General features: G+C 46.8%; 90 protein-coding genes, 14 tRNA genes and 6 rRNA genes (1 of these 110 cut by a window edge). 60 read left to right on the forward strand and 50 right to left on the reverse strand.

The window, feature by feature from the left end; all coding sequences use genetic code 11:
- A protein-coding gene (gene adhP, locus QMY49_RS15555; RefSeq protein ID WP_009697531.1) for an alcohol dehydrogenase AdhP crosses the window boundary here: on the reverse strand, nucleotides 1–541 show its 5' portion. 476 nt of this gene lie to the left of the window's left edge; the window shows 541 of its 1,017 coding nt (coding positions 1–541); it begins with the start codon at nucleotides 539–541; the stop codon falls past the left edge of the window.
- Nucleotides 542–1,230: 689 nt separating this feature from the next.
- On the opposite strand from adhP, the gene QMY49_RS15560 reads away from it, so the two are divergent.
- The 8 genes from QMY49_RS15560 (at nucleotide 1,231) to rrf (QMY49_RS15595) (ending at nucleotide 11,644) form a co-directional block, all read left to right on the forward strand.
- A 16S ribosomal RNA gene (locus QMY49_RS15560) occupies nucleotides 1,231–2,782 on the forward strand.
- 277 nt (nucleotides 2,783–3,059) lie between these two features.
- Nucleotides 3,060–5,949, forward strand: a 23S ribosomal RNA gene (locus tag QMY49_RS15565).
- A 92-nt stretch (nucleotides 5,950–6,041) separates the two neighbouring features.
- Nucleotides 6,042–6,158, forward strand: a 5S ribosomal RNA gene (gene rrf, locus QMY49_RS15570).
- Between the two features lie 315 nt (nucleotides 6,159–6,473).
- Nucleotides 6,474–8,025: ribosomal RNA gene (locus QMY49_RS15575) — 16S ribosomal RNA — on the forward strand.
- A 65-nt stretch (nucleotides 8,026–8,090) separates the two neighbouring features.
- Nucleotides 8,091–8,167 (forward strand) — tRNA-Ile (locus tag QMY49_RS15580).
- A 43-nt stretch (nucleotides 8,168–8,210) separates the two neighbouring features.
- Nucleotides 8,211–8,286, forward strand: a tRNA-Ala gene (locus tag QMY49_RS15585).
- 259 nt (nucleotides 8,287–8,545) lie between these two features.
- Nucleotides 8,546–11,435: ribosomal RNA gene (locus tag QMY49_RS15590) — 23S ribosomal RNA — on the forward strand.
- A 92-nt stretch (nucleotides 11,436–11,527) separates the two neighbouring features.
- Nucleotides 11,528–11,644 (forward strand): 5S ribosomal RNA (rrf, locus tag QMY49_RS15595).
- Together the 16S, 23S and 5S rRNA genes with 2 tRNA genes alongside form the textbook arrangement of a ribosomal RNA operon.
- Before the next feature lie 339 nt (nucleotides 11,645–11,983).
- On the opposite strand, the gene QMY49_RS15600 is transcribed toward rrf (QMY49_RS15595), so the two are convergent.
- From QMY49_RS15600 to QMY49_RS15645, 10 genes are all read right to left on the reverse strand, one after another.
- Entirely contained in the window at nucleotides 11,984–12,973 is a 990-nt protein-coding gene (locus QMY49_RS15600) for a sensor domain-containing diguanylate cyclase (protein WP_269992662.1), read from the reverse strand.
- 227 nt (nucleotides 12,974–13,200) lie between these two features.
- Complete coding sequence (fis, locus tag QMY49_RS15605) at nucleotides 13,201–13,497, reverse strand: DNA-binding transcriptional regulator Fis (protein ID WP_000462885.1); 297 nt, start codon at nucleotides 13,495–13,497, stop codon at nucleotides 13,201–13,203.
- A gap of 23 nt (nucleotides 13,498–13,520) precedes the next feature.
- A complete protein-coding gene (gene dusB / locus QMY49_RS15610; protein ID WP_005448258.1) occupies nucleotides 13,521–14,489 on the reverse strand; it encodes a tRNA dihydrouridine synthase DusB in 969 nt (322 codons plus the stop codon).
- A 139-nt stretch (nucleotides 14,490–14,628) separates the two neighbouring features.
- Entirely contained in the window at nucleotides 14,629–15,516 is an 888-nt protein-coding gene (gene prmA, locus QMY49_RS15615; protein WP_009698909.1) for a 50S ribosomal protein L11 methyltransferase, read from the reverse strand.
- 130 nt (nucleotides 15,517–15,646) lie between these two features.
- Nucleotides 15,647–16,990, reverse strand: coding sequence for an acetyl-CoA carboxylase biotin carboxylase subunit (gene accC / locus QMY49_RS15620; protein WP_005440401.1), 1,344 nt, complete (start codon nucleotides 16,988–16,990; stop codon nucleotides 15,647–15,649).
- A gap of 14 nt (nucleotides 16,991–17,004) precedes the next feature.
- On the reverse strand, nucleotides 17,005–17,472 hold the full coding sequence (accB, locus tag QMY49_RS15625) for an acetyl-CoA carboxylase biotin carboxyl carrier protein (RefSeq protein ID WP_009698908.1): 468 nt from the start codon (nucleotides 17,470–17,472) through the stop codon (nucleotides 17,005–17,007).
- A 60-nt stretch (nucleotides 17,473–17,532) separates the two neighbouring features.
- Complete coding sequence (gene aroQ, locus QMY49_RS15630) at nucleotides 17,533–17,982, reverse strand: type II 3-dehydroquinate dehydratase (RefSeq protein WP_005448261.1); 450 nt, start codon at nucleotides 17,980–17,982, stop codon at nucleotides 17,533–17,535.
- Nucleotides 17,983–18,289: 307 nt separating this feature from the next.
- Nucleotides 18,290–20,242 carry an acetate--CoA ligase gene (acs, locus tag QMY49_RS15635; protein ID WP_283312286.1) on the reverse strand — a complete coding sequence of 651 codons (1,953 nt, stop codon included), beginning with the start codon at nucleotides 20,240–20,242 and terminating at the stop codon, nucleotides 18,290–18,292.
- A gap of 218 nt (nucleotides 20,243–20,460) precedes the next feature.
- Nucleotides 20,461–21,093 (reverse strand): 3'-5' exonuclease, encoded by a 633-nt coding sequence (locus QMY49_RS15640; protein WP_005440406.1) that lies wholly within the window; start codon nucleotides 21,091–21,093, stop codon nucleotides 20,461–20,463.
- A 35-nt stretch (nucleotides 21,094–21,128) separates the two neighbouring features.
- A complete protein-coding gene (locus QMY49_RS15645; protein WP_283312287.1) occupies nucleotides 21,129–22,955 on the reverse strand; it encodes a DUF294 nucleotidyltransferase-like domain-containing protein in 1,827 nt (608 codons plus the stop codon).
- Nucleotides 22,956–23,196: 241 nt separating this feature from the next.
- Here QMY49_RS15645 and QMY49_RS15650 point away from each other — a divergent pair, with 241 nt between their 5' ends.
- Together QMY49_RS15650 and QMY49_RS15655 are read left to right on the forward strand one after the other, a co-directional pair.
- Nucleotides 23,197–24,387, forward strand: coding sequence for a 3-phenylpropionate MFS transporter (locus QMY49_RS15650; protein ID WP_283312289.1), 1,191 nt, complete (start codon nucleotides 23,197–23,199; stop codon nucleotides 24,385–24,387).
- Nucleotides 24,388–24,530: 143 nt separating this feature from the next.
- Nucleotides 24,531–27,962 (forward strand): hybrid sensor histidine kinase/response regulator, encoded by a 3,432-nt coding sequence (locus tag QMY49_RS15655; RefSeq protein WP_045482554.1) that lies wholly within the window; start codon nucleotides 24,531–24,533, stop codon nucleotides 27,960–27,962.
- Nucleotides 27,963–28,017: 55 nt separating this feature from the next.
- Here the strand turns inward: QMY49_RS15655 and QMY49_RS15660 are convergent, their stop codons facing one another.
- From QMY49_RS15660 to aspA, 10 genes are all read right to left on the reverse strand, one after another.
- A complete protein-coding gene (locus tag QMY49_RS15660; protein WP_283312292.1) occupies nucleotides 28,018–29,403 on the reverse strand; it encodes a class II fumarate hydratase in 1,386 nt (461 codons plus the stop codon).
- Between the two features lie 16 nt (nucleotides 29,404–29,419).
- Entirely contained in the window at nucleotides 29,420–29,800 is a 381-nt protein-coding gene (locus QMY49_RS15665; protein ID WP_017190957.1) for a hypothetical protein, read from the reverse strand.
- 215 nt (nucleotides 29,801–30,015) lie between these two features.
- On the reverse strand, nucleotides 30,016–30,501 hold the full coding sequence (locus QMY49_RS15670; RefSeq protein ID WP_283312296.1) for a hypothetical protein: 486 nt from the start codon (nucleotides 30,499–30,501) through the stop codon (nucleotides 30,016–30,018).
- 260 nt (nucleotides 30,502–30,761) lie between these two features.
- Nucleotides 30,762–32,489 (reverse strand): sodium:solute symporter family protein, encoded by a 1,728-nt coding sequence (locus QMY49_RS15675; RefSeq protein ID WP_005448271.1) that lies wholly within the window; start codon nucleotides 32,487–32,489, stop codon nucleotides 30,762–30,764.
- Nucleotides 32,490–32,501: 12 nt separating this feature from the next.
- Entirely contained in the window at nucleotides 32,502–32,765 is a 264-nt protein-coding gene (locus QMY49_RS15680) for a DUF4212 domain-containing protein (RefSeq protein WP_005448273.1), read from the reverse strand.
- A gap of 200 nt (nucleotides 32,766–32,965) precedes the next feature.
- Nucleotides 32,966–33,592, reverse strand: coding sequence for a MarC family protein (locus tag QMY49_RS15685; RefSeq protein ID WP_005448274.1), 627 nt, complete (start codon nucleotides 33,590–33,592; stop codon nucleotides 32,966–32,968).
- 291 nt (nucleotides 33,593–33,883) lie between these two features.
- Complete coding sequence (locus QMY49_RS15690; protein ID WP_005448275.1) at nucleotides 33,884–34,519, reverse strand: response regulator; 636 nt, start codon at nucleotides 34,517–34,519, stop codon at nucleotides 33,884–33,886.
- A 195-nt stretch (nucleotides 34,520–34,714) separates the two neighbouring features.
- Nucleotides 34,715–36,550 carry a protein-disulfide reductase DsbD gene (locus QMY49_RS15695; protein ID WP_283312302.1) on the reverse strand — a complete coding sequence of 612 codons (1,836 nt, stop codon included), beginning with the start codon at nucleotides 36,548–36,550 and terminating at the stop codon, nucleotides 34,715–34,717.
- A gap of 161 nt (nucleotides 36,551–36,711) precedes the next feature.
- Nucleotides 36,712–38,019: an anaerobic C4-dicarboxylate transporter gene (locus QMY49_RS15700; protein ID WP_017190954.1), complete on the reverse strand. Its 1,308-nt coding sequence runs from the start codon at nucleotides 38,017–38,019 to the stop codon at nucleotides 36,712–36,714.
- Nucleotides 38,020–38,197: 178 nt separating this feature from the next.
- Entirely contained in the window at nucleotides 38,198–39,649 is a 1,452-nt protein-coding gene (gene aspA / locus QMY49_RS15705; protein WP_277205657.1) for an aspartate ammonia-lyase, read from the reverse strand.
- A gap of 424 nt (nucleotides 39,650–40,073) precedes the next feature.
- Here aspA and QMY49_RS15710 point away from each other — a divergent pair, with 424 nt between their 5' ends.
- Complete coding sequence (locus QMY49_RS15710) at nucleotides 40,074–40,592, forward strand: FxsA family protein (protein ID WP_258455404.1); 519 nt, start codon at nucleotides 40,074–40,076, stop codon at nucleotides 40,590–40,592.
- Between the two features lie 70 nt (nucleotides 40,593–40,662).
- Here the strand turns inward: QMY49_RS15710 and trmL are convergent, their stop codons facing one another.
- The 4 genes from trmL to QMY49_RS15730 all read right to left on the reverse strand — a co-directional run bounded on the left by trmL (nucleotide 40,663) and on the right by QMY49_RS15730 (nucleotide 44,046).
- Nucleotides 40,663–41,142 (reverse strand): tRNA (uridine(34)/cytosine(34)/5-carboxymethylaminomethyluridine(34)-2'-O)-methyltransferase TrmL, encoded by a 480-nt coding sequence (gene trmL, locus QMY49_RS15715; RefSeq protein WP_009698900.1) that lies wholly within the window; start codon nucleotides 41,140–41,142, stop codon nucleotides 40,663–40,665.
- 130 nt (nucleotides 41,143–41,272) lie between these two features.
- Nucleotides 41,273–41,881 carry a superoxide dismutase gene (locus QMY49_RS15720; protein ID WP_283312306.1) on the reverse strand — a complete coding sequence of 203 codons (609 nt, stop codon included), beginning with the start codon at nucleotides 41,879–41,881 and terminating at the stop codon, nucleotides 41,273–41,275.
- Nucleotides 41,882–41,953: 72 nt separating this feature from the next.
- Nucleotides 41,954–43,357, reverse strand: coding sequence for an envelope stress sensor histidine kinase CpxA (cpxA, locus tag QMY49_RS15725; protein ID WP_274790499.1), 1,404 nt, complete (start codon nucleotides 43,355–43,357; stop codon nucleotides 41,954–41,956).
- Nucleotides 43,357–44,046: a response regulator gene (locus tag QMY49_RS15730; RefSeq protein WP_005448283.1), complete on the reverse strand. Its 690-nt coding sequence runs from the start codon at nucleotides 44,044–44,046 to the stop codon at nucleotides 43,357–43,359. Before QMY49_RS15730 ends, cpxA begins: the two co-directional genes overlap by 1 nt.
- A 191-nt stretch (nucleotides 44,047–44,237) precedes the next feature.
- Between QMY49_RS15730 and QMY49_RS15735 the strand changes: the two genes are divergently transcribed.
- From QMY49_RS15735 to pfkA, 3 genes are all read left to right on the forward strand, one after another.
- Nucleotides 44,238–44,747, forward strand: a complete 510-nt coding sequence (locus tag QMY49_RS15735; RefSeq protein WP_005448285.1) for a CpxP family protein — start codon at nucleotides 44,238–44,240, stop codon at nucleotides 44,745–44,747.
- A gap of 123 nt (nucleotides 44,748–44,870) precedes the next feature.
- On the forward strand, nucleotides 44,871–45,779 hold the full coding sequence (gene fieF / locus QMY49_RS15740) for a CDF family cation-efflux transporter FieF (RefSeq protein ID WP_005448287.1): 909 nt from the start codon (nucleotides 44,871–44,873) through the stop codon (nucleotides 45,777–45,779).
- Nucleotides 45,780–46,063: 284 nt separating this feature from the next.
- Nucleotides 46,064–47,026: a 6-phosphofructokinase gene (pfkA, locus tag QMY49_RS15745; RefSeq protein WP_005448288.1), complete on the forward strand. Its 963-nt coding sequence runs from the start codon at nucleotides 46,064–46,066 to the stop codon at nucleotides 47,024–47,026.
- A 113-nt stretch (nucleotides 47,027–47,139) separates the two neighbouring features.
- On the opposite strand, the gene QMY49_RS15750 is transcribed toward pfkA, so the two are convergent.
- Nucleotides 47,140–48,519: an MATE family efflux transporter gene (locus QMY49_RS15750; protein WP_283312309.1), complete on the reverse strand. Its 1,380-nt coding sequence runs from the start codon at nucleotides 48,517–48,519 to the stop codon at nucleotides 47,140–47,142.
- A gap of 230 nt (nucleotides 48,520–48,749) precedes the next feature.
- Between QMY49_RS15750 and QMY49_RS15755 the strand changes: the two genes are divergently transcribed.
- From QMY49_RS15755 to QMY49_RS15765, 3 genes are all read left to right on the forward strand, one after another.
- The gene (locus QMY49_RS15755; RefSeq protein ID WP_005448290.1) at nucleotides 48,750–49,040 is read left to right on the forward strand and encodes a co-chaperone GroES; all 291 of its coding nucleotides are present in this window, start codon (nucleotides 48,750–48,752) and stop codon (nucleotides 49,038–49,040) included.
- A 74-nt stretch (nucleotides 49,041–49,114) separates the two neighbouring features.
- Nucleotides 49,115–50,761, forward strand: a complete 1,647-nt coding sequence (gene groL / locus QMY49_RS15760) for a chaperonin GroEL (protein ID WP_009698895.1) — start codon at nucleotides 49,115–49,117, stop codon at nucleotides 50,759–50,761.
- Nucleotides 50,762–51,234: 473 nt separating this feature from the next.
- Complete coding sequence (locus QMY49_RS15765) at nucleotides 51,235–51,798, forward strand: VC2662 family protein (RefSeq protein ID WP_005448292.1); 564 nt, start codon at nucleotides 51,235–51,237, stop codon at nucleotides 51,796–51,798.
- Nucleotides 51,799–51,875: 77 nt separating this feature from the next.
- Here the strand turns inward: QMY49_RS15765 and QMY49_RS15770 are convergent, their stop codons facing one another.
- Together QMY49_RS15770 and epmB are read right to left on the reverse strand one after the other, a co-directional pair.
- Entirely contained in the window at nucleotides 51,876–52,373 is a 498-nt protein-coding gene (locus tag QMY49_RS15770; RefSeq protein WP_005425045.1) for an MgtC/SapB family protein, read from the reverse strand.
- Nucleotides 52,374–52,467: 94 nt separating this feature from the next.
- Nucleotides 52,468–53,490 carry an EF-P beta-lysylation protein EpmB gene (gene epmB, locus QMY49_RS15775; protein ID WP_005448294.1) on the reverse strand — a complete coding sequence of 341 codons (1,023 nt, stop codon included), beginning with the start codon at nucleotides 53,488–53,490 and terminating at the stop codon, nucleotides 52,468–52,470.
- Nucleotides 53,491–53,522: 32 nt separating this feature from the next.
- On the opposite strand from epmB, the gene efp reads away from it, so the two are divergent.
- The 3 genes from efp (at nucleotide 53,523) to QMY49_RS15790 (ending at nucleotide 56,693) form a co-directional block, all read left to right on the forward strand.
- Entirely contained in the window at nucleotides 53,523–54,089 is a 567-nt protein-coding gene (efp, locus tag QMY49_RS15780; RefSeq protein WP_005425036.1) for an elongation factor P, read from the forward strand.
- A 273-nt stretch (nucleotides 54,090–54,362) separates the two neighbouring features.
- Entirely contained in the window at nucleotides 54,363–55,766 is a 1,404-nt protein-coding gene (locus tag QMY49_RS15785; protein WP_005425046.1) for an SPFH domain-containing protein, read from the forward strand.
- A 243-nt stretch (nucleotides 55,767–56,009) separates the two neighbouring features.
- Nucleotides 56,010–56,693 carry a nitroreductase family protein gene (locus QMY49_RS15790; RefSeq protein ID WP_005448309.1) on the forward strand — a complete coding sequence of 228 codons (684 nt, stop codon included), beginning with the start codon at nucleotides 56,010–56,012 and terminating at the stop codon, nucleotides 56,691–56,693.
- A gap of 91 nt (nucleotides 56,694–56,784) precedes the next feature.
- On the opposite strand, the gene frdD is transcribed toward QMY49_RS15790, so the two are convergent.
- The 4 genes from frdD to frdA are packed head-to-tail and all read right to left on the reverse strand — an operon-like array spanning nucleotide 56,785 to nucleotide 60,139.
- Complete coding sequence (frdD, locus tag QMY49_RS15795; protein ID WP_005425034.1) at nucleotides 56,785–57,162, reverse strand: fumarate reductase subunit FrdD; 378 nt, start codon at nucleotides 57,160–57,162, stop codon at nucleotides 56,785–56,787.
- Nucleotides 57,163–57,174: 12 nt separating this feature from the next.
- Entirely contained in the window at nucleotides 57,175–57,558 is a 384-nt protein-coding gene (gene frdC / locus QMY49_RS15800) for a fumarate reductase subunit FrdC (protein WP_005425044.1), read from the reverse strand.
- A gap of 2 nt (nucleotides 57,559–57,560) precedes the next feature.
- Complete coding sequence (locus QMY49_RS15805; protein ID WP_005425032.1) at nucleotides 57,561–58,319, reverse strand: succinate dehydrogenase/fumarate reductase iron-sulfur subunit; 759 nt, start codon at nucleotides 58,317–58,319, stop codon at nucleotides 57,561–57,563.
- A complete protein-coding gene (gene frdA, locus QMY49_RS15810; RefSeq protein WP_005448312.1) occupies nucleotides 58,319–60,139 on the reverse strand; it encodes a fumarate reductase (quinol) flavoprotein subunit in 1,821 nt (606 codons plus the stop codon). The genes QMY49_RS15805 and frdA overlap by 1 nt, the downstream gene beginning before the upstream one ends.
- Nucleotides 60,140–60,588: 449 nt before the next feature.
- On the opposite strand from frdA, the gene epmA reads away from it, so the two are divergent.
- From epmA to QMY49_RS15830, 4 genes are all read left to right on the forward strand, one after another.
- A complete protein-coding gene (gene epmA, locus QMY49_RS15815; protein WP_017190948.1) occupies nucleotides 60,589–61,560 on the forward strand; it encodes an elongation factor P--(R)-beta-lysine ligase in 972 nt (323 codons plus the stop codon).
- A 9-nt stretch (nucleotides 61,561–61,569) separates the two neighbouring features.
- Nucleotides 61,570–61,944: a VanZ family protein gene (locus tag QMY49_RS15820; RefSeq protein WP_277205654.1), complete on the forward strand. Its 375-nt coding sequence runs from the start codon at nucleotides 61,570–61,572 to the stop codon at nucleotides 61,942–61,944.
- Nucleotides 61,945–61,965: 21 nt separating this feature from the next.
- Complete coding sequence (locus QMY49_RS15825; protein WP_005448317.1) at nucleotides 61,966–62,601, forward strand: TetR/AcrR family transcriptional regulator; 636 nt, start codon at nucleotides 61,966–61,968, stop codon at nucleotides 62,599–62,601.
- Nucleotides 62,602–62,787: 186 nt separating this feature from the next.
- On the forward strand, nucleotides 62,788–63,744 hold the full coding sequence (locus tag QMY49_RS15830; RefSeq protein WP_017819691.1) for an acetyltransferase: 957 nt from the start codon (nucleotides 62,788–62,790) through the stop codon (nucleotides 63,742–63,744).
- Between the two features lie 95 nt (nucleotides 63,745–63,839).
- Here the strand turns inward: QMY49_RS15830 and QMY49_RS15835 are convergent, their stop codons facing one another.
- The 5 genes from QMY49_RS15835 to QMY49_RS15855 form a co-directional block, all read right to left on the reverse strand.
- The gene (locus QMY49_RS15835; protein ID WP_005448319.1) at nucleotides 63,840–64,988 is read right to left on the reverse strand and encodes a murein hydrolase activator EnvC family protein; all 1,149 of its coding nucleotides are present in this window, start codon (nucleotides 64,986–64,988) and stop codon (nucleotides 63,840–63,842) included.
- 26 nt (nucleotides 64,989–65,014) lie between these two features.
- Complete coding sequence (cysE, locus tag QMY49_RS15840; RefSeq protein WP_005381475.1) at nucleotides 65,015–65,836, reverse strand: serine O-acetyltransferase; 822 nt, start codon at nucleotides 65,834–65,836, stop codon at nucleotides 65,015–65,017.
- Between the two features lie 78 nt (nucleotides 65,837–65,914).
- The gene (gene gpsA / locus QMY49_RS15845; protein ID WP_005448320.1) at nucleotides 65,915–66,952 is read right to left on the reverse strand and encodes an NAD(P)H-dependent glycerol-3-phosphate dehydrogenase; all 1,038 of its coding nucleotides are present in this window, start codon (nucleotides 66,950–66,952) and stop codon (nucleotides 65,915–65,917) included.
- 205 nt (nucleotides 66,953–67,157) lie between these two features.
- The gene (gene secB, locus QMY49_RS15850; RefSeq protein WP_005386410.1) at nucleotides 67,158–67,622 is read right to left on the reverse strand and encodes a protein-export chaperone SecB; all 465 of its coding nucleotides are present in this window, start codon (nucleotides 67,620–67,622) and stop codon (nucleotides 67,158–67,160) included.
- A 201-nt stretch (nucleotides 67,623–67,823) separates the two neighbouring features.
- The gene (locus tag QMY49_RS15855; RefSeq protein ID WP_005448321.1) at nucleotides 67,824–68,258 is read right to left on the reverse strand and encodes a rhodanese-like domain-containing protein; all 435 of its coding nucleotides are present in this window, start codon (nucleotides 68,256–68,258) and stop codon (nucleotides 67,824–67,826) included.
- 486 nt (nucleotides 68,259–68,744) lie between these two features.
- Between QMY49_RS15855 and gpmM the strand changes: the two genes are divergently transcribed.
- Entirely contained in the window at nucleotides 68,745–70,277 is a 1,533-nt protein-coding gene (gene gpmM / locus QMY49_RS15860) for a 2,3-bisphosphoglycerate-independent phosphoglycerate mutase (RefSeq protein ID WP_283312321.1), read from the forward strand.
- Nucleotides 70,278–70,396: 119 nt separating this feature from the next.
- On the opposite strand, the gene QMY49_RS15865 is transcribed toward gpmM, so the two are convergent.
- The 5 genes from QMY49_RS15865 to rsgA form a co-directional block, all read right to left on the reverse strand.
- On the reverse strand, nucleotides 70,397–71,284 hold the full coding sequence (locus QMY49_RS15865) for a DMT family transporter (protein ID WP_009702506.1): 888 nt from the start codon (nucleotides 71,282–71,284) through the stop codon (nucleotides 70,397–70,399).
- Nucleotides 71,285–71,407: 123 nt separating this feature from the next.
- Nucleotides 71,408–73,288, reverse strand: coding sequence for a methyl-accepting chemotaxis protein (locus tag QMY49_RS15870; RefSeq protein WP_283312324.1), 1,881 nt, complete (start codon nucleotides 73,286–73,288; stop codon nucleotides 71,408–71,410).
- A gap of 278 nt (nucleotides 73,289–73,566) precedes the next feature.
- Nucleotides 73,567–74,982, reverse strand: coding sequence for an SLC13 family permease (locus tag QMY49_RS15875; RefSeq protein ID WP_005448329.1), 1,416 nt, complete (start codon nucleotides 74,980–74,982; stop codon nucleotides 73,567–73,569).
- 174 nt (nucleotides 74,983–75,156) lie between these two features.
- On the reverse strand, nucleotides 75,157–76,014 hold the full coding sequence (gene asd, locus QMY49_RS15880; protein WP_283312326.1) for an archaetidylserine decarboxylase: 858 nt from the start codon (nucleotides 76,012–76,014) through the stop codon (nucleotides 75,157–75,159).
- A gap of 116 nt (nucleotides 76,015–76,130) precedes the next feature.
- Nucleotides 76,131–77,195, reverse strand: a complete 1,065-nt coding sequence (gene rsgA, locus QMY49_RS15885) for a small ribosomal subunit biogenesis GTPase RsgA (protein ID WP_005448333.1) — start codon at nucleotides 77,193–77,195, stop codon at nucleotides 76,131–76,133.
- A 129-nt stretch (nucleotides 77,196–77,324) separates the two neighbouring features.
- On the opposite strand from rsgA, the gene orn reads away from it, so the two are divergent.
- The 13 genes from orn (at nucleotide 77,325) to QMY49_RS15950 (ending at nucleotide 79,540) form a co-directional block, all read left to right on the forward strand.
- Nucleotides 77,325–77,870, forward strand: coding sequence for an oligoribonuclease (gene orn, locus QMY49_RS15890; RefSeq protein ID WP_005448335.1), 546 nt, complete (start codon nucleotides 77,325–77,327; stop codon nucleotides 77,868–77,870).
- Between the two features lie 156 nt (nucleotides 77,871–78,026).
- A tRNA-Gly gene (locus QMY49_RS15895) sits at nucleotides 78,027–78,102 on the forward strand.
- A 55-nt stretch (nucleotides 78,103–78,157) separates the two neighbouring features.
- Nucleotides 78,158–78,234 (forward strand) — tRNA-Met (locus QMY49_RS15900).
- An 18-nt stretch (nucleotides 78,235–78,252) separates the two neighbouring features.
- Nucleotides 78,253–78,328: transfer RNA gene (locus QMY49_RS15905), tRNA-Gly, on the forward strand.
- Nucleotides 78,329–78,367: 39 nt separating this feature from the next.
- A tRNA-Met gene (locus QMY49_RS15910) sits at nucleotides 78,368–78,444 on the forward strand.
- 18 nt (nucleotides 78,445–78,462) lie between these two features.
- Nucleotides 78,463–78,538: transfer RNA gene (locus tag QMY49_RS15915), tRNA-Gly, on the forward strand.
- Between the two features lie 42 nt (nucleotides 78,539–78,580).
- Nucleotides 78,581–78,657 (forward strand) — tRNA-Met (locus QMY49_RS15920).
- Nucleotides 78,658–78,675: 18 nt separating this feature from the next.
- Nucleotides 78,676–78,751 (forward strand) — tRNA-Gly (locus QMY49_RS15925).
- 39 nt (nucleotides 78,752–78,790) lie between these two features.
- Nucleotides 78,791–78,867 (forward strand) — tRNA-Met (locus QMY49_RS15930).
- Between the two features lie 18 nt (nucleotides 78,868–78,885).
- Nucleotides 78,886–78,961 (forward strand) — tRNA-Gly (locus QMY49_RS15935).
- A 35-nt stretch (nucleotides 78,962–78,996) separates the two neighbouring features.
- Nucleotides 78,997–79,072: transfer RNA gene (locus QMY49_RS15940), tRNA-Gly, on the forward strand.
- A gap of 35 nt (nucleotides 79,073–79,107) precedes the next feature.
- Nucleotides 79,108–79,183 (forward strand) — tRNA-Gly (locus tag QMY49_RS15945).
- A gap of 280 nt (nucleotides 79,184–79,463) precedes the next feature.
- A tRNA-Met gene (locus QMY49_RS15950) sits at nucleotides 79,464–79,540 on the forward strand.
- A gap of 528 nt (nucleotides 79,541–80,068) precedes the next feature.
- On the opposite strand, the gene queG is transcribed toward QMY49_RS15950, so the two are convergent.
- Complete coding sequence (gene queG / locus QMY49_RS15955) at nucleotides 80,069–81,196, reverse strand: tRNA epoxyqueuosine(34) reductase QueG (RefSeq protein WP_005451394.1); 1,128 nt, start codon at nucleotides 81,194–81,196, stop codon at nucleotides 80,069–80,071.
- 297 nt (nucleotides 81,197–81,493) lie between these two features.
- Between queG and tsaE the strand changes: the two genes are divergently transcribed.
- The 8 genes from tsaE (at nucleotide 81,494) to hflC (ending at nucleotide 90,710) form a co-directional block, all read left to right on the forward strand.
- Nucleotides 81,494–81,958 carry a tRNA (adenosine(37)-N6)-threonylcarbamoyltransferase complex ATPase subunit type 1 TsaE gene (gene tsaE / locus QMY49_RS15960; RefSeq protein ID WP_005438321.1) on the forward strand — a complete coding sequence of 155 codons (465 nt, stop codon included), beginning with the start codon at nucleotides 81,494–81,496 and terminating at the stop codon, nucleotides 81,956–81,958.
- Nucleotides 81,952–83,682: a LysM peptidoglycan-binding domain-containing protein gene (locus QMY49_RS15965; RefSeq protein ID WP_005451397.1), complete on the forward strand. Its 1,731-nt coding sequence runs from the start codon at nucleotides 81,952–81,954 to the stop codon at nucleotides 83,680–83,682. The genes tsaE and QMY49_RS15965 overlap by 7 nt, the downstream gene beginning before the upstream one ends.
- An 18-nt stretch (nucleotides 83,683–83,700) precedes the next feature.
- Nucleotides 83,701–85,764, forward strand: a complete 2,064-nt coding sequence (mutL, locus tag QMY49_RS15970; protein WP_009699455.1) for a DNA mismatch repair endonuclease MutL — start codon at nucleotides 83,701–83,703, stop codon at nucleotides 85,762–85,764.
- Nucleotides 85,761–86,693 (forward strand): tRNA (adenosine(37)-N6)-dimethylallyltransferase MiaA, encoded by a 933-nt coding sequence (miaA, locus tag QMY49_RS15975; RefSeq protein ID WP_005451402.1) that lies wholly within the window; start codon nucleotides 85,761–85,763, stop codon nucleotides 86,691–86,693. Before mutL ends, miaA begins: the two co-directional genes overlap by 4 nt.
- 194 nt (nucleotides 86,694–86,887) lie before the next feature.
- A complete protein-coding gene (gene hfq, locus QMY49_RS15980) occupies nucleotides 86,888–87,151 on the forward strand; it encodes an RNA chaperone Hfq (RefSeq protein ID WP_005451405.1) in 264 nt (87 codons plus the stop codon).
- 38 nt (nucleotides 87,152–87,189) lie between these two features.
- On the forward strand, nucleotides 87,190–88,479 hold the full coding sequence (hflX, locus tag QMY49_RS15985) for a ribosome rescue GTPase HflX (protein ID WP_005451407.1): 1,290 nt from the start codon (nucleotides 87,190–87,192) through the stop codon (nucleotides 88,477–88,479).
- A 45-nt stretch (nucleotides 88,480–88,524) separates the two neighbouring features.
- The gene (gene hflK / locus QMY49_RS15990) at nucleotides 88,525–89,727 is read left to right on the forward strand and encodes an FtsH protease activity modulator HflK (protein WP_005451415.1); all 1,203 of its coding nucleotides are present in this window, start codon (nucleotides 88,525–88,527) and stop codon (nucleotides 89,725–89,727) included.
- Nucleotides 89,728–89,729: 2 nt separating this feature from the next.
- On the forward strand, nucleotides 89,730–90,710 hold the full coding sequence (gene hflC, locus QMY49_RS15995; RefSeq protein ID WP_005438334.1) for a protease modulator HflC: 981 nt from the start codon (nucleotides 89,730–89,732) through the stop codon (nucleotides 90,708–90,710).
- A gap of 107 nt (nucleotides 90,711–90,817) precedes the next feature.
- Here the strand turns inward: hflC and QMY49_RS16000 are convergent, their stop codons facing one another.
- On the reverse strand, nucleotides 90,818–91,003 hold the full coding sequence (locus QMY49_RS16000) for a DUF2065 domain-containing protein (RefSeq protein ID WP_005451416.1): 186 nt from the start codon (nucleotides 91,001–91,003) through the stop codon (nucleotides 90,818–90,820).
- Nucleotides 91,004–91,176: 173 nt separating this feature from the next.
- Here QMY49_RS16000 and QMY49_RS16005 point away from each other — a divergent pair, with 173 nt between their 5' ends.
- Both QMY49_RS16005 and motX read left to right on the forward strand, forming a co-directional pair.
- Nucleotides 91,177–92,493, forward strand: a complete 1,317-nt coding sequence (locus QMY49_RS16005; RefSeq protein WP_005451418.1) for an adenylosuccinate synthase — start codon at nucleotides 91,177–91,179, stop codon at nucleotides 92,491–92,493.
- Nucleotides 92,494–92,723: 230 nt separating this feature from the next.
- Nucleotides 92,724–93,359 carry a flagellar protein MotX gene (gene motX / locus QMY49_RS16010; RefSeq protein ID WP_005451422.1) on the forward strand — a complete coding sequence of 212 codons (636 nt, stop codon included), beginning with the start codon at nucleotides 92,724–92,726 and terminating at the stop codon, nucleotides 93,357–93,359.
- A 106-nt stretch (nucleotides 93,360–93,465) separates the two neighbouring features.
- Here motX and hmpA read toward each other — a convergent pair whose 3' ends face one another.
- The gene (gene hmpA, locus QMY49_RS16015; protein ID WP_005451424.1) at nucleotides 93,466–94,650 is read right to left on the reverse strand and encodes an NO-inducible flavohemoprotein; all 1,185 of its coding nucleotides are present in this window, start codon (nucleotides 94,648–94,650) and stop codon (nucleotides 93,466–93,468) included.
- Between the two features lie 111 nt (nucleotides 94,651–94,761).
- Here hmpA and nsrR point away from each other — a divergent pair, with 111 nt between their 5' ends.
- The 5 genes from nsrR (at nucleotide 94,762) to trpS (ending at nucleotide 100,577) form a co-directional block, all read left to right on the forward strand.
- Nucleotides 94,762–95,187, forward strand: a complete 426-nt coding sequence (gene nsrR / locus QMY49_RS16020; protein WP_005451426.1) for a nitric oxide-sensing transcriptional repressor NsrR — start codon at nucleotides 94,762–94,764, stop codon at nucleotides 95,185–95,187.
- Nucleotides 95,188–95,304: 117 nt separating this feature from the next.
- A complete protein-coding gene (gene rnr / locus QMY49_RS16025; protein WP_005451428.1) occupies nucleotides 95,305–97,791 on the forward strand; it encodes a ribonuclease R in 2,487 nt (828 codons plus the stop codon).
- A gap of 76 nt (nucleotides 97,792–97,867) precedes the next feature.
- Nucleotides 97,868–98,611 (forward strand): 23S rRNA (guanosine(2251)-2'-O)-methyltransferase RlmB, encoded by a 744-nt coding sequence (gene rlmB / locus QMY49_RS16030; protein ID WP_005451431.1) that lies wholly within the window; start codon nucleotides 97,868–97,870, stop codon nucleotides 98,609–98,611.
- A 125-nt stretch (nucleotides 98,612–98,736) separates the two neighbouring features.
- Entirely contained in the window at nucleotides 98,737–99,423 is a 687-nt protein-coding gene (locus QMY49_RS16035; RefSeq protein ID WP_005438341.1) for a phosphoglycolate phosphatase, read from the forward strand.
- Nucleotides 99,424–99,539: 116 nt separating this feature from the next.
- A complete protein-coding gene (gene trpS / locus QMY49_RS16040; RefSeq protein WP_009703488.1) occupies nucleotides 99,540–100,577 on the forward strand; it encodes a tryptophan--tRNA ligase in 1,038 nt (345 codons plus the stop codon).
- Between the two features lie 51 nt (nucleotides 100,578–100,628).
- Here the strand turns inward: trpS and QMY49_RS16045 are convergent, their stop codons facing one another.
- Nucleotides 100,629–101,024 (reverse strand): hypothetical protein, encoded by a 396-nt coding sequence (locus QMY49_RS16045; protein ID WP_005451435.1) that lies wholly within the window; start codon nucleotides 101,022–101,024, stop codon nucleotides 100,629–100,631.
- Nucleotides 101,025–101,648: 624 nt separating this feature from the next.
- On the opposite strand from QMY49_RS16045, the gene QMY49_RS16050 reads away from it, so the two are divergent.
- The 7 genes from QMY49_RS16050 to QMY49_RS16080 all read left to right on the forward strand — a co-directional run bounded on the left by QMY49_RS16050 (nucleotide 101,649) and on the right by QMY49_RS16080 (nucleotide 111,937).
- Entirely contained in the window at nucleotides 101,649–102,725 is a 1,077-nt protein-coding gene (locus tag QMY49_RS16050; protein WP_017819683.1) for a porin, read from the forward strand.
- Between the two features lie 21 nt (nucleotides 102,726–102,746).
- Nucleotides 102,747–105,917 carry an ExeM/NucH family extracellular endonuclease gene (locus QMY49_RS16055; RefSeq protein WP_283312336.1) on the forward strand — a complete coding sequence of 1,057 codons (3,171 nt, stop codon included), beginning with the start codon at nucleotides 102,747–102,749 and terminating at the stop codon, nucleotides 105,915–105,917.
- Between the two features lie 189 nt (nucleotides 105,918–106,106).
- Nucleotides 106,107–106,694 carry an aminodeoxychorismate/anthranilate synthase component II gene (locus QMY49_RS16060; protein ID WP_283314135.1) on the forward strand — a complete coding sequence of 196 codons (588 nt, stop codon included), beginning with the start codon at nucleotides 106,107–106,109 and terminating at the stop codon, nucleotides 106,692–106,694.
- A gap of 361 nt (nucleotides 106,695–107,055) precedes the next feature.
- Complete coding sequence (locus QMY49_RS16065; RefSeq protein ID WP_005438347.1) at nucleotides 107,056–108,267, forward strand: aspartate aminotransferase family protein; 1,212 nt, start codon at nucleotides 107,056–107,058, stop codon at nucleotides 108,265–108,267.
- Nucleotides 108,268–108,375: 108 nt separating this feature from the next.
- Entirely contained in the window at nucleotides 108,376–109,395 is a 1,020-nt protein-coding gene (gene astA / locus QMY49_RS16070; RefSeq protein WP_005438349.1) for an arginine N-succinyltransferase, read from the forward strand.
- 28 nt (nucleotides 109,396–109,423) lie between these two features.
- Complete coding sequence (gene astD, locus QMY49_RS16075; RefSeq protein ID WP_017819681.1) at nucleotides 109,424–110,881, forward strand: succinylglutamate-semialdehyde dehydrogenase; 1,458 nt, start codon at nucleotides 109,424–109,426, stop codon at nucleotides 110,879–110,881.
- A gap of 264 nt (nucleotides 110,882–111,145) precedes the next feature.
- Nucleotides 111,146–111,937, forward strand: coding sequence for a DUF1338 domain-containing protein (locus QMY49_RS16080; protein ID WP_005451448.1), 792 nt, complete (start codon nucleotides 111,146–111,148; stop codon nucleotides 111,935–111,937).
- A gap of 189 nt (nucleotides 111,938–112,126) precedes the next feature.
- On the opposite strand, the gene crp is transcribed toward QMY49_RS16080, so the two are convergent.
- From crp to QMY49_RS16100, 4 genes are all read right to left on the reverse strand, one after another.
- Nucleotides 112,127–112,759, reverse strand: a complete 633-nt coding sequence (gene crp / locus QMY49_RS16085; protein WP_005381432.1) for a cAMP-activated global transcriptional regulator CRP — start codon at nucleotides 112,757–112,759, stop codon at nucleotides 112,127–112,129.
- A gap of 239 nt (nucleotides 112,760–112,998) precedes the next feature.
- Complete coding sequence (locus QMY49_RS16090) at nucleotides 112,999–113,868, reverse strand: phosphoribulokinase (RefSeq protein WP_005438358.1); 870 nt, start codon at nucleotides 113,866–113,868, stop codon at nucleotides 112,999–113,001.
- A 124-nt stretch (nucleotides 113,869–113,992) separates the two neighbouring features.
- Nucleotides 113,993–114,205: a YheU family protein gene (locus tag QMY49_RS16095; RefSeq protein WP_005451451.1), complete on the reverse strand. Its 213-nt coding sequence runs from the start codon at nucleotides 114,203–114,205 to the stop codon at nucleotides 113,993–113,995.
- Nucleotides 114,206–114,275: 70 nt separating this feature from the next.
- Nucleotides 114,276–115,283, reverse strand: a complete 1,008-nt coding sequence (locus tag QMY49_RS16100; RefSeq protein WP_009700452.1) for a hydrolase — start codon at nucleotides 115,281–115,283, stop codon at nucleotides 114,276–114,278.
- Between the last annotated feature and the right edge of the window lie 60 nt (nucleotides 115,284–115,343).

The following is a 115,343-nucleotide window of genomic DNA, read 5'->3' on the forward strand; positions in this document are numbered from 1 at the left end:
TGGCTAAATGACCTAAACCACCTGCACCGACAATTGCCACCCATTGACCTGGTTTTACATCTGTTACTTTGAGCGCCTTATAAGTGGTAACACCTGCACAGAAGAGGGGAGCTGCATCCACATAGCTTAAGCCATCTGGAATCTTCACGACGTACTCACCATGAGCAAGACAGAACTCTGCATAACCGCCATCAACGGAATAACCAGCGTTATGTTGATCTAAACACAGCGTCTCTTGCCCTTCTAAACAATAGTCGCAATGACCACATGCACTATACAACCAAGGAACACCAACACGATCACCTGCTTTGAGATGATGTATCTCGCTGCCAACTTCGACGATTTCACCCACACCTTCATGTCCTGGTACCAGAGGCATTTTGGGTTTTACCGGCCAATCGCCATGACAAGCGTGCAGATCAGTATGACAAACACCACATGCATGAACCTTTACGAGTACATCACGAGGTTTAACGTTGGGTAAAGGAATATCCTTGATAACAAGCGGACCTTTAAATTCACTAACAACTGCGGCTTTCATGAATAACTCTCCAATAGTGATAACGAGAATCATTCTTGATCGATATGTAAGGAAGTGCAGTGATCTGAATTAAAAATCGATTTTTGTTTAAATAGACCATAGTCGAAACTGGTTATTGGTAAGACGGCTTACCTTTAATTTCTGTGAAAAGAAGAGGAGAACGTGACGAAAAACTACGAGAAGACTGCAATGAAGTCTGACTTTACTCCTCTCTAGGATCGAATAATTACGTCAAAGATCCTCTGTTTTGCCGTATATCTGAACAAAGTGTTTGTTATTTGTTCGGTTGAAAGTTTTTTTGCAAAAAACGCTTGTGCTAATTTCTCAACTCCCTATACTGCGCATCCACCGACACGGAGTGAGACGAAAGTCACACAGCGAGTCGGAAGAGAGAAAAAAGAATTTAAAAAAATGCTTGACTCTCTCACGGTGTGAAGTAAGATACGCACCCCTAACGACGAGCAACTAAGTTGCTGAAAATGTTAGAAAAGCTCTTTAAAAATAAGAACCTATCAATCTGTGTGGGCACTCGTTGATGATAATCCAATTAGATATTTCTTTCTTAACGGAAAGCGGTATCAAATTAGGTTTCAATGAAACGAAGTGACCATTGAATCGAAAGATTCAGCACAGTCAATTCAAACATTACTTATGTAATGTTCAGTATTCATTGAGCCGAACAAAATCTTAAATTGAAGAGTTTGATCATGGCTCAGATTGAACGCTGGCGGCAGGCCTAACACATGCAAGTCGAGCGGAAACGAGTTATCTGAACCTTCGGGGAACGATAACGGCGTCGAGCGGCGGACGGGTGAGTAATGCCTAGGAAATTGCCCTGATGTGGGGGATAACCATTGGAAACGATGGCTAATACCGCATAATACCTTCGGGTCAAAGAGGGGGACCTTCGGGCCTCTCGCGTCAGGATATGCCTAGGTGGGATTAGCTAGTTGGTGAGGTAATGGCTCACCAAGGCGACGATCCCTAGCTGGTCTGAGAGGATGATCAGCCACACTGGAACTGAGACACGGTCCAGACTCCTACGGGAGGCAGCAGTGGGGAATATTGCACAATGGGCGCAAGCCTGATGCAGCCATGCCGCGTGTGTGAAGAAGGCCTTCGGGTTGTAAAGCACTTTCAGTCGTGAGGAAGGTAGTGTAGTTAATAGCTGCATTATTTGACGTTAGCGACAGAAGAAGCACCGGCTAACTCCGTGCCAGCAGCCGCGGTAATACGGAGGGTGCGAGCGTTAATCGGAATTACTGGGCGTAAAGCGCATGCAGGTGGTTTGTTAAGTCAGATGTGAAAGCCCGGGGCTCAACCTCGGAATAGCATTTGAAACTGGCAGACTAGAGTACTGTAGAGGGGGGTAGAATTTCAGGTGTAGCGGTGAAATGCGTAGAGATCTGAAGGAATACCGGTGGCGAAGGCGGCCCCCTGGACAGATACTGACACTCAGATGCGAAAGCGTGGGGAGCAAACAGGATTAGATACCCTGGTAGTCCACGCCGTAAACGATGTCTACTTGGAGGTTGTGGCCTTGAGCCGTGGCTTTCGGAGCTAACGCGTTAAGTAGACCGCCTGGGGAGTACGGTCGCAAGATTAAAACTCAAATGAATTGACGGGGGCCCGCACAAGCGGTGGAGCATGTGGTTTAATTCGATGCAACGCGAAGAACCTTACCTACTCTTGACATCCAGAGAACTTTCCAGAGATGGATTGGTGCCTTCGGGAACTCTGAGACAGGTGCTGCATGGCTGTCGTCAGCTCGTGTTGTGAAATGTTGGGTTAAGTCCCGCAACGAGCGCAACCCTTATCCTTGTTTGCCAGCACTTCGGGTGGGAACTCCAGGGAGACTGCCGGTGATAAACCGGAGGAAGGTGGGGACGACGTCAAGTCATCATGGCCCTTACGAGTAGGGCTACACACGTGCTACAATGGCGCATACAGAGGGCGGCCAACTTGCGAGAGTGAGCGAATCCCAAAAAGTGCGTCGTAGTCCGGATCGGAGTCTGCAACTCGACTCCGTGAAGTCGGAATCGCTAGTAATCGTGGATCAGAATGCCACGGTGAATACGTTCCCGGGCCTTGTACACACCGCCCGTCACACCATGGGAGTGGGCTGCAAAAGAAGTAGGTAGTTTAACCTTCGGGAGGACGCTTACCACTTTGTGGTTCATGACTGGGGTGAAGTCGTAACAAGGTAGCGCTAGGGGAACCTGGCGCTGGATCACCTCCTTATACGATGATTACTCACGATGAGTGTCCACACAGATTGATAGTTCACAAGCGCAAGCTTGTAGCTAACATAGCTCTTTAACAATTTGGAAAGCTGACAAAACAAACTTTTAAGTTTGTTTGTAAAGTTCTCAATGTTTGTCTTTATGACAAACACCAATACAACACATTCAAGTGTTCTTGGAATTTGAGTCCGGCAAAATCGAGTCTGCATCATGTATAAAAATTGCAGACAACTTTGGTGACTTGTTCATCAACTCGAAACTCCTTCGGGTTGTATGGTTAAGTGACTAAGCGTACACGGTGGATGCCTTGGCAGTCAGAGGCGATGAAGGACGTATTAACTTGCGATAAGCCCAGATTAGGTAGTAAAAACCATTTGAATCTGGGATTTCCGAATGGGGAAACCCACTAGCATAAGCTAGTATCGCTGCGTGAATACATAGCGCAGCGAGGCGAACCGGGGGAACTGAAACATCTAAGTACCCCGAGGAAAAGAAATCAACCGAGATTCCGAAAGTAGCGGCGAGCGAAATTGGACTAGCCCTTAAGCTTTTTATGCGTCAGGTGAAACTTCTGGAAAGTTGTGCGATACAGGGTGATAGCCCCGTAACCGGCAACGCATTTAAAGTGAAATCGAGTAGGGCGGGACACGTGATATCCTGTCTGAATATGGGGGGACCATCCTCCAAGGCTAAATACTACTGACTGACCGATAGTGAACCAGTACCGTGAGGGAAAGGCGAAAAGAACCCCTGTGAGGGGAGTGAAATAGAACCTGAAACCGTGTACGTACAAGCAGTAGGAGCACCTTCGTGGTGTGACTGCGTACCTTTTGTATAATGGGTCAGCGACTTATATTCAGTGGCAAGGTTAACCATCTAGGGGAGCCGTAGGGAAACCGAGTCTTAACTGGGCGTTCAGTCTCTGGATATAGACCCGAAACCAGGTGATCTAGCCATGGGCAGGTTGAAGGTTGAGTAACATCAACTGGAGGACCGAACCGACTAATGTTGAAAAATTAGCGGATGACTTGTGGCTAGGGGTGAAAGGCCAATCAAACCTGGAGATAGCTGGTTCTCCCCGAAAGCTATTTAGGTAGCGCCTCGGACGAATACTACTGGGGGTAGAGCACTGTTAAGGCTAGGGGGTCATCCCGACTTACCAACCCTTTGCAAACTCCGAATACCAGTAAGTACTATCCGGGAGACACACGGCGGGTGCTAACGTCCGTCGTGGAGAGGGAAACAACCCAGACCGCCAGCTAAGGTCCCAAATTACTACTAAGTGGGAAACGATGTGGGAAGGCTCAGACAGCCAGGATGTTGGCTTAGAAGCAGCCATCATTTAAAGAAAGCGTAATAGCTCACTGGTCGAGTCGGCCTGCGCGGAAGATGTAACGGGGCTAAGTAGTAAACCGAAGCTGCGGCAATGTACTTTAGTACATTGGGTAGGGGAGCGTTCTGTAAGCGGTTGAAGGTGTGTGGTAACGCATGCTGGACGTATCAGAAGTGCGAATGCTGACATGAGTAACGATAAAGGGGGTGAAAAACCTCCTCGCCGGAAGACCAAGGGTTCCTGTCCAACGTTAATCGGGGCAGGGTAAGTCGACCCCTAAGGCGAGGCCGAAAGGCGTAGTCGATGGGAAACGGGTTAATATTCCCGTACTTCTTACAATTGCGATGGGGGGACGGAGAAGGCTAGGTGGGCCTGGCGACGGTTGTCCAGGTTCAAGTGCGTAGGCTTAAGAGTTAGGTAAATCCGGCTCTTTTTAAGGCTGAGACACGACGTCGAGCTACTACGGTAGTGAAGTCATTGATGCCATGCTTCCAGGAAAAGCCTCTAAGCTTCAGATTGTAAGGAATCGTACCCCAAACCGACACAGGTGGTCGGGTAGAGAATACCAAGGCGCTTGAGAGAACTCGGGTGAAGGAACTAGGCAAAATGGTACCGTAACTTCGGGAGAAGGTACGCTCTCGACGGTGAAGTCCCTTGCGGATGGAGCTATTGAGAGTCGCAGATACCAGGTGGCTGCAACTGTTTATTAAAAACACAGCACTGTGCAAAATCGTAAGATGACGTATACGGTGTGACGCCTGCCCGGTGCCGGAAGGTTAATTGATGGGGTTAGACTTCGGTCGAAGCTCTTGATCGAAGCCCCGGTAAACGGCGGCCGTAACTATAACGGTCCTAAGGTAGCGAAATTCCTTGTCGGGTAAGTTCCGACCTGCACGAATGGCGTAATGATGGCCACGCTGTCTCCACCCGAGACTCAGTGAAATTGAAATCGCTGTGAAGATGCAGTGTACCCGCGGCTAGACGGAAAGACCCCGTGAACCTTTACTACAGCTTGGCACTGAACATTGACCCTACATGTGTAGGATAGGTGGGAGGCTTTGAAGCACGGTCGCTAGATTGTGTGGAGCCGTCCTTGAAATACCACCCTTGTAGTGTTGATGTTCTAACGTCGACCCCTAATCGGGGTTGCGGACAGTGCCTGGTGGGTAGTTTGACTGGGGCGGTCTCCTCCCAAAGCGTAACGGAGGAGCACGAAGGTGGGCTAATCACGGTTGGACATCGTGAGGTTAGTGCAATGGCATAAGCCCGCTTGACTGCGAGAATGACGGTTCGAGCAGGTGCGAAAGCAGGTCATAGTGATCCGGTGGTTCTGAATGGAAGGGCCATCGCTCAACGGATAAAAGGTACTCCGGGGATAACAGGCTGATACCGCCCAAGAGTTCATATCGACGGCGGTGTTTGGCACCTCGATGTCGGCTCATCACATCCTGGGGCTGAAGTCGGTCCCAAGGGTATGGCTGTTCGCCATTTAAAGTGGTACGCGAGCTGGGTTTAGAACGTCGTGAGACAGTTCGGTCCCTATCTGCCGTGGGCGTTGGAAGATTGAAGGGGGCTGCTCCTAGTACGAGAGGACCGGAGTGGACGAACCTCTGGTGTTCGGGTTGTGTCGCCAGACGCATTGCCCGGTAGCTAAGTTCGGAATCGATAACCGCTGAAAGCATCTAAGCGGGAAGCGAGCCCTGAGATGAGTCTTCCCTGATACTTTAAGTATCCTAAAGGGTTGTTCGAGACTAGAACGTTGATAGGCAGGGTGTGTAAGCGTTGTGAGGCGTTGAGCTAACCTGTACTAATTGCCCGTGAGGCTTAACCATACAACACCCAAGGGGTTTTGATGGACTCGATGTAAGAACATTGAATGTGTGTAAGTAGAACTTAAAATCAGTTTTCCAGATTAAAGAATTTGCTTGGCGACCATAGCGATTTGGACCCACCTGATTTCCATTCCGAACTCAGAAGTGAAACGAATTAGCGCCGATGGTAGTGTGGGGCTTCCCCATGTGAGAGTAGGACATCGCCAGGCTTTATTTCCGACTTGTCTGAATACAGACGAGTCACCATAAAGTTCTAAATAAATTTAGAGTTTTATGTTGACTTTCAAAGTGGAAAGCGTATTATACGCACCTCGCTTAAGTGCTAAGGCACTGAAAGCCAAGCTCTTTAACAATATAGACCTATCAATCTGTGTGGGCACTCGTTGATGATAATCCAATTAGATACTTCGGTATCAAATTAGGTTTCAATGAAACGAAGTGACCATTGAATCGAAAGATTCAGCACAGTCAATTCAAACATTACTTATGTAATGTTCAGTATTCATTGAGCCGAACAAAATCTTAAATTGAAGAGTTTGATCATGGCTCAGATTGAACGCTGGCGGCAGGCCTAACACATGCAAGTCGAGCGGAAACGAGTTATCTGAACCTTCGGGGAACGATAACGGCGTCGAGCGGCGGACGGGTGAGTAATGCCTAGGAAATTGCCCTGATGTGGGGGATAACCATTGGAAACGATGGCTAATACCGCATAATACCTACGGGTCAAAGAGGGGGACCTTCGGGCCTCTCGCGTCAGGATATGCCTAGGTGGGATTAGCTAGTTGGTGAGGTAATGGCTCACCAAGGCGACGATCCCTAGCTGGTCTGAGAGGATGATCAGCCACACTGGAACTGAGACACGGTCCAGACTCCTACGGGAGGCAGCAGTGGGGAATATTGCACAATGGGCGCAAGCCTGATGCAGCCATGCCGCGTGTGTGAAGAAGGCCTTCGGGTTGTAAAGCACTTTCAGTCGTGAGGAAGGTAGTGTAGTTAATAGCTGCATTATTTGACGTTAGCGACAGAAGAAGCACCGGCTAACTCCGTGCCAGCAGCCGCGGTAATACGGAGGGTGCGAGCGTTAATCGGAATTACTGGGCGTAAAGCGCATGCAGGTGGTTTGTTAAGTCAGATGTGAAAGCCCGGGGCTCAACCTCGGAATAGCATTTGAAACTGGCAGACTAGAGTACTGTAGAGGGGGGTAGAATTTCAGGTGTAGCGGTGAAATGCGTAGAGATCTGAAGGAATACCGGTGGCGAAGGCGGCCCCCTGGACAGATACTGACACTCAGATGCGAAAGCGTGGGGAGCAAACAGGATTAGATACCCTGGTAGTCCACGCCGTAAACGATGTCTACTTGGAGGTTGTGGCCTTGAGCCGTGGCTTTCGGAGCTAACGCGTTAAGTAGACCGCCTGGGGAGTACGGTCGCAAGATTAAAACTCAAATGAATTGACGGGGGCCCGCACAAGCGGTGGAGCATGTGGTTTAATTCGATGCAACGCGAAGAACCTTACCTACTCTTGACATCCAGAGAACTTTCCAGAGATGGATTGGTGCCTTCGGGAACTCTGAGACAGGTGCTGCATGGCTGTCGTCAGCTCGTGTTGTGAAATGTTGGGTTAAGTCCCGCAACGAGCGCAACCCTTATCCTTGTTTGCCAGCACTTCGGGTGGGAACTCCAGGGAGACTGCCGGTGATAAACCGGAGGAAGGTGGGGACGACGTCAAGTCATCATGGCCCTTACGAGTAGGGCTACACACGTGCTACAATGGCGCATACAGAGGGCGGCCAACTTGCGAGAGTGAGCGAATCCCAAAAAGTGCGTCGTAGTCCGGATCGGAGTCTGCAACTCGACTCCGTGAAGTCGGAATCGCTAGTAATCGTGGATCAGAATGCCACGGTGAATACGTTCCCGGGCCTTGTACACACCGCCCGTCACACCATGGGAGTGGGCTGCAAAAGAAGTAGGTAGTTTAACCTTCGGGAGGACGCTTACCACTTTGTGGTTCATGACTGGGGTGAAGTCGTAACAAGGTAGCGCTAGGGGAACCTGGCGCTGGATCACCTCCTTATACGATGATTACTCACGATGAGTGTCCACACAGATTGATACGGTTTATAAAAAAGAGACGATACTGGGTCTGTAGCTCAGGTGGTTAGAGCGTTCGCCTGATAAGCGAGAGGTCGGTGGTTCGAGTCCACTCAGACCCACCAATTCCCTTCCCAAGGAATTGGCATACAGTATCGACACCTTGATGGGGCTATAGCTCAGCTGGGAGAGCGCCTGCCTTGCACGCAGGAGGTCAGCAGTTCGATCCTGCTTAGCTCCACCATCTTTAAGCGCATTCGATGAGTGCTTTTAAAAATGGTTTCGAAAGAAATCTAGCTCTTTAACAATTTGGAAAGCTGACAAAACAAACTTTTAAGTTTGTTTGTAAAGTTCTCAATGTTTGTCTTTATGACAAACACCAATACAACACATTCAAGTGTTCTTGGAATTTGAGTCCGGCAAAATCAAGTCTGCATCATGTATAAAAATTGCAGACAACTTTGGTGACTTGTTCATCAACTCGAAACTCCTTCGGGTTGTATGGTTAAGTGACTAAGCGTACACGGTGGATGCCTTGGCAGTCAGAGGCGATGAAGGACGTATTAACTTGCGATAAGCCCAGATTAGGTAGTAAAAACCATTTGAGTCTGGGATTTCCGAATGGGGAAACCCACTAGCATAAGCTAGTATCGCTGCGTGAATACATAGCGCAGCGAGGCGAACCGGGGGAACTGAAACATCTAAGTACCCCGAGGAAAAGAAATCAACCGAGATTCCGAAAGTAGCGGCGAGCGAAATTGGACTAGCCCTTAAGCTTTTTATGCGTCAGGTGAAACTTCTGGAAAGTTGTGCGATACAGGGTGATAGCCCCGTAACCGGCAACGCATATAAAGTGAAATCGAGTAGGGCGGGACACGTGATATCCTGTCTGAATATGGGGGGACCATCCTCCAAGGCTAAATACTACTGACTGACCGATAGTGAACCAGTACCGTGAGGGAAAGGCGAAAAGAACCCCTGTGAGGGGAGTGAAATAGAACCTGAAACCGTGTACGTACAAGCAGTAGGAGCACCTTCGTGGTGTGACTGCGTACCTTTTGTATAATGGGTCAGCGACTTATATTCAGTGGCAAGGTTAACCATCTAGGGGAGCCGTAGGGAAACCGAGTCTTAACTGGGCGTTCAGTCTCTGGATATAGACCCGAAACCAGGTGATCTAGCCATGGGCAGGTTGAAGGTTGAGTAACATCAACTGGAGGACCGAACCGACTAATGTTGAAAAATTAGCGGATGACTTGTGGCTAGGGGTGAAAGGCCAATCAAACCTGGAGATAGCTGGTTCTCCCCGAAAGCTATTTAGGTAGCGCCTCGGACGAATACTACTGGGGGTAGAGCACTGTTAAGGCTAGGGGGTCATCCCGACTTACCAACCCTTTGCAAACTCCGAATACCAGTAAGTACTATCCGGGAGACACACGGCGGGTGCTAACGTCCGTCGTGGAGAGGGAAACAACCCAGACCGCCAGCTAAGGTCCCAAATTACTACTAAGTGGGAAACGATGTGGGAAGGCTCAGACAGCCAGGATGTTGGCTTAGAAGCAGCCATCATTTAAAGAAAGCGTAATAGCTCACTGGTCGAGTCGGCCTGCGCGGAAGATGTAACGGGGCTAAGTAGTAAACCGAAGCTGCGGCAATGTACTTTAGTACATTGGGTAGGGGAGCGTTCTGTAAGCGGTTGAAGGTGTGTGGTAACGCATGCTGGACGTATCAGAAGTGCGAATGCTGACATGAGTAACGATAAAGGGGGTGAAAAACCTCCTCGCCGGAAGACCAAGGGTTCCTGTCCAACGTTAATCGGGGCAGGGTAAGTCGACCCCTAAGGCGAGGCCGAAAGGCGTAGTCGATGGGAAACGGGTTAATATTCCCGTACTTCTTACAATTGCGATGGGGGGACGGAGAAGGCTAGGTGGGCCTGGCGACGGTTGTCCAGGTTCAAGTGCGTAGGCTTAAGAGTTAGGTAAATCCGGCTCTTTTTAAGGCTGAGACACGACGTCGAGCTACTACGGTAGTGAAGTCATTGATGCCATGCTTCCAGGAAAAGCCTCTAAGCTTCAGATTGTAAGGAATCGTACCCCAAACCGACACAGGTGGTCGGGTAGAGAATACCAAGGCGCTTGAGAGAACTCGGGTGAAGGAACTAGGCAAAATGGTACCGTAACTTCGGGAGAAGGTACGCTCTCGACGGTGAAGTCCCTTGCGGATGGAGCTATTGAGAGTCGCAGATACCAGGTGGCTGCAACTGTTTATTAAAAACACAGCACTGTGCAAAATCGTAAGATGACGTATACGGTGTGACGCCTGCCCGGTGCCGGAAGGTTAATTGATGGGGTTAGACTTCGGTCGAAGCTCTTGATCGAAGCCCCGGTAAACGGCGGCCGTAACTATAACGGTCCTAAGGTAGCGAAATTCCTTGTCGGGTAAGTTCCGACCTGCACGAATGGCGTAATGATGGCCACGCTGTCTCCACCCGAGACTCAGTGAAATTGAAATCGCTGTGAAGATGCAGTGTACCCGCGGCTAGACGGAAAGACCCCGTGAACCTTTACTACAGCTTGGCACTGAACATTGACCCTACATGTGTAGGATAGGTGGGAGGCTTTGAAGCACGGTCGCTAGATTGTGTGGAGCCGTCCTTGAAATACCACCCTTGTAGTGTTGATGTTCTAACGTCGACCCCTAATCGGGGTTGCGGACAGTGCCTGGTGGGTAGTTTGACTGGGGCGGTCTCCTCCCAAAGCGTAACGGAGGAGCACGAAGGTGGGCTAATCACGGTTGGACATCGTGAGGTTAGTGCAATGGCATAAGCCCGCTTGACTGCGAGAATGACGGTTCGAGCAGGTGCGAAAGCAGGTCATAGTGATCCGGTGGTTCTGAATGGAAGGGCCATCGCTCAACGGATAAAAGGTACTCCGGGGATAACAGGCTGATACCGCCCAAGAGTTCATATCGACGGCGGTGTTTGGCACCTCGATGTCGGCTCATCACATCCTGGGGCTGAAGTCGGTCCCAAGGGTATGGCTGTTCGCCATTTAAAGTGGTACGCGAGCTGGGTTTAGAACGTCGTGAGACAGTTCGGTCCCTATCTGCCGTGGGCGTTGGAAGATTGAAGGGGGCTGCTCCTAGTACGAGAGGACCGGAGTGGACGAACCTCTGGTGTTCGGGTTGTGTCGCCAGACGCATTGCCCGGTAGCTAAGTTCGGAATCGATAACCGCTGAAAGCATCTAAGCGGGAAGCGAGCCCTGAGATGAGTCTTCCCTGATACTTTAAGTATCCTAAAGGGTTGTTCGAGACTAGAACGTTGATAGGCAGGGTGTGTAAGCGTTGTGAGGCGTTGAGCTAACCTGTACTAATTGCCTGTGAGGCTTAACCATACAACACCCAAGGGGTTTTGATGGACTCAATGTAAGAACATTGAATGTGTGTAAGTAGAACTTAAAATCAGTTTTCCGAATTAAAGAATTTGCTTGGCGACCATAGCGATTTGGACCCACCTGACTTCCATTCCGAACTCAGAAGTGAAACGAATTAGCGCCGATGGTAGTGTGGGGCTTCCCCATGTGAGAGTAGGACATCGCCAGGCTTTAAATTTGAAGAAGCCCACTCGAGAGAGTGGGCTTTTTTACGTTTGGAGCAAAGTAAATCTGATCACCAGAGCCCTTCTTATAAAGTCGCACCACTTTCCAATCCCTGTATATCTTTCCTGTGACTAACTTGATCATGAGATAGTGCTAACGCATTACCTAACCTCTCACAATGCCACTACTTCTCATTGCCTTTAGAACAGCCTCAAACTCGCTATTAAAACACATCGAGCTTGTGTCTAGTCCTATGACTCGATTAGGCAAAAGAACTGCGTGTGAGTGTTTTGGAGGGTGCGTGGATAAGGTGATGTAAGATAAGGGGGATGAAGAGCGAAGGGCTAAGAAACCTTTTGGATATTTAGGTTTAAGGAGTGCTGTATTTTGACATCAGGAATACAGTCGTGATGAAGTGTTACTTGGTTGCGTCCAGAGTGCTTTGAGTAATACATGGCTTTATCAGCGTTAATCATGAGCTCTTTAGCATTAGATACTTGTCCGTCATATTCTGCGACACCAATACTTACGGTTGTGCTGATTTCGATACCATCAACTTGGCATGGGGCGTTTTGAATCGCACCTCTGATCCTTTCTGCTACATCATAGGCTTGAATCGCGCTGGTGTTGACTAAAATCACTGCAAACTCTTCTCCTCCTAACCGACCAATAAAGTCAGTGCCACGGATTGCTCGTTGGCATATCTTTGCTACATGGTTGATCACCTGATCTCCGGAGAAGTGACCGACTTGGTCATTTATCTCTTTAAAGTGGTCAATATCGATCATGACGCAGGAGAGTGTTTGAGATAGGCGAGAATGCGAGTTCAGAGCTTTATCTAGGCTGGTTAAGAATGCTCGTCGATTCATTACACCAGTTAGCTCATCAGTCTCTGAGAGCTCTTTCAGGCGCTTTTCAAGTAGGTGTGTTTTCGTTACGTCACGAACAGACCAAATTACCCAACTTTCGTCGCCTTGTAAGCTTTCAACAGGTTTGATGATCGCTTCAAACCAGGTTTCCTCTGGGTTGTCTAACGCTTCTAGCTCTTCTATTGGCATTAGTAGGTGGTCTTGTAGTGCGATGCTGTATTTGACGACTTTTGGCTCATTAGAGCGAATTACATCATCAATATAACTTATTAATTCAGAAGCTTTACTTGATGACAAAACATCGTTTAACGAGAGGTTAGTGTAACTTTCGGCATTGAATTTCTTTGAGTGGTAAGTGCCACCAAAGCTTTCAATATAGCGACCGTTTTCATTGAGGATAAAGACATGATCAGGGAGAGTATTCAGAATGGCGTGAAGCCAATCTTCCCTTTCTTTGTAAATCATGAGGTTAGTTCCTTTATCCAATGTAAGTCTTTGATTATATCTGTTTATATTGAGTTCACAATCAATACTGATCACAGTTCAATGTATCAGGCTTGACTAACGTTTGTACAAAGGGTTGGTAAGAGAAGGTAAGGGAGGATGAAATACAGGATTGCGAGGAACAAAAAATAAAAAAGGCTTAATCATTGCTGACCAAGCCTTTTTTACAAAAATACTGTATGAACCTATTAGTTCATGCCGTACTTTTTAAGTTTTTTGCGAAGAGTACCGCGGTTGATACCCATCATAGTTGCTGCGCGAGTTTGGTTACCGCGAGTGTACTGCATGATGGTATCTAATAGTGGCTGTTCAACTTCAGCTAGAACTAATTCGTATAGTTCTGTTACTTCCTGGCCGTTTAGTTGAGCTAGGTAGTTTTTAAGAGACGCTTTAACAGAGTCACGTAAAGGCTTTTGAGTAATCTGGTCTTGTGACGTTACTGTAGTTACTGTTAATGCTTCTGAAGTCAGATTTTGTTCGAACATATTCGGTCTAGCTCTTCTCTTAATTATGATGCAACGTTATCAAAATAACCTTCTAACGCCTCAAGTTGCAGCTCAGCTGCGTCGATAGCGTTGAAGGTACGGCGAAACTCACTTGCTTGTTCATGTTCCTTTAGATACCACCCAACGTGCTTGCGCGCGATACGTGGACCTAAGAACTCTCCATAGAAATCATGCAGAGCGTTAACATGACCAAGCATAATGGCTTTCACTTCCTCACTTGGAAGCTCATCCATTGTGGTGCCGTTTTCCAAATAGTGATGGATTTCCTGGAAAATCCAAGGACGACCTTGGGCAGGGCGTCCAATCATTAAAGCGTCTGCACCGGTGTACTCCAGTACAAACTTCGCTTTCTCCGGGCTATCGATATCACCGTTTGCGATAACCGGAATGGATATAGCGTGTTTAACCGCTTTAATGCTGTCATATTCGGCCTCACCTTTGTACATACACGCTTTTGTTCTGCCATGCAGTGCAAGAGCCTGTATGCCGCAGTCTTCGGCTAATTTAGCGATGTGAACACAGTTTTTATTTTCTGTGTTCCAGCCAGTACGGGTCTTTAACGTTACAGGAACGTCTACCGCGTCCACTACCGCAGTCAAAATCTCTTTGATGATGTCTGGGTATTGAAGCAGTGCAGAACCCGCCAGCTTCTTATTCACTTTCTTTGCTGGGCAGCCCATGTTGATGTCGATGATTTGCGCACCGTTTTCAACACTGAATTGAGCCGCATCGGCCATAAGCTGTGGATCGGAACCGGCAATCTGTACAGAGCGAATGCCCGATTCGCCTTCATGTACCATGCGCTGTTTCGACTTTGACGTTCCCCATAGTTTCGGGTTAGCAGACATCATTTCACTGACGGCCATTCCCGCACCATAGCGAAGACACAACTCGCGAAACGGTCTATCCGTTACACCAGCCATAGGGGCTACGATTAGATTGTTCTTAAGTTGATAGTTTCCGATTTTCAAAACGTCATCACAGTTCTGTACCAGCAAGGGCGCGCATTTTACGCATTTTTTTACTGCGTGAAAAGACTAATATTTGAGCATTTACAAATTGTTTTTGTAATTTGTATGAAATTCAAACAATTAGCCCTGAAAACCTTGTCTAGCCTTGCTTACGACCAGAGATACGACACCATTCACTTTGCTCCACAATTGGGTCAATGTGAAGCTCGTCACGGTAATGGTTTGCTACATCCTCTGCTTGAGTGTCTAAAACACCCGACATCGCAAGGTCACCATTTGGTTTCACCAAACCTTTAATTATTGGTGCTAGTTCACGTAGAGGACCAGCAAGAATGTTCGCAACCACAACGTCTGCAATTAGACCTTCAGGTTGGTTTTGAGGTAGGAACACTTCAAGTTGATCGGCAACGCCATTACGTTCAGCGTTGTCGCGAGATGCTTGTAGTGCTTGAGGATCAATGTCGATCCCGATAACTTTTTCTGCACCTAGTTTGATCGCTGCGATCGCTAGGATGCCTGAGCCACACCCGAAGTCGATAACCGTCTTACCTGATAGATCGAGACCTTCTAGCCACTCAAGACACAATGCCGTAGTTGGGTGAGTACCTGTACCGAATGCAAGACCCGGATCTAGCATTACGTTTACTGCGTCTGGCTCTGGAATTTCACGCCAGCTTGGGCAAATCCATAGGCGTTCGCCGAACTTCATTGGGTGGAAGTTTTCCATCCACTCGCGTTCCCAGTCTTTGTCTTCTAGCTGTTCTACTTTGTAAGCAAAATCGTCAGTAAGCATGCCGCTTGCTTTGATTTGAGTGATGATGAAGTTTGTATCAGCTTCTGCATCGTACAGTGCCAGAATGTCAGTATCGCCCCATAAGCGAGTTTCGCCAGGTAGAGGTTCGAATACAGGCGTATCCTGCGCGTCTAGGAATGTTACAGACAGCGCACCAGTCTCTTCCATTAGCATGTCGCCGATTTGCTCAGCGTTTTCATTGGTCGCGTTGAGTTTGATTTGAATCCAAGGCATTTGTTTTTGCTCTTAAAGTGAATGAAGTGGCGCAGAGTTTACCAGAACTCTACGATTTGTTTGAGTATAGACTTTATACAAAACAAAAATGCCCACAGATGTGGGCATTTATTATGAGGTTAGCGAAGGCTTATTGTAGGCCTAGCTTCTTCTCTAGGTAGTGAATGTTTGCACCACCGTGCTGGAAGTTCTCATCATTCATGATTGATTCTTGTAGAGTAACGTTAGTCTTGATGCCTTCAATGATCATCTCGCCTAGTGCGTTCTTCATACGTGCAATCGCTACATCACGGTTCTCACCGTAAGTGATCAGTTTACCAATCATTGAATCGTAATGAGGTGGTACTGTGTAGCCTGTGTAAATGTGAGATTCCCAACGAACACCCATACCGCCTGGTGCGTGGAAGCGTTCAATCTTACCTGGTGAAGGTAGGAAGCGCTCAGGGTCTTCTGCGTTGATACGACACTCAATCGCATGGCCGCGGATCTTGATGTCATCCTGAGTGAATGACAGTGGTTGACCTGCTGCTACGCGTAGCTGTTCTTTAATTAGGTCAACACCGGTAACCATTTCTGTTACTGGGTGCTCAACCTGAATACGAGTGTTCATTTCGATGAAGTAGAACTCACCGTTCTCGTATAGGAATTCGAACGTACCTGCGCCGCGGTAACCGATTTCTAGACATGCACGTGTACAACGTTCACCGATGTATTTACGCATCTCTTCAGTGATACCTGGTGCTGGAGCTTCTTCAACAACCTTCTGGTGACGACGCTGCATAGAACAGTCACGTTCACCTAGGTGGATAGCACCGCCTTGACCATCAGCAATCACTTGTACTTCAACGTGACGAGGGTTTTCTAGGAATTTCTCCATGTAAACCATGTCGTTGTTGAACGCCGCTTTTGCTTCTGCACGCGTCATAGCGATAGCTTGAACAAGTTCTGCTTCAGAACGTACAACACGCATACCACGACCACCGCCGCCACCAGAGGCTTTGATGATTACTGGGTAGCCGATACGCTTAGCGTGAGCTTTGTTTTTGTCTTCGTCGTTATCTAGTGGACCGTCAGAGCCTGGTACACAAGGAACGCCTGCTTTTTTCATTGCGTTGATTGCGGACACTTTGTCACCCATCATACGGATGGTGTCTGCTTTAGGACCAACGAAGATGAAACCGCTACGCTCTACTTGTTCAGCAAAGTCTGCGTTCTCAGATAGGAAGCCGTAACCCGGGTGAATCGCAATTGCACCCGTCACTTCTGCTGCAGAAATGATACGAGGGATGTTTAGGTAGCTGTCGATACCACGAGCAGGACCGATACATACTGTTTCGTCTGCAAGTAGTACGTGCTTAAGATCGCGGTCAGCTGTTGAGTGAACTGCCACAGTCTTAATGCCTAATTCTTTACAAGCGCGAAGGATACGAAGTGCAATTTCACCTCGGTTCGCGATGACTACTTTATCTAGCATAAGGCAAGCCCCGCTTATTCGATTACAACTAGTGGTTGGTCGAATTCAACTGGTTGGCCGTCTTCAACTAGGATTGCAGTTACAACACCTGATTTGTCCGCTTCGATTTGGTTCATCATTTTCATTGCTTCAACGATACATAGTGTGTCGCCAGCATTTACGCTCTGACCAACTTCAACGAATGATTTCGCGTCTGGACTTGGTGAGCGGTAGAAAGTACCAACCATTGGAGAAAGAACTTGGTGACCTGCAGGAACTGCTGCTGGCGCTTCTGCTGCCATTGCTGGTGCGTCTGCTACTGGAGCTGCTGCCACTGGTGCAGGTGCTGCTACTGGAGCTGCTGCGTAATGAACTGGTGCTGGAGCAGCTGCAGGGCCACTACGACTGATGCGTACTGACTCTTCACCTTCAGAGATTTCTAGCTCAGCAATGCCAGATTCTTCAACTAACTCGATTAGCTTCTTGATTTTACGAATATCCATCTTTTCTTTCTCTTTTATCTTGTGATTAAGACAACCCCAAAGGGCTGCAGAGTGTTTGGTTTACTTTGCCTGCAATTTCGCGATTGCTGCAGACAGAGCGAATTCATAACCTTGTGCACCTAAGCCACAAATCACACCTTCTGCTTTATCAGACAGATAAGAGTGATGACGGAACGGCTCACGAGCGTGAACGTTCGATAGGTGCACTTCGATAAATGGGATGGCTACGCCAAGTAATGCATCACGCAGCGCGACACTGGTATGAGTGAAAGCCGCTGGGTTGATGATAATGAAGTCCACTTTGTCATATGCAGCGTGGATAGCTTCAATCAGTTCGTACTCACGATTCGATTGCAGGTGTTCAAGTTCCACCCCAGAGTTGTGAGCTTGTTCAGTCAATGCGTCAACAATCTGTGCTAGGGTGTTGTTACCGTAATGTGTCGGTTCACGCAGACCTAATAGATTAAGATTTGGTCCGTTTAGAACTAGAATCCGTGACTTTGCAGACATTATGTTGCTATCTTCCTTTATCGTGAGTGGAACGTTTATATTCCCAAATATACGATAATTCAGCACGATTTTTTTGTTAAAACCGAGCAAATTTTAAAAAATCGACCAAGATTATAGCTAATTCACAGCAATTAGCAGCAATTTACTGGTCTAATCTCCCAATAACCCCCGCCGTTTCTGTAACCAAGTTAACAAAAACAACATAATTGCCATGTGCTTTCTGTGGTTTATTTTGCGTCCACGCACAAAAAAGCCACCATATGCAATGGTGGCTTTTAGGGCTAGCGTTTAAAACAGGGGCTGGGTGTTATGCCAGTTCTGCTTTCTCTGCAATTAGCTTGTCTACAACACTTGGATCTGCCAGTGTCGAAGTATCACCTAGGTTGCTGGTATCACCCGTTGCAATCTTACGTAGGATGCGGCGCATGATTTTACCGGAGCGAGTTTTTGGTAGAGAGTCAGTCCAGTGCAGCACGTCTGGTGTCGCGATTGGACCAATCTCTTTACGTACCCAGTCTTTCACCTCTTTGTGCAGCTCAGTTGATGGGAACTCACCATCATTAAGCGTGACGTATGCGTAAATTGCCTGACCTTTGATGTCGTGAGGGATACCGACAATCGCTGCTTCCGCAATTTTATCGTGTGCAACCAGTGCTGACTCAATCTCTGCGGTACCCATACGGTGACCTGAAACGTTCAGTACGTCATCTACACGACCTGTGATCCAGTAATAACCGTCTTGGTCACGACGTGCGCCATCACTGGTGAAGTACATGCCTTTGAAGGTAGAGAAGTAGGTTTGCTCAAAGCGCTCATGGTCGCCGTAAACAGTACGCATCTGACCTGGCCATGAATCAAGGATCACTAAGTTACCTTCTGCTGCGGTCTCTTCAATGATGTTACCCATGTTGTCCACTAGCGCTGGTTGTACGCCGAAGAATGGGCGAGTTGCTGAGCCTGGCTTAAGATCGGTTGCACCTGGTAGTGGCGCAATCAAGATACCGCCTGTCTCTGTTTGCCACCAAGTATCAACGATAGGTGAGTTTTCATTACCAATGGTCTTGTAGTACCACTCCCATGCTTCAGGGTTGATAGGTTCACCTACTGAGCCCATTACACGCAGGCTTGAACGAGATGTTCCGGCTACCGCTTCGTTACCTTTTGCCATTAGTGCACGAATCGCTGTTGGTGCAGTGTAGAGAATGTTTACTTGATGCTTATCAACCACTTCACTCATGCGAGCCGTGCTTGGGTAGTTTGGTACACCTTCGAAAAGAATGGTCTTCGCACCGTTCGCCAGTGGACCGTAAATTAAGTAAGTGTGACCTGTAATCCAACCCACATCCGCCGTACACCAGAACGTTTCACCTTCTTGGTAATCGAACACGTACTTGAAGGTCATGGTCGCGTACACTAGGTAACCACCTGTGGTGTGCAGCACGCCTTTTGGCTTACCTGTTGAGCCTGAAGTGTAAAGAATGAACAGAGGGTCTTCTGCTTTCATCTCTTCTGGTGGGCACACATCAGAAACGACAGCCGTTGCTTCGTGCCACCAAACGTCACGGTGCTCGTGCCAATCAATGTCGCCGCCCGTGCGTTTTAGAACGACAACTTTGTCGATGGTCTTCACCTCTGGGTTTGTCAGTGCTTCATCAACGTTTTTCTTCAGTGGTACTGCGCGACCACCACGAACGCCTTCGTCAGCGGTGATAACGATTTTCGCATCTGAGTCGATGATACGACCGGACAGTGCTTCTGGCGAGAAACCACCAAATACCACGGTATGAACCGCACCAATACGCGTACATGCCAGCATTGCGATAGCCGCTTCTGGCACCATTGGCATGTAAAGACAAACCACGTCGCCTTTGTGCACGCCTTGCTCTTTTAGTGCGTTAGAGAACTTACACACTTCTTTGTGTAGTTCTTTGAATGTAAGGGTTTTGTCGTCGGCAGGATCATCGCCTTCCCAGATGATCGCGACTTCATCGCCACGCTCGGCAAGGTGGCGGTCAATACAGTTTGCAGATACGTTCAGCGTGCCGTCTTCGAACCAACGAATGTCGACGTGACCAGTATCGAAAGAGGTGTTTTTAACTTGAGTGAATGGCTTAATCCAATCGACAACTTTACCGTGTTCGCTCCAGAAGCCTTCAGGGTCGCTTACCGACTGCTGATACATGGCTAGGTAAGTGTCATTATCCGCATGCGTATGGTTTTTAATGTTTTCTTTTACCGGATAAACGTGGGCTTCGCTCATGGCTTCTCTCCTTGTGCCTTTAATTCTCGACCTTCGTCTTTTGTAGGGCGGTTTCCGTTCTTTAGTCTGTGATTCATCAAGAACGTTGCTGTGCATATAACTGTCAGTCACAGCGCGTATTTCCACAATTAGACTTTAGGATGAGAGTGAGGAATGCGCCGCGATATTGCTGAATTTAAAGCGAATGTGGGAGGTGGATCGAAAGCTGCGTATTGAACCTATTGGGTATAAGGCACGCTCAGGTTTGGTAAATCGCCTTTGGTTAGGCGCACATACACCAAAGCCGCGGATTTTGCGTCTTGCAGAGCGTCGTGTTTGTCTTGAATCGGCAGTTCGAGGTGCTTACAAATCGCATCAAGACTTAAGTCGAAGTAGGCGTTAGGTAAATGACGTTCTAGCTTGTCGTGATAAATCTGGCTCACTTCGATGAGCGGGTTAGGTAGTGGAAAGCCTAAATGCCTCAGACAAGCGAGGTCGAGGATCTTTTTGTCATAGCGAATGTGGTAGCCGACTAAAGGACGATTGCCGATAAAGTCGAGCAGCTTAATGAGCGCTTCTTTTTCGCTGATGCCATCCACCAAATCTTGATGGCGGATATGGTGAATTTTTACCGAGCCTGAATCGAGTGATTGCGGGGCGCGAAGTCGAACTTCGAACGGTTTGCTGGTGATGATGCGATTGTCGATGATTTTGGTCGCAGCGATGGTGACCAGCTCGGCTCGATTTGGGTCCAAGCTGGTGGTTTCGCAATCGAGAGAGACAAATTCGCCTTTTTGCGGCGAACAAAACAGTGGCTGATAAGGTGAGCCCTTCAGCTTGTAATGCCAGTATTTCCTTTGTAGCCAATTCATCCCTGTTACCTCTCGTCTTATTTGCCTAAAAGACTCTAATCACGGATTTGATAGTGGAAGCCTAAGAACTGCTTAAACTTCTTCACCACGTGTAAGCTGTGGCGCAACAGGTCTCGTTCTGTCCTGTCTAACTGTTTGATGTCGATGTTGTTCAATGCTTCTTGCTTACTCAATTGCTGGTTCAAACGGATCTTGAAGAACAGCTTCAGCGCCTCATTGAGATTGTCTGCGGTTTCTGGTTCTAAGATACGTTTGTTTCTCAGTGCTTCGATACGCTCGAAGGTGTTCTTCTCTTCAATCGCGTATTCCAATGCCAAGGTGCGAATACCATGCACGATTGGGAAAATGCCACCACGCTTAATATCCAGCCCGTCTTTAGCACTTTTTACGTTGCCAAACAGAGTAAGAGGCACGGAAAATTGCAGTGCAGGGCGAGTGAAATCGGACAGAATCAACATACGATCTTTCATGCTGTCTCTGAGGTGATCTGCGATAGGCGTTAGTAATTCTCGATTGCCTGCGACTGCATGGGCATCACTGAAGATGGCTAAATCCATGATTTGTTCAGGCTGCGCTTTAGCAATCCAACCATCGAGCGTTTTAATCCAGTCGTGCTGCGTTCGAACCCACTTCGGATTATTAACCATGACTTTGCCCGGGCAGAGTGGATAACCCAGTTGCTGCAAGGTGTGGGTGAGGGTTTGCATTACTTCGGCGCAATGTTCCCATTCCAGCCCATCTTGGATGATCAGTGCATTGTCTTGATCGGTTTTGAGGATTTGTTCTCCACGACCTTCCGAGCCAAGTACGATCAGACAACAGTGATCGTGCAGTGCTGGTGGTACCACAAGCTCAAACGCTTTTTCGATGATTTGCTCGTTCACGGCAGATATCAGCTCCATGATGAAGCGAGTGCGGATCCCGTTGGTCAGCAAGCTATCCACCAACTGACGCTGCCGATTGGAAGCAAGGGCTAACTCTTCCACGCTGGTTGCTCGCGCAATGCTGAGTGTTAGTACGTGTGAGTGAGTGGAAAACGCACTGAGGATCTGCGTCATGTCCAACATGCCGACCGCTTGATTGCCTTCACACACCATTAGACGCTTCATGCGATTGCGCGTCATGGTGATCATGGCGTTAAACAAGAAGTCACCATCATCCACGTGATAAACAGGGAAGGTAGCGATCTCACTTACTGGTGTATCGAGTGAGTGGTCGTCAAGCATCACGGCATGGAGCATATTGGTTCGAGTCACTATCGCGTAGGGATGCGCTGATGGATATTGCTCTAGGCGTGGGTCATCTTGGTTAAGCTGAACCAAAGCGGCATCAATGCCATTGTCTTTAAGTGTTTTAGTGACCTGATTAATTGGCATATCAGGTGCTAATAGCATCGGTGGATGATAGATGCTGCTATCGACTTTAGTCAGAATGAATTCGGCGAGGTTTTGCTGCTGTTGAGCCGCTTCAATGAGGGCTTGGCGTTTGGATAAGTTGTTATCGAAGTAGGCAGCGAACTGTCCGTTCTCGTTGTACAGCTCAAGAAATACTTCTTTCGGTAGCAAATACGAGAGGGTATCTTCCAGTGCCACATATTGATGGCGCACGCTTTCTTCAAACAAAGACCGCACATCAAACATGTCGTCGTTGGCGTAGTGAGCAAACACTTCGTCTTGATCTTTTGAGCGCTCTTCTACGGCACCTTTAATCAGCACGTGCAGGTGAGGGTTGTCTTGCCCACAAGCTAAGATGACATCTCGCGTTCGGTAGTACGCCACATCAAGAGACGAGCGCAGTCGATTTTGCTGTGCGTCAGTCAGGCGGTCGAACGGTGGAGATTGCATATTAAATTTGTCAGGCATGAGAGCACCTAAATTTGGTGGGAACACATTCTAAGTCTGACAAATTTCCCTGCCGAAGCCAGACGACTTTGGTCTAAATCGTCACAATCTAATTTTGCATTTCGAGACCCTGTGCCATTGAGGAAACGGTAAGTTGCCGATTCTTCCCTTTTTCTATTACGCATTGCGATCCATAATTCCGCGTCCCAAACGTTTACGTGGCGGAAGTCGTTAGTTTTTGTCGTTTTTTAGGATGTCAGTGATGTTGAAACCCTCTCCGTATGGCTGGATTTCCCAGTACTTTCTCGGATTCTTTTTTGCGTATGGCGTGTATCTGCCATTTTGGTCGTTGTGGTTTAAAGAGCAGGGCGTTTCTCCGACAGATATTGGTCTGTTAGTGGGTCTAGGTTTAGCGACGCGTTGTGTGGCGAACATGGTACTTACCCCACGTTTGCATAAAGTCGAACACCTAATGCCTGCATTGCGCTGGTTGAGTTTTGCTGCCCTTATATTTGTTGGTTTCCACTTTTTCACTGGCGGCAGCTTCTGGTTGATGGCGCTTGCCACCGTCTTGTTTAACTTGTGTTGTGGTCCTGTAGTGCCTCTGTCTGATGCGATGGCGAACTACTACGCTCGTTTGAAAATGCTCGATTACGGTCGTACCCGTTTGTGGGGCTCGGTTGCCTTTATTGCAGGCTCGACTGTGGTGGGTTACTTGGTGGCAGAGTTTGGCTCTGACATGATTTTGTACACGGCAATGGTCGGTGTGTTTATCTCGCTCTTGTTTGCAATGCGTAACACCAACCCAATGCCAGTGACACGCGAAGGTCAACATTCTGAGCGTCCAAAACTCTCAGCGTTGCTGACGGATAAACCAGTTGTGAAGTTCCTTGTATTAATGGCGTTAATCCAAGGCAGCCATGCGGCGTACTACGGTTTTAGCGCGATTCACTGGAAAGCGGCTGGTCACTCAGAAGATGTGATTGGTTACTTGTGGAGCTTGGGCGTGGCAGCTGAAGTTGCTGTGTTTGCTCTGAGTAAGCGTCTATTCGCTGGCTGGTCTTTGTGCACTCTGTTTGTGGTTGCGGCTGGTGGTGTGATGCTACGTTGGGGAATGACTGCGTCTACGACCTCTATTTTGGCGTTGGTGGTAGTGCAAATGCTTCACGGCGTGACGTTTGCAATGGCGCACATTGCTGCCATTCAATACATCCAGAACTCAGCAGAGAACAAGATGGTGGCATTGCAGGCACTATATAATGCAATTCCACTGGGTGCGTTTATCGCGTTGATGACAGTGATCAGTGGTTGGGGCTACGAGCACTGGGGTGCGAATATCTTCTGGTTGATGGCGGCGATGGGCTTTATTGCACTGTTTATCAAAGTTGATCCTCAAAATGATGAAAGTAATGTGGTTGATCTCTCAGCCAATGCGCCTGAAGCACAGAATTAAGCTTCTGTGACAGAGATTAAAAACTAACCTTTGTCTCTGTTGTGAAAGCAGTGTTAAATGAAACCTCTCCCTTATGGAGAGGTTTTTTTATTCCTTGCTTTAAAAACAGCAAGAAAGGCAAGAAAAGTAAGAAAGGATATCGGATGCAAGGATGGCTAGTGATTCCCGTTTCTTTGGCGTATTTGGGAATCCTGTTTTTAATCGCTTGGTACGGTGACAAACAAAAGAGATGGTTAGCGCGTTGGCGACCATGGATCTACAGTTTGTCGATTGCGGTGTACTGTACGTCGTGGACCTTCTACGGCACGGTCGGACAGGCGAGCAACAATCCTTGGTCCTTCCTACCCATCTATATCGCGCCGATCATCGTGTTTACCATCGGCTGGCGCGTCCTCGCTCGGCTGATCTTGATTGCCAAGCGCGAGCACATCACCTCCATTGCCGATTTCATTGCCGCCCGCTATGGTAAATCGCAAGGCTTGGCGGTGGTTGTCACCTTAATCGCGGTGGCAGGCATTCTTCCGTATATCGCTTTGCAATTGCGCGGCATCACCATGGGATTGGAGATCATCGCGCCAGATTTAGCATCCGACCTCAGTTATCAAAACTATAGTGTGTCTTGGTTTGTTGTCGGGGCGATGGCGATCTTCACCATGCTGTTTGGTACGCGTCATATCGATAACACCGAACACCACCGCGGCATGATGATGGCGATAGCGTTTGAATCAGTGCTCAAGTTGGTGGCGTTTTTAGTGGTGGGCGTGTTTATTGTTTGGCTCGCGATGGATACCGAGAGCTTCCACCTTGCCGATATTGCTGCTGAAACCTATGAGTCACCTAACATTCCAACCTTGCTGATTCATACCATTCTGACCATGCTGGCGATTGTCTGTTTGCCACGTCAGTTCCATACCATGGTGGTTGAGAATGAACGCGCGCAAGACTTACACGTCGCGCGTTGGTTGTTCCCGTTGTATCTGATTCTGATGGGCATTTTCGTTCTGCCAATCGCATGGGTAGGGCAAAGCTTGTTGAGTGGCAGCCCTGCCGATACGTACGTGATCAGCGTGCCGATGGCAGTGGGCGCGAATGACATCGCTTTGCTGGCATTTTTGGGCGGTACTTCCGCGGCAAGTGGCATGGTCATCGTCTCGACCATTGCCTTAGCGATCATGGTATCTAACGATTTGGTGATGCCGCTGATTCTGCGTCGGATGAAGTTATCAAAGCGTAATCATCACCATTTTTCTACACTGTTATTACGTATACGTCGCGGACTTATTCTGCTTCTTTTGATTGGTGCATGGGGCTTTTATCAGGCTTTAGATAGTATCCACTCACTCTCTGCGATAGGTTTTCTCTCGTTTGCTGCGATTACCCAGTTTGCTCCGTCTCTGCTTGGCGGTATGTACTGGCGTCAGGGCAACAAGAAAGGCGTGTATGTCGGTCTGCTGGTGGGGTTCACCATTTGGTTGATTACTTTAATGAGCCAAACCGACATGCTGGCGGGCGATGCAAGCAACAACTTGCTGATTTGGTTGATCACTCCACCTGATTTATTGGCAGGTTTTGGTATTGCTGTTTCTGACTGGGGCATGATCCTCAGCGTGGTGGCGAATACCGCGTGTTTTGTCGCGGTATCACTAGCTACGCGCCCAAGCATAAGTGAACGCTTACAATCGGCGTCATTCGTTGGTACGCCGTTGCCTGAGAGTGAAAACATCAGCTTGTATCAGAGCCGTGTAACGGTCAGTGAACTGGAGATGTTAGCGTCACGATTTGTGGGACGCACGCGAGTGAAATCCGCCTTTCAAACCTATTGGAGTCAGCAACGCGAGGAGCTGCTTCCCAACCAACAAGCTCCCTCTACCTTGATTCGACACACCGAACGTGTACTCGCAGGTGTGTTTGGTGCCTCTTCAGCTAAGTTAGTACTTACTTCTGCCTTGCAAGGCAGAAATATGCAGCTTGAGGAAGTGGCGACCATCGTTGATGAAGCCTCAGAGCTGTACGATTTCAGCCGTGGTTTATTGCAAGGTGCGATTGAACACATTGGACAAGGCATCGCAGTGGTCGACAAGCAACTAAGGCTGGTGGCGTGGAACCAACGTTATCTGGAGTTATTTGTTTTTCCTCCGGGTTTGATTCAGGTTGGGCGTCCGATTGCGGATGTGATTCGTCATAATGCTGAGCAAGGTTTATGTGGTCCGGGTGACCCTGAAGACCACGTTCGTCGCCGTGTTTATCACCTTGAGCAAGGCACGCGACATACTTCTTCCCGTGTGCGTCCTGACGGTCGCGTAATTGAAGTGCAAGGTAACCCGATGCCAGGTGGCGGCTTCGTGATGAGCTTTACCGATATCACCGTGTTCCGCGATGCGGAGCAAGCTCTGAAAGATGCTAATGAGACACTAGAAGAACGCGTTCGTGCTCGTACTCGTGAATTGGAACAACTGAACAAACAGCTGGTGGCAGCGACCCAACGTTCTGAGCATGAGTCACAGTCCAAGTCGCGCTTCTTAGCCGCGGTAAGCCATGACTTGATGCAGCCGCTGAATGCCGCTCGTCTGTTTGCTTCTTCATTGTCGGAAGTCGCCAAAGACAGTGAAACCCAAAAGCTGTCGACTCACATTGAGAGTGCATTAGGCGCAGCGGAAGATTTGATCGGTGACTTGCTGGATATATCGCGTTTGGAATCGGGCAAGCTGGACGTCAATGTGCATGGCTTTGCAGTCAATGATGTGTTGGCAAACTTGAATGCGGAATTCAGTGCGCTGGCGAAACAACAAGGCATTGAGTTCACTATGATCCCGTCGTCTTTGATGGTGAAATCTGACCCGAAATTGCTACGCCGCGTGGTACAGAACTTCCTCACCAATGCGTTCCGTTATAGCCCAAATGGCAAAGTGGCACTCGGTGTTCGTCGTGTTCAAGGGCGAGTGCGTATTGATGTATGGGACAACGGCATGGGTATCGAAGAAGAGAAGCAACAAGAGATCTTCGAAGAGTTTAATCGTGGTACTCAAGTGCGTTCTGACCAAGGTTTAGGGTTAGGTTTGGCTATTTCGAAAGGTATTGCTCAAGTGCTAGGGCATGAAATCTCGATGCGCTCTTGGTTTGGTCAAGGTAGCGTGTTCTCGATTACCTTAGATAAGGCAGAGAAGGTCCATATTCCGGCAGTCAAAGCTGTGAAGAGTGCACAATCTGACTTGAGCCATATTCGTGTGCTGTGTGTCGATAATGAGCCAGATATTCTGGTCGGAATGGAAAATCTACTCTCGCGTTGGGGCTGTGATATTCGCATTGCGACCGACATCGTTGAGAGTCTGAAAGCGCTCGAAGACGATTGGCTGCCGGATGTCATTTTCTCCGATTACCGTTTAGACAATGGTCGAACAGGATTGGAAGTGTTGCAGCAATGCCGTTTACGTCTGGGTAACCGTTTTGAAGGGGTGATCATCAGTGCCGACCGAACCGATGACATGATGGAAGGCATTAAAGCCAATGGGTTCAGTTTTATCGCCAAACCGGTGAAACCTTTGAAACTGCGTTCAGTACTCAATCGAGTCGCTTAGAAAAAAGACCTCCGATTGGAGGTCTTTTGCTTTAAGGGGGTGATCGGTCGGTGGCTTATTCTGCAACGCCGCCTTGAGTCAGTTTGGCTGGATCGAGCAATCTTTCTAATGTTGCGCGATCTAAGTCTGTTTCTTCTTCCGCGACATCAATGATCGCGCGACCTTGTTTGTAGGCTTTCTTCGCTACTTCGGCTGCTTTTAAGTAGCCAATCACAGGGTTAAGTGCGGTGACCAGAATCGGGTTCTTCGCCAGTGCAACATCAAGGTTGTCTTGGCGCACTTCAAACGTCGCGACGGCTTTGTCTGCCAAAGCAACGGCGCTGTTCGACAGCAGTTCAATGCTTTCTAATACATTGTGAGCTATCACTGGCAGCATCACGTTAAGTTGGAAGTTACCCGATTGACCGGCAACGGTAATGGTTGCGTCGTTACCAATCACTTGTGCCGACGCCATAGCTGCTGCTTCTGGAATTACAGGGTTCACTTTACCCGGCATGATAGAAGAGCCCGGTTGTAAGCCTTGCAGTTCAATTTCACCTAAGCCAGCTAGTGGACCTGAGTTCATCCAGCGAAGATCGTTTGCGATCTTCATGATCGCAACTGCTGTTGTTTTGAGCTGCCCCGATAGGGCAACGATCGCATCCTGACTGCTGAGATTGAAGAAGAAGTTTTTGCTTGAAGCAAACTCGATGCGCGTTGATTGCGTTAGGTTATCGGCAAAAAGTTCGGCGAAGCGTGGATCGGCGTTGATCCCTGTCCCCACCGCTGTTCCGCCTTGGGCTAACGCTTTCACAGCTGACAGTGTTTGCTCAATGGCTTGTTTGGCGTGCTCGATTTGGAACTGCCAACCACCAAGCTCTTGGGCGAAGGTAATTGGCATCGCATCCATGAGGTGCGTACGACCTGTTTTCACCACATCTTTCAGGGCTTGTTGCTTAGTCTCTAGTGTTTCACTTAGGTGGGACAGTGCAGGCAGTAGCTGTTTCTCAATCGCAATTGCCGAGCTAACTTGAATCGCAGTAGGCACTACGTCGTTACTGCTTTGACCCATGTTGACGTGATCATTTGGATTGACTGTTCCGCCTAGGTGCTCAGACGCCAATGTTGCAATCACTTCGTTGGCATTCATGTTGGAGCTGGTGCCCGAGCCGGTTTGGAATACATCGATAGGGAATTGGTCGAGGTGCTTACCATCAATGATTGCTTGAGCGGCATCGGCTATAGCATTGGCAATATCACCTTCTAGCAAGCCAAGTTGAGCATTTGTGAGCGCTGCAGTTTGTTTGATGTGAGCGAGAGCTTGGATAAAGCCAGCCGGCATGGTGTGTTTGCTGAAAGCGAAGTTATCGACAGCGCGTTGAGTTTGGGCTTGATACAAAGCGTTGGCTGGGACTTTGACTTCGCCCATGCTGTCCGCTTCGATACGGAATTCCGTGGTCATGGTAGGTTCCTTTTGTTTAATCGAGTGGCGTCTGTATCAGACGTAATTGTTGTTGTAATGAGAGAAATTTCACATCGCCATCCTCAAATTGGTAGTAGTAACGTTTGAGACAAAGTAGCGGAGTGTGAATAGAATCGAGGCAGACTCGGCGGAAGATGCGGCTGCGCGCAGGGTCCTGAATGGCATCAAGTAGATGGAAGTAGACTTGGCGCAAATACAGCTCGCACAGCAACAGGTTTTCGTGCTCTGCATCGTGATCGTAGATGGACGACAGCACCATACCCCAATGGATGTAATCATGGATCACATCGGGTTCGAAGCCGCTTGGCGCATACACATGAAGGAATCGGTCTTGCGCTTTAAAAAAGGCGTTGTAGATGGCTTGGCTGCTGTCCATAGTTACCTCGATACTTAAGATAATGATAATTATTATCAATTAATTGTCGATTAGCAACCACAGCTTTTTTGAGGAAATAACACAACAAAAAAAGCCGATACTCGGACTCAGTATCGGCTGAAGTGGGAGAGCTCAATCCCTACAATTAAGCTCGGTATTCTTTCGCGAGATAAGGTTGGCTCAAATGCGTCTTCAAGCCTTATGGAGCAAGTAAGTTATTTGTCCGTAAACAGGGTTTCGTATTTCACAAACGCTGTTTGCGTTTCACCGTAGTAGAGCGTGCCTTCAGATTGAATCGCAACACGTAGCCAACTCTCGGCTGATGCAGGCTTAGGCAAAGTGATGGTCCAGCTTTGTCCGGCTTGATCCACTGGCTTCATGTCAATTGGTTGTGCGTTTTGCTCTTGGCTATCCACGACTGAAAGCTTCACTCCTTCCAGTGGATAAGCCGCATGTAAAGACAACTCTAGGCTATCTTGAGTCAGCTTTTCTGAGCGAAACTTCACTTTAAAGTCACCATTCTCCATATCACACAAGCCACTGGTATAACGGCAATTCGACTTGCTGGCGAGTTTGTAGCTTTCCCCTTCTTTAGCGGCATGAGGCTTTTCACTCAGAGCCATGTCTGTACCGAAATAAGCGATCAAAGACAGAATTGGGGCGATCAACAGAGCGATAATAAAGTGCTTGTTTTTGAACATAAAATACTAATCCCATCAATTATCTGTTCATTTTTACTGGCTAAAATCGCTAATAACTTCGTTAAAGATTTTGAAGTTAGAGCAACTAGCTTGCAGCAATCTTTGCCTTGTTCTAAGCGATTTTTTCCGCGTAACCCCTGAACATATAATGAATGGCATTGGTATGCTTCCTTGCTACGGTTCAGGGAATCTCTAATTATTAGAATAAGTTAAGTGAATAAAAAAGCCCCAAGCGGGGCTTTTGTGGTTTGCGTTATATTTTAGTGGTCTACCGCACCGCCAGCGCCTGCTGGTACACGTACGTGCTCGACTAGGTCTTTTACTTCTTGTGGTGTTTCTGCCGTTACTTTCGATACAGCGAATGCCACGATGAAGTTGAACACAGCACCAATTGCACCAAATGCGTTTGGTTCGATGCCTAGGAACCAGTTCTGACCCCAGCTTTGTAGGTAAGTCCAGTCAGCAACAAATAGGATGCCTTTGTGCTGGAATACGTAGAATAGCGTGATACTGATACCCGCAATCATACCCGCGATTGCGCCTTCTTTGTTGATGCTCTTACTGAAGATACCCATCATCAACGCAGGGAAGATGGAGGATGCCGCCAGACCGAAGGCGAGCGCTACCGTACCGGCTGCAAACCCTGGCGGATTCAAGCCTAAGTAACCGGCGACTGCGATGGCGACTGCCATGGAGATTCGGCTCGCGAGCAGCTCTTTCTTCTCGGATATGTTCGGATTTATCACACCTTTGATTAAGTCATGAGATATTGCGGACGAAATCGCCAGTAGTAGACCTGCAGCTGTCGATAGTGCTGCCGCCAGACCACCTGCTGCGACAAGTGCGATAACCCAGTTAGGTAGCTTAGCAATCTCTGGGTTTGCTAGTACCATGATGTCACGGTCAACTTTCAGCTCATTGGTTGCTGGGTTTGATGTGTACTCAATCAGACCGTCGCCGTTCTTATCATCAAAGCCTAGTAGACCTGTTTTCTCCCAGTTCTTGAACCAGTCAGGACGCTCATCATAAGCAAGGTGCTGACCCGGAGCTGGGTTAACGGTATCCATTAGGTTTAGACGCGCCATAGCAGATACTGCAGGTGCTGTTGTGTAAAGGATAGCGATGAAAACTAGCGCCCAACCTGCTGATGTACGTGCATCACGAACCTTAGGAACGGTAAAGAAACGGATGATTACGTGTGGCAGACCCGCAGTACCGATCATCAATGACATGGTGTACACGAACATGTTTAGCGTGTCGCCACGAACTTGGGTGGTGTATTCACTGAAGCCGAGCTCGGTGACTACTTGGTCGAGCCTATCGAGTAGATAGACATCGGTGCCTTGGATGGTACTACCTAAGCCGATCTGTGGTAGTGGGTTACCTGTTAGTTGCAGAGAGATAAAGATTGCAGGAATAGTGTAAGCAAGAATGAGTACGCAATATTGAGCAATCTGCGTGTAGGTAATGCCTTTCATGCCACCCATAACGGCGTACATGAATACGATACACATACCGATCAGTAGACCTGTTGAGTAATCCACTTCTAGGAAACGACCGAACGCCACGCCCACGCCTTTCATCTGACCGATAACGTAAGTTACTGATGCGATGATAAGACACACAACCGCTACGATACGCGCTGCGTTAGAGTAGAAACGCTCACCTACGAATTCTGGCACAGTAAACTTACCGAACTTACGTAGGTATGGTGCAAGCAGAAGTGCCAGTAGTACGTAACCGCCTGTCCAACCCATCAGGAATACCGAGCCGCCGTAGCCCATGAAGGCAATCAAGCCTGCCATTGAGATGAACGATGCTGCTGACATCCAGTCTGCTGCGGTTGCCATGCCGTTAGCAATAGGGTTTACACCGCCGCCTGCTACATAGAATTCTTTGGTTGAGCCCGCACGAGCCCAAATCGCAATACCGATGTAGAGGACGAACGTCGCGCCAACCACCAGATAGGTAATAGTTTTCAAATCCATCTGAGTTACTCCTTACTCATCTACGCCGAATTCACGGTCGATTTGGCGCATTTTCCACGCGTAGTAGAAAATAATACCTAGGAAGGCATAGATGGAGCCTTGTTGAGCAAACCAGAACCCGAGTTTGTATCCACCTAATTGAAATTGATTAAGTACGTCGACAAATAAAATGCCGCAGCCGAAAGACACTACGAACCAGATGACCATCAGGGTAATCATGAGCTTCACGTTCTTGTCCCAGTAGGCTTTGGCTCTTTCTTCGCTTTCAAATGCCATTGCCGTCTCCTTACGATTGGTATTGTTGTTAAAAAAATGTTTCAACATGTACATTAGCAAGGCACTGGCAAGAACTCTTTTCAACTTTAGTCGGGATGCTAAAAAGCAAAAACGCCCATTTTTAGGGCGTTTGAGAAGAAGTGAGAATAAAAGTGTGATGTTAATTTGATGTTAAATTAGCCAAAGGTCTAAGAGTTTTATCAATTAACATAGAAATCTTTTATACCAAGCAGCAAATTATTCAGTGCAACAGCAGCAAGGATAAGCCCCATTACGCGGCTGATGATGGCTGCGCCTACGTTACCAATCACTTTTTGAATCGTGTTTGCACCCAGTAACAAGAATAGGGTAACCAGAAGTACCGCAATCATGACGCCTGCGGTCATGGCTTGGTCGACGAAAGAGTAGCGGTTGTTATCGGTGAGCATCACGATAGCCATCATTGCACCCGGCGATGCAATCGAAGGGATCGCAAGAGGGTAAACGGCTAAGTCAGCGAGATCGGAGTGGCTGACTTCTTCGCCCAGTTTTTGTTCTTGTTCTGGCTTGCTCTCACCAAAAATCATCGACAATGCAAACAGCAATAACACTAAGCCACCAGCGGCTTGAAAGGCGGGCAATGGGATTTGCATTGCTTCCAGCAACAACTGACCGGCAATAAGAAAGAACAACAACACACCCATTGAAATGGCAATGGCTTTTAATGCGACGAGGCGACGCTGTTTTGCCGTGAGGTGTTGAGTTTGTGATAGATAAACGGGTACTGAACCAATCGGATCGATGACGGCCCAGAGTACGACGAATTGAGTGACGAGAATACTTAGCAAAGTATGACCTCCCAGAGTTAGCGGTTTAACAGAGGGATGAAAAAGGCTGCGTGGTGCAATCTATGCCAATCGTAGCCAGTAATTGCTTATTCTAGCTTGTGAAAACGCTCGATAACGGCGTTAAAAATTTCGATTGTAGGAGAACTACTTATCGAAAATTTTCGCCTTGTTCTGAAGCCTTTTTCCTACGCTATTTATAAGCTCTGACTCACTGTGATTGGCATTATCATTTTAACGTCTGTTGTTCTTTTTGCGTCATATAAATGTGAATTAGATATATTTACTAACACATTACTGCTCGGGTTCCATTTGCTGCAGTAGGATGACGGCTTGAGTTCGGTTTTTCACGCCCAGTTTGCGGAAAATTGCGGTCATGTGGGCTTTGATGGTGGCCTCTGAGACATTGAGTTCGTAAGCGATTTGTTTGTTGAGTAAGCCATCGGAAAGCATGCCCAACACTTTGTATTGCTGAGGGGTAAGTGCGGCAATTTTTTCTGCCAAGTCATTACAAGCTGCGTTATTGGTGATCAAGCCTTCTGGGAAGTATGGGTCGCCATTAAGGACTTGGTTAAGGGCATTGACTAGCTCACGCATGTCGCTCGATTTTGGAATAAAGCCGAACGCACCGTGGCTTTTCACTTGTGTGACCACGCTTGCTTCTTCGCTGGCAGATACCACCACCACTGGGATATCTGGGTATTCAGCACGAAGGTGAATCAACCCCGACATGCCATTTGCGCCTGGCATCTTGAGATCTAACAACACCAAATCTGGCTCTTCTTCTTTTTCCAGCAACGCGAGTAGAGCATCCAGCGTATCCGCTTCGAGAAGGTTAGCACCACTCACAGCCATGTGTACCGATTGGAACAAGGCATTGCGGAACAGCGGGTGATCATCAGCGATGATAATGGTGTAGGTCGAATCCATGACGTTAAACACTTTTGACTATTTCGTTAATGGAATTATTGTCCACCTTTAAGAATGTGGACAATATTTATCCGCTAAAAGTCTGAACTAAATCGACTTTTATTAGAAAAATTGCATATAAACGCAACTTTCTCAGTTTTATTGAGACAACAAAAAACGCCAGTGAATAATCACTGGCGTTTGAATGATTCATCATCAGAATCGGTTGATGTGCTCTAAGAAAGGCTCGGCTTGCATAAAGCCCGTCAAACGAGCGTTTGAAACATGTTCGCCATTGGCATCCCAGAACTCAATCGTTGGTAAACCCAGTACATTCATATGTTTAAGCAGCTCGATGTCTTGCACTTGGTTCTTAGTTACGTCCGCTTGCAGAAGAACGAAGTCTTGTAGTTTGGCTTCGACGCTTGGGTCATGGAAGGTGTACTTCTCGAACTCTTTACATGCTACACACCAGTCGGCGTAGAAATCCAGCATCACTGGTTTACCTACTTGTTTCGCCTGAGCAAGTGCAGCCTCAAGCTCAGCCACGTTAGTAATACGAGTAAAACTCACTGTTGCTTGCTGAGTTTGTGTAGTGGTGTTGCCGCCAAACCAATAGTTCAATGCTGGTTGAGCAGAAGCAAACAAACCAAGCACAGCAATGATGCCTACTGCGCTTTGCTTCCAACCGCCAAATTCTAGGCTGTTTTTGATGTGGTATAGCCAACCAAAAGCCGCGATACCCAGTGCTGACCACAATGCCGTAGCCCACATTTCTGGCAAGATGCGCTCAAGTAGGAAGATAGGAGCTGCCAGTAGAATGAAGCCGAACAGCGTCTTAACGCGATCCATCCAACCTCCTGCTTTTGGCAGAAGTTTGTTGCCGAATACTGCAACAAGAATGAGTGGAATACCCATACCCATTGCTAGTGCATAGAGCGCGATACCACCTGTCAGTAAGTCACCGCTTTGTGCAACGTAAAGTAGCGCACCAGACAGAGGAGCTGTGGTGCATGGGGAGCACACCAGACCAGAAATCGCACCCATGGCGAATACACCTGCGCTGCTACCACCTTGTTGTTTGTTGCTGAGGTTGTTTAACCAAGTTTGTACGCCACTTGGCAGTTGCAGGTTATAAACGCCAAACATAGACAGAGCGAGCACCACGAATAGCACACTCAAACCAATCAACACGTAAGGGTGTTGCATCGCTGCTTGGAACTGCATGCCCGCAGATGCGACCACAAGACCGAGTAGGGTGTAAGTCAGCGCCATGCCTTGCACGTAGACAAAAGATAAGCCTAGTGCGCGGCGTTGGCTCAATTTACCACTGCCAAGCACGATGCTAGTCAGAATTGGGTACATCGGCAGTACACATGGTGTAAATGCCAAACCTACGCCAAGCGCCAAAAACAGAAGTGGCGTCCACCAGTTATCAGCTAGGTTTGCGGCAAGGCTATCTTGCTGTGTTACTGGAGCCGATGATGTGTCGCTAGAACTAGATGATTGCGCCGCTGGTGGCGTTGCTGTTGGCGCTTGTTCTGCTTTTGGTGCAGTCGTCGCCGCTGTTGAATCTGAGTTCGATGAAGTAAACGCGCTGATAGGAATCACGCGAGTTTCTGGTGGGTAACAGAAGCCTGCTTTCGCACAACCTTGGTATTGTACTACCACGCGTGCTCCGTCTTGCCAGTCGTGCATTGGGACGTTAACGAACAGAGGCTGAGTGTAGATATGTACGTCACCAAAGAATTCATCTTTATGCGGCGTTCCATCTTCCATTTGCAGTTCGCCTAACGACACCTTCTCGCCCGCTACCGACAAACGTTCTTGATACAGGTAGTAACCATCACGTACCTGCCAATCCAACATTAATTTGCCGTCTTGCTGGTAGTAGTTGAATGGGAAAGCCTGATCGACAGGTACAAAGGTATCGTTGCTGCTGCCAAAAGCATTGCTTTGACTGTTGTTTAACTGATCATTGCCAAACAAAGCAAAAGAAGGCGCAGAGAAGGTAATAAGCCCTAAGAGTAAGACGGAGAGTAATGCACGCATAAAAGGTTCAATTCATCTTAGATAATTGCCGTTAGTGTAACTCAATCAGACCTGCTGACTAGCCAATAAGTTTCATGGAAGTGAAGATTTGTTAAGCGCTCTCCAATGCGACAGGCAATAAAAAAGGGAGCCGAAGCTCCCCGAGTAAGACTCTGTTTCTACTAGATCAGCAGACCACCGAATGCGAAGCCAAGTGCTACCGCAGAAGCGATGGTTACCACACCAGGTACAAAGAATGGGTGGTTGAATACGTATTTACCGATACGAGTTGAACCCGTGTCGTCCATCTCAACCGCTGCTAGAAGCGTTGGGTAAGTTGGCAGTACGAATAGCGCACTTACTGCTGCGAAAGACGCAACTGCGGTAAGTGGTGCCACACCGATTGCTAGTGCTGCTGGCATAAGCGCAACGGTAGTTGCACCTTGCGAGTAAAGCAGCATTGAAGCAAAGAATAGAACAAGTGCTAGCATCCATGGGTAGTCTGCTAGTAGCGCACCAGCCACTTCTTTGATGCCGTCAACGTGCGCGTTAACGAACGTAGAACCTAGCCATGCTACGCCAAGAACACACACACACGCTGTCATACCAGAGCGGAATGTTGCTGCTGCTGGGATTTTGCCAGCGTCGATTTTACAGCTCATTACGATAGCTGCCGCAGCTGCAAGCATTACCGTCATGATAGCTTCGTTACGACCTAGAGCAGGGTTCTCGATAAGGCCAACAGAGCCAGAGATTGCTGCTGCGTAACACACTACGAATGCGATAGCGCCTAGGAAGATGAAAGTTGCTTTCTTCGCTGTTGGCAGGATTTCGCGCTTAGATTCTGTGTTTAGCTTGATCAAGCCTTTTGCTAGACGGTCTTGGTATTCAGGATCGTCTTTAAGCTCGCTACCCATGAAGTTCGCTACGAATGCACCGATCATACAAGCGATGAACGTTGTTGGGATACAGATCGCTAGTAGCGTCAAGTAGTCAACGCCGAATGGGTGAAGCATTGCTGCGAACGCTACAACTGCCGCTGAGATTGGCGATGCTGTGATAGCGATTTGCGATGCAACTACCGCGATAGACAGTGGACGAGAAGGGCGAACGCCTTGACCTTTTGCTACTTCTGCAATTACAGGTAGAGTAGAGAAAGCGGTATGACCTGTACCCGCCATCAGTGTCATTAGGAATGTCACGATAGGCGCGTAAAAAGTGATGCGTTCGGGATGTTTACGCAAAAAGTCTTCTGCAACTTGAACCATCCAGTCCAAACCACCCGCCACTTGCATTGCTGCGATAGCGGTAATTACAGACATGATGATCAGGATTACGTCGACAGGGATGTAAGCTTGGCTTGTCGGTACGCCTAGGATTAAAGACAATGCAATTACCCCAGCACCACCGGCAAAACCAATGCCGATACCACCGATTCTTGCCCCCAAATAGATGAAGAGCAGAACCACGAAGAGTTCGACCATTACCATATTGATACCTCTTTTAGTTTTTTAATGATTCTGATTTTTTGAGCACTCAGGAACAGGAGTAAGTGTTCAGAAAATCAGAACCTGATCGGCTTACGGCAATAAAAAGCGCATAAAAAATGTGGTTAACCGTATCAGAGCCTAAAAAAGGGCCCCGTTAGGGACCCCTTTACATATACGATTACTCGTAGCGTTTCGCTTTATAAGTCGGATGCATGAAGTTTTCAACCGATAAGATGTCATCTAGCTCTTCTGCAGTTAATAAACCGCGTTCTAGAACCACATCACGTACGCTCTTACCTGTTTCAGCACAGATCTTACCCACAATATCGCCCTCGTGGTGACCGATGTATGGGTTTAGGTAAGTTACGATACCGATAGAGTTGTAAACATAGTTCTCACAAACTTCTTTGTTCACAGTGATGCCATCGATACATTTGTCACGTAGGTTCACACACGCGTTGTGTAGTAGAGAGATAGACTCGAACACGCTTTGTGCGATAACTGGTTCCATTACGTTAAGCTGTAGTTGACCACCTTCTGCTGCGAAAGAAACCGTGTTGTCGTTACCTAGAACTTTGAAGCAAACTTGGTTTACTACTTCAGGGATAACTGGGTTTACTTTAGCTGGCATGATTGAAGAGCCTGCTTGCATTTCTGGTAGGTTCAGTTCGTTAAGACCTGCACGTGGACCAGAAGAAAGTAGACGAAGGTCGTTACAGATCTTCGATAGTTTCACTGCTAGACGTTTCAGCGCACCGTGCGTCATCACGTAGGCACCACAGTCAGAGGTTGCTTCGATTAGGTCTTCTGCTGCAACCACGTCAACGCCAGTGACTTCCGCTAGGTGTTTCACTGCTAGTGCTTGGTAACCAGTTGGTGCGTTTAGACCAGTACCGATTGCCGTTGCCCCTAGGTTGATTTCTAGTAGTAGTTTAGATGTGTAATCTAGGGCACGAATTTCTTCGTTTAGTGTTACTGCCCATGCGTGGAACTCTTGACCTACAGTCATAGGAACCGCGTCTTGAAGCTGAGTACGACCCATCTTCAACACATCTTTGAATTCTTGTGCTTTAAGCTCGAATGCGCCTTTTAGGTATTCGATCGCTTCCATCAACTGATGAACACTGTTGTAAACCGCGATACGGAAGCCCGTTGGGTACGCACAGTTTGTTGATTGGCTCTTGTTAACGTGATCGTTCGGGTTGATGAACTCATATTGGCCTTTTTCCTTGCCCATCAGTTCAAGTGCAACGTTCGCGATAACTTCGTTTGTGTTCATGTTAACTGACGTGCCTGCGCCACCTTGGAATACGTCTGAAGGGAACTGATCCATGCACTTACCTGTTTCAAGGATCAAATCACACGCTTCTAGAATGTAGTTAGCAACGTCTTTTGGAATCGCACCTAGCTCTTTGTTTGCTAGTGCAGCGGCTTTCTTAGTCATTACCATGCCACGTACAAATTCAGGTACGTCAGAGATGGTAGTGCTTGAAATGTTGAAGTTTTCGATAGCGCGAAGTGTGTGGATGCCGTAGTAAGCATCGGCAGGGACATGACGTTGGCCTAATAGATCTTCTTCAATACGAGTGGCTTGGTTTGCTGTCTTTGGAGCATCAGATAGTGTAGCCATAACAGGATCCTTAGATAATAATTCTGATATTTAAGTTATTTATTAGCCATTTCTGCAATCAAGAATCCATTCATCAGAGTTTTTGGCTGGAAAAACCGTCCTGACTTATGTGGCACATCATACTGCACCTAGCGCATAAAAATAGTAAGTGGATCACCTTTTTCGCTTTTAATGCGTCAATAATTTGCAAAGTATGAACGGGATATTAATAACCCTTTATGGGTAGATGTTTTTCCTCGACAAACATGGATTTTAAGAGTCCGAAAATAGCACTTTTCAACGATCAATTTTTGTATATGCACCTTTGTTCAAAGAGCGCTTTTTGCACAATGCATTCTCCCTAGGGTGAACACGCTTTTTTACAACGATTCGTTTGAGCTTAGTAGGCTTTTGCCATTACACTGAATCCAACAAAGGAGGGCATGTGTTTCCTATCTTATTATTGGCGTTTATTTTCGTCCCGATCATCGAAATCGGCCTATTTATTCAGGTGGGAGGCTTCTTAGGTCTCTGGCCTACGATTGCTTTGGTGTTGATTACTGCATTTGTTGGTGCGTCTTTGGTACGTAGCCAAGGAATCCAGACGCTAATGTCGGTGCAAGGGCGCTTAGAGCAAGGTGAGCTTCCTGCTCAACAGATTTTTGAAGGTGTGATGCTGGCGGTTGCCGGTGTGCTGTTGTTAACCCCAGGTTTCATGACCGATGCATTGGGTATGTTGGTATTATTGCCAGCCCCACGAGCGGCGATTGCGAAATACTTAATGAGCAAGATGGTGGTGAAGACGGTAAATGGTGGCGGCTTCCAAGGTGGCTTCTCAAATCAAGGTCCATTTGAGCAAGACCCATTCCGTCGTGACCCATTTGATTCTCAATCGGATAACGGCAACACCTTCGAAGGTGAATACGAGCGTAAAGACGACAATGATCGTAACAAGCTCAACTGATTCAATCGGTAAGTAAGAAAAGCAAAAGGGCGCATTCAGCGCCCTTTTTAGTATCTGTCATTTGCTGTGCTTACAACGCGCCTTCAAAGCCCATCTGGCGCCACGCTTCAAACGCAATGATAGCTACGGCATTAGATAGGTTTAGGCTGCGTGCATCCGGCATCATTGGAATGCGGATACGTTGCTCCATTGGCAGGCTATCGATCACGTCTGCTGGCAGACCACGCGTTTCTGGACCAAACATCAAAACATCGCCTTCTTGGTATTTTGCATCGACGTGATGACCTGTGGTCTTTGTCGTACATGCAAACAGGCGGTAGTTGCCTTGTTTCTCTTTCTCTAAGTATTCCAAGAATGCTTGATAATTTTTATGACGCGTCACGCGAGCCAAATCGTGGTAATCCAAACCTGCGCGGCGGACTTTCTTCTCTTCTAGATCGAAACCCAGCGGCTCAATCAGGTGGAGATTCGCACCACAGTTAGCACACAGGCGAATGATGTTGCCGGTGTTCGGCGCGATTTCTGGTTCGTATAGAGCGATATCAAACATGGTATTGAATTAGATTGGTCAAAACAGGCGAGCAGTATATACCCAAGTCACCATGAGAAGCGAGATTCAACACAATGACGGGTAATAGAAGAGGGCAACCACTTCAGTGTGTTGCCCTCATTTAGATAGATTAACTCAGAGCGCGAGCGTAGTTCTCTTCCACTGCGCGCCAGTTGACCACATTCCACCATGCGTCGATGTATTCAGGACGACGGTTTTGGTAGCTGATGTAGTATGCGTGTTCCCACACATCCAATGCTAGGACTGGTTCACCTTGTACCGCGGCAACGTCCATTAGAGGGTTGTCTTGGTTACTCGTTGACGTAATGTGAATATCGCCATCTTTTACGACCAGCCAAGCAAAGCCAGAGCCGAAAGTATTGATAGCAGCTTGTGCGAACTCATCTTTAAACTTTTCGAAATCGCCATATTTGTCGTTGATGGCTTGCGCTAGAGCACCTTGAGGTTCACCGCCACCGTTTGGTGACATGCAGTTCCAGTAAATGATGTGATTGTAATAGCCGCCACCGTTGTTGCGGATAGCTGGACTGTGTTGAGAAATGCAAGCGAAGATGTCATCGAGGCTTTGGGTCTCGAGAGCGCTGCCTTTTGTGGCAGCCATGAATTTGTCGTAATAAGTTTTATGGTGTTTGCTGTAGTGAACTTCCATTGTTTTCGCATCGATGTACGGCTCTAACGCATCGTATTCGTATGGAAGCTCTGGGAAAATGTGCGACATTGTAAATCCTCCTTTATGGAGGATTTACTTTAATGTTAATGAAAATCATTATCAACTTTGATCTTTGTAAGGTTATTTGCCTGCGCTGATCAATGGTAGGGTGATGGTGACACGTAAACCGCCGAGTGGGCTACGGCTAGCAACAATCGAACCGCTGTGCTGACGAATCGCACTGTCGGTGATGGTTAATCCTAAGCCAGTACCACCTGAATGGCGATCTCGTGCTGTAGATACACGGTAAAACGGGCGGAAAATTGCTTCCAATTCTTCGTCAGGTACGCCTTCCCCATTGTCGTCAACCACGATGCTGAGGGTATCGAATGAATCCTGAATGTCGATTCTTACTTCATCTTTGCCGTAGTAAATCGCGTTGCGGATGATATTTTCTACCGCGCTCATCAACAATTTAGGATTACCAGAGATACTGCGATCCGGTAAGGTTGAATAGCTAAGGGTTTTACCCATTTGCTCGGCTTCAAACTGCGCGTCTTTGATGATCTCTTCCCATAAGCTGACAATTGGCTGAGTCTCGCGCGTCATGTGGCTGTTTACCTGCATGCGCGACAGTTCAAGCAGCTCGGCAATCATCTGCTCTAAGCGCTGCGCTTCGGTATCAATACGAGTTAGCTCTGGGCTTTCACCTTGTTTACGAGTCGCCAACGCACTTGCCATACGCAGGCGAGTGAGTGGGGAACGCAGCTCGTGTGAGATGTCTGAGAGTAAACGCTGCTGACCAGAAATCATTTGATTCACAGCCTCGACCATTTGGTTGAAGCTCGTACCTGCTTGGCGAAACTCGGTGGTGCCTTTCTCTAGATTCGGATCGATGACAAACTCACCTTTAGCAACGCGTTGTGCTGCGGTTTCCAATCGTCGAGCTGGTTGGCTCAATGCCCATGCTAACCATAATAATAGCGGTGTACTCACCAACATAACGGCGAGCAGCAACTGCAATGGGTGGTCAAACAGGCGTAACATGATTGGTGGCGGCTCGTTCCACTTAAAGCCGACGTACATCAGTAGATCTGAATTAGCGACATTGATTGGCACTGGACCTGCAATCATGTAACGACCGTAGAGTTTTTGTTTCGGCTGTGACTGATCTTCAATACTGGTGACAAAATTTTGCAGTGCACGCAGCTTAAAGTCTTTGTGGCTCGAGGTGCTTAAGATATTCCCTTCGTGATCGGAAAAGAAGATCCTTGGACGTGGGTCATGCTTGCTGCGTCGTTGTCCTTCAAGGCTAAATAAGATTTTGCCGAGGTTATCTTGGTTGCGATACTTCTTCTCAATACCGTCACGTATTTCAAGCATACGTTGATAATGCTCTTTTGGAATGTCGCGCGCTTTCCGTGGATCAAGATGAGGTAGTGACAGCACAGCCATCAGAACCAAAAACATGGTGAACCAGAAGATGGCAAAGATGCGTCCATACAAGCTGTTTATCTTCGGTAGTTTGAAGCGTGGTGCTCGCATTAATCCTCCTCAATCAACATGTAGCCGCGCCCTCGTAGGGTTTTAATGCGTGGCTTACCGTTACTCTGATCTGGCAGTTTCTTCCGTAGGTTGGACACGTGCATATCGATCGCGCGGTCAAAGGCTGCAAGGCGCTTACCAAGCACGTCAAGACTCAGGGTTTCTTTAGTGAGGACTTGCCCCGGATTTTGTACAAAGTGAGTCAACAAGGCGAACTCTGTGGTCGTTAAATCCAGCAGAACCTCTTCACAATAGGCTTCCTGTTTGCCTGGATAGAGTTTGATTTCTTGATACTCAATGCAGTCACCGTTTTTAGTGCTCTTTTGAGTGCTGCTTGTGCGGCGTAAAATTGCTCGGATACGTGCCAGTAGTTCGCGGTCGCTGAATGGTTTTGGCAGGTAATCATCCGCACCCAGTTCAAGACCGATCACGCGATCGATTTCTTCGCCTTTAGCTGTCAGCATTAGAACAGGCGTTTCCCAGTTTTCACGCAGGCGCTTTAAGGTTTCCATTCCATTGAGTTTTGGCATCATGACATCGAGCAAAATAAGGTCGATTTCGTCAGTGACTGCCGCGAGACCAGCTTCTCCATCGTTGGCTTCGTTGACGTTAAAACCTTCGAAGCTCAGCACTTCCTTAAGTAGGCTGGTTAGCTCGGTATCGTCATCAATCAAAAGAATGTTCGCCATATGAGTACCTATTTATCATTCGTAGTTGTTTTAATATTACATGGTAATGACGGTGAAGAATGAGTGTAAAAATCACTCTTTACGATTCTTTACGGTCTCTATACGTCGCTTTACCTAGTAGGTCGTATTCTACACTCAAGCGCTGTGAGAACAGCTCAGAAGAATCACTAACCTGTGTAAGGAATCGTATTATGAAAACTGCAAAGAAACTGGTACTAGCGGCTGTTGTTCTACCTCTAACTCTAGGTACAGCGAGTGCATTCGCATTTGGCGGTAAAGACCACAAAGGTCATCGCGGTGAGTGTGGTATGGGTATGGACCGCGGTATCATGCGTCAACTAGACCTAACTGATGCACAAAAAGACCAACTAAAAGAAATGCGTGAAGCGAACAAAGCGGAAATGAAAGCAAAATTCGCGGATGGTAAAGAAGCACGTATGGCTGAGCGTCAAGCGCACCACGAAAAGGTTCAAGCACTGCTATTGGCTGATAACTTCGATGCAGCAGCGGCAAACGACCTAGCAAAAGAGATGGTTGAGAAGCAAACTGAGCGTCGCGTTAAGATGATGGAGAAAAAGCACCAAATGCTGAGTGTTCTGACTCCTGAGCAAAAAACAAAATTTGTTGAGCTACAAAAAGAGCGTCAACAAAAGTGTGGCGAAAAAATGCAAAAACGCATGGAAAAGCACCACAACAGCTAATCGCTGAAAGATAACGTAAGAGAGGTAGCCAGAGTGCTGCCTCTTTTTGATCTTGGCGATTTCATACTCATTAAATCATTCTCAAGGTATACTCAAAGCACGGTTTGAGTTAACTATTTGATTATGAAACAGCAATACGCACGTTTAGTGACGATGGCAGCTTGGACGGCAACCATCGTTGCGACGCTTCTTTTGATTGTCAAAGTCATCACTTGGTGGGTGACGGGGTCAGTCAGCTTACTTGCCTCTTTAATTGACTCCATGCTGGATATCGCCGCTTCGGTGGTGAACCTCATTGTGGTGCGCTATTCCCTACAACCTGCCGACAGAGAACATACTTTTGGTCACGGTAAAGCCGAGTCGTTGGCGGCGCTGGCACAAGCGATGTTTATTTCTGGTTCAGCGGTGTTCTTGATCCTGAACGGTGTCGAGCGCTTCTTCCGCCCACATGAATTAAACGCTCCAGAGCTCGGTGTTTACGTTTCTCTATTTGCTATGGTGGTCACTTTTGGACTTGTGATGTTCCAAAAGCATGTCGTGCGTGTGACGGGCAGTCAGGCGATCGCCGCCGACTCACTGCATTACCAAACAGACCTGTATATGAATGGTGCCATTATGGTGGCATTAGGTTTGAGTTACTTTGGTGTCACGCAAGCCGATGCAGTGTTTGCGGTGGGTATTGGTATCTTTATTTTATACAGCGCATTCAAGATGGTCAGCGAAGCGATTCAGACCTTGTTGGATAGAAAGCTGCCAGATGAAGAGTTGGAACAGATTCGCCAAGAGTGCTTAAAAGTGGAAGGGGTATTGGGTGTGCATCAGTTACGTACACGGATGTCTGGTCCAACGCGCTTTATCCAACTGCACTTAGAATTGGATGATAACTTACGTTTGATCGAGGCCCATCACATTGCCGATAAAGTAGAAGATAATCTACTTGAGCTGTTCCCGGAAGCGGATGTGCTGATCCATCAAGATCCATTGTCAGTGGTGTTTGGTCCAGAAAGAGACCAGAAGGCGCAAGATTGGTAACGGTCGAAAAATCGGGCTGTGCCTGACGACAAATAGGCGCTTATTGACTATCTTTCCATCACTACTTATTAAGAATCGTGATCCTGATGTGAATCAACGAAGTTGCAAAGAGAAACTGTAATACTCTTACATAAGTAGAAAAGTTACATAAAAAAGTGTGTTTTCATTGGTATTCCTGTAGAGGAAATGTAACATAACGCACAGTTCTGGATTATGCAGGTTGCTTGGTAACAAGGGGCCTAAAAGAAAATTAAATAATTGATTGCCAAAGATCGAGGGTGAGCATGATTAAGAAGATCGGTGTTTTAACAAGTGGCGGTGACGCACCTGGTATGAACGCTGCAGTACGCGGCGTAGTTCGTACAGCACTATCTGAGGGATTGGAAGTTTACGGTGTTTACGATGGCTACCTAGGTCTTTACGAAGACCGCATCGAAAGGTTAGATCGTTCTAGCGTTTCTGATGTGATCAACAAGGGTGGTACATTCCTAGGTTCTGCACGTTTCCCTGAATTCAAGGAAGTGGCAGTACGCGAACAAGCGATTGAGAACCTTAAAAAGCACGGTATCGATGCACTAGTTGTTATCGGTGGTGACGGTTCTTACATGGGTGCTAAGAAACTGACTGAGATGGGTTACCCATGTATCGGTCTACCAGGCACAATCGATAACGATATCGCAGGTACAGATTACACAATCGGTTACCTAACAGCGCTAAACACAGTTATCGACGCAATCGACCGTCTACGCGACACGTCTTCTTCTCACCAGCGTATTTCTATCGTAGAAATCATGGGTCGTCACTGTGGTGACCTAACTCTGATGTCTGCAATCGCAGGTGGCTGTGAGTACATCATTACTCCAGAAACTGGTCTAGATAAAGAGAAGCTGATTGGTAACATCCAAGACGGTATCTCTAAAGGTAAGAAGCACGCAATCATCGCGCTAACTGAGCTGATGATGGATGCAAACGAACTAGCGAAAGAGATCGAAGCGGCAACAGGTCGTGAGACTCGTGCAACGGTTCTTGGTCACATCCAACGTGGTGGTCGTCCAACTGCATTTGACCGCGTTCTAGCGTCTCGTATGGGTAACTATGCTGTTCACCTACTAATGGAAGGCCACGGTGGTCGTTGTGTTGGTATCGTGAAAGAGCAACTGGTTCACCACGACATCATCGATGCTATCGAGAACATGAAGCGTCCTGTACGCAACGACCTATACCAAGTTGCTGAAGAGCTATTCTAAGCCTGCTTGATAAAGTCAAAATCTAAAAAAACCGCGGTTATCCGCGGTTTTTTATTATCCGAAACTTGTCTAAGCAGAAGTCCGTCTGAGATTGAAACTGGCTTTATGTGGAACTAAGAGCTCGCGTGCTCTGCTAATGTGATACGACGCTCGCGCAGGGCAAAGAGATACCCTAGCAAACCACCTAGTGTGTTACCCAGAGCAATACCAATGAACAAACCTTCGATGCTATAAAGCTGACTGCCAATCCATGCCGCTGGCAGCGTAAAGACGAACAAGCGCATAAAGCTCCATTGAAAGGCGCGCAGCGGTTTGTGCATCGCGTTATAGCCACTCACCAGCATCATCACAATACCTTGGAAACCATAGCTAAACGGCACGACTAAGAGGTAATGCCACAGCAAGTCTTTTACTGCCGCTTCTTGGGAGAAGAGTGCTGCGAGAGGAATGCTAAGGGGCACCATCATCAAAAAGATAAAGCCTTGGAACACCACCGCAAAGCGCATGCTCAGGAACCAGCCAGCGAATGCACGAGCAGGGTTATTAGCCCCAAAGTTTTGCGCCATAAACGGGGTGAGTGCAGAAGTCAGTGACATCAACACCAAAATCAAGATCGACTCAATTCGCTGCGCAGCACCATAAGCGGCAACCGCTGCGGTGCCATGGTGAGACAAAATCATCATCAGAATCGCACCAGATAGCGGCGTCATCGCATTCGAGAGAGCAGCGGGCGTACCGATCTTGAGCGTTTGTTGCCAATCTTGTTTGATGCACTGCCATTGTGGTGCCGCAAGCAGCTTTTCGCGTTTGATCAATACATAGAAAGAACCGCACAAAGCACCAAACCAACTGAATGCACTAGCAATCGCAGCGCCTTGAATGCCGAGCTCAGGAAAAGGACCGTAGCCAAAGATGAGTAATGGATCGAGTATGCCGTTAATCAATCCAGCGAGCATCATTATCTTCGCCGGAGTCTTGGTATCACCAGTCGCCCGAATAGCGCTATTGCCTGCCATTGGGATCACCAGCAGGGGAATTGTCAGATACCAGACTTGCATGTACTGCTTGATCAGTGGAATGGAATCTTCTTTTGCGCCAAGGAAGCTGAATAATGGCTCGATGGTAAACAAACCTAGCGTTGAAGCAATCGTAACTAGAGCAACTGCCAGTAATAAACCATGGCTAGTAAAACGTGCTGCTTGAGAAGACTCTCCTTGACCCAACAGGCGACCGATATTGGTCGACAGACCCATACCAATGCCCATAGTGATGCAGTTCACAGCAAAGGTTACTGGGAAGGTATAACTGATTGCCGCGAGCGCTTCGGTACCCAATAGCGAGATGAAAAAGGTATCGACCAAGTTAAACATCAAAATCGCGATCATGCCCATGGTCATAGGGGCGGTCATTTTGCGTAAGGTGTCAGGAATGGGCGCGGTCAACAAACCATGCTTGTCTTGAGTCTGATTGTCCGGCTTATTCTTTTCCAGCATTTTTGACATCTAGTCTGGTGAGGGAAGGGCAAGGATACAAGAAAGCCGTTGCCTCGGCGAGTGAGCATTTCGCGCGCAAACCGTTGCTTAGCTGCCGGTTATTTTAACTAAGTCACAAAAAATTCACGTCTACCCCTTGGGATCCTTAGCTTTGCCCCTTATATAGTGATCACGTGCCCCTGCGCGGGCAATTATCAAATAAACATGGAAATTTTCAGGAGAGACGACCGATGAACATTCGTCCATTACATGACCGAGTTATCGTTGAACGTAAAGAAGTTGAATCAAAGTCAGCTGGTGGCATCGTTTTAACTGGTTCTGCTGCGGAAAAATCGACTCGCGGTGTTGTTCTAGCTGTGGGTAAAGGCCGCATCCTAGAGAACGGCACAGTGCTACCGCTGGACGTTAAAGTTGGTGATACTGTTATCTTCGCTGAAGGTTACGGTACTAAAACTGAAAAAATCGACGGTAAAGAAGTGCTAGTAATGTCTGAAAACGACATCATGGCTATTGTCGACTAATAGCAATCGTTGAGTAATTTTTTGCTCTGATTCAAAAACGAAATCGAAAACAGAATTTAGAAAGGAAATCAAAGATGGCTGCTAAAGACGTTAAATTTGGTAATGACGCACGAGTTAAAATGCTAGAAGGCGTAAACGTTCTAGCTGACGCAGTAAAAGTAACACTGGGTCCTAAAGGTCGTAACGTAGTTCTAGACAAATCTTTTGGTGCACCAACGATCACTAAAGATGGTGTATCAGTAGCGCGTGAAATTGAACTGGAAGATAAATTCCAGAACATGGGCGCACAAATGGTTAAAGAAGTTGCGTCTAAAGCAAACGACGCAGCGGGTGACGGTACAACAACAGCAACCGTACTAGCGCAAGCAATCGTAAATGAAGGTCTAAAAGCAGTTGCAGCGGGTATGAACCCAATGGACCTTAAGCGCGGTATCGACAAAGCAGTTATCGCAGCAGTTGAGCAACTAAAAGAGCTATCTGTTGAGTGTAACGACACCAAAGCAATCGCACAGGTTGGTACCATCTCTGCGAACTCTGACTCAAGCGTAGGTAACATCATTGCTGAAGCAATGGAAAAAGTTGGTCGCGACGGTGTTATCACTGTTGAAGAAGGTCAAGCACTACAAGATGAGCTAGATGTAGTTGAAGGTATGCAGTTCGACCGCGGTTACCTATCTCCTTACTTCATCAACAACCAAGAAGCAGGTTCTGTTGATCTAGAAAACCCATTCATCCTTCTGATCGATAAGAAAGTATCGAACATCCGTGAACTTCTTCCAGCACTAGAAGCAGTAGCAAAAGCATCTCGCCCACTACTTATCATCGCTGAAGACGTAGAAGGTGAAGCACTAGCAACACTTGTTGTGAACAACATGCGTGGCATCGTGAAAGTAGCAGCAGTGAAAGCGCCTGGTTTCGGTGACCGTCGTAAAGCAATGCTACAAGACATCGCTATCCTAACTGGCGGTATCGTGATTTCTGAAGAAGTTGGTCTAGAGCTAGAAAAAGTAGCACTAGAAGACCTAGGTCAGGCGAAGCGCGTTGCAATCACAAAAGAAAACACAACCATCATCGATGGCGTGGGTGAAGAAGCAATGATCCAAGGTCGTGTTGCTCAAATCCGTCAGCAAATCGAAGATGCAACTTCAGACTACGACAAAGAGAAACTACAAGAGCGCGTTGCTAAGCTAGCAGGCGGTGTTGCAGTAATCAAAGTTGGTGCAGCAACTGAAGTTGAGATGAAAGAGAAGAAAGACCGCGTAGAAGATGCACTGCATGCAACTCGCGCAGCGGTTGAAGAAGGCGTTGTTGCTGGTGGTGGTGTAGCACTAATCCGTGCAGCATCTAAGATTGTTGACCTAGAAGGCGACAACGAAGAGCAAAACGTTGGTATCCGCGTTGCACTACGTGCAATGGAAGCGCCAATCCGTCAAATCACGAAGAACGCAGGTGATGAAGAGTCAGTAGTAGCGAACAACGTGAAAGCAGGTGAAGGTTCTTACGGCTACAACGCAGCAACAGGCGAGTACGGCGACATGCTAGAGATGGGTATCCTAGATCCAACTAAAGTAACGCGTTCTGCTCTACAATTTGCAGCATCAGTTGCAGGCCTAATGATCACAACTGAAGCGATGGTTACTGACCTACCACAAAAAGAAGGCGCAGGTATGCCTGACATGGGTGGTATGGGCGGTATGGGTGGTATGGGCGGCATGATGTAATTTGCTGCTTGTCTTGTCGCTCTAACGCCTTATAGCTGCATCGAAAGTGCTCATTTACGTGCGTAAACTCCGCGCTTTCTCTTTGCTCTAAGACGTTATAGCTTAAAGACAACCGACCAAACCAAACTAGGAAGCCGAGGTGAATGCCTCGGCTTTTTTATGTTTGTGAATTGAGGCTGTTTGTGGGTGAGATTGAGTTGTAGGGAAATTCTGATTCTTCTTCGTTAGACATAGCAGAGCAAGGTGTCATTGGATTGAGCTGAGTGCTGAGAACATTGACGGAAACACTCGAAATTGAGTGGTTACTAATCATCAGAGTTTAGGAAAAAAGCGGATAAATAATGCATGTGAATTATTGGGTTAAATATTCACTCAGTTAAATATGACTTAGCGCTAACATTCATCAACTAAAAATAGCGCAAACTCTGAACACTACACTATGTTGTAAAAGACAAATCCCCATGGAGATGAAAATGAAAAAGCTAATGACGTCACTGGCTGTTGCAGCCGTTATCGCTTCACCTGTTGCTCTTGCTGACAGCTCACCAGTTATGTTCTCTACAATCGACAACACGAACGCGCCTTCTAACTCCTCAGTTGGTGGTGTGCGTCTTGCTGTTCTTCACGGTCAGGTGAACGAAGTGAAAGGTGTCGATTTCTCTCTACTTGGTATGTCTGAAACAGATCGTACAACCGGTGTGAACTTCGGTCTTTTCTTTGGTGCATCAAAAGTAAATCAAGAAATGACGGGTGCTTCTCTGGGTCTATTTAACTGGAACCAAGGTCAGACGAATGGTGTTAACTTGGGTGCAGTGAACGTAACAAACAATGTGAAAGGTTTGAACTGGAGTGCGGTGAACTACTCTGAAGGTTACACAATGGCAGACATTGGTCTGGCAAGTATCTCTAAAAAATCTAACTTCCAGCTTGGTGTCTTCAACATGACTGATCAAATCGATGGTGTTCAAATTGGTCTCCTAAACTGTGCGGACAACGGTTTCTTCAAGTGTTTCCCTATCGTGAACTTTGCGAAATAAGTTCCGCGACCTTCCACGATAAATGCCAGATACAAAAAGACCCCGGCGAGACGTCGGGGTCTTTTTTATTGAATGGATTATTTGATCAAACGTGTAGATGTTTTTCGCTGCTGCATTTTCTGGTGCACACCGCGGCGCAAAGCTTTGACGCGGTTTTCTGCCCGGTCTACACCGAGCAAAACGGTCAATGCCAACACGGTAATAATGATCGACTGCGATAAGTAACCTAAGCCAATCATCAAGCCCAAGCCTGCCAATACCCAAATTACTGCTGCTGAAGTCACACCGTGGATTTTGCCGTCTTGAGTCATCATCACACCTGCACCTAAAAAGCCAACACCAGTAATGATCTGCCCAAGAACACGAGCTTGGTCTAACGTGTTTGGTGAAAGTGAAACCGCCATTGACATAAATAGGTAAGTACCTGATATGACGAGAATTGCAGTACGAATACCAACGGGTTTACCTCGAGTTTGACGCTCAATGCCAATCATCAAACCATTGATTGCGCAGCAAAGTAATGCCGCCCAACTGAATGGGCCAAGATCGAAATAGTGTTCAAAAGTTGCTTGCATCTTAACCTCCAAATTTGCGGAGTATGCATAGATAAGACCGCCTGAGCGAACAAAAGCTTTTACTCGTAACGACAATCTTTATACGGCAAGCAACTTACTCTAGATGCAGATCCAGTGGTGTTTTACTTGGTCGACCCCCAATTTCACGGGTCAATTTAGGCACTAAATATCCAGACACTCGCGTGATTACGCCACGCATGAGCTCTTTCGCTTCTTCATCGGAAACAAAGTAGTGTGCCGCGCCTTGGACTTTATCTAAAACGTGCAAGTAATAAGGCAAAATGCCAGCGTCAAATAACGCTTCGTTCAGTGCAACTTGTGCTTCAACGCTGTTGTTAACGTCTTTCAGCAGTACCCCCTGGTTTAGCAAGGTAACGCCAACCTGCTTCAACTTCGCCATTTGAGCGGCAAACTCAGCGTTGATTTCGTTGGCGTGGTTGATATGAGTCACCAAGATGATTTGCAGACGAGAAGCGCGAAGTAGGTGACATAGCTCATCAGTAATACGAGCAGGAATCACGACAGGCAAACGGCTATGAATACGCAGGCGTTTGATATGTGGAATTTGTGCGATGTGCTCCAATAGCCAGTGGATCTCATCGTCTTTTGCCATCAAAGGATCGCCACCAGAGAAGATCACTTCGTTTAGCTCAGGTTGTTGTGCCATGTACTCAAGGCACTTAGTCCATGCTTGCTTGCCGCTTTTGTTTTCTTGATAAGGGAAGTGGCGGCGGAAGCAGTAACGGCAATTCACCGCACAGCCGCCTTTCACAATCATCAAGGCGCGGTTGCGATACTTGTGCAGCAATCCCGGAATGTCATTGTCTTGCTCTTCTAGCGGATCATTAGAATAGCCTTCATGGACCTCAAATTCTTCGCTCAAAGGTAATACTTGGCGTAAAAGTGGATCGTAAGGATTGCCTTTTTCCATCCTATCGACAAAACTTTGCGGTACACGCTGTGCAAACAGCTTGCGCGCAGCAAACCCGTCCAGCCATGGCGATGGATCAATTTCCAACATTTCCAGCAATTTTGCAGGATCAGAGATCCCATTCGCTAACTGTTTGAGCCAGTTTTGCTCAACAGATTCGACTTTTCGGGTTATTATGTGCGGCATTGAATTTAGCTCTAAGAATGTAAGAGGAAAAAATGGCTACAGTTAGCACCAATGAATTTAAAGGCGGCCTTAAGTTAATGCTTGATAACGAGCCTTGTGTAATTCTGGAAAACGAATACGTTAAACCAGGTAAAGGCCAAGCGTTCAACCGCGTTAAAATTCGTAAACTTCTTTCTGGTAAAGTGCTAGAGAAAACATTCAAGTCTGGTGACACTTGTGAAGTGGCAGACGTAATGGATATCGACCTAGATTATCTATATTCAGACGGCGAATTCTACCACTTTATGAACAACGAAACTTTCGAGCAGATCGCTGCAGACGCGAAAGCAGTTGGCGACAACGCTAAGTGGTTGGTAGAAAACAACACTTGTATGATCACGCTTTGGAACGGTAACCCAATTACTGTTACTCCACCAAACTTCGTTGAGCTAGAAGTTACAGATACAGATCCAGGTCTGAAAGGTGATACTCAAGGCACAGGTGGTAAACCAGCTACGCTATCAACTGGCGCTGTTGTACGTGTTCCACTATTCATCGCAATCGGTGAAGTGATCAAAGTTGACACTCGTACTGCTGAATACGTAGGTCGTGTGAAGTAATTCACTCAAACGTATTTGATGAAAAAGGTCGCTTCGGCGGCCTTTTTTATTGTCTGCAATTCCCCTCCCTTTAATGCTTCTGTGCAAAACATCGATATCCTCCGCAAATTTTTAATGATTTTGTATTATTCGTAAAAATCTTATTTATTTCATGAATCTTTCGATTATTTCTTAATGTCACAATTTGATACATTAGTCCTCGTTGTCAGCGAGTTGTATAGCAATTTGATTTTTATCGATTTAACTCAATGACAACCTAAAAAGGAGAACAAAATGGAAAGCAGAGGCTTAGGAAGAGGTTTAAAAGTGGAAGAGAGACGTCAGTTACTACATAAAGGATTGAAAGCAGCCGTATTTGGTATCCCGCTGCTGGCCATAGGCTTAACAATTAACAGCTCAGTGCTAATGACCGATGCGGGTTACAGCTATGTGCATCAGAACAACATCACCGGTGAATTGGATGTATTCACGGAGCCGGGCATTCATTTTCGTATGCCGTTCCTGTCTAAGATCACCAAGTATGACCAAGTGATCACCGTGTCATTTGGTAACAGCAAGGGCGAGGATTTTTATCAACGCCTTGATGCGGTGCAGGTTCGCTTTGCCGATACCTACATTGGTCAAATTCCGGTGACATTCCGCTTTAAGCTCAGCAATGATCCTGAAGCGGTTAAGAAGATGCACAAAGAGTTCCGCAACAACAGCAACCTTATCGATGCCCTGTTGGTGAAGAACGCACGTAACGTGACAGTGATTACCGCGACCCAGTACACGGGGGAAGAGTTCTTCCAAGGTGGTTTGAACCAGTTCAAATCCAAACTGGGTGATCAACTGCGTGAAGGCATTTATCTGACTGAGCGTCGTCAGGTAGAAGTGGAAGAGCTAGACCTTGCTCCAGTAGGTGCTAACCAATCGAATGCGAACCAACTGCAACGCACTAACCAATTGGTGTGGAAGACGGTTCCGGTTGTGGATGGAACTGGGCAACCAATCCGACAGGATAACCCGCTACAGCAATACGGTATTCAAGTGACGCAGGTGACCATCGGTGATCCGCAGCCAGAGAAACAGCTTGATCAGTTGTTGGCAGATAAGAAGCGTCTAGTTGCCGACCGTATTCGTGCGATTCAGGAGCAAGAGACCTCCAAAGCACAAGCAGAGACTGAGCAGTTACGTAAAGAGATTCAACGTACTCGTGAAGTACAAGATGCTCAGCGTAGCAAAGAGCTTGCGATCATCGCACAGCAAAAAGAAGTCGAAGTTGCGCGTCAAATTGCGGAGCGTGAAATTGTTGAAGTAGAGAAAACTAAGCGACTGGCTGAGGTGGAAAAAGAGAAAGAGCTAGCAGTAGCGGAAGCTAACCTAGCGATTCAAAAAGCCAATGCTTTGTCTGCGGAATTTGAAGCAAAAGCGATTCTTGAAAAAGGTCGTGCAGAAGCGGAAGTCTTGAAAGCGAAGTATGCGGCACTGGGTGCAAACCGAGAAGTGTACTTGGCCGAGTTGAATCGAGACGTGGCGAACTCGCTGTACAACAACCTGCAAAACTTCCAAGTGCAGATGCCACAAAACTACATTGGTGGTGGTGAAGAAACAGGTCTGAAAACCAACCTTGATGTGATTACTGGCTTTGGCGCGTTGGGCTTAATGGACCAAACTAAGAAGGTCACACAGCAATAAGATCATGGGTGGTCAAAAGCTCAAAAAGCAAAAAGATCATAGGTGACTAAAAGCTCTGATAACTGTACAAATCAGAGTAACGCAGAGGCTGATACGAGTTATCAGCCTCTCTTTTTTGTTGGCAAAATAGTGCTTAATATTTGCACCTTATCTCAATATCACATTGATTTTATGAAGATAAAAAGGCGAGGGTGAAATTTGTGGCTATAGTGAATCAACACCCAACAAGCGCAAGGAAGCACTATGTCTACTCAAGAGCAACACCATCCACTCAATGATTATGTGGAATACCCTCCGCAAGAAATGGCAGCAAGAGCTGTACATAATCTTGAGCAACTTCAGCGCCGTCATTCCATTCGAAGTTTCTCTGATCGCCCAGTTGCGAAAGAAGTGATTGAGCACTGTATTCGAGCGGCAGGTACGGCACCTAGTGGGGCAAACCATCAACCTTGGCATTTCGTTGCGATTAACCGTGCAGAAGTGAAAGGGCAGATCCGCCAAGCCGCTGAAGAATTAGAACGTTCTTTCTATGAAGGTCGAGCTGGGCAAGAATGGTTAGATGCACTGAAACCACTCGGCACGAATGCCAGTAAGCCGTATTTGGAAAAAGCGCCGTGGCTGATCGCTGTGTTTTCGCAAAAGAAAGGTGGCATGAGCAATGATGGGGAACAAACCAATTATTACGTACACGAGTCAGTAGGGATTGCCACAGGCTTTTTGCTTCAAGCATTGCATAACGCCGGTTTGGGTACCTTGACTCACACGCCAAAGCCGATGAGTTTCTTGAGTAAGATTTGTGGCCGAGACAACGATGTTGACCGTCCATACATGTTGATTGTGACCGGTTATCCGGAAGAAAACGCAACCATTCCAGAACATGCAATGCACAAAAAGTCACTGGATGAAATCGCGACCTTTATTGAATAGTGTCTGAAACGAATAGCGCTGACGATAAACCAAATAACAGGCAATAAAAAAGCTGGCGAGGTGCCAGCTTTTTTCATTTTCCGTCAGCGTCTTAAATCATGAAGATAAAGACAACAGCCAGTGCAGAGATAAGACCTGCAAACGCGTAACATGCGATCTTACCTACCACACCCGTGTGGAATTTAAGGTCGTGCATGCCGTGGTGTACACGGTGCATTGCATGCCACATTGGCAGTGCTAGCGTACCGATGATGAACAGTGCACCAATGATGCTGGTTGCGAATTCAGATACGCGCTCGTAGCTCATTGCTTCTGCATCAATCACACCTAATGGAACTAGGATGCCGAGTACGAGTACCGTGATTGGCGTGATCATTGCGAACCAAGTACCACCGGCACCAAATAGACCCCACCAGATTGGCTCATCAGAACGTTTCGGTGCTGTATTAACACTATAATTTGGTTTCATTACTCAAGCTCCTTACATCACGATGAGAACGATCAGTGAGATGAACGCAACTGCTGCCCACTGAGTCAGAACGATGATTTTCTTATCCACTGGTTTGCCTTTCAGACGAATTGGCATAACCTGTGGCATCATGCTGAAGAAAGTTTGTGCGTGGAACAGGCTACCTAGTAGTGCAACGATGTTGATCGCTACCACGATAGGGTTTGCCATGAACTCCAACCAACCTTGCCAAGCTTCAGGACCTTTCACTAGAGAACCTAGACCGAAAGTCAGGAAGATAGTGAACAGGATTAGAGGAAGCACAGTTGCTTCACGTAGCATGTAGAAGCGGTAGAAAGGATGGTTCTTCCACCAAGTGCGTTTTACTTCACGAACGTAAGGTTTACGGTTGCTCATCCTTATGCCTCCACTTTTTTCGGTGAACCATCAGGTTTCAACATAGCAATTACGAAGTCCATAGAAGACTCTACTTTGCCTTGGTTTACTGCCGCTGCAGGATCTACGCTCTTCGGACAAACTTCAGAACAGTAACCTACGAACGTACAACCCCAAGCGCCGTTTTCACCGTTGATCAGCTTCATGCGCTCATCTTTACCGTTGTCACGGCTGTCTAGGTTGTAACGGTGTGCCAGAGTTAGAGCAGCAGGACCGATGAACTCAGGGTTCAAACCAAACTGAGGACATGCTGCGTAGCACAGACCACAGTTGATACAGCCAGCAAACTGCTTGTATTTCGCCATTTGCTCAGGCGTTTGCAGGTTTGTGCCGTCTTCTGGTTTGCGGTCGTTACCAATGATGTAAGGTTTGATAGCTTCTAAGCGCTCGATGAACGGCGTCATGTCCACGATCAAGTCTTTCTCGATTGGGAAGTTTGCTAGTGGCTCGATAGTCACGCCATTCGGGTAATCACGTAGGAAGCTCTTACAAGCTAGCTTAGGCACGTTGTTTACCATAATGCCGCAAGAACCACAGATCGCCATACGACAAGACCAGCGGTAAGACAGATCTTTGTCTAGGTGATCTTTGATGTAACCAAGCGCATCAAGCACAGACATGGTTTCATCAAAAGGCACTTCGAACGTTTGAGTATATGGTTCTGCGTCCTTCTCTGGGTCGTAACGCAGAATGTCGACTTTTTGAATGCGGTTTGATGACATTATGCTTGCTCCTCTGCCTTCTTCGCTTCTGCTTCAGCGGCTTTTTCAGCTGCTGCTGCTTTCTCTGCTGCTTCACCGTATAGACGTGCTTTAGGCTGTGACTTAGTAATCGTCACGTTGCTGTAGTCGATACTTGGTGCTGCATCTTCTTTGAAGAAAGCAAGCGAGTGTTTCAGGAAGTTCACGTCATCACGCTCTGTACAACCATCGTCTAGACGTTGGTGCGCACCACGAGATTCTTTACGCAGGATTGCAGAGTGAACCATCGCTTCTGCGACTTCTAGACCGTAGCCCACTTCAATAGCGTAAAGAAGGTCAGTGTTGAACACTTTGCCTTTGTCTTTGATGCTGATTTTCTTGTAACGCTCTTTCAGCTCAGTGATTTTCTCGATGGTTGCTTGCATCAAGTCTTCTTGGCGGTAGATACCACAACCTGCTTCCATGGTGTGACCCATTTCAGTACGGATATCTGCCCAGTTTTCATCACCTTCTTGGTTCATTAGAGCGGCAATGCGGTCTTCAACTGCTTTCACCTGAGTCGCGATAGACTCTTCGTTCCAGCCTTTGAATTCTGCAGCACGTTTCACCGCTTGTTCACCCGCAACGCGACCAAATACCACGAACTCAGCCAGCGAGTTAGAACCTAGACGGTTTGCACCGTGAAGACCAACAGACGCACATTCGCCAACCGCGAATAGACCTTTAATGCGAGTTTCACATTCGCCGTTGGTTTCAATACCACCCATGGTGTAGTGAACCGTTGGACGAATTGGAATTGGCTCTTTTGCTGGGTCAACGTTCACGTAAGCTTTCGCTAGCTCACAAATGAATGGTAGACGCTCTTGTAGATACTCTTCACCTAGGTGGCGAAGGTCTAGGTGCACCACATCACCAAGAGGGTGTTTGATGGTGTTGCCTTTCTGTTGTTCGTGCCAGAAAGCTTGAGAAACTTTGTCACGAGGACCCAGTTCCATGTATTTGTTCTTAGGTTGACCCACTGGAGTCTCAGGACCCATACCGTAGTCTTGTAGGTAACGGTAGCCGTCTTTGTTGACGATGATACCGCCTTCACCACGACAACCTTCAGTCATCAGGATACCAGTGCCAGGAAGACCTGTTGGGTGGTACTGAACGAATTCCATATCACGTAGAGGAACGCCGTGACGGTAAGCCATCGCCATGCCATCGCCCGTTACGATACCGCCGTTGGTATTGCAGTGGTAAACGCGACCTGCGCCACCCGTTGCTAGTACGACAGACTTCGCCTTAATCGTAACCAGTTCACCTTCAGACATGTGGATTGCAATCAGACCTTGTACTTCACCTTCATCAACAAGCAAGTCGACAACAAAGTACTCATCAAAGCGCTTGATGTTGTCGTACTTCATCGACGTCTGGAATAGCGTGTGAAGCATGTGGAAGCCAGTTTTATCTGCAGCGAACCAAGTACGTTCAACCTTCATACCACCAAAGCGGCGTACGTTGACTTCACCGTTCTCTTTACGACTCCATGGGCAACCCCATTGCTCCATTTGGATCATTTCGCGAGTCGCGTTCTCTACAAAGTATTCAACAACGTCCTGTTCACATAGCCAGTCACCACCGCCAACAGTGTCGTTGAAGTGGTTGTCTAAGCTATCTTCATCCTTGATAACTGCTGCTGAGCCACCTTCTGCAGCAACCGTGTGGGAGCGCATTGGGTAAACTTTAGAAATAAGTGCTACTTCTAAGTCCGGGTTTGCTTCAGCCGCTGCAATAGCAGTACGAAGACCAGCGCCGCCTGCGCCGATGACTGCGATATCTGTGGTGATAATTTGCACAGTTATCCTCCAGTGTGTGATTGCGGAAATCCGCTTGTTATTGTGAGTGTGAGGGAAGGGTTTTAAGGCAATCCCTCAAAAGTAGTAGGGTTAGTGTAGGGGAGCCTTATGGTAGAAAAATTGATGTATTTGGGTTTTTTCTCCGGTAATGCACACAAGAGCATAGAAATTCTAGGTTATGTGACTGCTATCACGGCACGAAACGGTTGAGGGATAAACGTAAACTCGGTCAATGTTACATAGGTGTTGCACGACATTACCCTCATTGATAATAGGATTAATTGTGAGTGTTTTTTGTACTGTGGAACGTGAAATGCTTGCTTCAGTTTTAATCGAGTTTTATTCGTATTTAGACGGATGAAATTAAGAGGAATCCCCTATCGATGAACTAGGCAAAGCGTGCCAAAATTGCTATTTTCCTCGCTCACCAATGTATTGAGACTCTTGTTATGCAAACGACCTGGCAACCTACCGCTTCTATGGAACAACTTCGTCAACGTGCTGCGTTGATCACCTCTATTCGTCAATTCTTTGCCGAGCGACAGGTGATGGAAGTTGACACGCCAGCCATGAGCCACGCCACGGTGACCGACATTCATTTGCATACCTTCCAAACAGAGTTTGTTGGACCGGGTTATGCCGACGGCAGCAAACTGTTCTTTATGACCAGCCCTGAATTCCATATGAAGCGCTTGTTGGCGGCGGGCAGCGGCTGTATCTACCAAATTAACAAAGCGTTTCGTAACGAAGAGAATGGTCGTCATCACAACCCCGAGTTCACCATGCTGGAGTGGTACCGGATTGGTTTTGATCACCATAAGTTGATGGATGAGATGGATGACCTACTTCAACTGGTGCTGAAGTGTGGTGCGGCAGAGCGTATGACTTACCAGCAAGCTTTTATTGATGTGCTAGGCGTGTGCCCTTTAGAAGGCTCGATGCAAGAGCTAAAAGTGGTCGCAGCTAAGCTAGGGCTAAGTGATATTGCTGAGCCAGAGGAGGATCGCGATACCTTGCTGCAACTACTTTTCAGTATTGGTGTCGAAGCTAAGATTGGTCAACAAGCGCCTGCATTTGTGTATGACTTCCCTGCATCGCAAGCGGCGCTGGCAAAGATCAATCCGCAAGACAACCGAGTGGCGGATCGTTTCGAGGTGTACTTCAAAGGCATTGAGCTGGCGAACGGTTTCCACGAGCTGGATAACCCGAAAGAGCAATTGGCGCGTTTTGAACAAGATAATGCTAAGCGTCTGGAAATGGGTTTGAAACCACAGCCGATTGATTACCATTTGATTGGCGCATTAGAAGCAGGTTTGCCGGATTGCGCAGGTGTGGCGTTAGGCGTTGATCGCCTGATCATGTTGGCGCTGGGTTGTGACCATATCGACCAAGTGACCGCTTTTCCATTCCCTATTGCTTAAGGATAAATAATGAACCTGACTGCTGGACGTTTGGTGCTGCTTAGTTATGCGACTTTGATTGCGTACTTGTCTCTGAGCTCGGGAGAGTTGCAAGATTGGGGCAACATTGCATATTTGGATAAGATGCAGCATGCGATGGCGTACAGTGGTTTTGGTTTCTTGGGAGGCTTCTGTGTCGCAAATTGGCGTCAGCGTTGGATTATGGCACTGAGTATTCTTTTATTCAGCGCTGTGATTGAAGTATTACAAGGTTATGTGGGGCGCCAAACGTCTTGGCACGACTTGATTGCGAACTCGATTGGTATTCTAACTGGTCTGCTATGTTACCGTATTTGGAGCCTCTATCGACCTAGGTTGGTGAAGTCGCTATACTCGATTCGTTAATGAAGAGGGAATACGATAACCATGAAAACGCGCGACAAAATCGTCTATGCCGCACTGGAGTTGTTCAACCAACATGGTGAGCGCAATATCACAACCAATCACATTGCTGACCATATTGAAATTAGCCCAGGCAACCTTTACTACCACTTCCGTAATAAGCAGGAAATTGTGCGTGAGATCTTCGCGCTATACTCTGCGGAACTGCTAGAACGCTTTACCCCTATTCAGGGTTCTCAAGAGAGCCTGACCATGCTGAAAAGCTACCTCGACTCGATCTTCACTTTGATGTGGAAGTACCGTTTTTTCTACGCGAATCTTCCCGAAATCCTTTCTCGAGACGAACAACTGCATGATGAATACATTGATGTTCAAGAGAAGCTGCAAGCCAACCTGATCGCGATCATGCAAGAGTTTGTGTCTTTGAAGCTATTGAATGTTGATCAAGAGCAGTTGAAATCATTGGTTTGTACACTGCACCTTATCGCGTGTAGTTGGTTAGCTTACCAGTCAGCGATGTCACCAAAGACCGAAATTACCGAGCAAATGGTAAAACAAGGTATGCTGCAAATGCTCAATGTCGTTAAACCAGTGGCAACCGAGCAAGGTATGGAGCAATTGCTACTGCTTGAAGAAGCGGTGAGCCGACTGCACAGTTAATACTATTTTCCCTCCTTATTAAATCTAGAAAATGAGAGTATGGTTCTACGCTTAAAGTTTAGAGCGCAGCTCTCATTTTCAACTCCCTCCTTGAGTTGACTTGCTGTGCTCATTTCGCACAATAGGATTCATGCACCCTAAAAGCATCCGTTGGGGTATGACTCTCGATAAAGGAACTATCGTTCAATGAATTACGACATTTTTAATGGCGATGCCGACGGCATCATCGCATTGCTGCAATTGCGTTTAGCGGATCCTATCAACGCTGAGTTGGTGACGGGCGTAAAGCGCGACATCAAGCTGGTGGAGAAAGTGGATGTGCAAGCGGGTGATGAACTGACGGTGTTGGACATTTCAATGGAAAAGAACATGGTAGGTTTAGAGCAAGCTTTAGCTCAAGGCGCGCATGTTTTCTACGCCGATCACCACAAAGCGGGTGAGATCCCTCAGCATGGTAATTTGGACGCGCACATCGACCTCGATGCTAATATGTGTACTGCTTTGATTGTCGATCAGTTGTTGGAAGGACGTTTCCATACTTGGGCAATCACTGCTGCTTATGGCGATAACTTGATTGCTAAGGCGGATGTGTTGGCGGATAAAGCCGGACTCAATGAAGCGCAAAAAGCGCAGTTAAAAGAGCTCGGGACGTTGATTAATTACAACGGTTATGGCTCGAAAGTCGACGACCTTCATTTCCATCCTGCGGACTTGTATCAAGCATTAAAGCAATACGTTTCACCATTCGATGCGATAGCAGATAAAGCGTCACCTTACTATCAATTACAATCGGCTTATCAGCAAGATATGGACGCAGCACTCGCCGTCCCTGCGACTCACGAAAGCACTAAGCTCAAGCTGTTTGAACTGCCAGACAATGCGGCATCACGCCGAATCAGTGGTGTTTATGGCAACTGGCTTGCAAACCAAACTCCAGACTCTGCGCATGCGGTGTTAACGGAAAACGCTGACGGCACTTACACTGTTTCTCTTCGTGCGCCACTGAATAACAAGCAAGGTGCGGTGGCAGTGTGTGGGCAGTTCCCAACAGGTGGGGGGCGAGAAGCCGCAGCAGGCATTAATGCATTAAGCAAAGACGATGTCAGTGCTTTCATCGACGCAGTAGAGACTTACTACGCCTAGCATTTTTCTGAATGCGAATACGACAAAGGAGCCGAGTGGCTCCTTTGTTTTTGTGTCGCGATAGTGCAGTTTAGAACTGCGATGATAAACGGCAGTTATAAACGCTTTAACCAAGATTTCGGGTTTTGCGCTTCACTGTTACGGCGAATTTCGAAGTACAGTGAAGGTCTGTCTTGACCACCAGTATCACCTGCAAGTGCAATCACTTCACCTGCGGTCACCTTATCACCTTCTTTCTTGGTCAAAGCTTGGTTGTAACCGTAAAGCGTCATGTCGCCTTTCCCGTGATCAAGCAGCACGACTAAGCCGTAGCCTCGCAGGTATTCCGCAAATACCACGGTGCCTGGGTAAACGGCTTTGACTTGCTGACCGTATCTGGCAGACAACACCATACCTTTCCAGTTTACCTGCCCTGTTTGTTTGGTACCGAAGCTGTGCAGTACGCGACCTTTCAACGGCCACGGTAGTTTTCCACGTTGTTTTGCAATACCGTCCATCGGTACTGCATTACGTTTTGCTGCTTTCGCTATCTCGGCCTTTAGACGGGTTTCGTTACGTTGCAGTTCTGCTAAGTAACGTTTGTCATCTTTGATGCTCTTTTGAATCTTGCTCAGCGTACCTTTACGTTTCGACTGCGTGCTTGCTAAAGACGAACGTTTTTCTGATTGCTGTTTGAGCAAGGTTTCAATTTGGTCTTTTTCCAGTTCGAGTTGGTTTTTGTTGTGCGCCAACTCTTGGGTGGTTTTGGTGATCGCATCAATGACTTCCGCGCGTGCTTTGGCAAGATGTTGAAAGTATTGGCTGATGCGATCTTCTTCTACGCCTTCGTTAAGGAGATGCCCATTGGCTTTCGCACGCTCCGTGACGTAGTAGGTTTGAATCAGTTGTTTGAGCTCTTCTTCTTGTGCTTGGCGTTGAGCTTCTTGCAGCGCAATCTTCTCTTCCAACTTACTGATGTTTTGATCCGCTTGTGCCAAGTCTGCTTTGGTTTGTTTGATCTCGCGTTCTAACTTGGAGATACCGAGTTCTTGGCTTTTCAGCGATTTTTGCAGATCGTTGAGCTGTTTTTCTTGAGAAGTTAGCGACTTTTTCTGGCGATTGATTTCGCTAGATACGCCTTTGAGCTCTTGTTGGCTTGCGGCGAAAGAGGTGAGGGGATATGTGGCAGATAAAGCACAAGTTAATAAAATAGCCGAGCGTAGCACTGGGTGATTTTGTTTTCGCACTTGAGAGTTACCTACCACATTATTGTCAAAGGATCAGATGACGATTAAATACCATCCCCATGGATAAAGCTTTGCGATTTACCGTTAAAGCCTTGATCCATATCGAGAGAAGGTTTGTCCGTTTTCGGACGACCAACAATTTTTGCAGGCACACCAGCCACGGTTGTGTGTGGCGGCACTGCTTGCAATACCACAGAGCAAGAGCCAATTTTTGCGCCTTCGCCCACTTCGATATTGCCAAGAATTTTAGCACCAGCTCCGATCATTACACCTTCGCGAATTTTCGGGTGACGGTCACCGCATTCTTTACCGGTACCACCTAGAGTGACATCTTGCAGAATAGATACGTCGTTTTCGACAACGGCGGTTTCACCAATCACGATGCCAGTTGCATGGTCTAGCATGATACCACTACCAATACGCGCTGCAGGGTGAATATCGACCTGACATGCTACAGAAATCTGATTTTGCAGGTAAGTCGCAAGAGCGTGACGACCTTGCTTCCATAACCAGTTTGCCACTCGGTACCCTTGCAGAGCATGGTAGCCTTTCAGGTACAACAATGGCATTGAGTACATTGAAACAGCAGGGTCGCGATTGACCGTGGCACAAATGTCACAAGCCGCGCCGTCGGTGATGGTTGGATCGGCGGCAAAGGCTTCTTCAACCACTTCACGCACTGCCATTGCTGGCATGGAAGCGGTGTTCAATTTGTTGGCCAGAATGTAGCTCAATGCGGCACATAGACTTTCATGCTTGATGATGGTCGCATGATAAAAGCTCGCCAGCATAGGCTCTTGCTCTGACATCTCACGGGCTTCTGAAACAATTTTGTTCCAGACTTTTTGTTTTTCGCAGTGTTTCATTCTCAATATCCTGAGTGGTTCTTCCGTGACCCGACAACTTCTATTCTTCTCAGATGAGGTGCAAAAGGCGGTAGATTGCTACTTTCCTTCGGCTTTTTTGTCACGAGCAAGTAAATCTTGCGCTGCCAGGCGTGCATCCTTTCCTTGATACAATACTTGATAAATTTGGTCAACAATTGGCATCTCTACGCCCATACGCTGAGAGAGCATCCAAACTTCTTTGGTGTTGCGGTAGCCTTCAACGACTTGACCGATTTCTTCTTGCGCAGTGTCGACGTCTTTACCTTGACCTAGTGCCAAACCAAAACGGCGGTTACGTGATTGGTTATCGGTACAAGTTAAGACGAGGTCGCCCAAGCCAGCCATACCCATAAAGGTTTCTGGTTGTGCGCCTAGTGCGGCACCAAGACGGCTCATTTCTGCCAAACCACGTGTAATCAGTGCTGTACGGGCATTGGCACCAAAACCGATACCATCAGACATACCTGCACCAATGGCAATAACGTTCTTCACCGCACCGCCCAATTGCATGCCGATAAAGTCGTTGTTTGCGTAGACACGGAAGGTTTTGCTGCAGTGGATTTTCTCTTGCAGATCAGCAACAAAGTTCGCGTCTGGAGAAGCTACAGAAATTGCTGTTGGCATTCCCATCGCAAGTTCTTTAGCAAATGTAGGACCGGATAAAACTGCCAACGAGTAGCTGTCACCGATGATATCGAATGCTACTTCTTTTAGTAGACGCCCCGTTTCTGGCTCAAGACCTTTGGTTGCCCAACAAATACGAGAATCTTCACGTAAGAAAGGCTTACAGCTGTTCAGTACGATGCCAAAAACGTGGCTAGGAACCACAACTAACAAGTCACGGCTTGCTTGAACGGCTTTTTCTAAATCCGATTCAATAATCAAGCTCTCTGGGAAATCAATACCAGGTAGGAATTCGTGGTTGGCACGGTCTGCTTCAAGGCGTGCCATATGCTCTGGCTCGTGACCCCATAGGATGACGTTTGCGCCGTTACGAGCAAGGGATATTGCCAAAGAAGTGCCGTATGAGCCTGCACCAATCACAGTCATTGCGATGTCTTTACCGTAAGCATTGTTTGTATTTGCTTGTGTCATGCTACCGCCTAATTGCCTTTCTACTAGTAGAATCTAGTTCATAATCGCCAGAGTTTACGCTCTCTAGGGGTTAGGAACTAGGAACTTTTATCAGAAATAAAAAATGCACATTGCATCGCAGAGAGGACGCTTTGTGCATTTTCTTCAGGTATATGACGTGTGCTCATTCTCTATGAAGGGCAACACGTCACTTACAAAACGTGAATTACGCTTCAGCTTCGCCTTGTTGAGCTTGCTGTTGTAGGTAGTTCATGAATAGCGCGTCGAAGTTAACTGGTGCTAGGTTCAGTTGAGGGAACGTACCTTTAACTACTAGGCTAGAGATAGTTTCACGAGCGTATGGGAATAGGATGTTCGGGCAGAATGCGCCTAGGCAATGTGCAAGTTGACCTGCTTCCATTTGCTCAGCTGTGAAGATACCACCTTGTTGAACTTCACATAGGAACGCTGTTTCTTCTTCGTTCTTAACAGTAACTGTTAGACGTAGAACAACTTCGTAAACACCTTCACCAAGCTCACGGCTTTGAGTGTCTAGGTCTAGTTTAACGTCTGGGTTCCACTCTTTTTGGAAGATTACTGGAGAGTTAGGCGCTTCGAAAGAAACGTCTTTTAGGAAGATGCGTTGAATTGCAAAGTTTTGTTGTGCGTCTTGTGGTGCTGCTTCAGCCATTTTTAAATCCTTAATAAACATTTGTTGGGTCTAGGATTTTCTAAACCCAGAAATATGGTTTGTCCTGAGACTAACTGAGCAAATCTACCTTGACTAGATGAAGCGCGTATTACGTGCAAAGCATCACAACTTAGTGCTTCAACTGCTTTCTATTTGCTCAGTTTATATAAACGAGGCTGGCAAAATTGTTTTACCGCGACCTTATTTCTTACCACGTACTAGTGGAAGGTTCGCTTCGTTCCATGCAATCAAACCGTTCTTCAGTAGGCTTACGTTTTCGAAGCCTGCTTTCGCTAGTAGGTTTGCACTTTCTTGAGCGGTTTGACCCGTTTTGCATACCACAATGATTGGGTCTGATTTACGGTTTTCAAGGCTACCAAAGTTACCTGCTTTGATATCAGACGGCAAAATGTGAAGTGCGTCGGTGATGTGACCTTGTTTGAACTCATCTTTAGAGCGGATATCCACCACAACGCCGTTTTCACGGTTCATAAGGTGAGTCAATTGGTTCACGTTAATCTCTTTGTATGCTGCCGTCGCAGATTTCACGATGTTCATGATGAATGCGACAAGAAGACCTACCCAAACCAAAGATAGAATCATGTTCTGTTGGAAAAAATCAATGTACTCTTGCATGTCCTGAGCTCTTACACTGTTGGCGGAAAAATAAAGCAGGAGTATAGCGGGGATAGCCGCCTTAGGCGAGAGGGTTAAAATTTTCTAACGAATAATTGAGATCTAAGCGCTCCCAGCAAACTGGCTGAAGCTAGTCATTCATGCAATCTTATTATCACTTCCTCCTATCAATTCAATCGGCGTAATTGACTTCACTTCTGGTCGAAAAAGCGCACAATGGGTTACAACAAAAAGTTTTTCACCAAAGTATTTCGGTGGTCGTACAAAGCATCTTGAAAGTGACTATGCTTGTGGAACACGTTTGCTGACTAGGTCGGATTGCTTGCTAACTTGTAAGATAGCAACAATAAATCGCAAACATTATTTGATCTTAACCTACAGTTTTGGTTAAAAAGTGTAGTAAAATTACGCTAGTTTTGTTTCAAGGTTAGATGGAGCAGCGAAGCTCTACACCGAAAGTTACTTAAATTTGATGAGGTCATCACTATGTCTGCTAAGAAGCCATTGGCTCTAGTTATCCTTGACGGTTACGGTTACCGTGAAGACACAGCAAGTAACGCAATTGCAAATGCTAAAACACCAGTAATGGATGCACTGATTGCGAATAACCCACACACTCTTATCTCTGCTTCAGGCATGGACGTTGGTCTACCTGATGGTCAAATGGGTAACTCAGAAGTTGGTCACACCAACATCGGTGCAGGTCGCGTTGTATACCAAGATCTAACTCGCATCACTAAGTCTATCGCTGATGGTGAATTTGCTGAGACAGCGGCACTAGTAGAAGCTATCGATTCTGCAGTAAAAGCTGAAAAAGCAGTACACATCATGGGTCTTATGTCTCCAGGTGGTGTTCACTCTCACGAAGACCACATCTACGCAGTCGTTGAAATGGCAGCAGCTCGTGGCGCTGAAAAGATCTACCTACACTGCTTCCTAGACGGTCGTGATACGCCACCGCGTAGTGCCGAAAACTCACTACAGCGTTTCCAAGATCTATTTGCGAAACTAGGTAAAGGTCGTGTTGCTTCTCTAGTAGGTCGTTACTACGCAATGGACCGTGACAACAACTGGGATCGTGTTCAAGTTGCTTACGATCTTCTAACTCAAGCGAAAGCTGAGTTCACTGCAGAAACAGCGGTTGCTGGTCTAGAAGCGGCTTACGCTCGTGACGAAAACGATGAGTTCGTTAAAGCAACAGCTATTAAAGCGGAAGGTCAAGAAGACGCAATCATGCAAGATGGCGATGCAGTTATCTTCATGAACTACCGTGCTGACCGTGCGCGTCAAATCACGCGTGCATTCGTTCCTGCATTTGACGGCTTCGAGCGTGCTGCATTCCCAGCAATCAACTTTGTAATGCTGACTCAATACGCGGCTGATATCCCTCTAGCTATCGCATTCCCACCTGCGTCTCTAGAAAACACTTACGGTGAGTGGCTATCTAAGCAAGGTCAAACTCAGCTACGTATCTCTGAAACAGAGAAATACGCACACGTGACTTTCTTCTTCAACGGTGGTGTTGAGAACGAATTTGAAGGTGAAGAGCGTCAACTTGTTGCTTCTCCAAAAGTAGCAACTTACGACATGCAGCCAGAAATGAGCTCTCCAGAGCTAACAGAGAAGATGGTTGCTGCTATCAAGTCTGGTAAGTTCGATACTATCATCTGTAACTACCCGAACGCAGATATGGTTGGCCACACTGGCGTTTACGAAGCTGCAGAGAAAGCAATCGAAGCTCTAGATGAAAGCGTTGGTAAAGTGGTTGAAGCGATCAAAGAAGTTGGCGGTCAACTGTTGATCACGGCAGACCACGGTAACGCAGAAATGATGATCGACCCTGAAACTGGCGGCATCCACACTGCTCACACTAACCTACCAGTACCTCTAATCTACGTAGGTGACAAAGCGGTTGAGTTCAAAGAAGGCGGTAAACTGTCTGACCTTGCGCCAACAATGCTTTCTCTAGCAGGTCTAGAAATCCCTGCAGAAATGTCTGGTGAAGTGCTAGTTAAGTAATTAACTGACGATTCAGAATGATAAAAGCCCGAGTTTGACTCGGGCTTTTTTGTGTCTGCGATCCTGTGTTGGGTAAGGCGAAGAGTTATTAAGGTCAATAGACCCTAATTGAACCTGAATTATTGCACTAGGATGCCCGTACCAATAACCGCTAGTGCAGCGCCTAACCAAGCAAATCGATTTGGGCGTTTCTTGGTATAAATCCACAGTAGTGGCAACAACATGATAGGTGTTGTTGAAGAAAGCAGCGCTACCATTCCCACGTTACCCTCACGCAGGGCGTAAAGAATCAATGTCATACCAATCGCCATAGCCAAAAAGCCATTTAATGCTGTAATGCCAAAGACTTTCCATGTGATGGTTTGAGTCGCGCGAGCGACTTTGGCGCCAATTAACCAAAGTGCACAATGTGCGACGAAAGCACTGATCATACGAATGGCAGAGGCGGCGACAGGGTCAACAGTGGTTTGCATGACAGGTTTAGCGATGATGCCACCCAGAGCCTGACACATAGCGGCGGTTAAACCGAGCCCGATACCAATCCAAACGTTGCCTTTGATCTCTTCTAGCGCGTTGCTAGCTTGCCCGCGTCGACCATAGAAAATCGCCATTACGACACCGCTGAAGACTAAGGTTGCACCAATCAACTCCGTGCCAGTCATGCTTTCGCTAAATAGGAAGTAACCCAAGATGGCAGAGAACACCGCATGGCAAGAAAACAACAAGCCTGCTTGGCGTGGCCCCATGCGATTCAAACAGGCGAACAACGCGGTATCGCCAATAAAGATGCCGATTAAACCGGACGCCATCATTGGCGTAATATGTTCGGTGGAGACACTTAGCCAGCCCCCCGTGAACCACGCCATCGTGGAGAGGATGACCGCGGTACAGCCCATACGCCATCGACTATAAGCAAACGCCCCGAGATGTTGAGCGGGAACAACAGAAATTAAGCTAGAAACAGCCCATAAGAAAGCAGCGCACAGCGCCAGCCATTCATAACCCATGATTGCGAGACATCCTTGTAGAGCAGGGGAGAGGCTTTAATATGCATGAATTTATAAAGATCTAAAAGCGCATATTTATGCCAATAAAAAAGCAGCTCGTTGAGCTGCTTTTGATGGGGAGGATTACACTTTAAAGCGACTGATGTTTTCACGCATCGTATTGGCGGTATCGTACATCTGACGTGAACCTTCACTGCTCTTAAGTGATTGCTCGGCAATCATATCGGCATCGTCTTTAATGCCTTGCGTGTTACGGCTGATGTCTTCGCTTACCGCGCGTTGCTCTTCTGCTGCGCTTGCGATTTGCATTGCCATGTCGTTGATCTCAGTGATCGAGTTAGTAATGCTGGTTAAGCTGTCGTGTGCTTGCTGAGCATAATCCACGCTAGTATCTGCCAAACTGGTACTGGTTTGCATGCTATTTACTGCCAGTTTGGTGTTGTTTTGCAACGTTTCGATCATGGTGCGGATTTCTTCCGTCGAACCATGGGTGCGTTGGCTAAGTACGCGTACTTCATCGGCAACCACGGCAAAGCCGCGACCTTGCTCACCAGCACGAGCCGCTTCAATGGCAGCATTAAGTGCCAACAAGTTAGTTTGTTCGGCAATACCTTGGATCGTCGATAGGATTTGGTTGATGCTTTGCGTGTTTGCTTCTAGCTCCGAAATTACGCTGGCGGCATCGCTAACTTGCTCTGCGAGCTCTACGATCGCTTCACGATTCTTCTGGATGACGTTTTGTCCTTCCATACAAGCAGACGCTGAGTTTTGTGAAGCGCTTGCTGTCAGCTCTGCATGACTTGCTACCTCAGCAGCGGTTGCTGACATCTCATGAATGGCGGTTGCAATTTGGTTAACGTCGTTTTGTTGATGCTCAACGCGACCCGCAGCCATCGCAGATAGCTCATTTGCTTGATTCGCTTGTTCTGAAAGCTGTTCACTGTTCTCGACAATGCTTTTTAACATGGTTTGCATTTGCGCAAGGAACTGGTTCACGTGGGTTGCGAGTTCGCCAATTTCATCCATGCGCTCGATCTTGATGCGTTGCGTAAGATCGCCTTCGCCCTGTGATAGCTCTGAAAGCGCATCAGACAGCGTTTGGAGAGGTTGTAGCAAGCGAGTGATGATGTAAGTACTGATTGCCGCAATAATCAGGTACAGCACGATAGAAGCAATAGCCGTAAATGTCACTTGCTCAGAGACAGACGCAAATGCCATTTGTTTGTCTTGCGCAATACCTAAAGACCAATCGGTGTTCGGCACTTTAGCTACGTAAATCAGCTTATCGCCTTGGCTGGGCCATTGAATCGTGTCTAGCCTTGCTTCGCCTGCAAGTGTCATCATCGTACTATGAGTTAAGGCTGGATTGAGTTCTGTCAGCGGTTTTTGGCTAAGCTTTTCATCTTTGTAAGCTACCAAGTTATTGTTGCCATCAACTAGGAATGCGAAACCGTCATTATCAAGCTGAATATTAAGGACTTCTTTGATGATGTCAGTTACCGCTAAGTCAGCGGCAAGCACACCTTTCTTACCTTGATTGAATGCCTTAGCAAAGCTAACCACAATGCTGCCATCGAAATCTTGGTATGGCTCTGTGATGATCAAACCAGATTTCGCCATCGCATCTTGGTACCAAGGGCGAGTGCGAGGATCGTAGTCAGAAGGCCAAGATTCAGATTTATCACCGTAGGCAATTGAGCCATCAGAGAAGCCAGCATAAACCGATAGAAACTTACCGGCTCGCTTTGTCAGTAGCATCTCGCGATCGGCATCGTCACTGCCAGCGATGATGTTTTCATTCGCGAGCATCATATCGCTACGAATCGCAAGCCAGTCACTGATGTAGCGGTTGGTCGATTGAGAGATGTTTTGAATTTCTCGATTAAGGGTAGAAGTGGTTTCTTCGCGTAGTTGGTTGACGGAAACCCAAGCCTGAACGCCACTAACAATGGCGATAATGACTGCAATCGCAATCTGTATTTTTAATTTGATGGTATTTCTCATTGTCTTACCTTCATAAAACAGACAAAAAGATCAACGTCACGAGTTGTGACTCCAAAGGGTATGAGACGATTCAAGCACTGAAAGTTACATGAAAGGCTGTACAAAATTTATCGACCTATATTCGATAAACTTGAGTCGAATAGTGTGATTTTTATTCAACTTATTGATTAGCTAAGTGAATCAAATTTGAGATAAAAACAGAGGGAGTGATGCAAAACTAGATAGGTATATGGGTGATAAAGCTCTGCGGCAACCTTTTGTTACCGCAGAGCGATGGACTAAAACAGAATAATTACCGCACCATAGACAATGAACAGACCGACCAAGCCGATAATCAAACCGACCTTCGCCATGTCTTTACTTTCAATTAATCCCGTCGAGTACGCAAGGGAGTTTGGTGGTGTTGATACTGGTAAGATCATACCTAGCGAAGCCGAGAAAGCGACGACAACCAGCAATCCTTGTAAGCCACCGATAGCAACCAGACTTGGCATAGAAGCACCAATCGCCGCTGCAATCGGCATCAACAAGTTCGCTGTGGCAGTATTCGACATAAAGTTTGCCATTAGCCAGCACACGATCGATAGGGCAACAACGACAGCGAATGGTGATAGGGACTCATAATCAATTGCGTGTGCGAGTGCTTCAGCCAAGCCAGTTTTATCTAACGCAATACCAATGGCGATACCACCAGCTACCAGCCATAGCACATCCCAGTTGATAAGCTTGAGCTCTTCTTTGCCCATGATGCCCGTTAAGGTAAACACCGCGAGTGGAATGATAGCGACTACATAGGTATTCATGCCATGCACTTTAGTTGTCATCCATAGCAGGATGGTCATAGCGAAGGTCACGTAGACCACTATGGCACGCCAGCTTTTCTTAAATTTACCATCCAAGCGCAGTTTCATTTCTGGTTCACTAGAAGGGAAGAGTTTTTGCAATAAGAACCAAGCTAGCGTCAGTTGCACTAAGACAAAAGGCAAGCCCATCATCATCCAAGATAGGAAATCGATGCTGTTTTCTCCGGTTAAATATTGCAAGGCAATCGCGTTAGGCGGGGTACCGATTGGTGTCGCGATACCACCTGTATTAGCCGCAATTGGAATACAGAGAACCAGCGCTTTTATCCCCAAATCGCCTTTTGGTGCAGATGCCACGATAGGACCCAATAACGCAAGCATCATAACGGTAGTCGCAGTGTTTGACATAAACATCGAGAACACGGCAGTGATCAGCATTAAACCCAACATAATGAACTTAGGTTGAGTGCCAAACGGTTTAAGAAGAACACGGGCGAGGTTGTTATCAAGTTCGTATTTAGAAGCGGCAATAGCGAGCGCAAAGCCACCCATGAAAAGGATGATAATAGGAGAAGAGAACGCAGAAAATATATCCGTATAAGCAATCAAATCTCCCAAATCATGCCCCGGAGGAGGGGTACGAAAGAGATGTAAGCCTTTGTCCGATATCATAATCAATTCAAGAGCAATGATAAGAATGGACGTAGCAAATACGGGGACGGGTTCTAAAACCCAAAGTAGTGCAGCAAGAAGGAAAATAGCCAATAGACGATGTTGAATTAAAGTGAGATCGTCAATTGGAATGGCATCGATCGGCATCATTAAGACACCGAGTGGAATCAAAAAACACACCAGTAATTTGACCAGTGTGTCCGCACTCATCTTTGGCATTGGCAGCCCCTTTTATCATCATCCCTCAACGCAGAGTAATTGATTGCGCTTTTAGGTACTTAGAGGCAAGTACGAGTTTGAAAAAGAGAGGCGAAATTTCGAACAGAGTTTTGCTTTTCGTCAATAAAAAAGCCCCCGTAAACGGAGGCTTCAAAGTCAGTTTGAGTAGGAGTCTTACTGCTGATGAGCGTAAGGTGTACCCATTACGGTTGGCTTACCATTTTCCATGCTTTCATCGAATGCGATAGCATCTTTTGCGAAAAGATTGATAACGGTTGAGCCAAGCTTGAAGCGCCCCATTTCTTCGCCTTTTTTCAAGATAACCGCTTTATCGCCTTCAGCAGGGTAGTCCCATTTGTAAACCGAGTTACCGCGTGGCGGCGTGATAGTGCCTGCCCATACTTGCTCGATGCTACCTACGATAGTTGCACCAACCAGTACTTGTGCCATTGGACCAAACTCAGTATCGAAGATACACACTACACGCTCGTTACGTGCAAATAGGTTTGGCACGTTCTCTGCGGTTAGTGGGTTAACTGAAAATAGGTCACCAGGTACGTAAATCATCTGACGCAGCGTACCGTCACATGGCATGTGTACGCGGTGGTAGTCACGAGGCGATAGGTACAAGGTAGCAAAAGAGCCGTCTTGGAACTCTTCAGCTAGTTTTGCGTCACCACCTAGTAGCTCTTGTGCTGAGAAGTTATGACCTTTAGCTTGGATAAGCTGACCATCTTCAATCGGACCAAATTGGCTTACGCACGCGTCCGCAGGGTGAGTGATCATCTTTTCACCTTCCGTAATTGGACGAGCGCCTTCTTTTAGCTCACGTACAAAGAATTCATTGAAGGTTTTGAAGTGCTTAGGATCGGAGTGCTTCGCCTCATCCATGTTCACATTGTATTGTTTGATAAACCAGCGAATGATTGCTGTTGTTAGACCGCCAGCCTCAGCTGAAGCCAGTTTACCCACTAGGCGCGTTAGTCCGTGTTGTGGGATCCAGTACTGCAGTCCAACTTTAATCTTGTCCATCTTTAATTCCGATACTTCTGTTAGATTCTCGCTTTAGGGCGCGTGATGTTACTGAAATTTCATCTGCTTGTCAGTATTAGGTGATGATTTCTTACACAGTTGCAGCGTTATCTCGGCTACAGATCAGCTTTCTTGCTGCGTGAATACTGACGGTTGGCTTTGTTTTCCACCATGCTTTCTAGGATGCGATGGTAGTTCTCAAAACGGACTTCACTCACTTCGCCTTTTTCCACGGCTTCTCGCAAGATACAGCCAGGATCGTCATTGTGCTTACAGTCGCGGAACTTACAACCGCCAAGATAAGGACGGAATTCAACAAATGCTTTGGTCACTTCCTCTGCTTCTAAGTGCCACAGACCGAATTCGCGTACTCCTGGAGAGTCAATCAAGTCGCCACCAGTAGGGATGTGATACAAGCGAGCTGCTGTGGTTGTATGCTGACCCAAACCTGAGTTCTCTGAGATCTCGCCTTCTTCCACTTCCTGCTCAAGTTCAGGCATCAGTGCGTTTACTAGGCTCGATTTACCCACGCCAGATTGACCAACGAAGATATTGATACGATCACGCAATTGCTCTTCAAGTTCGGCAATGCCTTCACCTGATTGCTTGCTCACAAACAGTACTTTGTAGCCAATGCGTTTGTATTCTTCTAGCCACTCTTCGTACATTGCTCGATCTTCATCAGCAAGTAGGTCTATTTTGTTGAGTACTAGTAGCGGTGCGATGTTCAGGGTTTCTGACGCCACCAAGTAGCGGTCAATGATATTGAGCGAAAGCTCAGGCAAAACCGAAGACACGATCACCATTTGGTCGATGTTAGCGGCGACAGGTTTCAAGCCATCGTAGTAGTCAGGGCGAGTTAGCATTGATGTGCGAGGTTCTACGGCTTCAACCACGCCAGATATACCTGCCATTGACTCAAGCCCTTCACGCCAAAGCACGCGATCACCAGACACCAGTGATTCGATACCACGACGAAGGTTACAACGCTGCACCTCACCGGTTTCTAGATCTTCGATGTCAGCGTGCTGACCGAAACGAGTGATAACGAGACCCTGTTTACTTGCGCCTAGCATGTTCTCATCCCACTGGATAGACTCTTCTTGCTTCTTTAGGCGTTTTTGTTGGTTGCTGCGTACGCGGCGCACCTGACCTTTGGTTAACTTTTTCTTTTTTGCCACAATCTTGTACTTAATGTGAGTTAACTCAACTGATTGAGCACGCTTTCGGCTCAAACTCGTGAGTATCGTGTTTCAAGTATTTTCAGGTATAGTACCTCTTTTATCGATAAACAAATAGGCGGCGTAACCATGTCCTTTAGCGATCAAAACCTGATTTGGGTGGATTTAGAGATGACAGGTCTCGATCCTGAAACGCACAAAATCATCGAAATTGCTTCTATCGTCACGGATAGTGAGTTAAATATTTTAGCTGAAGGTCCAGTTTTAGCCGTTCATCAGCCAGAAGAAGAGCTGGCGAAGATGGATGACTGGTGTACCAATACGCACACTGCAAGTGGTTTGGTTGATCGCGTTCGCAACAGTGACGTCTCTGAACAAGATGCCGTTGCGCAGACCATCGAGTTCCTTGAAAAATGGGTACCAAAAGGCGTTTCTCCAATTTGTGGTAACAGTATTGGTCAGGACCGCCGATTCTTGTACAAGCATATGCCGGAGTTGGAAGAATACTTCCACTACCGTTATTTGGACGTGAGTACGCTTAAAGAACTGACTCGCCGTTGGAAACCAGAAGTGTTAGATGGTTTTTCGAAGCAGGGCACGCATCTGGCATTGGATGATATCCGTGAGTCGATTGCTGAGCTAAAGTACTACCGCGAAACGATCTTTAAGATCTAACTGTTAAGGCTGCGATCCAAATTGTTGTAATTAATGAGCGTTTTGCTTGCTTTTTCATCTGTCAGTAAAAAAATAAAGTTTTTTTGAACGAAGGACTTGCATCACAAAAAAATGCTCTTATAATTCGCAGCCCTGAACAGCGGAAACGTTGTTGATGCGACACTAGCTCAGTTGGTAGAGCGCAACCTTGCCAAGGTTGAGGTCACGAGTTCGAACCTCGTGTGTCGCTCCACTTTTCTTAAGTGGAAAGAAAGGCTTTCATCATGCCTTAAATGGTGAACTATGGACGCGGGATGGAGCAGCTTGGTAGCTCGTCGGGCTCATAACCCGAAGGTCGTCGGTTCAAATCCGGCTCCCGCAACCAATTCTCTTTTGAGAGTATGCGACACTAGCTCAGTTGGTAGAGCGCAACCTTGCCAAGGTTGAGGTCACGAGTTCGAACCTCGTGTGTCGCTCCAATTTTATAGCTCTCATTGTGCTTAACAATGAAATACGGACGCGGGGTGGAGCAGCTTGGTAGCTCGTCGGGCTCATAACCCGAAGGTCGTCGGTTCAAATCCGGCCCCCGCAACCAATTCTCTTCTGAGAATATGCGACACTAGCTCAGTTGGTAGAGCGCAACCTTGCCAAGGTTGAGGTCACGAGTTCGAACCTCGTGTGTCGCTCCAAATTAAAAGGTTTTCATCATACCTTAAATGATGAACTACGGACGCGGGATGGAGCAGCTTGGTAGCTCGTCGGGCTCATAACCCGAAGGTCGTCGGTTCAAATCCGGCTCCCGCAACCAATTCTCTTTTGAGAATATGCGACACTAGCTCAGTTGGTAGAGCGCAACCTTGCCAAGGTTGAGGTCACGAGTTCGAACCTCGTGTGTCGCTCCAATTTTATAGCTCTCATTGTGCTTAACAATGAAATACGGACGCGGGGTGGAGCAGCTTGGTAGCTCGTCGGGCTCATAACCCGAAGGTCGTCGGTTCAAATCCGGCCCCCGCAACCAATTCTCTTCTGAGAATATGCGACACTAGCTCAGTTGGTAGAGCGCAACCTTGCCAAGGTTGAGGTCACGAGTTCGAACCTCGTGTGTCGCTCCAATTTTATAGCCTTCATTGTGCTTAACAATGACATTGCGACACTAGCTCAGTTGGTAGAGCGCAACCTTGCCAAGGTTGAGGTCACGAGTTCGAACCTCGTGTGTCGCTCCAATTTGATAGCCCTCATTGTGCTTAACAGTGACATTGCGACACTAGCTCAGTTGGTAGAGCGCAACCTTGCCAAGGTTGAGGTCACGAGTTCGAACCTCGTGTGTCGCTCCAGCTTTATAGCTTTCATTGTGCTTAACAGTGAATTGCGACACTCGCTCGTTTATAGAGCAAAAACTTGCCAAGGTTGAGGTCACGTCTTTCTATTATGAATAGGGAACCTCGTGTGTCGCTCCAGCTTTATAGCTTTCATTGTGCTTAACAATGAATTGCGACACTCGCTCGTTTATAGAGCAAAAACTTGTCAAGGTTGAGGTCACGCCTTTCTGTTATAGATAGGGCAACCTCGTGTGTCGCTCCAATTCTTATTGCTGCAAAAGCAGTGATACACGGACGCGGGATGGAGCAGCTTGGTAGCTCGTCGGGCTCATAACCCGAAGGTCGTCGGTTCAAATCCGGCTCCCGCAACCAATTCACATCGCTCTTTTCATAATGCTGCGAAGCATGAACCCCTGAAAAACAATATTTAATCCGCATCAGTTGATGTCGGACGATTTCGTTTGTGTTTTAAACATGAGACGACTTGTCTGAACAGCGAATAATCTGGTGTTCGGGTCCCTTTCTGCTCTTTAATTAACAGAGTTATCCACATATGTCATTCTGTGGATAAGTTGGTTGATAAAGTGTTCTCAGCTTCAATTTGAAGGACTGTAAAGAAAGATCTTTTCTTTGTGAGGGCACAATAAAAGTTTTCTGTAACTGCGTAACTGCTTGTTTTGTATAGTAAAACTTGCTTTTATTGCGGATCGGATGCGTTAAATTAGGATCATTAATTTGTGTTTTTTTGATCCTAGTCATTTCTTCAGGTTGTGTTTAACTTTTTTATCTTCCCCGAATTCCTTCGACTCTATAATTTTTTTCCACATTACAAAATTGAGAACAAGGTCATGAATTGATCGTGCAAAAAGAGTTTTCAATCTCTTGCATATGAGCTACGCATTATGCGTCTCTTGGAAGTCCTTTTTCTACGATTCTGATTAAACGCTTTTTCTTGGTCTCAATAGAATCCGATTCATTTGCTGGAAGTTGGTTGAATTGTTGTGCAAGAGCCCATTCAATGTGTTCATCGAGCAGTTCACTTTCACCGCGTCTTGCTTCTAGGGCATCAATTGTTCTCTGGCTGTATTCTGCATTGCCAAGTGCGACAGAAATATTACGTAGCCATTGCAGGTGTCCAATTCTACGAATTGCTGACCCTTCCATTTGTTTTAGGAAGGTTGCCTCATCCCAATTGAACATGGTAACGAGATCTGGGTCTTCAAAACTCTCGCGGCGATGAAAATCCTCTTGCTCAGTGATTTCTGCATATCGGTTCCAAGGGCAAACTAATTGGCAATCGTCGCATCCATAGATACGGTTTCCCATCGGTTTGCGGAACTCTTCTGGGATCACACCATCAAACTCAATCGTGAGATATGAGATACAGCGTCTCGCATCCACGACTTTTTCATCGACAATCGCTTGTGTCGGACAAGATGTGATGCAAGCTTTACATTTGTCACATTGATCAACGCTTGGTTCATCAACAGGCAAAGGTAAGTCGATAAGCAGCTCACCAAGGAAAAACCAAGAGCCGCAATCTTTATCCAAAATCAGAGAGTGTTTGCCAGTCCAGCCTAATCCGGCTTTTTGCGCCAATGGACGTTCAAGGATCGGGGCTGAGTCGACAAAAGGGCGATAGCCAAATTGTCCGACTTCTTGCTCAATAAGTTTGCCAAGTTTATTAAGCTGTTTTCTCACCAATTTGTGATAGTCACGCCCGAGCGCGTAACGGCTGATATAAGCGTGGTTTTTGTTTGCCAGATTGGAAGCAAACTTTGCTTCGGGTGGCAAGTAATCCATACGTACGCTAATCACTCGCACGGTTCCCGGCAAAAGTTCATTTGGTCTGGCGCGCATCATGCCGTGACGAGCCATCCAGTCCATTGAACCGTGGTAGCCTTGATCAAGCCATTTTTGCAGAGCCGCTTCATGTTCACTAAGATCAACATCGCAGATACCGACTTTCTGAAAGCCGAGCTCTTTACCCCAAATTTTGATTTGTTGAGCGAGTTGTTCGAAGTTCATGTTTTATCACCGAGATAAAGGGGGGCGGATCTTACCGGATCTTATGAATTGGTGCTACCAGAAAGTCTAGACATAAAGTCGAGAAATAGATTTTGAAACAAAGTCATCAAAAGTTGACGCAGGCATGAGCAATTTTGTTTATGCATTCAATAGAATCAGGTAATTAGGTTTTGCCTTATTGGCTACTTTTTTCGCACATATGACATTTGAAAGCTTGTCTCTCAAAACCAACACAGTTTACTATTCCTGTTCTTTTGATTTTTATATAGTCAACGATCATTAGTTAGAGAAACATCAATGAGCACGAAACAATTTAACCTGAAAGATGAGCATGAAACGGTAGCACTAGGTACCGCGTTGGCTCAACTTTGTTCCCAACAAACCACTATTTATCTGCATGGCGATCTGGGTGCGGGTAAAACAACCTTTAGTCGTGGTTTTGTCCGTGCTCTTGGCCATCAAGGAAATGTAAAAAGCCCGACCTATACTTTGGTTGAACCTTATCAGCTGGATAAGTGGCAAGTTTACCACTTTGATCTATACCGACTGGCAGATCCTGAAGAGTTAGAATTCATGGGGATTCGCGATTACTTCACGGATGATGCGATTTGTTTGGTTGAATGGCCAGAAAAAGGGCAAGGAATGCTGCCACAACCGGATCTTGATGTGGATATTCGCTACCAAGGCGAGCAGCGCGTAGCCGAACTTACGGCAAATAATGAATATGGTGTGCAGTTACTCAGTCGATTGGAGCTATGTTGAGTCTTTCAAAATTTAGAGTAGTGGCGGCATTTGTCGCCACTTTTCTCCTTATCATCCCCAATTTAGCATTTGCTAACGTCGTTAAAAGTTTCCGAGTTTGGCCTTCACCAGATGAGACTCGTGTTGTCATCGATTTAAGCGCGGAAGCTGACTATTCCTATTTCTCTTTATCTGGACCGGATCGCTTGGTCGTGGATATTAAAAACACATCTATGCAAGCTAAGTTGCCTGTTACGGTAACGGACAGTCCTGTGTTGAAGCGTGTTCGTAAAAGCTCTCCGCCAAACAAAAGCACATACCGTTTGGTTTTTGAGTTGAAGAAGAGCGTCAAAGCTGAACTGTTTACGCTAAAACCAACGCCAGGTGGTCAGTATGGTCATCGTTTGGTGATTGATTTGCCACATGGGGCGAAAACATCAGCGGCGGCGAGTAATACTTCTAAGCCGAGCAAACCGGCAAAACCAAGCAAAGACATGAGTACGGTCCAACGTGCACAAGAGATTCTGATCGTGATCGACCCAGGTCACGGTGGTGAAGATCCTGGTTCAATTGGTCCATCACGTCGAAAGTATGAAAAAGACGCGGTATTGAGCATCTCTCGTAAGCTTTCAGCCCAGCTAAATGCAGTACCTGGCATCAAAACTCGCATGACTCGTACTGGTGACTACTTCGTCAACTTGAATCGCCGTGTTGCGATTGCTCGTGAACATGACGCACACTTATTAATTTCGATTCACGCCGATGCGTTTACCTCTCCTAAACCTCGTGGTGGTTCGGTGTTCGTGTTAAATACTCGTCGTGCCAATACCGAAATTGCACGTTGGGTAGAGAATCACGAGAAACAATCTGAGCTACTTGGTGGCTCTGGAACGGCATTTGTGAGCAATTCAAATGACCGTAACGTCAACCAAACGTTGTTAGATCTTCAGTTCAGCCATTCGCAAAAAGAAGGTTATAAGTTAGCGACAAACATTTTAGGTGAGATGGGCAAAGTTGCTCGCCTGCATAACTCGAAACCAATCAATACCAGCTTGGCAGTTTTGCGTTCTCCGCAGATTCCTTCTGTTTTGGTTGAAACGGGCTTTATCTCGAACCCAACGGAAGAGAAGTTACTATTCCAACGCTCTCACCAAGATAAGCTAGCGCGTGCGATTACTAAAGCTGTCGTACAGTACTTGAAAGATAATCCTCCAGAAGGCACGGTGTTCTCGTCTTCTGCGAAACCTGTTGTTCATACCGTGAAGCGTGGTGAATCGCTTTCTGTGATTGCACAGAAATATGGCTCGTCGACCAAAGCGATCATGAGCGCGAACAAGCTCAAATCAAGCGGTTTAGCCGTCGGTCAGAAGCTGAAAATCCCGGGTACAGGTGCCGTTTCAGTATCCATCCCGAATAAACCTAACACGGTAGAAACTGAGACAATTACGCACACTGTTAAATCTGGCGAGTTCCTCGGTAAGATCGCAAGCCACTACAAAGTGAGGATTGCTGATATCCGCCGTGAAAATAATTTGAAATCAGATACGCTTTGGGTCGGTCAGAAGTTGAAGATCACCGTTGCGGTGAAAGACAAACCAATTCGCAAACACAAGGTTGCTCGTGGAGAATACCTAGGCAAGATTGCGTCGAAATATGGTGTCAGTGTCTCTAGCATTCGCAAAGCGAACAACTTGCGCTCTGATGAGCTTGCCGTCGGGCAGGTACTGATTATTCCAAACAAGTAAGTGAACTGATAACTCATCATGACCATTAAGATTTTGCCAGCACGATTGGCAAACCAAATCGCGGCAGGGGAGGTAGTTGAAAGACCTGCCTCTGTCGTGAAAGAACTGGTAGAAAACAGTCTCGACTCTGGTGCAACCCGTATCGATATTGATATCGAGAAAGGTGGCGCTAAGCTAATTCGTGTGCGCGATAACGGCAAAGGGATTGTGAAAGATGAGTTAGGTTTGGCGCTAAGTCGCCATGCTACGTCTAAGATCCATACATTGGACGATCTCGAAGCCATCATGAGTTTGGGGTTCCGCGGTGAGGCGTTAGCGAGTATTAGCTCGGTGTCGCGCTTGACCATGACTTCTCGTCCAGCCGCACAGGAACAAGCGTGGAGTGCCTATTCTGAAGGGCGTGACATGAAGGTCAAACTCCAACCGACGGCGCATCCAATTGGTACCTCAGTTGAAGTCTTAGACCTGTTCTTTAATACGCCTGCGCGCCGTAAATTCCTCCGCACGGAAAAAACCGAATTTGCTCACATCGACGAGCTGCTAAAGCGTATTGCGTTAAGTCGCTTTGATGTCACTATCAATGTTCGCCACAACGGTAAAATGATTCGCCAATACCGCGCGGCAAAAAATCAGCTTCAAACAGAAAAACGCATTGCTGCGGTATGTGGTAATGCTTTTGTGCGTAATATGCTGCGCATCGAACTGGAACATCAAGGGCTCAAGCTTCATGGTTGGATTACAACGCCAGAAGGGGCTAGGCAGCAAAGTGATCTACAATATTGCTACGTGAATGGCCGCATGATGCGTGACAAATTGATCAATCACGCGATTCGTCAAAGTTACGAAACCAGCCTCAAACCTGATCAATTCGCGGCGTATGTATTGTTTATTGAGATCGATCCGCACCAAGTGGATGTTAACGTGCACCCTGCAAAGCATGAAGTGCGTTTCCATCAAGCACGTCTGGTGCATGATTTCATCTATCAAGCGTTGGCAGATGCCCTTGCGCAAAGTTCAGTGATTGATAAGCCACATGTGAATGAATCTGCATTCCACCACGCAGATCCTATTGAGGTAGCAGAGTCACTTGAGGCAATGACGTCTCTCCCTGAACCAGAAAGTTCGCCAGAGGCAACTAGCACTCCAGAACTAACTGGTGCTCCAGAACATATCGCTTCCCCAGTGCCAGAACGCGTGTATCAAGCGATTGATAATACCCCAGCCTATCCGGGGCGCTCAGACTACGAAACGAAACCTCGCGATCGTATGCCAAGCGATTCCTCTGTGCGGGAAGCGCGCGTAGCAGACTCGTTCAAGAGAACAGATTGGATTGAATCAAAACCTGCGCCTAAGCCGAGTGCACACAAAGAACAGCGTCATGCTGAGCCAGCACCAAGCAAACAAGAGGTGCGTGCGTATCATGAATTGCTACAGACACCTGATTTTGAACCTCGAAGCGAAACCAGTGCGGCTGCGATCACTAATCAAGCAGAGACAGCTTTAACCCCAGTGATGGCGCTGAGCAAAGCTTTAGCTGTGGTCGATGAGCAGTACGTATTAATGAGCAGCGACAGTGGTGTGGCTTTGGTTGCACTACCAAGAGCTGAGTTCTATCGAACCAAAGGGCAACTCACACCAAGTGATGGTGCATTAAAAGCGCAACCACTACTGGTACCATTATCGGTGAAATTGGAGCCGGAGTTGGTTCAACTTGCGCAGGATTACCAACAAGATTTTGCTCAGTTAGGCATTCAGCTAAAAGCTCGAAATGATAAAGCCTTGATGGTCATGGGCGTACCTTCACCATTGCGTCAACAAAACTTACAAAATTTGATACCAGATCTGTTATCTTACGCGCAAACTCGCGTGACGAGGGAAGTGGCAACGGCTCAGTTATTATCTGAGCTGATAGATTGGCTTGCTTTGCAGGTCACCACAGTTAAGAGCCACTATACTCTTTCCGAAGCCATCCAAATTATTGCGGAACTTGAACAGCTAAGACATGGTCAATTGCCATTAGAAGACACGAAATTTGTGTCTGCTGTTGATTTCTCTGCCACGATTGCCAAATTAAGACCATGACAGACAAACTACCTTTGGCGCTATTTTTAATGGGGCCAACTGCATCAGGTAAAACAGAGCTAGCGATTCGTCTTCGCCAGAAATATCCGGTTGAGATCATCAGCGTGGATTCGGCGTTGATCTACAAAGACATGAACATTGGTACGGCGAAACCTGATGAGCGCGAGCTGAGTCTAGCGCCGCATCGTCTCATCGATATTCTTGACCCGAGCGAATCGTACTCTGCGGCGGACTTCCGTCGTGATGCACTACAAGCAATGGATGACATTGTTGCAGAAGGAAAAATTCCGCTCTTAGTTGGCGGTACAATGCTGTATTACAAAGCGTTACTTGAAGGCTTATCACCTCTTCCTGCTGCAAATCCTGAAATTCGTCAGCAAATTGAGCAAGAGGCATTGACTAAAGGTTGGTCGGTGTTGCACGATGAGCTGAAAGAGATTGATCCTGTATCAGCTGCGAGAATTCATCCAAACGATCCTCAACGTTTATCGAGAGCGTTGGAAGTCTTCCGTATTTCAGGTAAAACTCTTACTGAGTTGACTCAAACTAAAGGCGACAGCTTGCCTTACCGAGTCAAACAGTTTGCAATAGCTCCCAAGGACAGGGCAGAACTTCACCGTCGAATTGAACTGCGTTTCGATAAGATGATGGAAGCGGGTTTTGAAGAGGAAATGAAAGCGTTGTATGCGCGCAAGGATCTTCACCCAGATCTTCCTTCTATCCGTTGCGTTGGCTACAGACAGATGTGGGAGTACTTAGATGGGGACTGCACACGCGACGAAGCCGTTTTTCGTGGCATTTGTGCAACTCGTCAATTGGCCAAGCGTCAAATCACCTGGTTACGCAGCTGGAATGATTTAACTTGGTTGGATAGCGATAACATTGAACAGGCACTTGAAACCATGTCAGAAGCAATAGCATCTGATTGAGATAGCTGTGTATAATGTGATCGTTTTTGCGTGAACGCACTCTCAAAGGATCTGTTATTGGCGGTTTTTATACTATGCTGCTAATTACTTAGGGTGCATTTTTGATTCGTTTAGCTCAGATGCAAAAAGCAGTACCTTTTGCATTGCACCACTAGCTAAATAATTACAACTACAAATTAAATAAGGAAAATAAAATGGCTAAGGGGCAATCTCTACAAGACCCATTCCTAAATGCGCTACGTCGTGAGCGTATCCCGGTATCTATCTACCTTGTGAACGGTATCAAACTGCAAGGTCAGATCGAATCTTTCGATCAATTCGTGATCCTATTGAAGAACACTGTTAACCAAATGGTGTACAAGCACGCAATCTCTACAGTTGTGCCGGCTCGTCCAGTTAGCCACCACAGCGGTGATCGTGCTCAAGGTGATCGTCCACAAGAGAAATCTGAAGATTAATTCTTCATTTAGTATTTTTACAATAAGGAGTTGATTGCTTGTTTGACCGTTATGAATCCGGTGAGCGAGCCGTACTTGTTCATATCAACTTCACGCAAGAAGGTGAATGGGAAGATCTAGCTGAATTCGAAATGCTGGTTTCTTCCGCTGGGGTAGAGACGCTACAAGTTGTGACTGGTAGTCGTCAATCCCCACACCCGAAATACTATGTCGGAGAGGGTAAGGCACAAGAAATTGCTACTGCGGTGCAATTAACTGGTGCTGAAATTGTGATTTTTAATCACTCCCTCTCTCCTGCCCAAGAACGTAACCTCGAAGCACTGTGCAAATGTCGAGTTCTCGACCGCACCGGTCTCATCCTCGATATCTTTGCTCAACGAGCACGAACACACGAAGGTAAGCTACAAGTTGAGCTAGCCCAACTTCGCCATATTTCTACTCGTTTGATTCGCGGTTGGACGCACCTTGAAAGGCAGAAAGGCGGTATCGGTCTACGTGGTCCAGGTGAAACCCAGTTAGAAACCGACCGTCGTTTATTGCGTGACAGAATCAAAGCTATCTTGCGTCGACTTGAAAAAGTGGCCAAGCAGCGTGAACAAGGACGCCGTGCCCGAAACCGAGCTGAAATACCAACCATTTCTCTCGTGGGCTACACCAACGCGGGTAAGTCGACACTCTTCAACCGTATTACAGAAGCTGGCGTTTACGCGGCAGATCAACTGTTTGCTACTCTTGACCCAACTTTACGTAAGATAGAGTTAGCAGATGTAGGACCTGCAATACTTGCAGATACTGTTGGTTTTATCCGACACCTGCCTCACGATTTGGTTGCTGCCTTCAAAGCAACCTTGCAGGAAACGCAAGAAGCTGACATTTTGTTACATGTTGTTGATGCCAGTGACGAGCGTTTTCGTGAGAATATTCAAGCTGTTCATGAAGTCTTAGAAGAGATCGATGCACATGAAGTGCCGACGCTCGTAGTAATGAACAAGATTGACAATCTAGAAGAGCAGAAACCACGTATAGAACGAGATGAGGAAGGCGTGCCTCGCGCGGTCTGGGTTTCTGCAATGGATGGATTAGGCATTGATCTTCTGTTTGACGCGCTGACCGAGCGTTTAGCGTCGCAAATGGTTGAGCATCAGTTGCGAATTCCTCCACAGTATCAAGGACGATTCCGTAGTACATTCTTCCAAATGAAGTGTATTCAACGTGAGGAATATGACCAGGAAGGTAACTTGTTGATCGATATTCGAATGCAACAGGTAGATTGGTCTAGACTTGAAAAAAGAGAAGGGGCAGTTTTAGTCGACTTTATAGTCACTTAAAGGACTGCTACAGTATAACGTCATATCAAATGATGGAGCTTTCTAATGGCGTGGAATGAGCCTGGAAATAACAACGGCAACAATGGCCGCGATAATGACCCTTGGGGTAATAATAATCGTGGTGGCCAGCGTCCTGGTGGCCGAGATCAAGGTCCGCCAGATTTAGATGAAGTGTTCAGCAAACTGAGTCAAAAGCTGGGTGGCAAGTTTGGTAAAAAAGGCGGCGGTGGTTCTTCTATCGGCGGTGGCGGTGGCGCAATTGGCTTCGGCGTAATTGCGGTTATTGCGATTGCGGTGTGGTTCTTCGCTGGTTTTTACACCATCGGTGAAGCAGAACGTGGTGTTGTGCTGCGTTTAGGTAAATACGACCGTATCGTAGACCCAGGTCTGAACTGGCGTCCTCGTTTTATCGACGAATACGAAGCGGTTAACGTGCAAGCGATTCGTTCGCTACGTGCATCTGGTCTAATGCTGACAAAAGATGAAAACGTAGTAACAGTAGCAATGGACGTTCAATACCGTGTTGCTGACCCATACAAATATCTATACCGCGTAACCAATGCAGACGACAGCTTGCGTCAAGCAACAGATTCGGCGCTACGTGCGGTAATTGGTGACTCACTGATGGATAGCATCCTAACAAGTGGTCGTCAGCAAATCCGTCAAACGACACAAGAAACGCTAAATCAAATCATCGATAGCTACGATATGGGTATCGTGATTGTTGATGTGAACTTCCAGTCTGCGCGTCCGCCAGAGCAAGTTAAAGATGCGTTTGATGATGCAATCGCTGCGCGTGAGGATGAAGAGCGTTTCATCCGTGAAGCAGAAGCTTACAAGAACGAAATCTTGCCGAAAGCAACAGGTCGTGCAGAGCGTTTGAAGAAAGAAGCGCAAGGTTACAACGAGCGTGTAACCAACGAAGCTCTTGGTCAAGTAGCTCAGTTTGAAAAACTACTGCCTGAATACCAAGCGGCACCTGGTGTAACTCGTGACCGTCTGTACCTAGACGCGATGGAAGAGGTTTACTCAAGCACATCGAAAGTGTTGATTGACTCTGAATCTAGCGGCAACCTTCTTTACCTTCCAATCGATAAACTGGCTGGTCAAGATGGTCAAACAGACACTAAACGTAAATCGAAATCGACTTCAACGTACGATCACATCCAATTGGAATCTGAGCGTTCGCAAGAAGACACTTCGAACACGCAGTCTCGTTCAACTGGTACACGTCAAGGGAGATACTAAGAATGCGTAAGTTAATGATCCCTGTACTGGTCATCGCACTGGCATTGATGCTGATGTCACTGTTTGTGATTCCTGAAGGCGACCGCGGTATTGTGGTTCGATTTGGTCGTGTCTTGAAAGACAACAACGACATTACTCGTATTTACGAGCCGGGTCTGCATTTCAAAATGCCTTTGTTTGACCGCGTGAAAACACTAGATGCGCGTATCCAAACAATGGATGGTCGTGCTGACCGTTTTGTAACGTCTGAGAAAAAAGACGTAATCATCGATACCTACGTGAAGTGGCGTATTGAGGATTTCGGTCGTTACTACCTAGCAACTGGCGGTGGTAACACGCTGACTGCTGAAGCGCTTCTTGAGCGTAAAGTAACAGACGTTCTACGTGCAGAAATCGGTTCTCGTGAAATCAAGCAAATCGTATCTGGTCCACGTAATAACGACGTACTTCCAGAAGACGCAAGCAGTGATGAAGTGAGCACTGAGGCGGCTCGTGAAGCATTAGAAATCGATGGCGAACGTGACCTAATCATGTCTGAAGTGTTGAAAGACACGCGTGACAGCGCAATGAAAGACTTGGGTGTTCGTATCGTTGACTTCCGTATGAAGAAGATCAACCTACCAGATGAGATCAGTGAATCTATCTACCGTCGTATGCGCGCAGAGCGTGAGTCGGTAGCTCGTAAACACCGTTCTCAAGGTCGTGAGAAAGCAGAAGTAATCCGCGCACAAGCTGAGCTTGAAGTAGCGACGATTCTTGCTGAAGCAGACAAAACAGCTCGTGTAACGCGAGGTGAAGCGGATGCAGAAGCAGCGAAGATCTACGCAGATGCGTACAACAAAGATCCTGAGTTCTTCAGCTTCCTACGTTCTCTAAAGGCTTACGAGAAATCGTTCAGCTCTAAGAGTGACATCCTTGTTCTGGATCCGAAGAGTGAATTCTTCCAATACATGAACAACGCGAAAGGCGCAGAAGCGAAATAACCTAAGCGTTACCGCAAATTGAAAAGGCTCCGTTATGGAGCCTTTTTTGTATCTTTTGTTTCTAACGGTATCTGCTAGACAAATTCAAGATAGAGTCAGAAGCGTGATTAACTCATCATGATAGCGATGACAGCCCCTGCTACCACTAAGCAACCACCAATGCGGCGTAATTGGTTATCTGGCTGCTCACTCAACTGAGCCACCATGTTGCGCCAGCCATTTGGGGCGACCAATGGTCCAATACCTTCAACAATCAATACTAGCCCTATCGCTAGCCAAATAGACTCAGACATCATGATTCCTAGTTGAATTCTGAAAAGTAAATATTATCAGCGATGTAGTGATTTCGAAATGAGCAGGGGTGGCGAGTTTGCATTCTAGTATCAACTCTGTGAACAAAAAATGACTGCAAGAAGAGTGATTCGGTGCTAGAATCCATTTTTAACTAGCAATCAGACTTGGAAAGATGGGAAATAACGTAGTCGTTCTAGGCACCCAATGGGGTGACGAAGGTAAAGGTAAAATCGTAGACCTTTTAACTGAAGATGCAAAATACGTGGTACGCTACCAAGGCGGTCACAACGCAGGTCACACACTTGTAATTGACGGTGAAAAAACCGTTCTTCACTTAATTCCATCAGGTATCCTTCGCGATAACGTAAAATGCGTTATCGGTAACGGTGTTGTACTATCGCCTGAAGCTCTAATTAAAGAAATGAAACCTCTTGAAGAGCGCGGCATTCCAGTACGCGAACGTCTTTTCATTTCTGAAGCATGTCCTCTAATTCTTCCTTACCACGTTGCAATGGACCAAGCTCGCGAAATCGCTCGCGGTAAAAAAGCTATCGGTACAACGGGTCGTGGTATCGGTCCAGCATACGAAGATAAAGTTGCTCGTCGCGGTCTACGCGTTGGCGACCTATTCGATATGGCTACTTTTGCAGAGAAACTAAAAGAAGTAATGGAATTCCATAACTTCCAACTAGTTAACTTCTACAAAGCTGAGCCAGTAAGCTACGAAGAAGTACTTGAGCAAGCGAAAGGCTACGCTGAACTACTAACTTCAATGGTTATCGACGTAACTGACGAACTAGACGCAGCACGTAAGCGCGGCGACAAGATCATGTTCGAAGGTGCACAAGGTACTCTACTTGATATCGACCACGGTACTTACCCGTACGTAACTTCTTCTAACACGACTGCTGGTGGTGTTGCTGCAGGTTCTGGTTTCGGTCCTCGTCACATCGGTTACATCCTTGGTATCGCGAAAGCTTACTGTACTCGCGTTGGTGCAGGTCCATTCCCGACTGAGCTATACGACGGTCTAGACAAGCAAGATCCAGTAGGTAAACACCTAGGTGAAGTTGGTCACGAGTTCGGTGCGACAACAGGTCGTTTACGCCGTACTGGTTGGTTCGATGCTGTTGCTATGCGTCGTGCAATCCAAATCAACTCTGTATCTGGTTTCTGTCTAACTAAACTAGACGTACTAGATGGTCTAGAAGAGCTAAAAATCTGTACTGGTTACAAGATGGAAGATGGCTCTACGCTAGAAGTTTCTCCGATGGCTGCTGAAGCATTCGAAAAAGCAACGCCTATCTACGAAACAATGCCAGGTTGGTCTGAGAACACATTCGGTGCGAAATCAATCGAAGAGCTACCACAAGCTGCTCTAGATTACATCAAGCGTATCGAAGAGCTAACTGGCGTGCCAGTAGACATCATCTCTACAGGTCCTGACCGTAACGAAACTATCATTAAGGTTCACCCATTCGAAGCTTAATCGATACTCGTTAGAGATTATAAAAACCGGCTTTTATAGCCGGTTTTTTTGTATCTGTGAGTTGGGTTCACTGCCGAAAAATGCGACTCGCCGTGGCAAATATTTGCCGTTAAGCTTAAGTAGGAGGCAAAAATTGCCTAAAGCTTAACTGACCTTTGCCGATAAGGTTATCAAGCAGAGGAGATCCTTGGCTGATCTTTGGTTTCTTAGATACCTTAAAGAGTACATTTATGAAGTTACGAACAGTGGCTGCTTCACTGTTATTGATGCTGAGTGCGACATCGGCTTGGGCAGATGTTGCCGATGTAGGGGCGCCTGTCCCCATCTACACCGAAGCAGAGCTTATTAAGCTTATTGAGCAGAATAAGCACTTAGAACGCGTGCGCGCTGATAACTGCCAGCTAGTGGAAGATATCGTGGCACGTGCGACGCGCATTAACTTGCCGTCTTATGAATTCCTTTATGGCGATATGTTGGCGTGGGGCGTATGTGTAGAGCAAGACGTAGAGCTCGGTCTGTACTACATGGAAAACGCAGCCCACCAAGGCTTGCCAGCTGCACTAGAGCAGCTAGGTCGCTATTACTCTCGCGGTACTTTAGTCCAACAAGATAAAGAACGTGCAATCCCATACCTGCGAGAAGCGGCGGCAATGGGCAACTTAAATGCGCGTATTCATCTTGCTGAGCTATTGCTGCGTGATTACGGTAGCCCTTTGGATTACGAAGATGCCTACCGTTGGCTTTATAATTCGGTGACTGCCGATCAAAGAAAGCACAAACGTATTGCGATGCTGAGAAACGGTCTTGAGCAACGCATGCCACAAAACATTATTGCGCGCGCTAAGCGCCGCGACACCTTCTGGTAGGTGTACTCTTAAAACACCAGTAACTTCATAAAGCTCTGCCAATACATACAACAAAGCCCACATCATGTGGGCTTTGTTGTTTTTCCCGAAGCGTAATCGAAGGCGATTAAACGACTTTGTGTGGACCGAAGCACTCGTAATGGAACTGCTCTTGCGCTACGCCAAGCTCAAGCAATTGTTTCGCGACGTGCTGCATAAAGCCAACAGGACCACAGAAGTAGACTTGTACGTTGTCTTGCTTAAGGGCTGCTTCAATTTCAGTTAAGTTGACGAAACCGGTGAAGTGGAAGTCTTCACCAATCTTGTCTTCTGCTGTTGGTTGGTTGTACCAAATCAACGAGTTCATGTTCTCTTTAGCATTTACGAGCTGGTTTACGTGCTGTTTGAATGCGTGTTGTTGACCGTTTTCTGTAGCATGTACCCATGTGACTGGTGCTTGGTGCTCAGAAAGGCTCTCAAGCATTGATAGAGTCGGAGTTAGACCAACGCCCGCTGATACCAAAACAACCGGTGTAGCCGCGTCCACATCCATAAAGAAATCACCCGCAGGTGCCGCAAGTTGCACCTTATCGCCGATGCTCAACTCATCGTGAAGGAAGTTCGATACTTTACCGCCTTCTTCACGTTTTACCGAGATACGGTAAGTGTTCTCTTGAACCGCAGAGGATAGGCTGTATTGGCGAATCTCTTGGTTTTCGAACTTATCACTGTTGATGTAGATACCTAGGTATTGACCAGGTTTGTACTCAGAAACCACTTCACCATCGGTTGGTTTGAAAACAAAGCTACAGATGTTTTCGCTCTCAAGCTGCTTGCCCACCAACTCAAATTCACGCAGGCCACGCCAGCCACCTTGCAGTGCTGCATTCTCTTGGTAGATTTGCTCTTCACGCTGAATAAATACATTGGCCAGCACGCCATAAGCTTCTGCCCATGCATCAATCACTTCCTGACCCGGAGAGAACAACTCGTCGATCGTCGCAAGTAGATGTGTACCAACGATTTGGTACTGATCTTTGGTGATCATAAAACTGGTGTGTTTATGGGCGATTTTTTCTACTGCACCAAGCAGTGCTGGTAGGTTATCGATGTTGGTTGCGTAAGCGCAGATTGCATTAAATAGAGCTTCACGTTGGTCACCATTACGCTGATTACTCATGTTGAAAATGTCTTTCAACTCAGGGTTATGGGTGAACATACGATCGTAAAAGTGTGCCGTTAACTTCGGACCGGTTTCAGCAAGAAGTGGTGCGGTTGCTTTCACGATATCAATGGTTTGGTTGCTGAGCATAATGGCTTCCTATTTAAAGTTGTATTTGTAATGCATGTTTAAAGTTGTATCTCAAATGTATCTTTCGATCAAGAAAAGAATTACAATTTTGCTACTACAGAGGATAGCAACATGCAGTTAACTAGCTTTACCGATTATGCGCTCAGAACCTTGATTTACTTGGCTTCATTGCCAAAAGATGAGCTGACAAATATTACCGAAGTGACTGATTTATTTGGTGTATCACGTAACCATATGGTGAAAGTGATTAACCGTCTTGGTCAGCTTGGTTATGTGCATACGGTGCGCGGTAAAAATGGTGGTATTCGTTTGATGAAAGCGCCGCAAGAAATCACTGTCGGTGGTGTGGTGCGTGATTTAGAGCCATTAGATTTGGTGAATTGTTCTGTGGAATTTTGCCATATCACGCCGGCATGTCGTCTAAAAGAAAAGCTAGCGAAAGCGAAAATGGCGTTTTTGGCTGAATTAGATGGCTGCACGATTGAAGAGCTATTAAGTGATAATTCTGAACTGCTGATCTTACTTACCCGTCCTTAGCCTTCTTAACGTTCTATAAATCTTCTCACTGACACTCTTTTTTAAAGCAATTTCTGTAGCTTATCGAGAGACTCGGATATACTAGCTCTATACCTTCCTTGCTAGATAGGCGTGCCTATGTCAGACAATATTCCAAACGATCCTTTCGCAGATCGTGAATCCAAAAATTACGAAAATCCAATCCCAAGCCGAGAGTTCATTCTTGAGTTTCTAGAAGAAGCGGGCGTACCGATGAATCGCAATGATTTGTTTGAAGCGCTAAAACTTGAAGGTGAAGAGCATTACGAAGGTTTACGCCGTCGACTGCGCGCAATGGAGCGTGATGGGCAGCTCGTATTTACGCGCCGTCAGTGTTACGCGTTGCCAGAAAAACTTGAGATGGTGAAAGGTTACGTAATTGGTCACAAAGATGGCCATGGTTGGGTTCGTCCAGAAGGCAGTGTCGGCAAGGATAATGACATTGTACTGCCGCATCACCAGATGAAGCACATCATCCACGGTGACTACGTGTTGGTGCAACCAACTGACAACAGCAAGCGTGGTCGTCGTGAAGGTCGTCTTGTTCGTGTTTTAGAAGAACGTAACACGCAGATCGTGGGGCGTTTCTTCCTTGAATACGGCTACTCATACGTTGTGCCAGATGACTCTCGCATCAGCCAAGATATTCTGATCCCAAATGAGCACAAAGCAGGTGCTCGTATGGGTAACGTGGTCGTTATTGAGATTACTGATCGCGGCTCTCGCTCACGTGGCATGATGGGTAAAGTGGTTGAAGTTCTTGGTGAGAACATGGCGCCGGGCATGGAAACGCAAATAGCAATCCGTACCCACCAAATTCCACACGATTGGCCAGCAGCCGTCGATAAGCAGATCGAAAATCTGGGCGAAGAAGTTCCAGAAGAAGCAAAAGAAGGTCGTGTCGATCTACGTGACTTGCCGCTAGTAACCATTGATGGCGAAGACGCTCGTGACTTTGATGATGCTGTTTACTGTGAGAAGAAAAAGAGTGGCGGTTGGCGTCTATGGGTAGCGATTGCTGACGTAAGTTACTACGTACGTACAGACTCTGCGTTGGACAAAGAAGCCATCAACCGTGGTAACTCGGTATACTTCCCATCGCAAGTTGTGCCAATGCTACCTGAAGTGCTATCAAACGGTTTGTGTTCACTTAACCCTCAGGTTGATCGCTTGTGTATGGTATGTGAGATGACCATCTCTGACACCGGTAAGCTATCAGGCTATAAACACTACGAAGCTGTGATGAACTCGCATGCGCGTCTGACTTACAACAAAGTGGGTGCGATTCTAGAAGGGGATGAAGAGCTGCGCATGCGTTATCACGCTGTCGTTCCTCACCTTGAAGAGCTGCACGCGATGTACAAAGTACTTAAAGAAGCGCGTGATAACCGTGGTGCGATTGAATTCGAAACCGTTGAAGCTAAGTTCATCTTCAATGCGGATCGTAAGATTGAAAGCATCGAGCCGGTAATTCGTAACGACGCACATAAGATCATCGAAGAATGTATGATCCTAGCGAACATCGCTTCAGCGTCTTACGTTGAGAAAGCAAAAGAACCAGCGTTGTACCGTGTTCACGAATCTCCGGGTGAACTGCGCCTGCAGGGGTTCCGTGATTTCCTCAGTGAGCTAGGTCTGGATCTGAAAGGTGGTTTAGAGCCATCACCAACCGATTATGCAGATTTGGTAAAACAAATTGCAGAACGTCAGGACAAAGAACTGATTCAAACCATGTTACTGCGCTCAATGAAGCAAGCGGTCTACAACGCAGACAATGCCGGTCACTTTGGTCTAGCGCTGAAACGTTACGCGCACTTCACGTCGCCAATTCGTCGTTACCCTGACTTGTTGCTGCACCGCGCAATCAAGTACCTGATTGCTAAAGAAGAAGGTCGCAACCAAGATCGTTGGACACCAACTGGCGGTTACCATTACTCGTTTGACGACATGGACTTCTACGGTGAGCAATGTTCGATGACAGAGCGCCGTGCAGACGACGCAACTCGTGAAGTGGCAGATTGGTTGAAGTGTGAATACATGCAAGACCATGTTGGCGACGAGCTGGATGGTGTTATTGCCAATGTAACCAGCTTTGGTTTCTTTGTTCGTCTGACGGAACTGCATATCGATGGTTTGGTGCATATTTCAACGTTAGCGAACGACTACTACCAATTTGATCCTATTGGTCAAAGACTTATCGGCGAAAGCTTCGGTAACATCTATCGCCTAGGCGATGCGGTAAAAGTGAAAGTGCTTGCGGTTAACTTAAATGACAAGCAAATTGACTTTGAATTAATCGAAACAAGCCGTAAGCTACGCGGCAAAGGTAAGACTGCGAAGAAACGCGCAGCGGATGCCAAACGCAAAGCGAAAGAGAAAAAACGTGCGGCAACCAAAGGCGGCACTCGTGCAATACCTGCGATTGAACCAACCAAGCGACCAGAATCTGCTGAAGCAGAAAAACCTCGCAAAAATGGAGCAAAACGCAGTGACACTGAAGGTGCTAAAAAGCCGAAGAAAGCACGCAAGAAAAAGCCACACAGTAAGCCGAGAAAGACTAAGCGTACTAAGAGCGACGCTGAGTAGGCTGAATCGCCAATCTAGTCTGGATTTAAAGGGGTAGATTGGCGCAGGCAATACGACCAGAACAACAGGTTAAACAATGAGTAACGAATTTATCTACGGCATTCACGCAGTGAAGGCGGTATTGGAGCGCGAACCAGAGCGTTTTATCGAAGCATTTGTACTAAAAGGTCGTCAAGACGATCGCCTAATGCCAATTTTAAATGACCTTCAGGTATGTGGTGTTTCGATTCAGCAAATGACGCGTAAAACCTTGGATGACAAAGCGCGTGGCGCAAACCACCAAGGCATCATCGCTCGCGTGAAGCCAGCGAAACAGCTGAACGAAAACGACATCGATGGCATCCTCGCGCAGCATGAGTCACCGCTACTATTGGTGTTGGATGGCGTGACGGATCCGCATAACCTAGGGGCTTGTCTACGTAATGCCGACGCAGCTGGCGTAGCAGCGATCATCGTACCGAAAGATCGCTCTGCACCGATGAACGCAACTGTAAGCAAAGTAGCTTGTGGTGCAGCAGAAGTCGTGCCATTGATCCGAGTGACCAACTTGGCTCGTACTATGCGTACACTGCAAGAGCAAGGCATCTGGTTTGTTGGTACGGCGGGCGAAGCGACGCACGATATTTACCAAGCAAAACTAACGGGTCCTCTTGCTATCGTAATGGGTGCAGAAGGTGACGGCATGCGTCGTCTGACTCGCGAAACCTGTGATGATTTGATTAAGATCCCAATGGCAGGTAGCGTTTCAAGCTTGAACGTATCTGTGGCATCTGGCATTTGTTTGTTTGAAGCGGTTCGTCAGCGTATTGCTGCAAAGTAATTGCTAAATAAATTTCTAATAAACAAATAGTTACTACAAAGTCAGACACAATGATAAAAACAAAGGATGGGGTGCCATCCTTTGTCGTTTTCACCGATTTATAAATAAAAATCTTCAGGGAAGTTATGACTCAACAAGACATTAAATTCATTGCCTTTGACCTAGACGGTACTTTGCTTGATAGCGTGCCGGATCTAGCGGTTGCGGCAGACCAAGCCGTTCAAGCTCTTGGTTTTCCTTCTGTTTCAGAAGAGCAGGTTCGTGACTATGTTGGTAACGGCGCAGACGTGCTGATTGGACGCTCACTAAGCCAAAGCCTGACCATCAACCCAGAGTTGAGTGAAGAGCTTCGTGCAAAAGCGCGTGTACTGTTTGATGACTACTATGATCAAAGCGGTCACAAATTAAGCCACCTTTACCCGACGGTAAAAGAGACACTGGAAGAGTTACACAAAGCCGGCTTTGTTATGGCATTGGTAACCAACAAGCCTTCGAAGTTTGTGCCTGATGTTTTAGAAAAGCACGACATCGCAAAATACTTTGTTGATGTGCTAGGTGGCGATGCATTTCCTGAGAAAAAACCAAACCCAGTAGCACTGAACTGGCTGATGGAAAAACACCAAATCCAACCAAGTGAAATGTTGATGGTCGGCGACTCGAAGAACGACATTCTCGCGGCAAAGAATGCAGGCTGTGCCTCATTTGGTCTGACTTATGGTTACAACCACGGTGAGTCTATCTCTGCATCAAATCCAGATTTTGTCGCTGACAGTTTGGCAGAATTATTGGACGTTGTAGCGGTTTCTGCATAACGGCTACAAAAGAGCTTCCAAAATACTCGTTAATGAGTACACTGAGTAAACCGTGCACCTATTACTGCACGGTTTTTTTCATTTAATTAGATTAAGAAGTCAAAGGAATCATTCTAATGAGCAAACCCATTGTATTGAGTGGTGTTCAACCTTCAGGTGAACTAAGTATCGGTAACTACTTGGGTGCTCTACGTCAATGGCAGCAGATGCAAGACGATTATGATTGCCAATACTGTGTGGTAGACCTTCACGCGATTACGGTTCGTCAGGACCCTAAAGCGCTGCATGAAGCGACTCTAGACGCACTGGCGATCTGTCTGGCAGTTGGTGTTGACCCGAAGAAGAGCACGCTATTTGTTCAGTCACACGTACCAGAGCATGCTCAACTTGGTTGGCTTCTTAACTGTTACACCCAAATGGGTGAACTGGGTCGTATGACGCAGTTTAAAGACAAATCTGCACGTTACTCAAACGACAACTCAAGCCAATTTGGTGATGTAAACGTTGGTCTGTTTGACTATCCAGTACTGATGGCGGCAGATATCCTGCTGTACGGTGCACATCAAGTGCCTGTAGGTAGCGACCAGAAGCAACATCTAGAGCTAGCACGTGATATTGCTAACCGTTTTAACAATATCTACTCACCAGAGCAGCCAATCTTCCAAGTGCCAGAGCCTTACATTCCGACGGTAAATGCGCGTGTAATGAGCCTTCAAGACGCAACCAAGAAGATGTCTAAATCTGATGACAACCGTAAGAACGTTATCACGCTACTGGAAGAGCCAAAGTCGATCATTAAGAAGATCAACAAAGCGCAAACCGACACAGAAACGCCACCGCGTATCGCTCACGACTGGGACAACAAGGCAGGTATCTCTAACCTAATGGGTCTGTACTCTGCGGCAACAGGCATGAGCTTTGAAGAGATTGAAGCGAAATACCAAGGCGTTGAAATGTACGGTCCATTCAAGAAAGACGTTGGTGAAGCTCTAGTTACTATGCTTGAGCCAATTCAGGCTGAATACCACCGCATTCGTGCTGACCGCGCTTACATGAACGAAGTAATGAAGCAAGGCGCTGAGAAAGCATCGGCACGTGCGGCTGAAACGTTGAAGAAAGCGTACGAAGCTGTAGGTTTTGTCGCTCGCCCATAGGTAAAATTCGAATACAAAAAAGCTCCACCATTGGTGGAGCTTTTTTTATGCTTATTTTCTGGAAGAGGCTTCTTCCTCGCAACGTGCCATATTGTAGTACTCGGCACGTCCTCGTGGTCCTGCAAACCATGCTTTTATAACAAAACCGCGTTCCGTGAAGTAACGCAGATCCTCGCATGCGATTTGATAGCTTGATTCGGTAATCGAAACTGGATCCCAAGCGTAACGCGAGAATCGCGGCAACTGAGCGGTGAAAGTAATCATCCCCTCATCACTTACATCAAAGTGTTCATACTGGTTAAGCTCGGCTTTAGCGTTCTCAATTAAGTGTTGGGTTGTGTTCGGCTTTAATGGTTGGCTTGTCTTGAGTTCGTCTGGGATGGCTTGGCATCCAGCAAGAAATACCGAGCAAGCGAGAGTTAGCGCAACTGGTTGAAATCGTCTCATTTTCAGTCCTGTTTTTAATATGAGTTTTTATGGATATCCTGCTGCGTTGTTATAACCCCTGATTATCAAATTGACTAGGTGTTAGTGTCGAAAATAATGATTAATTTATAAAATCAGCCATTAAAAGGAGAATGATTCGCAATAAAATAAAGAAAATGAACCACTAAATTAGCAAGTGTTGATGTTTATTGCTCGGAAAATGACCTAAGTAATATACGAAACAGCCTTGTTAAAACCATTATTAATATTTTGCTTAACATTATGGGAAATATAAAACTGAGTAATTGATCTAATTTTACATATTTAAAGTTATTGTTAATTCTGTTAACAACAAAATCTGTTGAATGTATAAAACACCTCATAATAATAACTAAATATTTGTGAAACATTTCTCAATTAGCATGCCTTTTACTTTTCTTTTTGCATAAAAAAGAGAGATTTATCTAGTTAATAAATGAATCAAGTTGAACTGTGATCTTCCTCACAAGGAATAGGTCAGGAGACTTTTCGCGCTCAAAACTTACCGATTAAACACTCAATAGTATTGGTTAAATAAACGCCAGAGCCCAGTTTGACATATAGAACGAAATTCCATTTGAAATTAAATACAACAAGGAAATAGGCATGCTGAAAAGAAATGCAGTGGCTATAGCGATCTCTTCGCTATTTATGGCGACAGCGGTCAATGCTGCGACCATATATGAAGATGACAACGGAGACTTTCTAAAACTGTATGGCGAAGTGGGTGTTGGCGGACATGTTGGCGCAAACTACGAATACGGTGAATTTTACACTGATGAAAAAAGCTACATCGATGACTCTTTCGCTACGTTAGGCGTCAAAGGTAAGCGAGACAAAATGCACTACCGTCTAGAGCTAGATTATGAACGTGAGAATTGGAAGCACGGTTCTGGCGATCTAGTTCTAACCATCGATAAATTATTTGTTGGCTACGATGTGTGGGAAAACCAGTACATTGAAGCCGGCCTGACGGATACAGCATTTGATGATTACGATAAGTGGGGTGACTTCACTTTTGATACAACTGTAGAAACTGGTGAAGCTGGTGACCAAGACGTAACAATCAAATACGAAGGTCGTTACTTTGATGATGTAAAAGTCGGTGCTTCATACACTTACGGTGGTAAGTCTTCATCTGGTTCTGAGCTGGGTGACATTGTGAACGGCTACATTGGCTACTTTGGCGATAGCTTCTCAGCTGTTGTTGGTTTAGAAGGGCGCGGTGGTTCTGATGGTAAGTCGAAGTACGGTGAACAACGTTTGGTTGGTTTTGGTATGCGTTACGCAGTTAATGACACCATTCACTTAGGCTTCAACGCGTTCTACGAAGAAGAAGATATTGCTCGCAAAGAAACGGTTATCGATAACACCGATAAAGAGAACAAGCAAAGCATCTTCAATGATTACCAAACCCAAGAAAACCAAGGTGCTTTGGTTTCGGCGAAATACATTTTCACCAAACAGTGGGAGCTCGTGGGCTCTTACAACTACGAAGAATATGAAGCGTGGGATCCAAGCAGTGATGTTTGGGATGGTAAGCGATACAGCTGGGGTACAAGCCGCACATGGGGCACGCTAGGCGTGAACTACAAACCAACCAGCTCAAGCATTATTGCGCTTGAAATGAACGCTGGTGATGCTGCTCAAGACGCTTACGCTTATGCGCGCGTTTACTTCTAACCCACGATAGAGAGATTTCCCATGAATAAAAAAATGACCCTACTCGCGGGTGCGATTAGTAGTGTACTAAGTGGCGCAGCATTTGCGGATATTAACGACATCATTATTTCTGAGTATGTTGAAGGCTCGGCATCAAATAAAGCCGTCGAAATTACCAACATAGGCTCTGCAGCACATACCTTTGACGGTACACTGTCGCTGTACTACTCGTCTTACAAAAACCAGATTAAAGATAAAGATGGTAACAACGTACTGAAAGGTAAGGACGGTAGAACTTTACAACCAGGTAAGAGCATCGTTGTTATTAACGGTGACGCGGGTGCTGAAATGCGAGCGTTCATTGAACGTTTGGGCGGTAAGGACGTGACAGTTGTTGCTGGTACTTACGATGAAGTAAAACACTCAGCAATGAACTTCAACGGTGATGACGCAGTGTGGTTGGGTACAAGCTCAGCGGAAGCGGACATTAAGGATATCTTTGGTACTTACGGTTACAAGGGCGATAAGCTTTGGGATGACCGAACCATGCGCCGTAAAGCAGGTTCAACACAAGCGACGACATATGATGAATCTCAGTGGGACAAGTTTGCAAAAGACGACTTCGGTGGTCTTGGTGATCCTACTGCAGTAAATAACGATCCAATTACACCACCAGAAAACACGCCATGTGCTGATGCTGCAGGCAGTCTTTCTTACAAAACCATTGGTGAAGTGCAAGGTGAAGGTTATTCATCGCCTCTGATTGAGTCTGGTTACGAGTCGGCAGATGAGTACTTAGTGACAGGTGTTGTGAGTGCGGTAACTACGAATCTAGTGAAGGGTTTCTTCCTTTACGACAACAATGCTGATGGTAATGTTAAGACATCAGACGGTGTGTTCGTTCAGACGAAAGGCGAGCTGTCTCAAGACATGGTTGGTCAACAAATCTGTGTTCGTGCCAAAGTAAAAGAGAACTATGGTGTAACAACACTGATTCCAACGAATGACATTTGGGAAGTTGAAAACGCTTCTCAAGTACCACCAACACCAGTTGATATGGTTCGTATCGATAGCGATGATGAAAACTTCCGTTCGACACTGGAACGTCTAGAAGGCATGCCTGTTCGATTGGTGAAAGATATGGATGCAGTTGAAGATGGCGAGCAGAACATGCGTGTTTCTCGTTCGTTCAGCTTTGATTTTGATAGCTTCCGTAACAACATGGTATTGGCATACAAGCGTCCAAACCCACAGCCAAACCAAGATCATGTAGCAGGCAGCGCAGAATCTCTGGCACAAAAAGCAGAAAACAAAGACTTCCGTGTTTATGTTGATACCGATGCTAAAGCACCAAATGGTCAAATTCCTTACTACCCAGATTTCTTTGCTGATCCAAAGAAAAACTACATCCGCATCAACGACTCTGTCGTTGGTTTAGAAGGTGTTCTGCATTACTCGTACAACGAGTTCCGTTTGATCCCAACGAATACGGTTGATAGCAAAGCGTTCATCCACAATACCGATCGAACTAAAGCGCCTTCGATCAAGGAAACAAACGATGCGTACTCTGCGGCTGATTCATTCAACATTCGTATCGCAACACAAAACGTACTGAACTACTTCAACTCACCATATGGCGGTTCTGATAACAGCTTTGGTGACAACCGTGGTGCTGAATCACAGCTGGACTTTGATCGTCAACAAGCCAAGATTGTAGAAGCAATTTACGGTCTAGATGCGGATATCGTTGGTTTGATGGAAATCGAGAACAACGGTTTCGGTGACTTTGGTGCAATCAATGAATTGCTTGCCGCAATCAATGCGAAGTACTACGACGAAGATTACGGTGACCGTAATAAGTCAAACTCTATCCACAACCGTTACGTGTTCGTTGGTTTTGATAAAAACGGCGACACCATTCTGGATGATCAAGATACGGTCGGCTCTGATGCGATTACTACAGGTATTATTTACCGCCCATCAAAAGTCTCTGTGATCTCTGGTCAAGTTATCCCGATGCCAAGTCAACATGCACCAATGATCGTCGATGAAAACGGTGCTCCAATCACAGACAGCAAAGGTGAAATCCGTGAGAGCGGTGATAACTACCAACGTAATACGGTAGCGGCTACTTTCCAAGTCTTGAACACAGGTAAGCGTCTAACGGTTTCGGTAAACCACTTGAAATCTAAAGGTTCGACTTGTTACGAAGATTGGAAAGGTTGGGAAACATGGGAAAAATTCGATCCTTCAAAAGATGATGTGAAGAGCGATGGTGACTTCCAGGGTTCTTGTGAGAACTTCCGTGTTGCTGCGGCTTACCACCTAGGTGAAGAGATGGCGAAGATCGAAGGTGACAAAGTAGTTCTTGGTGACATGAACTCTTACGCACACGAAGATCCAATGCTGGTTCTAACGTCTAACCCAACAGGTAAAACTCTTACTGCAGCGGGTTACACCTTCATTGGTAAACTGCCTCAATTTGGTCCAGAAGGCAAAGTCATTACTAAGACTTACGGCTACATCAACGCGGTTGATCGAATGATGCCTGCAGGCGAAACGGCTTGGAGTTACTCATACAATGATGAAGTGGGCTCGTTGGATCACCTATTGATCTCTGGTTCACTAGATAAGCGCTTAATTGATGCTGTTGATTGGCACATCAATGCGCCAGAGTCGTCACTGTACGATTACAACAGCAAGTACAAGGGTGGTGATACGAATGAACCAAACCCATTCTACTCACAAGACCCATACCGTTCGTCTGACCACGATTCTGCTCTCGTTACACTAGGCTACAAGTACGGTGAGGCTGGTGAGCGACTTGTGACAATCGCAACGAAGAGCGGTCGCGCAGATATCGGTTACGCAGTTCCAGCGACGGCTCAAAAGGGTGATGTAGCAACCTTGTCTATTTCTCCTGTTCCGGCTGATGCTCCAGCACTACCAAAAGTGACACTGGATAAAGATGGTGCGCAAATGGTGATGTTTGATTCAGCAAAACTACCAGTTGGTAAGTATGAGCTGACGATGACTCTGAACAACGAAACTTCAGGTGTTGTTAACCAGAAAGTGACGGATGTGGAGTTTATTAAACGTGATTCAAGCAATGTGAAACCTGTTCACCCAGAAAAAGATGGGTCTGGTGGTTCATTCGGCTTTGGCGCGCTACTTGCGATGCTAGGTCTAGGCTTCCTACGCCGTCGTCGCTAAGCGAATTTATTTCCTGACAAACAGTTCCTAAATAGCTGTAAAGACCAAAGGCCAGCCTATGCTGGCCTTTTTATTCAGCAAAAACTTGCCTTTCTTGCTTGGTATAGCAAAATACCGCCCTTGATTGTCACGAACGTGGCGATTCACCACTTAAGCATTGCCAAAACGGATTGGAGCAACCGACCTTTTATGTTGTTGATCATCGATAACTACGACTCTTTTACCTACAACCTTTACCAATACTTCTGCGAGCTTGGTGCAGACGTAAAGGTGGTGCGTAACGATGAAATCGACATCCAAGGCATTGAGGCGCTCAACCCAACTCATTTGGTGATCTCTCCAGGTCCCTGTACCCCTAACGAAGCGGGTATCTCTCTACAAGCTATCGAATACTTTGCTGGTAAGTTACCAATCTTAGGTGTTTGTCTTGGTCATCAGGCGATTGCGCAGGTGTTTGGAGGGGAAGTGGTACGTGCTCGACAAGTGATGCACGGTAAGACCTCACCAATTCGTCACAACGGTCGCAGTGTGTTTAAAAACCTTAATAACCCACTTACGGTAGCCCGCTACCACTCTCTCGTGGTGAAAAACGGCACATTACCTGATGTGTTTGAATTGACCGCTTGGACTGAACTGCCTGACGGAGCCATGGACGAAATCATGGGTTATCAGCATAAAACCCTGCCAATTGACGCGGTACAGTTCCATCCTGAGTCGATTAAGACAGAACAAGGTCACGAGCTGCTTGCGAACTTTCTTGCGCGCAAAGCGATCTGATCGCGATCACCTTTCTTAACAAATTCTTCATGTTTTTCGCCTGAGAATGGGAATGCAAAACTATGCGTTCTGTCTATTTGGTGGCGGCTATTCATTTTTCTCCTTTCTTTCTAAACCTTGCTATACATAACTTTTATAAAAAATCGCTTCTCTATTTACGTTTCTTGGTGCATAAATAATCATAGATAGTGAGTATGGGTAGTCGTGCTCGGAAGCGAAAAGAATAAATCACTATTGAAATGGTTAATTAAATGTAAATACAATGCCGCAATAGCTTAAATGCAAAACATTATTTGCTGGCAAAGAGTGCCGGTTAAATTCGCTTATCTGCTAGGCATGCGGTATCAAGAAGGAATGTGCAATGACAACGGAAAACAAAGTAGAGCGCGGTTTATTCGATGAGGTAATGGTACCTTGCTATAACCCGATGGAAATGATCCCTGTAAAAGGTGAAGGTTCACGCATTTGGGATCAGAACGGAAATGAATACATCGACTTTGCTGGTGGTATTGCGGTGAGCTGTCTTGGTCATTGTCACCCAGTTATGGTGAACGCATTGACTGAGCAAGGTAACAAGCTTTGGCACCTAAGTAATGTTATGACTAACGAGCCAGCACTGCGATTGGCGAAGAAGTTAACAGAAGTCAGCTTTGCTGAGCGAGTGTTCTTCGCTAACTCTGGCGCAGAAGCAAACGAAGCGGCACTAAAGCTAGCACGTCGTTACGCAGCAGACGTTCATGGTACAGAGAAATCTGAAATCATCGCATTCAAACAAGGTTTCCACGGTCGTACTTTCTTCACGGTAACAGTAGGCGGTCAAGCGGCTTACTCAGACGGTTTCGGTCCTAAACCTGGCGATGTGACACACCTTCCTTACAACGATATCGAAGCACTTCAAGCACACATGTCGGATCGCACTTGTGCGGTAATGATGGAGCCTCTGCAAGGTGAGGGCGGCATCATTCCACCAACACCTGAGTTCGCTCAAGCAGTTCGTGAACTGTGTGACAAGCACAACGCACTGTTGATCTTCGATGAAGTGCAAACTGGTAACGGTCGTACGGGTCACTTCTACGCATACCAAGGTCTAGGCATTACGCCAGACATTCTAAGCACAGCGAAATCACTGGGTGGCGGTTTCCCTATCGGTGCCATGTTAACGACGGCAAAACTGGCTGAGCACATGAAAGTGGGCACGCACGGTTCAACTTACGGTGGTAACCCACTAGCGTGTGCAGTTGCAGAAGCAGTTGTTGAAGAAGTGACAAAACCAGAAGTACTGGCTGGCGTATTAGAGCGTGAAGCCATGTTCCGTGAAGGTCTGGAGAAGATTAACGCGAAATACAACATCTTCTCTGAAGTGCGTGGTAAAGGTCTACTGCTTGGTGCAGCACTTAATGAAGAGTGGCAAGGTCGTGCGCGTGACGTACTGGTTGCTGCAGGTAAACAAGGTCTCATGGTATTGGTTGCGGGTGCCAATGTCGTACGTTTCACACCATCACTCGTTATCACACAACAAGAAATCGAAGAAGGTTTGGCGAAGCTGGATAAAGCGATCGCAACGCTGGTTTAAGCGCGATCTCCGCTTATCGTCAACCTAGACACCCCCATCAAGGATCTCTGATGGGGGTATTGTTCCTACAATATAGTTAGGATCTTCTTGCATCTGGAGGGAGTATTGATGCTAGTAGTTCGCCCTATCGCAATGTCGGATTATGACGCGCTGCACACCTGTGCGGTTGAGTCAGGTCATGGATTTACATCTCTACCGGTTAACGAAGAACTGTTAACCAATCGAATCAAACACTCAGAATACAGTTTTGGCAAACCTGACGTTAAGGAAGCCGGTGATGAAGGCTACCTAATGGTGGGTTTTGAATCTGAAACTGGTGAAGTGGCAGGTACCACAGGTATTGAAGCTTCGATCGGCTGGGATGTGCCTTTTTATTCTTACCACATCAGCAAAGTGGTGCACTCGTCACCAAAGCTTGGCGTAAACAACGTGGTGAAGCTGCTGACGTTTGGTAATAACTACACGGGTAACAGTGAAATCTGTACCTTGTTCCTACGTGAGAAATTCCGTGGTGGCTTGAACGGGCGTCTGATGTCCAAGTGCCGTTTCTTAATGATGGCAGAGCACCCAGAACGTTTCTCGGAAACCATCTTTGCTGAAATGCGCGGCGTATCAGACGAGAACGGTAACTCGCCATTCTGGCAGTGGCTTCAAGAGCATTTCTTCTCTATCGATTTTACGCTTGCGGATTACCTAACTGGTATCGGCAAGAAAGGTTTTATCGCCGACTTGATGCCGAAGTTGCCAATCTACATCAACCTACTGAGCCCAGAAGCGCAAGCTGTGATTGGTAAAGTGCACGACAACACACGTCCAGCATTGAAGCTGCTTGAGCGTGAAGGCTTTACCAACCGTGGATACGTCGACATTTTTGATGGTGGTCCAACGGTGGAATGTGACTTACGTAATATCGAATCGGTACGCCACTCATTCCGCGCGCAAGTCAAAATCTCGGAGCACACCAGCACACAAGACTTCTTGATGTGTAACTCATCATTCGAGAACTTCCGTGCTGCCGCAGCAAAAGCAGCGTATGACGCAGAAACGCAAAGCGTAGTGCTTGCACCAGAATTGGCGGATGCACTCTTGGTTGAGGAAGGGGATTTTGTTCGCCTTCTTCCGCAGTAATTGACGAGAGAATTTAAGGATAGAAACAATGACACATTGGATTGCAGGTGAATGGGTACAAGGTCAGGGTGAAGCATTTACGTCTCTGTCGCCTTACAACCAAGAAGTGATCTGGCAAGGTAACGGCGCAACAGCAGAGCAGGTTAACCAAGCGGTATCTGCGGCGCGTGAAGCGTTTGTTGATTGGAAGAAGCGCCCATTTGCAGAGCGTGAGGCGATCGTGTTGGCTTTTGCTGAGAAAGTAAAAGAGAACAGCGAAAAAATCGCTGAAGTGATTGCTAAAGAAACCGGCAAGCCAATCTGGGAAACACGCACCGAAGCGGCTGCAATGGCAGGTAAAATCGCGATTTCTATTCGTGCTTACCACGACCGTACGGGCGAAGCGACACGTGAAGCCGCAGGCAACCAAATTGTATTGCGTCATCGCCCACTAGGTGTGATGGCGGTGTTTGGTCCTTATAACTTCCCAGGTCACTTGCCAAATGGTCACATCGTGCCAGCGCTATTGGCTGGTAACACCGTGGTCTTCAAACCGTCTGAGCAAACGCCATGGACGGGTGAACTCGCTATGAAGCTGTGGGAAGAGGTCGGTCTACCAAAAGGTGTGATTAACCTAGTCCAAGGCGCGAAAGAAACCGGTATTGCGCTGGCGGATGCGAAAGGTATCGATGGCGTGCTGTTTACTGGTAGTGCAAACACAGGTCATGTTCTACATCGTCAGTTTGCTGGTCAGCCGGGCAAAATGCTGGCGCTTGAAATGGGTGGCAACAACCCGATGGTTATCTCGGATAACTACGGTGACTTAGACGCAACGGTTTACACCATCATCCAATCTGCCTTCATCAGTGCAGGGCAACGCTGTACCTGTGCTCGTCGACTATACATTCCATTTGGCGACAAAGGTGATGCAGTCATTACTAAGCTGGTGGAAGCGACACGCAATATTCGTGTAGGCCAACCATTTGCAGAGCCTGCGCCTTTCATGGGACCGCAAATTTCGGTAGCGGCGGCCAAGTTCATTCTCGATGCACAAGCGAACTTGCAATCACTGGGTGGCGAAAGCTTGATTGAAGCAAAAGCAGGCGAAGCGGCGTTTGTTTCTCCGGGCATCATCGATGTGACGAACATTGCCGAGTTGCCAGATGAAGAGTACTTCGGCCCACTTCTGCAAGTGGTGCGCTATGAAGGGCTAGAGAAAGCAGTAGAGCTGGCGAACGATACGCGCTTTGGTCTATCTGCAGGTCTGGTTTCAACCGATGACCAAGAATGGGAATACTTCGTGGACCACATTCGTGCTGGCATCGTGAACCGCAACCGTCAGCTGACGGGCGCAAGTGGTGATGCGCCATTTGGTGGTCCGGGTGCGTCGGGTAACCTACGCCCTAGTGCTTACTACGCAGCAGACTACTGTGCGTACCCAATGGCATCAATGGAAGGACAAGAGACGGTCTTACCTGCCACATTGAGCCCGGGTGTAAGCCTGTAATAGAGAAACACGAAGTGGTGACAAAGTATCGCCGCTTCTCTCTGCCGGAGCTATTTACCAAGTTAGGATTCTGGTAAGCGCGCTGGCAAACGCCAAAGGCGAGCTTAAGACTCTCCAGAGCGTGTTGACTGACTGGCACTTATGCCACACATACCGTCACAGGTTGATGACCGCTCGTTCGTGATTCTGGACAGCCCACGGGCTGTGAACGAGCGGTCAACTTCCTCTTACCCCTAACTCTACATTTCATAACAAGGAGTCGTTATGACGCCCGATGTGTTATTTGAATCGCTATGGCAAGACTACATTCAACGTCTTTGCCCTTCTGCTGCTAAAGTTCATCAGCTTCTTCAAGAAGATGAGCCTCTGATTAATGACCATATTGCGCTACGTACGTTTAATGTCGCTCCCCTAGGCATTGAAACGTTAGCGAAGCCATTCCTAGCGGTGGGTTACAAAGCCTGTGGTGACTACGTATTTGAAAGCAAAAAGCTGGTGGCAAAACATTTTGAGCACCCAGATCCGAAACAGCCAAAAGTCTTCATCAGTGAATTGAAAGTGGATGAGTGCTCACCAGAGCTACAAGCCATCGTTCATAAACTGGTAGAGCAGGTTGATGCGTCTAAATTGACCAGCAGTGACTTCTTGTACGGCGGACGTTTGTGGGACCTTAGCTATGCTGACTTCCAGATCTTAGCGAAAGAGAGTGAGTACGCTTCTTGGCTTGCTGCGCACGGTTACGGAGCGAACCACTTCACAGTGAGCGTGAATCAACTCAATCAGCATGAAGAAGTGAAGCAAGTGAACGACCACCTACGCACCGTAGGCTTTATCATCAACGAGAATGGCGGTGAAGTAAAAGGCACGCCAGAGGTGTTACTAGAGCAATCATCGACCATGGCAGACAAAGTGCCAGTGACCTTCACTGAAGGCGTTGAGGTGATTCCTGGAGGCTTCTACGAGTTTGCTAAGCGCTACCCAATGGATAACGGTGAGTTGTACCCAGGGTTTGTAGCTGCATCGGCAGATAAGATCTTCGAGAGTACCAACGGTTAATAGATACAAGGCGAGAATGCTTCGCTTCGAGAGGGTTTTTACTTGGAATCTGAGAGGGCTTCATCTCAAAGGATGAAGTCCGTTGTGAAGCGCAGCGCTCTCGACTCTCAATGTCTAACTCCCAAAAAAAAGAAAAAGCCACCAAACTTGCATTTGGTGGCTTTTAAATTTTTTAAACGTTAATCGAGATTAACGAGTCCCGTAAACAACGATAGTCTTACCGTGCGCAGAAATTAGGTTCTGCTCTTCTAGCATCTTCAAGATACGACCTACTGTCTCACGAGAACAGCCAACGATTTGACCGATTTCCTGACGAGTGATCTTGATTTGCATGCCGTCTGGGTGCGTCATCGCATCTGGTTGTTTAGCAAGGTTCAGAAGAGTCTGAGCGATACGACCAGTTACGTCTAGGAACGCTAGGTCACCCACTTTTTGGCTAGTAACTTGTAGACGACGAGCCATTTGCGCCGAAAGACGCATTAGGATGTCTGGGTTAACTTGGATAAGTTGACGGAATTTCTTGAAAGAAATCTCTGCCACTTCACAAGGAGATTTAGCGCGAACCCAAGCTGTACGCTCTTGGTCTTCTTCGAATAGACCAAGCTCACCAATGAAGTCGCCTTGGTTTAGGTAAGAAAGGATCATTTCCTTACCTTCTTCGTCTTTGATAAGAACCGCAACAGAACCTTTAACGATGTAGTACAAAGTCTCTGCTTTTTCGCCCGCGTGAATTAGCGTGCTCTTTGATGGGTACTTATGAATATGACAGTGTGAAAGAAACCACTCTAATGTTGGGTCGGTTTGAGGTTTACCTAGAACCATAATATCTCACTTCCTCTGCAGGGTACGCTTGCGCTATCCATATTTTAGCTAAGCCTGAATTGGCTTACTAGAATAAGAGCACTTTTTATATGCTGCAAGCTCTCTTGTGTTTCGGTTAGAAATAGTATCCTTTTTCGGAAACGATTTCTTGATTTTAATCGTGCCATGATTGAGATTTTGTAAGCAAAACTGTGCACATGATCACGGTATGAAAAGTAAACACTCAATTAACGAGGTTTTTAGCCAATTTTTCCGGTTTCGATGAGTTGCTGCAGAATCGGTCTCACTATGAGCTCCATTGCAAAGCTCATCTTACCGCCAGGAACCACAATGGTGTTATGGCGAGACATGAAGGAGCCATCAATCATCGCCAACAAATACGGGAAGTCGACATTCTTGATACCGCGCAGGCGGATCACCACGAAGCTTTCATCCAAGCTAGGGATGCCTTTAGCGTTAAGTGGGTTAGAAGTATCGACGGTTGGTACGCGTTGGAAGTTGATATGTGTGCGAGAAAATTGCGGGGTAATGTAGTTCAGGTAATCGTCCATCGAGCGCACGATCGAATCCATCACCGCTTCTCTTGAATGACCACGATCGCGCGTGTCACGAACAAACTTTTGGATCCATTCCAAGTTCACAATCGGCACCATGCCAATTAGAAAGTCGACGTGACGCGCCACATTGACATCACCATCTACCACGCCACCGTGTAAACCTTCGTAGAACAGCACATCGCTGTTTTCTGGCAGATCTTGCCAAGGCGTAAAGGTGCCCGGCATTTGGTTGTATGGAACGGCTTCATCAAAAGTGTGCAGATAGCGGCGCACGCTGCCAGTGCCATCTTCACCGAACTTACGGAAGAACTCTTCTAGCCCCGGAAAGTCATTGGCTTGTGGACCAAAGTAGCTGATGTGTTTGCCTTGCTCACGCGCTTTGCGGATTTCGACATCCATCTCTGGACGTGTAAAGCGGTGGAAGCTGTCACCTTCAACCCACGCTGGTTTGACGTTCATCATATTGAACATCTTACGGAAGGCTTCAGAAGTGGTGGTTGTGCCGGCACCGGACGAACCAGTAACCGCAATGATTGGGTGTTTCGCTGACATGACAAACCTTGTCGAAAATTACTTACCTGTAAAGTGCAGCACACGTATGCTGCACGGTCGATAACCCACTATAGCACGTAACAAGCCCTTGTCATCGAGTGGGATACGGTAAAATGTGAAGGGTCTAAAACTTTGCTTTTAGTTGGATATCAACCGTTTCATGAAGCTCAGAAAATACGATGACCGCTTCGCCTTTCTCTAATTGGGTTTTGACCTGATCGATTTTACTCTGCAGTGAAACTTCGACTGAGCCGTAGTCGGTGCCTTCACGTAGCACGAATTCGCGGATCAGGTTTTCTAGTGTCTCTGGCGAAATGTCTTGCCATGGAATGATCATAAATACCTCAAACTTTTATGATGTTTAAGCGCGCCTCTTAGGTTATTGATGTCTGGCGCGCCTAGATAGTTTACTGTGTTCGTGGCACTGATACAGCAGAAAGGTACTCAGCGGCGATACTTTCGTAATAAGCCGGTAATGCTTCTTCTAACCAGAATTTAGGTTTTAATGCCGTGCCCGTCAGGAAGCCAACGTGTCCACCATGTTCATAAAGCCGATAATCAATGTTGTCTGGCAATACGAATTTTGGGATCACCTCTTCGGTCATAAACGGATCGTCTTTGGCGTGGATGATCAAGGTTGGCAAGGTGATCTGTTGCAACTTGCTTAAGCCTGAACATTGATCGTAATAATCTTGTGCGTCTTTAAAACCATGCAGAGGCGCGGTGATCAAGTCATCAAATTCATACAAGCGAGTCACGCGTTTGATCGAGTTATACGACAAGGCGAGTTCACCTTGGATTAAGTCGTGCTTTTGCAGTGCATTGCGTTTGAGTGAAGAGAGCAAGTAACGTCGGTAAACTTTCGAGAAGCCCTGCTCAATACGATTGGCACATGCTGCTAAGTCCAGTGGTGCAGAGACAATGGTTGCGGCACTTAATATTGGGTCGTCTTTATACTCAGCCAAGTAGTTCGCCAGCATGTTACCGCCAAGGGAAATGCCGACCGCAACTTTAGGGTTGTTAGGGAATTGCTGATTGAGTTGCTGAAGAAAGAAACGAGCATCCGTTACTTCGCCAGAATGATAGGCGCGGGCTTTCTTGTTTGGCTTACCGCTGCAACCACGAAAGTGCATCATCACTGACAGCCAACCCGATTTAGAGAAGGCGTTCATCAAACCGTTCGCATACGGACTATAGAAGCAGCCTTCTAAGCCATGAAAGAGGACGAAGATTGGTTTGTTGTGAGCGGCTTCAGAATCTGGCTGTTGTGACCACGCCAAATCTAAGAAGTCACCATCCGGTGTATCGAGTGTTTGCCAAATAGGCGTAAACAACGCTTTCTTGCGGATAAAGCGTGGCAATAGCGTCTGAAGATGCGGGTTCTTAATCCCGGCGGCTGCGAAAAATTGTGTCATACCTAACTGCTCTTATATGGTCCTTCAATGTTCGCTGAAGAACTTATTAATATAATCCTT

The organism is Vibrio harveyi (assembly GCF_030060435.1).
Classification (GTDB): domain Bacteria; phylum Pseudomonadota; class Gammaproteobacteria; order Enterobacterales; family Vibrionaceae; genus Vibrio; species Vibrio harveyi.

What these genes read in the sequence shown, in the direction of transcription:
- QMY49_RS16035 (WP_005438341.1), top strand. Translation starts at nt 98,737, where the DNA reads ATGACTCAACAAGACATTAAATTCATTGCCTTTGACCTAGACGGTACT.
- prmA (WP_009698909.1), bottom strand. Translation starts at nt 15,516, where the DNA reads ATGCCTTGGATTCAAATCAAACTCAACGCGACCAATGAAAACGCTGAG.
- QMY49_RS16000 (WP_005451416.1), bottom strand. Translation starts at nt 91,003, where the DNA reads ATGTCTGAGTCTATTTGGCTAGCGATAGGGCTAGTATTGATTGTTGAA.
- QMY49_RS16050 (WP_017819683.1), top strand. Translation starts at nt 101,649, where the DNA reads ATGCTGAAAAGAAATGCAGTGGCTATAGCGATCTCTTCGCTATTTATG.
- fieF (WP_005448287.1), top strand. Translation starts at nt 44,871, where the DNA reads ATGAAACAGCAATACGCACGTTTAGTGACGATGGCAGCTTGGACGGCA.
- QMY49_RS15765 (WP_005448292.1), top strand. Translation starts at nt 51,235, where the DNA reads ATGAAAAAGCTAATGACGTCACTGGCTGTTGCAGCCGTTATCGCTTCA.
- QMY49_RS16095 (WP_005451451.1), bottom strand. Translation starts at nt 114,205, where the DNA reads ATGATCATTCCATGGCAAGACATTTCGCCAGAGACACTAGAAAACCTG.
- aroQ (WP_005448261.1), bottom strand. Translation starts at nt 17,982, where the DNA reads ATGTCTGCAAAGTCACGGATTCTAGTTCTAAACGGACCAAATCTTAAT.
- gpmM (WP_283312321.1), top strand. Translation starts at nt 68,745, where the DNA reads ATGTCTGCTAAGAAGCCATTGGCTCTAGTTATCCTTGACGGTTACGGT.
- QMY49_RS15755 (WP_005448290.1), top strand. Translation starts at nt 48,750, where the DNA reads ATGAACATTCGTCCATTACATGACCGAGTTATCGTTGAACGTAAAGAA.
- QMY49_RS16100 (WP_009700452.1), bottom strand. Translation starts at nt 115,283, where the DNA reads ATGACACAATTTTTCGCAGCCGCCGGGATTAAGAACCCGCATCTTCAG.
- QMY49_RS15670 (WP_283312296.1), bottom strand. Translation starts at nt 30,501, where the DNA reads ATGTTCAAAAACAAGCACTTTATTATCGCTCTGTTGATCGCCCCAATT.
- QMY49_RS16080 (WP_005451448.1), top strand. Translation starts at nt 111,146, where the DNA reads ATGACGCCCGATGTGTTATTTGAATCGCTATGGCAAGACTACATTCAA.
- QMY49_RS15720 (WP_283312306.1), bottom strand. Translation starts at nt 41,881, where the DNA reads ATGTCGCACATTTTCCCAGAGCTTCCATACGAATACGATGCGTTAGAG.
- epmB (WP_005448294.1), bottom strand. Translation starts at nt 53,490, where the DNA reads ATGCCGCACATAATAACCCGAAAAGTCGAATCTGTTGAGCAAAACTGG.
- frdD (WP_005425034.1), bottom strand. Translation starts at nt 57,162, where the DNA reads ATGAAACCAAATTATAGTGTTAATACAGCACCGAAACGTTCTGATGAG.
- QMY49_RS15790 (WP_005448309.1), top strand. Translation starts at nt 56,010, where the DNA reads ATGTCTACTCAAGAGCAACACCATCCACTCAATGATTATGTGGAATAC.
- acs (WP_283312286.1), bottom strand. Translation starts at nt 20,242, where the DNA reads ATGAGCGAAGCCCACGTTTATCCGGTAAAAGAAAACATTAAAAACCAT.
- QMY49_RS15830 (WP_017819691.1), top strand. Translation starts at nt 62,788, where the DNA reads ATGAATTACGACATTTTTAATGGCGATGCCGACGGCATCATCGCATTG.
- crp (WP_005381432.1), bottom strand. Translation starts at nt 112,759, where the DNA reads ATGGTTCTAGGTAAACCTCAAACCGACCCAACATTAGAGTGGTTTCTT.
- hfq (WP_005451405.1), top strand. Translation starts at nt 86,888, where the DNA reads ATGGCTAAGGGGCAATCTCTACAAGACCCATTCCTAAATGCGCTACGT.
- astD (WP_017819681.1), top strand. Translation starts at nt 109,424, where the DNA reads ATGACACATTGGATTGCAGGTGAATGGGTACAAGGTCAGGGTGAAGCA.
- QMY49_RS15820 (WP_277205654.1), top strand. Translation starts at nt 61,570, where the DNA reads ATGAACCTGACTGCTGGACGTTTGGTGCTGCTTAGTTATGCGACTTTG.
- QMY49_RS16045 (WP_005451435.1), bottom strand. Translation starts at nt 101,024, where the DNA reads ATGAGACGATTTCAACCAGTTGCGCTAACTCTCGCTTGCTCGGTATTT.
- QMY49_RS15640 (WP_005440406.1), bottom strand. Translation starts at nt 21,093, where the DNA reads ATGAATTGGCTACAAAGGAAATACTGGCATTACAAGCTGAAGGGCTCA.
- hflC (WP_005438334.1), top strand. Translation starts at nt 89,730, where the DNA reads ATGCGTAAGTTAATGATCCCTGTACTGGTCATCGCACTGGCATTGATG.
- cpxA (WP_274790499.1), bottom strand. Translation starts at nt 43,357, where the DNA reads ATGCGAGCACCACGCTTCAAACTACCGAAGATAAACAGCTTGTATGGA.
- frdC (WP_005425044.1), bottom strand. Translation starts at nt 57,558, where the DNA reads ATGAGCAACCGTAAACCTTACGTTCGTGAAGTAAAACGCACTTGGTGG.
- QMY49_RS15690 (WP_005448275.1), bottom strand. Translation starts at nt 34,519, where the DNA reads ATGGATTCGACCTACACCATTATCATCGCTGATGATCACCCGCTGTTC.
- cysE (WP_005381475.1), bottom strand. Translation starts at nt 65,836, where the DNA reads ATGAAACACTGCGAAAAACAAAAAGTCTGGAACAAAATTGTTTCAGAA.
- QMY49_RS15735 (WP_005448285.1), top strand. Translation starts at nt 44,238, where the DNA reads ATGAAAACTGCAAAGAAACTGGTACTAGCGGCTGTTGTTCTACCTCTA.
- rnr (WP_005451428.1), top strand. Translation starts at nt 95,305, where the DNA reads ATGTCAGACAATATTCCAAACGATCCTTTCGCAGATCGTGAATCCAAA.
- tsaE (WP_005438321.1), top strand. Translation starts at nt 81,494, where the DNA reads ATGAGCACGAAACAATTTAACCTGAAAGATGAGCATGAAACGGTAGCA.
- groL (WP_009698895.1), top strand. Translation starts at nt 49,115, where the DNA reads ATGGCTGCTAAAGACGTTAAATTTGGTAATGACGCACGAGTTAAAATG.
- queG (WP_005451394.1), bottom strand. Translation starts at nt 81,196, where the DNA reads ATGAACTTCGAACAACTCGCTCAACAAATCAAAATTTGGGGTAAAGAG.
- QMY49_RS15665 (WP_017190957.1), bottom strand. Translation starts at nt 29,800, where the DNA reads ATGGACAGCAGCCAAGCCATCTACAACGCCTTTTTTAAAGCGCAAGAC.
- aspA (WP_277205657.1), bottom strand. Translation starts at nt 39,649, where the DNA reads ATGGCTACACTATCTGATGCTCCAAAGACAGCAAACCAAGCCACTCGT.
- accB (WP_009698908.1), bottom strand. Translation starts at nt 17,472, where the DNA reads ATGGATATTCGTAAAATCAAGAAGCTAATCGAGTTAGTTGAAGAATCT.
- QMY49_RS15650 (WP_283312289.1), top strand. Translation starts at nt 23,197, where the DNA reads ATGTTGAAACCCTCTCCGTATGGCTGGATTTCCCAGTACTTTCTCGGA.
- hflK (WP_005451415.1), top strand. Translation starts at nt 88,525, where the DNA reads ATGGCGTGGAATGAGCCTGGAAATAACAACGGCAACAATGGCCGCGAT.
- QMY49_RS15770 (WP_005425045.1), bottom strand. Translation starts at nt 52,373, where the DNA reads ATGCAAGCAACTTTTGAACACTATTTCGATCTTGGCCCATTCAGTTGG.
- QMY49_RS15825 (WP_005448317.1), top strand. Translation starts at nt 61,966, where the DNA reads ATGAAAACGCGCGACAAAATCGTCTATGCCGCACTGGAGTTGTTCAAC.
- QMY49_RS15645 (WP_283312287.1), bottom strand. Translation starts at nt 22,955, where the DNA reads ATGCCTGACAAATTTAATATGCAATCTCCACCGTTCGACCGCCTGACT.
- QMY49_RS15600 (WP_269992662.1), bottom strand. Translation starts at nt 12,973, where the DNA reads ATGATTTACAAAGAAAGGGAAGATTGGCTTCACGCCATTCTGAATACT.
- pfkA (WP_005448288.1), top strand. Translation starts at nt 46,064, where the DNA reads ATGATTAAGAAGATCGGTGTTTTAACAAGTGGCGGTGACGCACCTGGT.
- QMY49_RS15680 (WP_005448273.1), bottom strand. Translation starts at nt 32,765, where the DNA reads ATGGCATTTGAAAGCGAAGAAAGAGCCAAAGCCTACTGGGACAAGAAC.
- secB (WP_005386410.1), bottom strand. Translation starts at nt 67,622, where the DNA reads ATGGCTGAAGCAGCACCACAAGACGCACAACAAAACTTTGCAATTCAA.
- rlmB (WP_005451431.1), top strand. Translation starts at nt 97,868, where the DNA reads ATGAGTAACGAATTTATCTACGGCATTCACGCAGTGAAGGCGGTATTG.
- fis (WP_000462885.1), bottom strand. Translation starts at nt 13,497, where the DNA reads ATGTTCGAACAAAATCTGACTTCAGAAGCATTAACAGTAACTACAGTA.
- QMY49_RS15865 (WP_009702506.1), bottom strand. Translation starts at nt 71,284, where the DNA reads ATGGGTTATGAATGGCTGGCGCTGTGCGCTGCTTTCTTATGGGCTGTT.
- QMY49_RS15870 (WP_283312324.1), bottom strand. Translation starts at nt 73,288, where the DNA reads ATGAGAAATACCATCAAATTAAAAATACAGATTGCGATTGCAGTCATT.
- QMY49_RS15785 (WP_005425046.1), top strand. Translation starts at nt 54,363, where the DNA reads ATGGAAAGCAGAGGCTTAGGAAGAGGTTTAAAAGTGGAAGAGAGACGT.
- QMY49_RS16060 (WP_283314135.1), top strand. Translation starts at nt 106,107, where the DNA reads ATGTTGTTGATCATCGATAACTACGACTCTTTTACCTACAACCTTTAC.
- asd (WP_283312326.1), bottom strand. Translation starts at nt 76,014, where the DNA reads ATGGACAAGATTAAAGTTGGACTGCAGTACTGGATCCCACAACACGGA.
- trmL (WP_009698900.1), bottom strand. Translation starts at nt 41,142, where the DNA reads ATGTTTGATATCGCTCTATACGAACCAGAAATCGCGCCGAACACCGGC.
- QMY49_RS15655 (WP_045482554.1), top strand. Translation starts at nt 24,531, where the DNA reads ATGCAAGGATGGCTAGTGATTCCCGTTTCTTTGGCGTATTTGGGAATC.
- QMY49_RS16065 (WP_005438347.1), top strand. Translation starts at nt 107,056, where the DNA reads ATGACAACGGAAAACAAAGTAGAGCGCGGTTTATTCGATGAGGTAATG.
- QMY49_RS16090 (WP_005438358.1), bottom strand. Translation starts at nt 113,868, where the DNA reads ATGTCAGCGAAACACCCAATCATTGCGGTTACTGGTTCGTCCGGTGCC.
- miaA (WP_005451402.1), top strand. Translation starts at nt 85,761, where the DNA reads ATGACAGACAAACTACCTTTGGCGCTATTTTTAATGGGGCCAACTGCA.
- trpS (WP_009703488.1), top strand. Translation starts at nt 99,540, where the DNA reads ATGAGCAAACCCATTGTATTGAGTGGTGTTCAACCTTCAGGTGAACTA.
- QMY49_RS15855 (WP_005448321.1), bottom strand. Translation starts at nt 68,258, where the DNA reads ATGCAAGAGTACATTGATTTTTTCCAACAGAACATGATTCTATCTTTG.
- QMY49_RS15965 (WP_005451397.1), top strand. Translation starts at nt 81,952, where the DNA reads ATGTTGAGTCTTTCAAAATTTAGAGTAGTGGCGGCATTTGTCGCCACT.
- QMY49_RS16005 (WP_005451418.1), top strand. Translation starts at nt 91,177, where the DNA reads ATGGGAAATAACGTAGTCGTTCTAGGCACCCAATGGGGTGACGAAGGT.
- hmpA (WP_005451424.1), bottom strand. Translation starts at nt 94,650, where the DNA reads ATGCTCAGCAACCAAACCATTGATATCGTGAAAGCAACCGCACCACTT.
- accC (WP_005440401.1), bottom strand. Translation starts at nt 16,990, where the DNA reads ATGCTAGATAAAGTAGTCATCGCGAACCGAGGTGAAATTGCACTTCGT.
- QMY49_RS15695 (WP_283312302.1), bottom strand. Translation starts at nt 36,550, where the DNA reads ATGCGTGCATTACTCTCCGTCTTACTCTTAGGGCTTATTACCTTCTCT.
- efp (WP_005425036.1), top strand. Translation starts at nt 53,523, where the DNA reads ATGGCTACAGTTAGCACCAATGAATTTAAAGGCGGCCTTAAGTTAATG.
- mutL (WP_009699455.1), top strand. Translation starts at nt 83,701, where the DNA reads ATGACCATTAAGATTTTGCCAGCACGATTGGCAAACCAAATCGCGGCA.
- QMY49_RS15750 (WP_283312309.1), bottom strand. Translation starts at nt 48,519, where the DNA reads ATGCTGGAAAAGAATAAGCCGGACAATCAGACTCAAGACAAGCATGGT.
- QMY49_RS15675 (WP_005448271.1), bottom strand. Translation starts at nt 32,489, where the DNA reads ATGGATTTGAAAACTATTACCTATCTGGTGGTTGGCGCGACGTTCGTC.
- QMY49_RS15700 (WP_017190954.1), bottom strand. Translation starts at nt 38,019, where the DNA reads ATGGTAATGGTCGAACTCTTCGTGGTTCTGCTCTTCATCTATTTGGGG.
- QMY49_RS15660 (WP_283312292.1), bottom strand. Translation starts at nt 29,403, where the DNA reads ATGACCACGGAATTCCGTATCGAAGCGGACAGCATGGGCGAAGTCAAA.
- QMY49_RS15805 (WP_005425032.1), bottom strand. Translation starts at nt 58,319, where the DNA reads ATGTCATCAAACCGCATTCAAAAAGTCGACATTCTGCGTTACGACCCA.
- epmA (WP_017190948.1), top strand. Translation starts at nt 60,589, where the DNA reads ATGCAAACGACCTGGCAACCTACCGCTTCTATGGAACAACTTCGTCAA.
- nsrR (WP_005451426.1), top strand. Translation starts at nt 94,762, where the DNA reads ATGCAGTTAACTAGCTTTACCGATTATGCGCTCAGAACCTTGATTTAC.
- QMY49_RS16055 (WP_283312336.1), top strand. Translation starts at nt 102,747, where the DNA reads ATGAATAAAAAAATGACCCTACTCGCGGGTGCGATTAGTAGTGTACTA.
- astA (WP_005438349.1), top strand. Translation starts at nt 108,376, where the DNA reads ATGCTAGTAGTTCGCCCTATCGCAATGTCGGATTATGACGCGCTGCAC.
- orn (WP_005448335.1), top strand. Translation starts at nt 77,325, where the DNA reads ATGTCCTTTAGCGATCAAAACCTGATTTGGGTGGATTTAGAGATGACA.
- QMY49_RS15730 (WP_005448283.1), bottom strand. Translation starts at nt 44,046, where the DNA reads ATGGCGAACATTCTTTTGATTGATGACGATACCGAGCTAACCAGCCTA.
- QMY49_RS15875 (WP_005448329.1), bottom strand. Translation starts at nt 74,982, where the DNA reads ATGCCAAAGATGAGTGCGGACACACTGGTCAAATTACTGGTGTGTTTT.
- motX (WP_005451422.1), top strand. Translation starts at nt 92,724, where the DNA reads ATGAAGTTACGAACAGTGGCTGCTTCACTGTTATTGATGCTGAGTGCG.
- gpsA (WP_005448320.1), bottom strand. Translation starts at nt 66,952, where the DNA reads ATGACACAAGCAAATACAAACAATGCTTACGGTAAAGACATCGCAATG.